The 114424-nt window shown below is 66.5% G+C and carries 97 protein-coding genes and 3 pseudogenes (1 of these 100 cut by a window edge); 53 read left to right on the top strand and 47 right to left on the bottom strand.

Translation table 11 applies throughout. The features are described 5' to 3' along the window. Positions 1-2: a 2-nt sliver of a GNAT family N-acetyltransferase gene (locus AC2A1N_RS08020; protein WP_242890352.1), read on the top strand. It extends 523 nt beyond the left edge of the window; just 2 of its 525 coding nucleotides fall inside the window; the start codon falls outside the window, past its left edge; its stop codon straddles the left edge of the window (only 2 of its three bases are visible, at positions 1-2). 78 nt (positions 3-80) lie between these two features. Here AC2A1N_RS08020 and AC2A1N_RS08015 read toward each other — a convergent pair whose 3' ends face one another. Then, positions 81-734 carry a YceH family protein gene (locus AC2A1N_RS08015; RefSeq protein WP_061479929.1) on the bottom strand — a complete coding sequence of 218 codons (654 nt, stop codon included), beginning with the start codon at positions 732-734 and terminating at the stop codon, positions 81-83. Positions 735-835: 101 nt separating this feature from the next. Between AC2A1N_RS08015 and AC2A1N_RS08010 the strand changes: the two genes are divergently transcribed. The 5 genes from AC2A1N_RS08010 (at position 836) to plsB (ending at position 7427) form a co-directional block, all read left to right on the top strand. Further along, positions 836-1759 (top strand): 5'-nucleotidase, lipoprotein e(P4) family, encoded by a 924-nt coding sequence (locus AC2A1N_RS08010; protein ID WP_242890369.1) that lies wholly within the window; start codon positions 836-838, stop codon positions 1757-1759. Further along, entirely contained in the window at positions 1756-2481 is a 726-nt protein-coding gene (gene pyrF / locus AC2A1N_RS08005) for an orotidine-5'-phosphate decarboxylase (protein ID WP_005421084.1), read from the top strand. Before AC2A1N_RS08010 ends, pyrF begins: the two co-directional genes overlap by 4 nt. A 218-nt stretch (positions 2482-2699) precedes the next feature. Next, complete coding sequence (locus AC2A1N_RS08000) at positions 2700-3521, top strand: S1 family peptidase (RefSeq protein ID WP_061479926.1); 822 nt, start codon at positions 2700-2702, stop codon at positions 3519-3521. A gap of 316 nt (positions 3522-3837) precedes the next feature. After that, positions 3838-4791 carry a hypothetical protein gene (locus tag AC2A1N_RS07995; protein WP_484371954.1) on the top strand — a complete coding sequence of 318 codons (954 nt, stop codon included), beginning with the start codon at positions 3838-3840 and terminating at the stop codon, positions 4789-4791. After that, positions 4791-7427 carry a glycerol-3-phosphate 1-O-acyltransferase PlsB gene (gene plsB / locus AC2A1N_RS07990; RefSeq protein ID WP_061479924.1) on the top strand — a complete coding sequence of 879 codons (2637 nt, stop codon included), beginning with the start codon at positions 4791-4793 and terminating at the stop codon, positions 7425-7427. Before AC2A1N_RS07995 ends, plsB begins: the two co-directional genes overlap by 1 nt. 88 nt (positions 7428-7515) lie before the next feature. On the opposite strand, the gene AC2A1N_RS07985 is transcribed toward plsB, so the two are convergent. Continuing rightward, a complete protein-coding gene (locus AC2A1N_RS07985) occupies positions 7516-7719 on the bottom strand; it encodes a YdcH family protein (protein ID WP_005421068.1) in 204 nt (67 codons plus the stop codon). 91 nt (positions 7720-7810) lie between these two features. On the opposite strand from AC2A1N_RS07985, the gene ttcA reads away from it, so the two are divergent. From ttcA to AC2A1N_RS07970, 3 genes are read left to right on the top strand one after another with little or no spacing between them, the layout of a single operon-like run. Next, positions 7811-8731 carry a tRNA 2-thiocytidine(32) synthetase TtcA gene (ttcA, locus tag AC2A1N_RS07980; protein ID WP_172412120.1) on the top strand — a complete coding sequence of 307 codons (921 nt, stop codon included), beginning with the start codon at positions 7811-7813 and terminating at the stop codon, positions 8729-8731. A 36-nt stretch (positions 8732-8767) separates the two neighbouring features. Continuing rightward, a complete protein-coding gene (locus tag AC2A1N_RS07975; protein ID WP_005421064.1) occupies positions 8768-9673 on the top strand; it encodes a recombination-associated protein RdgC in 906 nt (301 codons plus the stop codon). A 59-nt stretch (positions 9674-9732) separates the two neighbouring features. Beyond that, positions 9733-10512 (top strand): M48 family metallopeptidase, encoded by a 780-nt coding sequence (locus AC2A1N_RS07970; RefSeq protein ID WP_242890387.1) that lies wholly within the window; start codon positions 9733-9735, stop codon positions 10510-10512. A gap of 304 nt (positions 10513-10816) precedes the next feature. Here the strand turns inward: AC2A1N_RS07970 and AC2A1N_RS07965 are convergent, their stop codons facing one another. Continuing rightward, on the bottom strand, positions 10817-11683 hold the full coding sequence (locus AC2A1N_RS07965) for a methylglyoxal synthase (RefSeq protein WP_061479921.1): 867 nt from the start codon (positions 11681-11683) through the stop codon (positions 10817-10819). Between the two features lie 167 nt (positions 11684-11850). Between AC2A1N_RS07965 and AC2A1N_RS07960 the strand changes: the two genes are divergently transcribed. Continuing rightward, complete coding sequence (locus tag AC2A1N_RS07960; protein WP_061479920.1) at positions 11851-14259, top strand: ATP-binding protein; 2409 nt, start codon at positions 11851-11853, stop codon at positions 14257-14259. Here the strand turns inward: AC2A1N_RS07960 and AC2A1N_RS07955 are convergent. From AC2A1N_RS07955 to AC2A1N_RS07945, 3 genes are all read right to left on the bottom strand, one after another. Beyond that, positions 14245-15690 (bottom strand): FAD-dependent oxidoreductase, encoded by a 1446-nt coding sequence (locus AC2A1N_RS07955; protein ID WP_061479919.1) that lies wholly within the window; start codon positions 15688-15690, stop codon positions 14245-14247. The genes AC2A1N_RS07960 and AC2A1N_RS07955 overlap by 15 nt on opposite strands. A gap of 85 nt (positions 15691-15775) precedes the next feature. After that, a complete protein-coding gene (gene gltB, locus AC2A1N_RS07950; protein ID WP_242890390.1) occupies positions 15776-20230 on the bottom strand; it encodes a glutamate synthase large subunit in 4455 nt (1484 codons plus the stop codon). 174 nt (positions 20231-20404) lie between these two features. Then, on the bottom strand, positions 20405-20794 hold the full coding sequence (locus tag AC2A1N_RS07945) for an I78 family peptidase inhibitor (RefSeq protein WP_032954733.1): 390 nt from the start codon (positions 20792-20794) through the stop codon (positions 20405-20407). 111 nt (positions 20795-20905) lie between these two features. Here AC2A1N_RS07945 and AC2A1N_RS07940 point away from each other — a divergent pair, with 111 nt between their 5' ends. Next, the gene (locus tag AC2A1N_RS07940; protein WP_061479917.1) at positions 20906-21964 is read left to right on the top strand and encodes a DNA topoisomerase IB; all 1059 of its coding nucleotides are present in this window, start codon (positions 20906-20908) and stop codon (positions 21962-21964) included. Here AC2A1N_RS07940 and AC2A1N_RS07935 read toward each other — a convergent pair. Continuing rightward, complete coding sequence (locus AC2A1N_RS07935) at positions 21952-22260, bottom strand: hypothetical protein (RefSeq protein ID WP_005421049.1); 309 nt, start codon at positions 22258-22260, stop codon at positions 21952-21954. The genes AC2A1N_RS07940 and AC2A1N_RS07935 overlap by 13 nt on opposite strands. Before the next feature lie 196 nt (positions 22261-22456). Here AC2A1N_RS07935 and AC2A1N_RS07930 point away from each other — a divergent pair, with 196 nt between their 5' ends. Further along, the gene (locus AC2A1N_RS07930) at positions 22457-23563 is read left to right on the top strand and encodes an SDR family oxidoreductase (RefSeq protein ID WP_061479916.1); all 1107 of its coding nucleotides are present in this window, start codon (positions 22457-22459) and stop codon (positions 23561-23563) included. A 33-nt stretch (positions 23564-23596) separates the two neighbouring features. Here the strand turns inward: AC2A1N_RS07930 and AC2A1N_RS07925 are convergent, their stop codons facing one another. After that, complete coding sequence (locus AC2A1N_RS07925) at positions 23597-24664, bottom strand: serine hydrolase domain-containing protein (RefSeq protein WP_484371951.1); 1068 nt, start codon at positions 24662-24664, stop codon at positions 23597-23599. Positions 24665-24852: 188 nt separating this feature from the next. Between AC2A1N_RS07925 and AC2A1N_RS07920 the strand changes: the two genes are divergently transcribed. Next, entirely contained in the window at positions 24853-25239 is a 387-nt protein-coding gene (locus AC2A1N_RS07920) for a BlaI/MecI/CopY family transcriptional regulator (protein WP_072167402.1), read from the top strand. Positions 25240-25242: 3 nt separating this feature from the next. After that, on the top strand, positions 25243-27234 hold the full coding sequence (locus AC2A1N_RS07915; RefSeq protein ID WP_154350008.1) for a M56 family metallopeptidase: 1992 nt from the start codon (positions 25243-25245) through the stop codon (positions 27232-27234). Positions 27235-27301: 67 nt separating this feature from the next. Here the strand turns inward: AC2A1N_RS07915 and AC2A1N_RS07910 are convergent, their stop codons facing one another. Both AC2A1N_RS07910 and AC2A1N_RS07905 read right to left on the bottom strand, forming a co-directional pair. After that, a complete protein-coding gene (locus AC2A1N_RS07910; RefSeq protein ID WP_154350009.1) occupies positions 27302-28705 on the bottom strand; it encodes an SGNH/GDSL hydrolase family protein in 1404 nt (467 codons plus the stop codon). Then, positions 28668-28991 (bottom strand): I78 family peptidase inhibitor, encoded by a 324-nt coding sequence (locus AC2A1N_RS07905; RefSeq protein ID WP_154350010.1) that lies wholly within the window; start codon positions 28989-28991, stop codon positions 28668-28670. The genes AC2A1N_RS07910 and AC2A1N_RS07905 overlap by 38 nt, the downstream gene beginning before the upstream one ends. Before the next feature lie 184 nt (positions 28992-29175). On the opposite strand from AC2A1N_RS07905, the gene AC2A1N_RS07900 reads away from it, so the two are divergent. Beyond that, the gene (locus AC2A1N_RS07900) at positions 29176-29727 is read left to right on the top strand and encodes a hypothetical protein (protein WP_242890397.1); all 552 of its coding nucleotides are present in this window, start codon (positions 29176-29178) and stop codon (positions 29725-29727) included. Positions 29728-29754: 27 nt separating this feature from the next. On the opposite strand, the gene AC2A1N_RS07895 is transcribed toward AC2A1N_RS07900, so the two are convergent. Then, positions 29755-30792: a ribonuclease H-like domain-containing protein gene (locus AC2A1N_RS07895; protein ID WP_242890400.1), complete on the bottom strand. Its 1038-nt coding sequence runs from the start codon at positions 30790-30792 to the stop codon at positions 29755-29757. After that, complete coding sequence (locus tag AC2A1N_RS07890; protein WP_061479910.1) at positions 30789-33278, bottom strand: DEAD/DEAH box helicase; 2490 nt, start codon at positions 33276-33278, stop codon at positions 30789-30791. Before AC2A1N_RS07890 ends, AC2A1N_RS07895 begins: the two co-directional genes overlap by 4 nt. 212 nt (positions 33279-33490) lie before the next feature. On the opposite strand from AC2A1N_RS07890, the gene AC2A1N_RS07885 reads away from it, so the two are divergent. Further along, positions 33491-34009: a hypothetical protein gene (locus AC2A1N_RS07885; protein ID WP_061479909.1), complete on the top strand. Its 519-nt coding sequence runs from the start codon at positions 33491-33493 to the stop codon at positions 34007-34009. Between the two features lie 40 nt (positions 34010-34049). Then, positions 34050-34724 (top strand): hypothetical protein, encoded by a 675-nt coding sequence (locus AC2A1N_RS07880; protein ID WP_242890415.1) that lies wholly within the window; start codon positions 34050-34052, stop codon positions 34722-34724. Between the two features lie 99 nt (positions 34725-34823). Here AC2A1N_RS07880 and AC2A1N_RS07875 read toward each other — a convergent pair whose 3' ends face one another. Genes AC2A1N_RS07875 through AC2A1N_RS07835 form a run of 9 tightly spaced genes read right to left on the bottom strand, consistent with a single transcriptional unit; the run spans position 34824 to position 47174 of the window. Then, positions 34824-36632 (bottom strand): hypothetical protein, encoded by a 1809-nt coding sequence (locus AC2A1N_RS07875; protein ID WP_242890418.1) that lies wholly within the window; start codon positions 36630-36632, stop codon positions 34824-34826. Further along, on the bottom strand, positions 36629-38797 hold the full coding sequence (locus tag AC2A1N_RS07870) for a hypothetical protein (protein WP_061479906.1): 2169 nt from the start codon (positions 38795-38797) through the stop codon (positions 36629-36631). Before AC2A1N_RS07870 ends, AC2A1N_RS07875 begins: the two co-directional genes overlap by 4 nt. Continuing rightward, positions 38794-39915 carry a BatA domain-containing protein gene (locus AC2A1N_RS07865; protein WP_242890421.1) on the bottom strand — a complete coding sequence of 374 codons (1122 nt, stop codon included), beginning with the start codon at positions 39913-39915 and terminating at the stop codon, positions 38794-38796. The genes AC2A1N_RS07870 and AC2A1N_RS07865 overlap by 4 nt, the downstream gene beginning before the upstream one ends. Then, the gene (locus AC2A1N_RS07860) at positions 39912-40808 is read right to left on the bottom strand and encodes a DUF58 domain-containing protein (RefSeq protein WP_484371945.1); all 897 of its coding nucleotides are present in this window, start codon (positions 40806-40808) and stop codon (positions 39912-39914) included. Before AC2A1N_RS07860 ends, AC2A1N_RS07865 begins: the two co-directional genes overlap by 4 nt. Before the next feature lie 7 nt (positions 40809-40815). Beyond that, positions 40816-41799, bottom strand: coding sequence for an AAA family ATPase (locus tag AC2A1N_RS07855; protein WP_242890427.1), 984 nt, complete (start codon positions 41797-41799; stop codon positions 40816-40818). A 16-nt stretch (positions 41800-41815) separates the two neighbouring features. After that, positions 41816-42523 (bottom strand): DUF4159 domain-containing protein, encoded by a 708-nt coding sequence (locus tag AC2A1N_RS07850; protein WP_061479902.1) that lies wholly within the window; start codon positions 42521-42523, stop codon positions 41816-41818. Then, positions 42523-43857: a TldD/PmbA family protein gene (locus AC2A1N_RS07845; protein WP_061479901.1), complete on the bottom strand. Its 1335-nt coding sequence runs from the start codon at positions 43855-43857 to the stop codon at positions 42523-42525. Before AC2A1N_RS07845 ends, AC2A1N_RS07850 begins: the two co-directional genes overlap by 1 nt. Before the next feature lie 20 nt (positions 43858-43877). Then, positions 43878-45512, bottom strand: a complete 1635-nt coding sequence (locus AC2A1N_RS07840) for a TldD/PmbA family protein (RefSeq protein WP_061479900.1) — start codon at positions 45510-45512, stop codon at positions 43878-43880. Positions 45513-45542: 30 nt separating this feature from the next. Beyond that, positions 45543-47174: a TldD/PmbA family protein gene (locus AC2A1N_RS07835; protein WP_061479899.1), complete on the bottom strand. Its 1632-nt coding sequence runs from the start codon at positions 47172-47174 to the stop codon at positions 45543-45545. A gap of 677 nt (positions 47175-47851) precedes the next feature. Between AC2A1N_RS07835 and AC2A1N_RS07830 the strand changes: the two genes are divergently transcribed. Next, complete coding sequence (locus AC2A1N_RS07830; protein WP_061479391.1) at positions 47852-48466, top strand: DUF938 domain-containing protein; 615 nt, start codon at positions 47852-47854, stop codon at positions 48464-48466. A 72-nt stretch (positions 48467-48538) separates the two neighbouring features. On the opposite strand, the gene AC2A1N_RS07825 is transcribed toward AC2A1N_RS07830, so the two are convergent. Then, entirely contained in the window at positions 48539-52225 is a 3687-nt protein-coding gene (locus tag AC2A1N_RS07825; RefSeq protein ID WP_061479390.1) for an indolepyruvate ferredoxin oxidoreductase family protein, read from the bottom strand. Positions 52226-52393: 168 nt separating this feature from the next. Here AC2A1N_RS07825 and AC2A1N_RS07820 point away from each other — a divergent pair, with 168 nt between their 5' ends. Beyond that, positions 52394-53029 (top strand): tetratricopeptide repeat protein, encoded by a 636-nt coding sequence (locus AC2A1N_RS07820; protein WP_061479389.1) that lies wholly within the window; start codon positions 52394-52396, stop codon positions 53027-53029. Between the two features lie 683 nt (positions 53030-53712). On the opposite strand, the gene AC2A1N_RS07815 is transcribed toward AC2A1N_RS07820, so the two are convergent. Further along, the gene (locus AC2A1N_RS07815; protein WP_061479388.1) at positions 53713-55197 is read right to left on the bottom strand and encodes an AAA family ATPase; all 1485 of its coding nucleotides are present in this window, start codon (positions 55195-55197) and stop codon (positions 53713-53715) included. A gap of 123 nt (positions 55198-55320) precedes the next feature. On the opposite strand from AC2A1N_RS07815, the gene AC2A1N_RS07810 reads away from it, so the two are divergent. From AC2A1N_RS07810 to AC2A1N_RS07770, 9 genes are all read left to right on the top strand, one after another. Beyond that, positions 55321-55950, top strand: a complete 630-nt coding sequence (locus AC2A1N_RS07810) for a ParA family protein (RefSeq protein ID WP_005420986.1) — start codon at positions 55321-55323, stop codon at positions 55948-55950. A 49-nt stretch (positions 55951-55999) separates the two neighbouring features. Next, positions 56000-56476 carry a SixA phosphatase family protein gene (locus tag AC2A1N_RS07805; protein WP_061479387.1) on the top strand — a complete coding sequence of 159 codons (477 nt, stop codon included), beginning with the start codon at positions 56000-56002 and terminating at the stop codon, positions 56474-56476. 4 nt (positions 56477-56480) lie between these two features. After that, the gene (locus AC2A1N_RS07800) at positions 56481-57098 is read left to right on the top strand and encodes a YceI family protein (protein ID WP_005420984.1); all 618 of its coding nucleotides are present in this window, start codon (positions 56481-56483) and stop codon (positions 57096-57098) included. Beyond that, positions 57095-59149 carry a phospholipase D family protein gene (locus AC2A1N_RS07795; RefSeq protein WP_484371940.1) on the top strand — a complete coding sequence of 685 codons (2055 nt, stop codon included), beginning with the start codon at positions 57095-57097 and terminating at the stop codon, positions 59147-59149. The genes AC2A1N_RS07800 and AC2A1N_RS07795 overlap by 4 nt, the downstream gene beginning before the upstream one ends. Before the next feature lie 10 nt (positions 59150-59159). Beyond that, positions 59160-59594: a hotdog fold thioesterase gene (locus AC2A1N_RS07790; RefSeq protein ID WP_061479385.1), complete on the top strand. Its 435-nt coding sequence runs from the start codon at positions 59160-59162 to the stop codon at positions 59592-59594. Positions 59595-59712: 118 nt separating this feature from the next. Then, positions 59713-60504 (top strand): lysophospholipid acyltransferase family protein, encoded by a 792-nt coding sequence (locus AC2A1N_RS07785; RefSeq protein WP_061479384.1) that lies wholly within the window; start codon positions 59713-59715, stop codon positions 60502-60504. 52 nt (positions 60505-60556) lie between these two features. Next, positions 60557-61546, top strand: coding sequence for a YheT family hydrolase (locus AC2A1N_RS07780; RefSeq protein WP_484371982.1), 990 nt, complete (start codon positions 60557-60559; stop codon positions 61544-61546). 56 nt (positions 61547-61602) lie between these two features. Beyond that, the gene (locus tag AC2A1N_RS07775) at positions 61603-63672 is read left to right on the top strand and encodes a tetratricopeptide repeat protein (protein ID WP_061479383.1); all 2070 of its coding nucleotides are present in this window, start codon (positions 61603-61605) and stop codon (positions 63670-63672) included. Between the two features lie 10 nt (positions 63673-63682). Next, on the top strand, positions 63683-64294 hold the full coding sequence (locus AC2A1N_RS07770; RefSeq protein ID WP_061479382.1) for a YbhB/YbcL family Raf kinase inhibitor-like protein: 612 nt from the start codon (positions 63683-63685) through the stop codon (positions 64292-64294). Between the two features lie 130 nt (positions 64295-64424). Here AC2A1N_RS07770 and AC2A1N_RS07765 read toward each other — a convergent pair whose 3' ends face one another. Further along, a complete protein-coding gene (locus AC2A1N_RS07765) occupies positions 64425-65252 on the bottom strand; it encodes an META and DUF4377 domain-containing protein (RefSeq protein WP_134968124.1) in 828 nt (275 codons plus the stop codon). Positions 65253-65325: 73 nt separating this feature from the next. Next, a complete protein-coding gene (locus tag AC2A1N_RS07760; RefSeq protein ID WP_061479399.1) occupies positions 65326-66120 on the bottom strand; it encodes an undecaprenyl-diphosphate phosphatase in 795 nt (264 codons plus the stop codon). 223 nt (positions 66121-66343) lie between these two features. On the opposite strand from AC2A1N_RS07760, the gene glnA reads away from it, so the two are divergent. From glnA to AC2A1N_RS07705, 11 genes are all read left to right on the top strand, one after another. Next, the gene (glnA, locus tag AC2A1N_RS07755; RefSeq protein ID WP_005420964.1) at positions 66344-67753 is read left to right on the top strand and encodes a type I glutamate--ammonia ligase; all 1410 of its coding nucleotides are present in this window, start codon (positions 66344-66346) and stop codon (positions 67751-67753) included. Positions 67754-68073: 320 nt separating this feature from the next. Next, positions 68074-68412, top strand: coding sequence for a P-II family nitrogen regulator (locus AC2A1N_RS07750; RefSeq protein ID WP_004134334.1), 339 nt, complete (start codon positions 68074-68076; stop codon positions 68410-68412). Positions 68413-68434: 22 nt separating this feature from the next. Next, positions 68435-69862 (top strand): ammonium transporter, encoded by a 1428-nt coding sequence (amt, locus tag AC2A1N_RS07745; RefSeq protein WP_061479379.1) that lies wholly within the window; start codon positions 68435-68437, stop codon positions 69860-69862. Between the two features lie 86 nt (positions 69863-69948). After that, a complete protein-coding gene (locus AC2A1N_RS07740; protein ID WP_242889673.1) occupies positions 69949-70695 on the top strand; it encodes an N-acetylmuramoyl-L-alanine amidase in 747 nt (248 codons plus the stop codon). Positions 70696-70762: 67 nt separating this feature from the next. Continuing rightward, complete coding sequence (gene mltA, locus AC2A1N_RS07735; protein ID WP_154350027.1) at positions 70763-71929, top strand: murein transglycosylase A; 1167 nt, start codon at positions 70763-70765, stop codon at positions 71927-71929. Positions 71930-72036: 107 nt separating this feature from the next. Beyond that, positions 72037-72351 carry a hypothetical protein gene (locus AC2A1N_RS07730; protein ID WP_484371935.1) on the top strand — a complete coding sequence of 105 codons (315 nt, stop codon included), beginning with the start codon at positions 72037-72039 and terminating at the stop codon, positions 72349-72351. Positions 72352-72489: 138 nt separating this feature from the next. Next, positions 72490-74535, top strand: a complete 2046-nt coding sequence (locus tag AC2A1N_RS07725; RefSeq protein ID WP_242889674.1) for a TonB-dependent receptor — start codon at positions 72490-72492, stop codon at positions 74533-74535. Positions 74536-74706: 171 nt separating this feature from the next. Next, on the top strand, positions 74707-75768 hold the full coding sequence (locus tag AC2A1N_RS07720) for a two-component system sensor histidine kinase NtrB (protein ID WP_061479397.1): 1062 nt from the start codon (positions 74707-74709) through the stop codon (positions 75766-75768). Further along, positions 75761-77209, top strand: a complete 1449-nt coding sequence (gene ntrC, locus AC2A1N_RS07715) for a nitrogen regulation protein NR(I) (RefSeq protein WP_154350029.1) — start codon at positions 75761-75763, stop codon at positions 77207-77209. Before AC2A1N_RS07720 ends, ntrC begins: the two co-directional genes overlap by 8 nt. Before the next feature lie 93 nt (positions 77210-77302). Next, positions 77303-77872, top strand: a complete 570-nt coding sequence (locus tag AC2A1N_RS07710) for a superoxide dismutase family protein (protein WP_049439225.1) — start codon at positions 77303-77305, stop codon at positions 77870-77872. A 32-nt stretch (positions 77873-77904) separates the two neighbouring features. Further along, positions 77905-78531, top strand: coding sequence for a superoxide dismutase family protein (locus tag AC2A1N_RS07705; RefSeq protein ID WP_242889675.1), 627 nt, complete (start codon positions 77905-77907; stop codon positions 78529-78531). 197 nt (positions 78532-78728) lie between these two features. Here AC2A1N_RS07705 and AC2A1N_RS07700 read toward each other — a convergent pair whose 3' ends face one another. Next, the gene (locus AC2A1N_RS07700) at positions 78729-79616 is read right to left on the bottom strand and encodes a hypothetical protein (protein ID WP_061479373.1); all 888 of its coding nucleotides are present in this window, start codon (positions 79614-79616) and stop codon (positions 78729-78731) included. Positions 79617-79709: 93 nt separating this feature from the next. Here AC2A1N_RS07700 and AC2A1N_RS07695 point away from each other — a divergent pair, with 93 nt between their 5' ends. Next, positions 79710-81005 carry an acetyl-CoA C-acetyltransferase gene (locus tag AC2A1N_RS07695; protein ID WP_152985301.1) on the top strand — a complete coding sequence of 432 codons (1296 nt, stop codon included), beginning with the start codon at positions 79710-79712 and terminating at the stop codon, positions 81003-81005. A gap of 121 nt (positions 81006-81126) precedes the next feature. Here AC2A1N_RS07695 and AC2A1N_RS07690 read toward each other — a convergent pair whose 3' ends face one another. The 3 genes from AC2A1N_RS07690 to AC2A1N_RS07680 all read right to left on the bottom strand — a co-directional run bounded on the left by AC2A1N_RS07690 (position 81127) and on the right by AC2A1N_RS07680 (position 84321). After that, positions 81127-82422, bottom strand: a complete 1296-nt coding sequence (locus tag AC2A1N_RS07690) for a heme biosynthesis HemY N-terminal domain-containing protein (protein ID WP_061479372.1) — start codon at positions 82420-82422, stop codon at positions 81127-81129. 6 nt (positions 82423-82428) lie between these two features. Further along, a complete protein-coding gene (locus tag AC2A1N_RS07685; protein ID WP_061479371.1) occupies positions 82429-83406 on the bottom strand; it encodes a uroporphyrinogen-III C-methyltransferase in 978 nt (325 codons plus the stop codon). Between the two features lie 105 nt (positions 83407-83511). After that, a complete protein-coding gene (locus AC2A1N_RS07680; RefSeq protein ID WP_061479370.1) occupies positions 83512-84321 on the bottom strand; it encodes a uroporphyrinogen-III synthase in 810 nt (269 codons plus the stop codon). Between the two features lie 35 nt (positions 84322-84356). Between AC2A1N_RS07680 and AC2A1N_RS07675 the strand changes: the two genes are divergently transcribed. From AC2A1N_RS07675 to AC2A1N_RS07655, 5 genes are all read left to right on the top strand, one after another. Next, complete coding sequence (locus AC2A1N_RS07675; protein WP_061479369.1) at positions 84357-84824, top strand: YiiD C-terminal domain-containing protein; 468 nt, start codon at positions 84357-84359, stop codon at positions 84822-84824. Between the two features lie 32 nt (positions 84825-84856). Further along, positions 84857-85282 (top strand): hypothetical protein, encoded by a 426-nt coding sequence (locus tag AC2A1N_RS07670; protein ID WP_061479368.1) that lies wholly within the window; start codon positions 84857-84859, stop codon positions 85280-85282. 57 nt (positions 85283-85339) lie between these two features. Further along, positions 85340-85777 carry a rhodanese-like domain-containing protein gene (locus tag AC2A1N_RS07665; RefSeq protein ID WP_049416566.1) on the top strand — a complete coding sequence of 146 codons (438 nt, stop codon included), beginning with the start codon at positions 85340-85342 and terminating at the stop codon, positions 85775-85777. Positions 85778-85877: 100 nt separating this feature from the next. Continuing rightward, positions 85878-86396, top strand: a complete 519-nt coding sequence (gene secB, locus AC2A1N_RS07660; RefSeq protein WP_005407596.1) for a protein-export chaperone SecB — start codon at positions 85878-85880, stop codon at positions 86394-86396. A 20-nt stretch (positions 86397-86416) separates the two neighbouring features. Next, entirely contained in the window at positions 86417-87442 is a 1026-nt protein-coding gene (locus AC2A1N_RS07655; protein ID WP_061479367.1) for an NAD(P)H-dependent glycerol-3-phosphate dehydrogenase, read from the top strand. A gap of 143 nt (positions 87443-87585) precedes the next feature. Here the strand turns inward: AC2A1N_RS07655 and AC2A1N_RS07650 are convergent. After that, a pseudogene (locus AC2A1N_RS07650) lies at positions 87586-87873 on the bottom strand (YybH family protein); the annotation flags it as partial. Positions 87874-87932: 59 nt separating this feature from the next. Between AC2A1N_RS07650 and AC2A1N_RS07645 the strand changes: the two are divergent. After that, positions 87933-88607: a hypothetical protein gene (locus tag AC2A1N_RS07645; protein ID WP_242889676.1), complete on the top strand. Its 675-nt coding sequence runs from the start codon at positions 87933-87935 to the stop codon at positions 88605-88607. Positions 88608-88620: 13 nt separating this feature from the next. On the opposite strand, the gene AC2A1N_RS07640 is transcribed toward AC2A1N_RS07645, so the two are convergent. The 5 genes and pseudogenes from AC2A1N_RS07640 to AC2A1N_RS07620 form a co-directional block, all read right to left on the bottom strand. After that, positions 88621-88995, bottom strand: coding sequence for a hypothetical protein (locus AC2A1N_RS07640; RefSeq protein ID WP_061479364.1), 375 nt, complete (start codon positions 88993-88995; stop codon positions 88621-88623). A gap of 487 nt (positions 88996-89482) precedes the next feature. Then, entirely contained in the window at positions 89483-90514 is a 1032-nt protein-coding gene (gene arsB / locus AC2A1N_RS07635; protein ID WP_111176795.1) for an ACR3 family arsenite efflux transporter, read from the bottom strand. Between the two features lie 13 nt (positions 90515-90527). Next, a complete protein-coding gene (locus tag AC2A1N_RS07630) occupies positions 90528-91031 on the bottom strand; it encodes an arsenate reductase ArsC (RefSeq protein WP_242889848.1) in 504 nt (167 codons plus the stop codon). Between the two features lie 36 nt (positions 91032-91067). Next, positions 91068-91487: pseudogene (gene arsN2 / locus AC2A1N_RS07625) on the bottom strand (arsenic resistance N-acetyltransferase ArsN2); the annotation flags it as partial. Position 91488: 1 nt separating this feature from the next. Then, positions 91489-91818 (bottom strand): ArsR/SmtB family transcription factor, encoded by a 330-nt coding sequence (locus tag AC2A1N_RS07620; protein WP_134968525.1) that lies wholly within the window; start codon positions 91816-91818, stop codon positions 91489-91491. Between the two features lie 17 nt (positions 91819-91835). Here AC2A1N_RS07620 and arsH point away from each other — a divergent pair, with 17 nt between their 5' ends. Next, complete coding sequence (arsH, locus tag AC2A1N_RS07615) at positions 91836-92564, top strand: arsenical resistance protein ArsH (protein WP_061479361.1); 729 nt, start codon at positions 91836-91838, stop codon at positions 92562-92564. A 28-nt stretch (positions 92565-92592) separates the two neighbouring features. On the opposite strand, the gene AC2A1N_RS07610 is transcribed toward arsH, so the two are convergent. The 6 genes from AC2A1N_RS07610 to AC2A1N_RS07585 form a co-directional block, all read right to left on the bottom strand. Then, complete coding sequence (locus tag AC2A1N_RS07610; protein ID WP_242889677.1) at positions 92593-92925, bottom strand: hypothetical protein; 333 nt, start codon at positions 92923-92925, stop codon at positions 92593-92595. A 192-nt stretch (positions 92926-93117) separates the two neighbouring features. Continuing rightward, positions 93118-93804, bottom strand: coding sequence for a L,D-transpeptidase family protein (locus AC2A1N_RS07605; RefSeq protein ID WP_484371927.1), 687 nt, complete (start codon positions 93802-93804; stop codon positions 93118-93120). Positions 93805-93960: 156 nt separating this feature from the next. Beyond that, positions 93961-94233, bottom strand: coding sequence for a hypothetical protein (locus AC2A1N_RS07600; protein WP_005420910.1), 273 nt, complete (start codon positions 94231-94233; stop codon positions 93961-93963). Between the two features lie 212 nt (positions 94234-94445). Then, the gene (locus AC2A1N_RS07595) at positions 94446-95387 is read right to left on the bottom strand and encodes a DUF2268 domain-containing putative Zn-dependent protease (RefSeq protein WP_242889856.1); all 942 of its coding nucleotides are present in this window, start codon (positions 95385-95387) and stop codon (positions 94446-94448) included. 295 nt (positions 95388-95682) lie between these two features. Further along, on the bottom strand, positions 95683-97482 hold the full coding sequence (locus AC2A1N_RS07590) for a UvrD-helicase domain-containing protein (RefSeq protein WP_005420906.1): 1800 nt from the start codon (positions 97480-97482) through the stop codon (positions 95683-95685). Then, entirely contained in the window at positions 97479-99320 is a 1842-nt protein-coding gene (locus AC2A1N_RS07585; protein ID WP_005420904.1) for an ATP-dependent nuclease, read from the bottom strand. The genes AC2A1N_RS07590 and AC2A1N_RS07585 overlap by 4 nt, the downstream gene beginning before the upstream one ends. A gap of 592 nt (positions 99321-99912) precedes the next feature. On the opposite strand from AC2A1N_RS07585, the pseudogene AC2A1N_RS07580 reads away from it, so the two are divergent. Continuing rightward, a pseudogene (locus AC2A1N_RS07580) lies at positions 99913-100554 on the top strand (IS3 family transposase); the annotation flags it as partial. A 62-nt stretch (positions 100555-100616) separates the two neighbouring features. Here the strand turns inward: AC2A1N_RS07580 and AC2A1N_RS07575 are convergent. The 6 genes from AC2A1N_RS07575 to AC2A1N_RS07550 all read right to left on the bottom strand — a co-directional run bounded on the left by AC2A1N_RS07575 (position 100617) and on the right by AC2A1N_RS07550 (position 107945). Then, entirely contained in the window at positions 100617-101903 is a 1287-nt protein-coding gene (locus AC2A1N_RS07575; RefSeq protein ID WP_072167341.1) for a TniQ family protein, read from the bottom strand. Positions 101904-101925: 22 nt separating this feature from the next. Continuing rightward, on the bottom strand, positions 101926-102948 hold the full coding sequence (locus AC2A1N_RS07570) for a P-loop NTPase family protein (protein ID WP_227832894.1): 1023 nt from the start codon (positions 102946-102948) through the stop codon (positions 101926-101928). Between the two features lie 55 nt (positions 102949-103003). Next, a complete protein-coding gene (locus tag AC2A1N_RS07565; protein WP_032954698.1) occupies positions 103004-105397 on the bottom strand; it encodes a transposase in 2394 nt (797 codons plus the stop codon). A 210-nt stretch (positions 105398-105607) separates the two neighbouring features. Continuing rightward, the gene (locus tag AC2A1N_RS07560; RefSeq protein WP_005420891.1) at positions 105608-105916 is read right to left on the bottom strand and encodes a hypothetical protein; all 309 of its coding nucleotides are present in this window, start codon (positions 105914-105916) and stop codon (positions 105608-105610) included. Between the two features lie 1065 nt (positions 105917-106981). After that, positions 106982-107437 carry a hypothetical protein gene (locus AC2A1N_RS07555; protein ID WP_005420886.1) on the bottom strand — a complete coding sequence of 152 codons (456 nt, stop codon included), beginning with the start codon at positions 107435-107437 and terminating at the stop codon, positions 106982-106984. A gap of 37 nt (positions 107438-107474) precedes the next feature. After that, positions 107475-107945, bottom strand: a complete 471-nt coding sequence (locus tag AC2A1N_RS07550) for an NIF family HAD-type phosphatase (RefSeq protein ID WP_005420884.1) — start codon at positions 107943-107945, stop codon at positions 107475-107477. A 439-nt stretch (positions 107946-108384) separates the two neighbouring features. Here AC2A1N_RS07550 and AC2A1N_RS07545 point away from each other — a divergent pair, with 439 nt between their 5' ends. The 5 genes from AC2A1N_RS07545 (at position 108385) to AC2A1N_RS07525 (ending at position 114215) form a co-directional block, all read left to right on the top strand. Next, complete coding sequence (locus tag AC2A1N_RS07545; RefSeq protein WP_134970384.1) at positions 108385-108753, top strand: helix-turn-helix domain-containing protein; 369 nt, start codon at positions 108385-108387, stop codon at positions 108751-108753. 223 nt (positions 108754-108976) lie between these two features. Continuing rightward, positions 108977-109246, top strand: coding sequence for a hypothetical protein (locus tag AC2A1N_RS07540; RefSeq protein ID WP_134970386.1), 270 nt, complete (start codon positions 108977-108979; stop codon positions 109244-109246). Between the two features lie 264 nt (positions 109247-109510). Beyond that, positions 109511-111223, top strand: coding sequence for an SIR2 family protein (locus AC2A1N_RS07535; RefSeq protein WP_005420879.1), 1713 nt, complete (start codon positions 109511-109513; stop codon positions 111221-111223). After that, complete coding sequence (locus AC2A1N_RS07530) at positions 111220-111792, top strand: hypothetical protein (protein WP_005420877.1); 573 nt, start codon at positions 111220-111222, stop codon at positions 111790-111792. The genes AC2A1N_RS07535 and AC2A1N_RS07530 overlap by 4 nt, the downstream gene beginning before the upstream one ends. Then, the gene (locus tag AC2A1N_RS07525; protein ID WP_484371921.1) at positions 111789-114215 is read left to right on the top strand and encodes an AAA family ATPase; all 2427 of its coding nucleotides are present in this window, start codon (positions 111789-111791) and stop codon (positions 114213-114215) included. Before AC2A1N_RS07530 ends, AC2A1N_RS07525 begins: the two co-directional genes overlap by 4 nt. Positions 114216-114424 lie beyond the last annotated feature (209 nt).

Raw genomic sequence — 114424 nt, 5'->3', positions numbered from 1 at the left:
GATCCCTGATGATCGTAGGTGCCGGCCGCTGGCCGGCACGATTCAGATGCAGTGCCGACCAACGGTCGGCACCCACCCCCTCAACCGCGCAGTTCTGCCAGCTGCGCCTGCAGCTCGGCCACGGCCGTTTCCAGCTGGGCCACGCGCTCGGCCAGGCCCGGATCGGCCGCATCGCTGCTGCCACCACCACTGCTGGCGTACTTGGCCGCCAGCGCGGCACCATCCACTTCACCGCACAGCAGGTGCATGTAGCGGTCTTCGCGCTGGCCGCTGGCGCGCGGCAGCACCACCAGCAGCGCGCGCTGCTGCAGGCGCTCGATGGCGTGGCGGGCTTCGTCGATATCCGCGAACCGGTACAGACGCTCGCTGCGCGACACCAGCTCGCCCAGGGTCTGTGGACCGCGCAGCAACAGCAGCGCCAGCAGCACGGTCTGCTGCCGGGTCAGGTCCAGCGCGGCCTGCAGGCGGTGCTCGTAGCGGTCGGCGCGCGAGGAGAAGTGCTGGCGAGCCAGGCCCAGTGCTTCCAGCTGGCGCAGCGCGTGCTGCACGCTGCCGGCGTCGACGTTCATCACCGGCTCGCGGGCGGTCTTCTGGTTGGCGGCCGACTGGGCCGCATTGACCGTCAGCGGGTAGGTGTCCGGTGTGGTTGCCTCCTTCTCCACCAGGCAGCCCAGCAGGCGGGCCTGCACGGCGTCGAGCAGGGGGACGTCGGGGGTCTGGGTGGAATCGGTCATGGCGGCCTCCGGAAGGGCAACGGGTCAACCGCCAAGCATAGCCGTCCCGGGGCCGGCTTTGCCGGTAAAATGCGCCGGTATATCTGATTGCCGGTGAATCCATGCGTCGTCCTGTTTCCCTGTCCCTGACCCTGCTCGCCACTGCGGCGCTGGGCCTGTCCGCCTGCAAGCGCGTGGACGCGCCTGCTGCCGAAGCCGCCGCGCCGGAGGCCCCGGCCGCTGCCGCCAAGGCCGATGGCGCGCGTGATGCCAGCGCCAACGACAACCTCAACGCCGTGCTGTGGATGCAGCGTGCGCAGGAGTACAGGGCGATCACCGAGCAGACCTACCGGGCCGCCGCCGATCGCCTGGATGCGGCGCTGAAGGAGGCCCACTGGGACGCACTGGTGCCGGAAGAACGCGGCAACGAGGCCAAGGGCCTGAAGCCGGCCGTGGTGCTGGACGTGGACGAGACCGTGCTGGACAACTCGCCCTACCAGGCGCGCCTGGTGCGCGACGACAAGGAATACGACGAGCTGAGCTGGGACCAGTGGGTGGCCGAAAAGAAGGCCAAGGCGATTCCGGGCGTGGTTGATTTCGCCAAGGCCGCCAACGCCAAGGGCGTGACCCTGCTGTACATCTCCAACCGTGCCGTGCACCTGAAGGACGCGACCCTGGCCAACCTGCGCGAGCAGGGCCTGCCGGTGGCCGATGACAGCGTGTTCCTGGGCCTGGGCACCGTGGTCGAGGGCTGCGAGCAGGCCGGCAGCGAGAAGAACTGCCGCCGCCGCCTGGCCGGGCAGAAGTACCGCGTGCTGATGCAGTTCGGCGACCAGCTGGGTGACTTCGTGGAAGTGACCACCAACACCAACGAAGGCCGTGACGCCCTGCTGCAGCAGTACCACGACTGGTTCGGCGAGCGCTGGTGGATGCTGCCGAACCCGACCTACGGTGGCTTCGAGCCGGCGCAGTTCAACAACGATTACAGCCAGTCGCGCCAGGCCCGACACGACGCCAAGCGCGCCGCCCTGGACTACGCACCATGAGCCGCGCGCCACTGCCGCTGCGCGACGACGAGCGCCTGATCTTCGCGCTGGACGTGCCTGACCGCGCGCAGGCGCTGGCGTGGGTCGACCGCCTGGGCGACAGCGTGGCCTTCTACAAGATCGGCATGGAACTGCTCGCCTCCGGCGAGTACTTCCAGGTGCTCGATGAGCTGGCCCGCCGCGACAAGCGCGTGTTCGTCGACCTGAAGTTCTTCGACATTCCGGCCACCGCTGCGGCGGTGATCAAGCGCCTGTCGCAGTGGCCGGTCAGCTACGCCACCATCCATGGTTGGCACCCGGCCATGATGGAGGCGTGCGCGGCCGCCAACAGCGGCGACATGCGCCTGCTGGCAGTGACCGTGCTGACCTCGATGGGGCGCCCCGACCTCGCACAGATGGGCATCGACCGCGAACCGGTGGACGTGGTGGTCGAGCGCGCGCTGGCTGCCCAGGCCGCCGGCATCGATGGCGTGATCGCTTCGGGCCAGGAAGCCGGCCCGATCCGCGCTGCCACCGGCAGCGGATTCTCGATCGTCTGCCCGGGCATCCGCCCCGGTGGCCCGGTCGGCGATGACCAGAAGCGTACCGTTGGCGTAGCGCAGGCCTTTGCCGATGGCGCCGATGCCATCGTGGTCGGTCGCCCGATCCGCCTGGCCGCCGATCCGCAGGCCGCAGCGCGGGCGATCCAGCAGGAAATCGCGTCGGCTCTGGCTGCACGCTGAGCCCACCACCGACGCCGGTCACGCTGGCACCACGAACGCCATCCCGATCCATGCGGGATGGCGTTCGCATTTGTGGGGCTGCATCTGTCGCACGCAGCGCCAGCCACGAGAACTGTGCGCACGTTCGCGCTGCGGGCCTCTCCACTGCTCCCCAATCGATGCACCGGTACGGACCGCGGCCGCACCGGTTCCAACCATCGACAGAGGAGTACAGGGAAATGTATCGCAGCACCTCTTTGTTCATCGGCCTGCTGTTGGCCGCGTCTGCCGTACCCGCCATCGCTGCGCCGCAGCTGCGCGATGCGCCGCGCATCATCGGTGGCGAAGCGGCGCCGGCCGACGAGTACCCGTTCATGGTCAGCATCCAGGGCATCTTCGACGGCGATTCGGACCACGACCGCCACTTCTGCGGGGGCACCCTCATCTCGCCCTCATGGGTGCTGACGGCCGCGCACTGCATGCAGGGCGAAGCGCCTGGTGGCATCGCCGTTGTCGGCAAGGTCACGACCCTGTCCACCGACGCCGCGCCACGACCGTCCAACGTCAAGGCGATCCACGTCCATCCGGCATTCAACAGCGGCAATTCGCTGGAGCACGACGTCGCCCTGATCCAGCTCAGCGCACCGTTGGACGGTGCACAGCCGGTGGCACTGCAGCTGCGGCCCGACGCCAGCTATCTCAAGCCGGGCCGTGAATTCACGGTGATCGGCTGGGGAGACACCGACATCGGCGATGGCCGTGTCTATCCGACTCAGCTGCAGACCGCGCAGGTGCCGTTCGTTTCCTTCACCGAATGCCAGCAGGCCTACGGCGGTGAACTGTCACGTGGAAAGGTCATCTGCGCCGGCCGCGAGGGCATCGACAGCTGCCAGGGGGATTCCGGAGGCCCCCTGCTGCTGCGCCTGCGTGAAGGCTGGACCCAGTTCGGTGTCGTCAGCTGGGGCGAGGGCTGTGCGCTGGCCGGCTATCCGGGGATTTATGCCCGAATCGCCGAAAAACACGCCGTAGATTTCATCGAAGCGGTTTGGCAACGCGATTGATACAATAAAATCAAATACATACATGGCATTACGTGAAGTGTTGCCTTAACTTGAGCGGCAGCGTAGGATCGCCGCCATCCGGTCCTCGGGCCGGACATGTGCCACAACACTGTCCTCCGGCCCCGCGCCGGCTTGAAGAGCCTGTGATCCCCGTGATCCGGGCTCTTTTTTTATCCCGGTGGCGGCGCTGGGGTCAGATCCCTTCTGCCCGCAGCAGAGGAGATCTGACCCCCTTGGCTGGAAACCGTGACGTCCCGGCTTGCCGCTGTCACGTCGCAGGCCGCAAGATGCGGGCCGGTCCGGGGAGTCCGAGTGCATGAGCGTGGCGGTGCGAGGAAAGTCTGCGCGTGGATGGGGGCTGGCGGCCATGCTGCTGCTGGCCGTGGCGGGGTGCCGCGAGTCTGCCAACGATCCGGCCAGGCCGGCGGCCGAGCCGGTGGCTGCAGTACAGGCGATGGCGTTGCGCCTGGCCGAAGATGATCTGGTCGGCTACGCAAAGCTGTCGGTGCCGCCGGGCCAGTACCAGCGCCTGCAGCAGGCGTGGGTGGAAGGCCACGGCCAGTGGCCGCTGACCGAGCTGCCACTGGGCGACCAGCTGCTGCCGATGCTGGCCGCACTGCGCAAGCCCGATGCCAGCGCCGAACTGCAGCGCAGCTTCGATCGCCAGCTGGCTGGCCAGGCCGGCGCCGTGCGCCAGGCCGCACAGTCGATGGGCAGCTTCGGCGTGCAGTACCTGCGCCACCAGAAGGGCTACACGCCCAGCCAGCAGGCCCACTACATCGCCCTGGTCGAGACCCTGGCGGGGTGGGCGCAGGCTGCCCCGATCAGCGACCGCGCACGTGCCCGCAGCACCATCGCCGCGCTGGTCGGCGCCGCCAGCAAGGTCGGCTTCGAGGATGAAGCCGGCCTGCAGGCGGCCGGCATGGAAGGCAGCCTGCAGCAGCTGGCGCCGTTCATCCACACCCTCAAGGCGGTGCTGGGCAGCTACGGACTCGCCGTGGACGACGCGCTGCGCAGCGTACGCGGCGAACTGCTGTCGGTGGAAGGTGACAATGCGCTGGTGCGCCTGCACTACGACCTGGCCGGTCGCGAGATGACCCTGCAGCTGCCACTGAGCCGGCGCGAGGGCCACTGGTACCTGACCCGCACCCTGGCCGACACCGACGCGCTGCTGCGCAAGGCCGATGCGGCCCGCGCGGCTGCGTCGCCAGCACCGGCCGAAGCCCCCGCCGAGGGTGGGGAAGCGGCAACACCGCCGGCTAAGCCATAATGGCGCCGATGTCGAAACAGAACCCGCTGCCGTTCCCCGGCGAAGAATCCCAGTCGACGCCCGCCGATACGGTGCCGGCGTCCCCCTCGACCGGTACCGGCCCGAACCCGGTACCGCCGCCCGCGCACGCGCGTCCGGCCGGCCGCCGTCCTCTGTGGGCCCGACTGCTCGGTCGCCTGGTCGAGCCGTGGCTGTCGCTGAAGATCGAACCGGAAGACCCGGGCCAGTACAACGATGGCCGCCCGGTCATGTACGTGCTGGAAGACTACGGCCTGTCCAACGCGCTGATCCTGGACAAGGCCTGCCGCCAGGCCGGCCTGCCGTCGCCGCTGGTGCCGCTGGCCGGTGATCCGACCGGCCGCAAGCGCGCCTATCTGGCGCTGTCGCGGCGCAGCTCCAGCAACTCGCTGATTCCCGAGCAGCGCGGCGCCAAGACCCACTCCGATTCGCTGGCCAAGGTCCTGCAGGCGCACCGCGTGCGCGATGACCTGGATGTGCACCTGGTGCCGGTGTCGATCTTCGTCGGCCGCGCGCCGGACAAGCAGAGCGGCTGGTTCGCGGTGCTGTTCTCGGAAAACTGGGCGCTGGTGGGCCGCTTCCGCCGCCTGCTGGGGTTGCTGCTGAACGGGCGCAATACCATCGTGCGCTTCGCCCCGCCGATCTCGCTGCGCAGCACCGTCGACGAAGGCCTGGAGCCGGAGCGCACGGTCCGCAAGCTGCAGCGCGTGCTGCGCACCCATTTCCGCCGCATCCGTGAATCGGTGATCGGCCCGGACCTGTCGACCCGGCGCCTGCTGGTGGACCAGGTGCTGGCCGCCGAGCCGGTCCGCGAAGCGATCGCCGCACAGGCCAAGCGCGACAACTCGAAGCCGGCCGATGCCTGGAAGAAGGCACACGCCTACGCCTGGGAAATCGCTGCGGACTATTCCAGCCCGGTGGTGCGCTCGGCCAGCTTCATGCTCAGCCACGTGTGGAACCGCATCTATGCGGGCGTGCTGGTGCACCACCTGGACAAGTTCAAGGCCGCCGCGCCGGGCCACGAAGTGGTCTACGTGCCCAGCCACCGCAGCCACATGGACTACCTGCTGCTGTCCTACCTGCTGTACGACCGTGGCATCGTGCCGCCGCACATCGTCGCCGGCATCAACCTGAACCTGCCGGTGGTCGGCACCCTGCTGCGCAAGGGCGGTGCGTTCTTCATCCGCCGTTCGATCCGTGGCAATGCGCTGTACTCTGCGGTGCTCAGTGAGTACGTCGCGCAGCTGGTGGCCGGTGGCTACTCGCTGGAGTACTTCGTCGAAGGCGGCCGCTCGCGTACCGGGCGCCTGCTGCAGCCCAAGGGCGGCATGATCTCGATGACGCTGCGTGCATTCCTGCGCCAGCCGCGCAAGCCGGTCCTGTTCCAGCCCATCTACATCGGCTACGAGAAGCTGATGGAGGGCGGCAGCTACCTGGACGAACTGTCCGGCCGGCCGAAGGAAAAGGAGTCGATCTGGTCGCTGCTGTGGGGCATCCCCAAGGTGCTCAAGCAGAACTACGGCCAGGTGGTGGTGAACTTCGGCGAGCCGATCGCGCTGAACGACGTGCTGGCCGAGAAGGCCCCGGAGTGGAAGGGCGAGGCGGTGTCCGAGGACGAGAAGCCAGCCTGGCTGTCGACCACGGTGGATACGCTGGCCGAACGCATCCAGGTGCGCATCAACGGCGCTGCCGACGTCAACCCCATCAATCTGCTGGCGCTGGCCCTGCTGTCCACGCCGAAGCACGCGATGGGCGAGGCCGACCTGATCGCGCAGATCGAGCTGTGCAAGACGCTGCTGGTCGAGATGCCGTACTCGGACCGGGTGACGGTGACCCCGCACTCGCCGGAGCGGATCATCGCCCATGCCGAGGAGATCAACGTCCTCACCCGCATCAAGCACCCGCTCGGCGATGTGCTCAGCGTCAGCGGCGACACCGCGGTGCTGCTCAGCTACTTCCGCAACAACGTGGTGCACCTGTTCACCGCCTCGTCGTGGGTGGCCTGCTGCTTCCAGAACAACCGCCGCATGAGCCGTACCGGCCTGGTCCAGCTGGGCCGCACGGTATATCCGTTCCTGCAGGCCGAGCTGTTCCTGCCGTGGAGCGAGGACGAGTTCGCGCAGCGCATTGACCGCACCATCGACGTGTTCGTGCGCGAAGGCCTGCTGCAGAACGTCAACGATGACGACGGCGGCATCCTGGCACGCAACACCGGGCAGACCGACGAGGTGTTCCGCCTGCGGGCGATCGGCCATTCGCTGCAGCAGGCGTTCGAGCGCTACTACATCGCCATCTCGGTGCTGGTGAAGAACGGCCCGGGCGTGCTCGGTGCGGCCGAGCTGGAAAGCCTGTGCCAGCAGGCCGCGCAGCGCCTGAGCCTGCTCTATGCGCCGGCCGCTCCCGAGTTCTTCGACAAGGCCCTGTTCCGCGGCTTCATCCAGAAGCTGCGCGAACTGCGCCTGGTGTGGCCGGACGAGAACAGCAAGCTGCTGTTCGATGAACGCCTGGATGCCTGGGCCAAGGACGCCAAGTTCATCCTGGGGCGCGAGCTGCGCCACACCATCGAGCGGGTCAGCCCTGAAGCAGCGCGCCCGGACGAGCCTGCGCCGCAGGATTGAAGGCAGCGCCGGCTCCTGCGGTGGGTGTGGACCTTGGTCCACACCTTCCAGCCGTGCCAACCAAGGTTGGCACCCACCAGGACGGTCTTTAGGCCGGCTCGTCGGGAATCTGCAGGCTTTCCAGCCTGGCGATGCAGTCCTTCAACTGCAGCTTGCGCCGCTTCAGGCGCTTGGCTTCCAGTTCGTCCTCGCCGTTGGCCGCCATGCGGGTGATCTGTTCATCCAGCAGGCGGTGCTCGGCGCGCAGGGCGGCGAGGTGCTCGACGATCTCGGCGGGGCTGTAGGTATCCACAGCCTCCGAGCATACACAGCGTTGATGACTGCCGGGAGAGGGGAAACCCGACCCCCGGCCGGGGCGGCTCCGAGCCGTTAGAATGGAACCCATGAGTGCCGTGATTTCCCTTCCCGATCCCCAGCCGCGCGCCGCCCGCGATCCACGCGTGGCCGAGCGCGAGCAGCACAAGCTGGCCAAGCGCCTGCGCCGCCAGGTCGGCGAGGCGATTGCCGACTTCGGCATGATCGAGGCCGGCGACAAGGTCATGGTCTGCCTGTCCGGCGGCAAGGACAGTTACACCCTGCTGGACGTGCTGCTGCAGCTGCAGAAGAAGGCGCCGGTGCCGTTCGAGCTGGTGGCGGTGAACCTGGACCAGAAGCAGCCGGGCTTCCCCGAGCACATCCTGCCGGAGTACCTGGCCGGGCTGGGCGTGCCGTACCACATCATCGAGCAGGACACCTATTCGGTGGTCAGCCGGGTCATCCCGGAGGGCAAGACGATGTGTTCGCTGTGCTCGCGCCTGCGTCGTGGCGCGCTGTACAACTACGCCGAGACCCATGGTTTCACCAAGATCGCGCTGGGCCACCACCGCGACGACATGGTGGCCACGTTCTTCATGAACCTGTTCCACCACGCCAAGCTGGCGGGCATGCCGCCGAAGCTGCGCAGCGACGACGGCAGGCACGTGGTGATCCGGCCGCTGGCCTACGTGCGCGAGCGCGACATCGTCGACTACGCGCAGGCACGCCAGTTCCCGATCATTCCCTGCAACCTGTGCGGCAGCCAGGAGAACCTGCAGCGCCGCCAGGTCGGCCTGATGCTCAAGCAGTGGGAAAAGGACCATCCGGGCCGCATCGAGCAGATCGCGCGCGCCATGGGTGAAGTCCGGCCCTCGCAGCTGGCTGACACCACCCTGTTCGACTTCATGGCGCTGGGCCGTCGCGACGACACGCCGCTGCCCGACGCCCATGCCTGGCTGGCCGGCTCCCCGGCCGACGCCGACGCAGATCCCGAGACGCCCACCGTTTAAGGTCGGTCGCCCTTCCTCTTCGCCATCCGGAATTCCATGTTCTTTCGCAACCTGACGTTCTTCCGTTTCCCGACCACCACCGATTTTTCCGAAGTCGATACCCTACTGCCGCACGCCGTGCTCAAGCCTGTCGGCGCGCTGGAAATGAATTCGCGCGGCTTCATTTCGCCGTTCGGCCGCGAGGAGAAGGAACTGCTGTCCCACCGCATCGCCGAACACCTGTGGCTGACCGTGGGTGGCGAGGACAAGATCCTGCCGGCGGCGGTGGTCAACGACCTGCTCGAGCGCAAGCTGGAGGAGATCGAGGAGAAGGAAGGGCGGCGCCCGGGTGGCCGCGAGCGCAAGCGCATGAAGGACGACCTGCTGCATGAACTGCTGCCGCGCGCCTTCGTGAAGTCTTCGCGCAACGATGCCTTCATCGACCTGCAGCACGGCTACGTGGCGGTGGATACCTCCAGCCGCAAGACCGGCGAATACTTCATGTCCGACATCCGCGGGCTGCTCGGCAGCTTCCCGGCGATGCCGCTGAACGCCGAAGTCGCGCCGCGCTCGATCCTGACCGGCTGGATCGCCGGCGAGCCGCTGCCGACCGGGCTGAGCCTGGGCGAAGAGTGCGAGATGAAGGATCCAGTCGAAGGCGGCGCGGTGGTCAAGTGCCAGCACCAGGAACTGCGCTGCGACGAGATCGACAAGCACCTGGACGCCGGCAAGCAGGTGACCAAGCTGGCGCTGATCTTCGAGGACAACCTGTCGTTCGTGATCGGCGACGACCTGATCGTGCGCAAGCTGAAGTTCCTCGACGGCGCCCTGGACCAGCTGGAGCATGCCGACGAAGACGGCCGCCGTGCCGAGTTCGATGCCCGCTTCGCCCTGCAGAGCGCCGAGATCCGCCGCCTGTTCCTGTTGCTGGAAGAAGCGTTCAAGCTCAGCAAGGCTGACTGAACAGGCAGCCCGACGGTCGCCGGTCATCCGGCGGCCCGAAGCAGCGCTATGCTGGGCGCATGAGCCGTCTGCTGCGCCGCCTGATCACTCCGACCCCGCCCGCCACCGTACAGCGCGACACCGTTCGCCTGCGCCTGGAGGATGCCGAGATCGAGGTGCTGCGCGTGCGCGATCCGCGCGCGCGGCGCATCAAGCTGAGCGTGGACGAGCGTGGCGCGCGGTTGACGTTACCCCCGCGCGCAAGCCTGGTGATGGGCGAACGCTTCCTGGAACAGCACCGCGACTGGCTGGCGCTGCAACTGCGGCAGTACCAGGGCCAGGGCCTGCCGGCACCGCTGCAGCCCGGCGAAGACGGCGTGCTGCCATTGCGCGGTGAACTGTTGCCGCTGCGCTGGCAGGAAGGCCGCTACGCGCGGCTGGAGATCGACGCGCACGGTGCCTGCGTGCAGTGGCCGACCCGTGGTGGTGACGCCACGCTGCGCCGCCTGCTGCGCGAGTTCTATGAAGCGCAGACCCGCGCCGACGTCGGCCGCTGGCTGCCGAAGTACCTGCCCACCCTGCCGCGCGCCCCCAGCCGCCTGCGCCTGAAGATGATGTCCTCGCAGTGGGGCTCGCTGGCCCCCGATGGCAGCATGGCCCTGGACCTGGCCCTGGTGCTCGGTCGTCCGGAAGCGTTCGAGTACGTGCTGGTGCACGAACTCTGCCACCTGATCCAGCCGAATCATTCGCCCGCGTTCTGGCATGAAGTCGAACAACGTTTCCCCGCGTGGCGCGAGCAGCGCGACTACTTCCAGCTGGAAGGGCGCCGCTTGAAAGCCATGCTCCGCCAGCTGCTGTAACTGTAGAGCCGAGCCCACGCTCGGCTGCCGTTGAATGCAGCCGAGCATCGGCTCGGCTCTACAAAAGCGCGCGCAGCGCGCGACCCGCTCCTGCTCTTCCTTCTTTCTTCCGTGATGGGCACACAGGAAACTGTCCGTGGCCGGGCGGGGTGGGTTGCGCAGGGGCGTGAGCCGCATGGATGCGGCGACCGAGCTTACAAGGACGTACTTGCAGCGACCCCTGCGCAATCCACCCCGCCCGGCCGAGCACGGCTTCTGATTTGAACGGCCCACCGCGAGGGGGCGCAGCCGTTGGCCGAAACCCTCACCCCGCCCGCAATGCCGCCGCGGTCGCCCACCGCGCCGCCACCCGCGGCGCGGTGATGCACACCGCCTGGTCGGTCACCGTTGTCACCGCGCGCTCCAGCAGCTGGATATCGGCCTCGTGCTGGCGTGCCACATGCGGGTCCTCGAAGAAGATCGCGCGCTGGCAGCGCCCCTCCAGCACACGGTCGGCAATCTGCGCATCGCCGCCCATCGGGCCACTCTGGTAGCGCGTCACCCACGGCGTATCGCTGGGCCAGCCGCGGCTCCAGGCCAGTTCGTTCAAGCGCTGGCCGGTGGTGCCGGTCGCCACGCGCTCGCCGAACCGTGCCAGCACATCGAAGTGCTCGTCAGCGAAGGCCAGCATTGCCGGCTTCATCGCGTCGTGCGCGATCAGCGCCAGCGTCTGGTGCTGGAAGGCATGCAGATCGTCGGCACCGGCATCAGCGGCCAGCCCGGCGTGGACGCGTTCCACCTCGATCCAGTCACGCGCAGTGGCCACGGTTGAAATGAACGGCTTGCCGTGGATCACGCACTGCCGCTTGAGCGCGGTTGCCTCCGGAAACACCGAGGAAGGATCGACCGGGTCGATCAGGTAGATCGCGCCGTCCAGGGTGCGCTCCGGCCCCATGCCAACCACTTCGGCCACCAGTTTCATCAGGCCACCCTCGCGTCCGTAGGGATACCGGTGCAGGCCGCCGTAGCCGGCCAGGAAGCCCTGCCGTTCGATCGCATCGTGGGTGCGCCCGACCGCGTGCAGCGATACCCCCAGTTCACGCAGCCCGGCCTCGCTGGCACGCAGCCAGCGGAACAGCGCGGCGCGCGCATCGTGGTGATGGAGACGGTTGGCGGCCAGGCCGATACGCATCGAGCGCTCCGTAGGGACGGGTAGAAGCGGCAGTGTATGTCGGCATTCGCCGATAGGGATGTTTTTCCAATTTTTCTCATTGTCGCGGAAGCGCGCCTCGCTAGCGTGGCTGGCAGCGGTACCGCTGCGCGGCCGTGGTTCCTGCCCGCGAAATGAGGATGTCTACCGTGAATGTCGCCGGCCGCCGCGCCGTCGCCGCTGTCATGGCATCGCTGTTGCTGCCCGGCATCGCTGCTGCGTCCGGCTGTGCGAGTCCACTGCAGGTGGCATGGCGTTCCGATCGGCCGCCGCTGTCATACAACGCGCAGGGCGACCTTGCGGGGTTGGCTGCGGATTACCTGCCGCTGCTGGGCCCGCAGGCAGTGCAGCATGCGCAGCCATTGCCCGCAGCGGTGCTCACCGATGACCCGCTGCCGGCTGGCACCCAGGTGCTGCTGGGCTGGCCGCGCGCACAGCTGCCGACCGGCTGGGTGGCCAGCAGCCCCTACCTGGAAGTGCCACAGGTGATCGTGCGGCGCGAGGGTGCAGCGCCAGTGCTGGGGTTGGAGGGACTGCGTGGCCGCAGCGTGGCCAGCCCGGACCGGTTGCCGCTGGAGGCACTGCTGGCCGAACAGGCCCCAGGTGCGCAGCTGCTGGCACCGGCGCCGCTGGACCACGCGCTGTCACTGCTGCGCGCCGGGCTGGTCGATGCCGTGGTGGCCAATCTCGCTGAAGTCGAAGCCGCGCTTCGCGCCGTGCCGGGTGACCCTCTGGTGATCGCAGCACCCGCGGGCTTCGGCGATGCACTGGTGCTGGCCGCCGTACCGGCCTGTGCCGCGGTGGTCGCTGCCTTCGACCGGGAGCTGCAGCGGGAGGGCGATGCACGTCGGGCGTCGGTTCGCAGTGCCTGGCTGCCGGAACTGCCACGTGCGCGGCCCGCCGGTTCGGCACTGCGCTGGCTGGTGCCGGTGTCGCTGATCCTGCTCGCGCTCATACTGCTGCATGCCTTCGGCTACTGGCGCGTGCATCGCGAGAGCGTGCGTCGCCGGGTGCTGGAGCAGCGCTTGCATGAAGTCACCGCGAACCTGCCGGCGGTGGTCTACCAGGCGCGCCGTTCGGCAACCGGCCACTACAGCCTGGCGCAGATCGCCGGCGACGTGCAGGCACTGTTCGGCGTAGCCGTGGAGACTGAGCGGATCGACCATCTGCAGCTGCTGGCGGCCGTGCATGCCGGTGACCGCAGCCGGGTGATGGCGAGCATCGAAGCGGCCGCGCTCGTACGCGGTCCGATCGACGTTACCTTCCGCACCCGGTCGGCGCAGGGCTGGCGCTGGGTCCGATCACAGGGACGACCGTTGCCGTGCGATGACAGCAGCGTGGAGTGGAGCGGCTACTGGATGGACGTCAGCGAAGCCCAGGCGCGCGCAACGGCGTTGGCCGAGGCGCGCCGCGCGGCCGAGCAGGCGGCGCTGGCCAAGGGCCATTTCCTGGCGACCATGAGCCACGAGATCCGCACGCCGATGAGCACCTTGCTGGGCATGCTGGAGCGGCTGGCTGGCACGGACCTGGATGCGGGCCAGCGGCAGGTGCTGACCACCGTCGGTGACGCAGCGCAGATGCTGCGGCAGATCCTCGACGATGTGCTGCACAGCCAGCGCCTGCAGCCGGCGCCCCTGCAGCTGCGTCCGACCGATCTGGCGGCGCTGGTGCACGCGGTGCAGCAGCTGTTGATGCCCGTCGCGGCCAGCCGCGGGCTGCACCTGTGCAGCGAGATCGACCCGACGTTGCAGCCCTGGTCGCTGGCTGACGGGCTGCGCCTGCGGCAGGTCCTGTTCAACCTGGCCGGCAATGCGCTCAAGTTCACCCTGCAGGGAAGCGTGGTGTTGCAGGTCCGCGTGCTGCAGCAGCGCGACGGCGGCCAGCGACTGCGCCTGCAGGTGACCGACACGGGCGTGGGCATCAGCGTGGAGCGCCAGCAGGCGGTGTTCGCCGCCTATGAACAAGCCGAGACCTCGACCACGCGCCGTTTCGGCGGCAGTGGCCTGGGGCTGTCGATCTGCCGGGAGCTGGCGGCATCGATGGGCGGGCAGCTGCACCTGCGCAGCGTGCAGGGCAAGGGCACCACGGTAGGGCTGGATCTGGATCTGGCGGCCTCTGTGGCAGCCAGGGACGCACCAGTGCCCGCGAGGGCTGCGCCGCGGGCGCTGCCGCCGGCGCGGGTGCTGGTGGCCGAGGATCATCCGACCAACCTGCAGTTGCTGGCACAACGCCTGTGCGAGCTGGGACTGCAGGTGCACGCCTGCGGCGACGGCCTGCAGGCCTGGGAGGCCTGGCAGGGGCAGCCGTTCGACCTGGTGATCACCGACTGCCACATGCCGCACATGGATGGCTTCGCGCTGGCGCGCGCGATCCGTCGCGATACCCACGCTGCCCGTGCTCCGGTGCCGATCATTGCGTTGACCGCCAGCGTGCTGGAACGCACGCGCGAGGCCTGCCGTGAAGCGGGCATCGACCACTTCCTGGCCAAGCCAGTGGAGGCGCACGAACTGCGCGCGCTGCTGGAAGTGCTGCTGTTGCCGGACTCAGTGCGCCAGTAGGCGGACGATGCTCGCAGCGGCGTCGCGGCCTTCGGCCACCGCGGTTACCACGAGATCGGCACCACGCACCGCGTCGCCACCGGCGAACAGGCGTGGATGCGCGGTCTGGAACGGCAGGCGGTCCTTGCCACCGGCGAGGATGCGGCCATTGGGCTGGCCTTCCACCCCCAGTTCCGCCAGCCACGCCGGCACGCTCGGCGAGAAGCCGAAGGCGATGATCACCACGTCTGCCTCCAGCAGCGACTCACTGCCTTCGATCGGCACCGCGTTCTGGCGGCCATTGGCATCGGGCTCGCCCAGCCGGGTCTCGACCACGGTCACGCCGATCACCTCGTCGTCGGCGCCGGCTTCGATCGACAGCGGCTGCCGGTTGAACAGGAAGCGCACTCCTTCCTCGCGTGCATTGGCGACTTCGCGCGCGCTGCCGGGCATGTTGGCTTCGTCGCGGCGATAGGCGCAGGTGACCTTGGCCGCGCCCAGCCGCACCGCGCTGCGCACGCAGTCCATGCCGGTATCGCCACCGCCCAGAACCACCACACGCTTGCCGTTGAGGTCGGGCAGGGCGATGGTGTCTTCCCAGCCGGCGATCGGCCGGCCCTTCGGGTCATCGCCGCCAACGATGCGGCTGTTCTGCACCAGGAACGGCAGCGCCGGCAGCACGCCCTTCAGGTCCTGGCCGACCAGGCCACCATCGGTATAGCGGTAGGCGCCGGTGCCGACGAACACCGCATCGTGGGTCTCCAGCAACTGCTGCACGCTGAGGTCACGGCCGATCTCCACGCCGAGGCGGAACTGCACGCCCATGCCTTCCAGTACTTCACGGCGGCGATGGATCACGTCCTTGTCCAGCTTGAAGCTGGGAATGCCGAACTGCAGCAGGCCACCGATCTGCTCGTAGCGGTCGTAGACCACGGCGGCAATGCCGGCGCGTGCCAGGCGGTCGGCACAGGCCAGCCCGGCCGGGCCGGCACCAATCACCGCCACACTGTGGCCGGTCGGCTGCACCGCGCCCAGGTCCGGGCGCCAGCCACTGGCCAGTGCGGTATCGACGATGTACTTCTCCACCGCGCCGATGGTGACCGCGCCGAATTCCTCCAGCGTGCAGCTGCCTTCGCACAGCCGATCCTGCGGGCAGACCCGGCCGCACACTTCCGGCAGCGGATTGGTGCTGTGGCACAGCGTGGCGGCCTCGTGGATGCGGTTTTCCTGCACCAGCTGCAGCCACTGCGGAATGGCGTTGTGCACCGGGCACTTCCAGCTGCAGTACGGGTTGCCGCAGTCCAGGCAGCGGCCCGCCTGGTACTGGGCGTCTTCCTTGCCGAACTTGCCGTACAGCTCGCCCCAGTCGCCGGACGTGCGCAGTTCCACCGGGATGCGCTGCGGCATGGTGCGGGGCAGGTCGAGGAACTGGAAGGCGTGCTTGCGGCTCATGGCGGACTCTGTGGTGTTTTCCGGATGCAGGCCAGCGGCCGGCACTACGTGATCCTGGGTTGCCGGCCAGCGGCCGGCACTACCGTCAGGCGGCGCGTCGCAGGGTTTCGGTCAGCGACTCGATGCTGGCGGCCTTCGGTTTGACCAGCCAGAACTTGCCGATGTAATCGCGGAACTCGTCCAGGATCTGCTGCGCCCAGATGCTGCCGGTCAGCTCGCGGTGGCGGCCGATCAGGCGGTGCAGGTGCTGACGGTAGTTCTCGAAGCCTTCGGCGGAGACGCGATGGATGTCGATCAGCTCGTGGTTGTAGCGGTCGACGAAATCGCGGTCCACGTCCAGCACGTAAGCCAGGCCACCGGTGAAGCCGGCGCCGAAGTTCAGCCCGACCTTGCCCAGCACCAGCACCACGCCGTCGGTCATGTACTCGCAGCAGTGGTCACCGGCACCTTCCACCACCGCCAGCGCGCCGGAATTGCGCACCGCGAAGCGTTCGCCGGCACGACCGGCGGCGAACAACTCGCCACCGGTAGCGCCATACAGGCAGGTGTTGCCGATGATGGCGGTGCTGCGAGCCTCGAAGCGGGCGCCACGCGGCGGACGCACCACCAGCCGGCCGCCGGCCATGCCCTTGCCGACGTAGTCGTTGGCTTCGCCTTCCACTTCCAGGTGCAGGCCACCGACGTTGAACGCGCCAAAGCTCTGCCCGGCGCTGCCGCGGAAGCGCAGTTCCAGCGGCGCCTCGGCCATGCCCTGGTTGCCGTGCGCGCGTGCCACCGCGCCGGCCAGGCGCGTGCCGATGCTGCGGTCGGTGTTGTGGATCAGGAAGCGGTGTTCGCCGCCGCGTTTGTGCTCGATGGCCGGGGCCAGCAGGCCATCCATCTGCGTGGCCAGGCTGTCCGGCGATTCGTACAGGCGCTGGGCGGCACAGTGGCTGCCCTCGTAGCGGCTGTCGGCCAGCAGCCGCGACAGGTCCACGCGCACGCCATCACGGGGCGCGGCCTCGATCTGCCGCAGCAGGTCGGTGCGGCCGACGATCTCTTCCAGCGAACGCGCGCCCAGGTACGACAGCCAGCCGCGCACTTCTTCGGCCAGCAGGCGGAAGAAGTTCTCCACGCGTTCGGGCTGGCCGGTGAAGTGGTTCTCGCGCAGGCGCTCGTCCTGGGTGGCCACGCCGGTGGCGCAGTTGTTGAGGTGGCAGATGCGCAGGTACTTGCAGCCCAGCACGATCATCGGCGCGGTGCCGAAGCCGAAGCTGTCCGCTCCCAGCAGCGCGGCCTTGACCACATCCAGGCCGGTCTTCAGGCCGCCATCGGTCTGCAGCAGGGTGCGCCCGCGCAGGTCGTTGGCCAGCAGCGCCTGATGCGCTTCGGCCACGCCCAGTTCCCACGGCACGCCGGCATAGCGGATCGAGCTGACCGGCGACGCACCGGTGCCGCCGTCATGGCCGGAGATGGTGATCAGGTCCGCACCGGCCTTGACCACGCCTGCGGCAATCGTGCCGACGCCGGCATGGCTGACCAGCTTCACCGACACCAGCGCGGTCGGGTTGACCTGCTTGAGGTCGTAGATCAGCTGCGCCAGGTCTTCGATCGAATAGATGTCGTGGTGCGGTGGCGGCGAGATCAGGCCGATGCCCGGACGCGCATAGCGCAGGCGTGCGATCAGCTCGTTGACCTTGTGCCCCGGAAGCTGGCCGCCCTCGCCGGGCTTGGCGCCCTGCGCGACCTTGATCTGCAGCACTTCGGCATTGACCAGGTATTCGGCGGTGACGCCGAAGCGGCCCGAGGCCACCTGCTTGATCTTGCTGCGCTTCGCGGTGCCATAGCGTGCGGGATCTTCGCCGCCTTCGCCGGAATTGCTGCGGCCGCCGAGGCGGTTCATGGCGATGGCCAGTGCCTCGTGCGCTTCCGGCGACAGGGCGCCGAGGCTGATCGCTGCGGTATCGAAGCGCGGGAACAGGGCGCTGGCCGGGGCGACCTCGTCCAGCGGCACCGGGATTGCGGCCGGCACCAGTTCCAGCAGGTCGCGCAGCGCCGAGGGCGGGCGCGCGTGCACCGCATCGCAGTACTGCTGCCACGCACGCGCGTCACCGCTGCGCGCGGCGCGCTGCAGGGTGGTGACCACGTCGGGGTTGTACATGTGGTACTCGCCGCCGTGCACGTACTTCAGCAGGCCGCCCACGTCCACGCCCTGCTGCGCATCCCAGGCCTGCGCGCACAGCTCGCGCGCGTCGGCATCCAGGCGTGCGAAGCCGGCGCCGCCGATGCGCGAGGCGGTGTCCGGGAAGCACATGTCCACAACCTCGGGTTCCAGGCCGATGATTTCGAACAGCTGCGCGCCGCGATAGCTGGCCACCGTACAGATGCCCATCTTCGAGATGATCTTCGACAGGCCCTTGTAGATGCCCTTGCGGTAGCGGCGGCCGATCTGCGACTGCTCGCCGCCCTTGCTGAGCTTGAGGATGCCGCGTCGGCCCAGGTCGAACAGGGTCTGGTAGGCCAGGTACGGATACACCGCGGTGGCACCGAAGCCGAGCAGGCAGGCCATGTGGTGCGGGTCGCGCGCGGTGCCGGTTTCGACGATCAGATTGACGTCACAGCGCAGCCCCAGCCGCGAGAGGTGGTGGTGGATGGCGCTGGTGGCCAGCAGGGCATGCACCATCGGCCGACCGGCCACCGGGTAGCGGTCGGACAGCAGCAGCATCACCATGCCCTCGCGCGCGGCCTGCTCGGCCTCGGCACAGATGCGCTCGATGCCGGCACGCAGGCCCTCGTCTTCGCTGTAGGACAGGTCGAGCAGGCGGTTGGCCTGCACGTACTGGTCCATCTTCAGCAGCTGGCGCAGCTTGCGCTGGCTCAGCACCGGCGAGTTGAGGATGACGTGGTTCACCGTCTCCGGGCCGGCATGGAAGATGTTGGTCTCCTTGCCGAGCTGGGTGGACAGGGACATCGCGCAGTCTTCGCGCAGCGGATCGATCGGCGGGTTGGTGACCTGCGCGAAGGCCTGGCGGAAATAGTCGTACAGCGGACGGCTGCGCTGGCTCAGCACGGCCATCGGTGTGTCGTCGCCCATCGAGCCGGTGGCTTCCTGCTCGGTCTCGGCCAGCGGCCGCAGCACCTGTTCCACTTCCTCGCTGCTGAGCTGGTAGAGCTTGTGGTAGCTGCGCAGGGTGGCTTCGTCGAACGGCTCTTCCACCAGCGACGGGTCGATCAGTTCGGTCTGCAGGTAGGTCACGCCCTGCTGCAGCCACTGCTTGTACGGCGCGCGGCCGCGGTTGATGCGGTCCACCGCATCCGAATCGAGCAGGTCGCCGCGCTTGAGGTCGATGGCCACCATTTCGCCGGGGCCGAGCTTGCCCTTGCGCACCACGCGCTCGGTCGGCACTTCCCACACGCCGGCTTCGGAGGCGACCAGGAAGTGGCGGTCGGCGGTCAGCATCCAGCGCGCCGGGCGCAGGCCGTTGCGGTCCAGCGTGCACACCGCGTAGCGGCTGTCGCAGGCGACGATGCCGGCCGGGCCGTCCCACGGCTCGCTGTTCAGGCCGTGGAACTCGTAGAAGGCCGCCAGGTCCGGATCCTTGAACTCCAGCGACTGGGTGGCCGGCGGCACCAGGATGCGCAGCGCCTGGATCAGTTCCATGCCACCGGCGACCATCAGCTCCAGCATGTTGTCCAGGCTCTGCGAGTCCGAACCATGCATGGAGATCACCGGATCGAACTCGGCGATGTCGAAGCGCGGCGTCTTCCACACCTTGCTGCGCGCTTGCGCCCAGCGACGGTTGCCTTCGATGGTGTTGATCTCGCCGTTGTGGGCGAGCATCCGGAACGGGTGCGCCAGCGGCCAGCGCGGCAGCGTGTTGGTGGAGAAGCGCTGGTGGAACACGATCGCGCTGGAGGCCAGTTCGCGGCGCTGCAGGTCGGGGAAGAAGCGGCTGAGCTTGTCCGGCAGCACCATGCCCTTGTAGCTGATCGCATCCGGGGTGAGGGTGGTGACGTAGAAGTCGGCATGGTCGCGCAGCTGCTGTTCGCTGCGGCGACGGGCCAGGAACAGCGCCAGCGCGAAGCCGGCATCATCCTGGCCGACGCCGGCATCGACGAACACCTGCTCGATGCGTGGCAGGGTGTCGCGCGCCAGCTGGCCGCAGACGCTGTCGTCGGTGGGTACCTCGCGCCAGCCGGCGACCTTGCAGCCGACCGCTTCGACCTGCGCCTGCAGCTGCGTGCGGCAGGCGTGTGCAGCCTCGGCATCGTGCGGCAGGAACACCAGGCCGGCAGCGAAGCGTGCGGCGACGGCGATGCCGGCTTCACTGGCCAGCAGTTTCAGGAACGCATCGGGGCGGCGCAGCAGCAGGCCGCAGCCATCGCCGGTCAGGCCATCGGCGGCGACGCCGCCGCGGTGGGTCATGCGCGAAAGCGCGGCGATGGCGGTATCAACCAACAGGCGCGAAGGTTGATCGTCGAGCTGGGCGACCATGCCAAATCCACAGGCATCGCGCTCGGAGCGCGGGTCGTAAAGCCCTTGGCGGTTGCGGGGGGCCATCTCTACCTCGATGCGTATAGGGTTGGCGGCGACACTCGTCCCCGCTCATTCCCTGGAGCGCATCGTGAGGCCACCGGATGCCTCGACTAGATCACAGGTTGCTGCAGCGCCGCAATACACGGTTGCAGGTGCAACAGAACGCGCCGGCAACCCCGTGCCGGCGCGCGGTCGAACTCAGCCGCAGCGCACGCCGCTGACCAGGCCCTTGTCGTCCACTTCGATGTTCAGGCGGTCGCCGAGGAACTCCATGGTGGCGACGTCATTGGGCTTCATGACGCGCAGCTGGTGGGCACCGGCATCTTCCTGCGCCTGCTTGCCCAGCGCGTCGGCGTAGGCCTGGCCGACCAGGCTCTGCACCTGGCTGGCATCGCAGGTGCCGACCGGCGGTGCCTCGGTGGCCTTGCCGGTTTCGTCGGCCGGCGCCTTGGCGGCTTCGGCCGCCTGCTGGGCATGGGCAGTGGCCGAATCCTGTTCATCCAGCGCCGGAGCCTGGCAGGCGGTCAGGGCCAGCACGGCAGGCAGCAGCAGGGCGGAGAGCGAACGGGCGCGAATCGGGAACGACATCATGACTCCGGAAGGGATTGTGAAAGCCCGAGCATAGCGGCGAACCGACCCTCACGTGTTTGTCTTCTGTTATCGACAGGTTCGCGGCATCGCGACGGCGACACTGCGGTCATGCCAACCTCCTCTACCCCCGAACGACAGGCCGCGCGCGCGGCCGGCCTGCGCTATGTCGATGACACCCAGCCAGGCATCAGCCGGCGCCGCGCCGGCAAGGGCTTCAGTTACCGCGATGCCGATGGCCACGCGGTTCGCGATGCCGCCACCCTGCAGCGCATCCGTGCGCTGGCGATTCCACCTGCGTATACCGCTGTGTGGATCTGTGCCCACGCCAATGGCCACCTGCAGGCCACCGGCCGCGACGCGCGTGGACGCAAGCAGTATCGCTACCATGCCGATTGGGCGAAGGAGCGCGATGCCGGCAAGTTCGACCGCATCATCGCCTTTGGCGAGGCGTTGCCCACGCTGCGGCGGCGGCTGTCGCGCGATCTGAAGCAGCCCGGCTTCCCGCGCGACAAGGTGCTTGCGGTGGTGGTGGCCCTGCTGGCCGACACCCTGGTGCGGGTGGGCAACGAAAGCTATGCACAGGAAAACAAATCCTACGGGCTGACAACGCTGCGCAACCGCCACCTGGACCTGCTGCGCGGCGGCCGCGTGCGAATGCGCTTCCGGGGCAAATCCGGGCAGTTGCACGAGGTGGTGGTGGGCGATCGGCGGCTGGGCACGCTGGTACGCGGCATCCAGCAGCTGCCCGGGCAGGCGCTGTTCCAGTACCGCGACGACGAAGGCGCGCTGCAGCCGGTGGATTCCGGCGCGGTGAACGACTACCTGCGCGAGGTGATGGGCGAGGACTTCACCGCCAAGGACTTCCGCACCTGGGGCGGCACGCTGGCGGCGGTACAGGCATTGGCCGCCACCGAACTGCCGGAACCGGCCAGCCAGCGCGCGCTGGCCAGGGCGCAGCGCGAAGTGGTCTGCCAAGTGGCGGCACGGCTGGGCAACACGCCGGCCGTGTGCCGCAAGGCCTACATCGACCCGTGCGTGTTTGCCGGCTGGGAGCGCGGTGAGCTGGCCTCGCTGGCCGGCCTGCGCGGCCCGCGGCAGTGGGAGCAGGCCACGCTGAAAGTGCTGCGCCGGGCGCGGCGGCTCAGTCGCAGTCGTCAGCCGCAGTAGATCGCAACGATGTTGTTGGTCCGGCCCTTCTCGATGGTCAGGCGGTCGCCGCCTTCGCTGGCCGGCGGCACCCGCGGACCGTCATGGCGCAGTACCCGTACGTGCAGGCTGTCGCTGTCCACGCGTGCGCGGGCCACGGTGGCGTCCGAGGCGGCCAGGCCCACCGCGCCGCGCACCCTGTCGCTGTGGCACTGGCCGGAAATCACGCCGTCGATCGGCTGCACCTGGGCCATCGGCGTGCTGCTGCAGGCGGCAAGGGCAAAGCAGGCGGCGGCGGTGGCGATGGCATGTTTCATGGAGGCACTCCTTGTTTGATTGCGTGCAGGGTGCGACGTCAGACGTGGTGGCGGAATGAATGCCGTGCACATCGTGGACACGGCGCGCTCACCGCCGCCAACAGCGTGGGTGGAGACACTGCAGAAGCGGCATGGGCCGCCCCCCGGTAGTGCCGGCCGCTGGCCGGCAGCCCCTTTCCCTCCCGAGGAGACCTGCATGGCCACCACCAGGAAGACCCCCGCCCGCCGTAAGGCATCGCCGAAAGTGCGTAAAGGCAGCACCCCGACCAAGGCGGTCGCCGACCCTGATCGCCCGCGCGTGGTGAAGACCGCAACCCGCAAGGCAGCCGCCAGTGATCCACGGGCGGCACGCGTCGCTGCACGGCAGCGGCGCCTGCAGGACCAGGAGAAGGCCAAGGACGCCCGCGCGGCCAAGAAGGCAACAAAGAAGACCGCGACCCAGGCCGGCGCACGCCGGCAGCCGGAGGCGATGCCGGCGCAGCAGCTGGCCAAGCCCGGGCACGAGCACGAACTGGAGCTGGCGCCCCGTTTCCTTGCGCCCGACTACGCGGGCAGCGGCAAGCTGCAGGGCATGCGTGCGATCGTCACCGGTGGCGACTCCGGCATTGGCCGTGCGGTGGCAGTGTTGTTCGCGCGCGAAGGTGCGGATGTGGCGGTACTGCACCTGGACGAGGCCGAAGACGCGGACATCACCCGCCAGCACGTGGAACGCGAAGGCGGCCGCTGCGTGGTGATCGCCGGCGATGTGCGCGATCCGCGTTTCTGCAACAAGGCCGTCAAACAGGTGGCCAAGGCGTTCGGCGGCATCGACATCCTCGTCAACAACGCCGCGTTCCAGCTGCACTGCGAGCGGCTAGAAGACCTGGAAGACGCGCACCTGCAGGAAACCCTGCAGACCAACATCGGCGGTTACATCCAGATGGCGCGTGCGGTACTGCCGCATCTGGGCGAAGGCGCCAGCATCATCAACACCGGCTCGGAAACGGGGATCTTCGGCAGCAAGGCGCTGATCGACTATTCCGCCACCAAGGGCGCGATCCATGCATTCACCAAGGCGCTGGCCAGCCAGCTGCTGCCGCGCGGCATCCGCGTGAACTGCGTGGCGCCGGGGCCGGTATGGACGCCGCTGAACCCCGCCGACAAGCAGGCCGAAGACGTGGCGGAGTTCGGCAAGGACAGCGACATGGGCCGCCCCGCACAGCCCGAGGAACTGTCGCCGGCCTATGTGTTCCTGGCCTCTCCGGCCTGTGCCAGTTACATCAGTGGGGTGATCCTGCCGGTGATGGGCGGGCCACGGGGTTGAGCCGACGGTAGTGCCGGCCGCTGGCCGGCAGCCTCAGGGCACGGTCACCGCAGGCGCATAGAGATCGGCAATGCGCGGAATGAACTGCTGTGGATTGGCGCCGACCAGATTGGTCAGCACCACCACCGCGACGTCGCGGTCGGGATACATGACGAAGGCCGACCGCGCGCCGCCAATACCGGCCACCTGCAGGTCGGGGGATGCGCGCAGCACCGGCCATCCGCCGGCCCAGGGTCCGGCGCGGCCATCCGTCAGGCGCTCTGCGCTCCACATCCGCCGCAGGGCCGTCTCCGGTAACAGCCGGCCTTCGGTCAGCGTGACCAGCCAGCGCGCGGTGTCGTCGGCGGTGGTGAGGATGCCGCCACCCGCCCACAGCGAAGGCGGTATGTCGTAGAACCAATGCGACAGGCGGGACGGCGCGTCTACAGCGTCGGTGGCACGCGGGGCCAGGCTGTACATCGTCGCCGCATCCGGAATCAGGTCGTAGCTGTCGCCGCAGGTGGTGCGGGCCATGCGTGCATCACTGAACTGGCCGGTGGCAATGAAGCGTTCGTAGGACATGCCGGATTGCCGCGCGATGATCCGCGACAGCAGCACGTAGTTGGTCTGGTTGTAGGCAAAGCGCTGACCGGGTGCCGCTTCGAGCGGTCGCGCGCTGACCGCCGTCCATGCCTGCGCTTCGGAGCCCCCGCCCAGCAGGCCGTTGGCATCGAGGATGTCCGGCAGTCCCGAGGTGTGTGCCAGCAACTGACGCACGCGCACCTCCCTCCATGTGGCCGGGAGATCATCCAGGTAACGTGAGGCGGGCGCGTCCAGATCCAGTTGCCCCTGTTGTGCCAGCTGTGCGGCAGCCACGCCGGTGAATGCCTTGGTGGCCGAATTGAGCGGGAAGCGGGTGTCGCGCGAGGCAAGCACACCGTTCTCCACGTTGGCCAGCCCGTAGGCTTCGGAGAGCACGATCTGCCCGTCCTTGACCACCGCAATCTGCAGCCCGGGGATGCGCTGCTCCAGCATGATCTGGCGGATCAGGCGGCGGGTCTGGTCGTTGGCCTGGTCCTGGCTGGCAGAGACGGCGGCGAAGGGCAGTGCACTGATGAGCATGAGCAGGACTCGGAGCATTGGGCGGGACATGCGGAATTCCAGCGGGCGTTGCGAATCGGATGCAGAGAGCGCGTCGAAGGTTTAAGTGGTCGGTGCCCTACCGTTCGTCGGCCCATGACTTCCGGGGGGTTGACTACAGCTGTCGTCAAGCTGACATTGACGACACGTGTAGTCAAGGGAGTGGTGTCATGCGTGGCAAGACGATCGGGGACCAGGAACTGGCCCTGCTGCAGTACATCGATGAACATGCGCCGGCCAGTGTTGGCGAGGTCGCCAGTGGCTACGGCGAGGCCCGTGGCCTGGCCCGTTCCACCGTGCTGACGATGATGGAGCGGCTGCGGGCGAAGGGGTATCTTCAGCGCCGGCAGCAGGACGGCGTCTACCGCTACCAGGCCACCCGTGGCCCGCAGAGCGTGCTGCAGGGTGCCGTGGCCCAGTTCGTCGACAACACCCTGCAGGGCTCGGTGTCGCCGTTCGTGGCCTATCTGTCGCAGCGGCAGAAGGTCAGCGACAACGAGCTGGCCGAACTGGAAGCGCTGGTCGCCCAACTCCAATCGCGTCGCCACGAGGGCTGAGTCATGGACACCACGATGCTGATCCCGATGCTGGAACGCCTGGGCTGGACCAGCCTGCAGACCGTGCTGCTGGTGGCGCTGGTGTACGGCCTGTGCCGCGCGCTGCCGTCGCTGTCGGCGGCGACCCGCTGCCGCCTGTGGTGGCTGGTCTCGCTGCAGGCCGTGCTCGGCCTGTTCTGGAGCCAGCCGTTGCAGTTGGCCTGGCTGCCTGCCCCGCAGGCGGTGGCGACGACCGCGACCGACGTGGCCGCTGACATCGTCTACCCGCTGGCCCCGGAGGCCTCGGCACAGTTGCTGGCCGCGATGCCGATGCCTGCAGCGGACGCACCGGCAGTGGCGTGGTGGGCCGTCGCACTGGCCGCGCTGTGGGCATCCGGGGTGCTGCTGATGGCGCTGCGTACCTTTGGTGAGTGGCGTCGCTGCCGCGCGCTGCTGGCAGCGGCCTATCCCTGCGAGGACCAGGCGTTGGTGCAGGCCCTGCAGCTGGCTTCCGATGCACACGGCGTGCGGCCTGCGCCGCGGTTGTGGATGAGCACGCAGGTGGACGCACCGCAGCTGGTCGGTCCGTTCCGCCCGGTGCTGCTGTTGCCGGCTGGAGACAACGCCCTGCAGGGCGACGCACTGGACCTGGCCCTGACCCATGAACTGCAGCACCTGCAGCGGCGGGACCTGCAGTGGGGCCTGCTGCCTGCGCTGGCCCAGCACCTGTTCTTCTTCCATCCGCTGCTGCGCCTGTCGGTGCGTGAATATGCACAAGCGCGCGAAGAAGCGGTGGACGCAGCGGTGGTGGGCCAGCACGCTGCCAGCCGCCAGGCCTATGGCCGTCTGCTGCTGCAGCTGGGGGTGGCACCGCAGCCGCACCTGGGCGTGGCCAGTGCCGCACCCGATGCCACCAGCCTCAAGCGTCGCCTGCTCTCGCTGCAGCCGCGCCGGGCCTGCCCCCGCATCCTGGCGATGGCGCTGACTGCTGTGGTGGTGGTGGTGGGCGTGGCGCCGATGCGACTGGTCGCAGCGCCGGTGCCGCCGGCACCGCCCGCGCCACCGGCGGCACCCAAGGTCGTGGCGCCAGCACCGCCGAAGGCTCCCAAGGCTCCGGCCGCACCGCCATCCGCCGCGGGCGTGCCGGCGGCCCCGGCCGCGCCTGCAGCACCGGCCGCGCCGGCCGAACCCGCTGACGCGACCGGGCCCGACGATGCCGATGTGGCCGATGTCGACGATGCCACGGGCATGGCCGAAGACGATGAAGGCACGACGTCGGCCGCCACCTCCATCACCACCTACGGTCGCCTCGACCTGGGCAGGTCGCCCCGGGAGGCCTTCGTTCTGGTCGATGGTGATTCGACCTTCGCCAACGGCGGCATGGACGACGTGACGGTGGCCCGCAGGCAGCTCGGCAAGGGCCCGGCGTTGTGGTTCCGCCAGGGTGACAAGCGCTACGTGGTGCGTGACCCGATGCTGATCCAGACCCTGCAGCGTGCCTACAGCGGTGCCGTAGAGCTGGGCCGCCAGCAGAGCGAACTGGGCCGGCAGCAAAGCGTGCTGGGTCGCCAGCAGGGCGAACTCGGCAGGCAGATGGGTGAAATGAGCCGCCTGCAGGGCGAGGAGTCGCGCCGCATCGCACTGATTGCCGCCGAGGCTGCACGCAATGCGATGGCCGCCCACGACATCAACCGTGAGGCCGCCGCGGAAGCGGCGAAGGCAGCGCGCGGTGCAACCAGCGACGTGGCCGTTGCGCGTGAGGCTGCACGCGAGGCCGCCGCCGAGGCACGCCGTGCGATGCAGGAAGCCCGCAGCGAGGCCGCGCAGTCCGGCCGCACTCGTGACATGCAGCGCCTGGCCAGCCAGCAGTCTGAACTGGCCAGCCGCCAGGCGGCACTGGGCAGCCAGCAGTCAGCGTTGGGCGAGCGCCAGGCACGCGTGCATGCCCAGGCGTCGCAGCAGGCGCAGCAGGTGATCGCGCGCGCACTGGCCAGCGGCAAGGCCGAGCGACTCTGATCGGTAGTGCCGGCCGCTGGCCGGCAATGTGGGGTGCCGGCCAGCGGCCGGCACTACCCTGGGGCAATCAGTGCTGCAGCCAGCGTATCGGGAACGCGTCCGCCATCGCTGCATAGCCGGCATCACTGGGATGCAGATGATCCCCGCTGTCATAGCTGGGAAGCAGATGGGTCGGGCGCTGTGGATCGCGCATGATGCGATCGAAGTCGATGACACCATCGACGCCCTGTGCTGCCCTGATCCAATCGTTCACGGCTTGCCGCTTGGTTTCTCCGGCGGCGTCGAAGTAGCCTGATCCTCCGTAGGGCAGCAACGTTCCAAGCATCACCCTGATCCCACGTTGCCGGGCTCGCTGCACCGACGTGCGCAGGGCGTCGATCAACTGCGCTGCAGACACCGCCTGCGGCGGATGCAGCTGGCCGATGCCGATATCGTTGATGCCCAGCAGCAGCACGGCATGGCTGGCACCGGACACCGCCAGCACATCGTGCCCGAAGCGCGACACGCCTGCTGGCCCGACTCCATCATGCAGCCAGCGATTGCCGGCAATGCCGCCATTGACCACGCTGACCTTGCGCAGGCCTGCACTGCGGACACGGTCATCGAGCAGGTTGGGCCAGCGGAAATTGCGATCCACTGTAGAGCCGGCACCATCGGTGATCGAGTCACCGAAGGCGACCATGACCACCGGCTTGCCGCCAGCTGCTGGTACCGCCGATGGCGGGTTTCCGGCAACGTCAATGGCGTCCAGCCAATAATAGGCCCGCATGGGGTCGGCGGAGCGCAGCAGGGCCGCGCCGACCTGGTTGCCGGGCGCGCGGTAGTTGGTCTGCAGGCCGACCGAATGCGTGGTGACCACCGGCGTCGGTGCCATGACGTACAGGCTGACGGACAGCTCCGTCTGGTCAGCCACATGCAGGTTGATCCGATCACTCCAGCGCTCTTCGCCGGGGGCGAGCGTCAAGCGTGCTGCACCACTGAAACGCAATGAGCGCTGCTTGTGGAGGACGACACCATCGGCGCCCATGCTTGGCGCAATACGGAGGTCCTCCAATGTGACCGGGGCCTTGCCGAACCGGTTGGAGAAGCGAACGCGCAGTGTTTCTCCGCCGCGCGAAAGACGTACGGTCATGCGTACGGTCTGGTCGGCCAGGGTGACGGGTGGGGGCGGGGGAACGATGTTGTCCGGAAAGGTAACGCCGTAGTCCTGCTGGGCGGCGAACCAGGTGGCGGACCATGGGGGCCGGCCCTCATGTGCCGCCAGCGGGGGGGCGGGGGCCACGCACAGCAGAGTGGCGAACAGACAGCCCAACCACCGTCGATACGGTTTCCTGTTGCGGGACCTCGGCATACAGCACTCCTTGCAGTGTGGCTGGAACCTTATCCCGCTGGCGCGGGTGGATACCCGGTGCCAGCGGGATCGGTAAGGAACATCAACCGCAGCTGGCGCGCTCGATGCGGTTCTGCGCATCCACCTGCACGGTCACGCGGTCCTGGCGGAAGTCCATGGTCACCGCCATGCCGGGTTTGACTACCCGTGCACCGCGCGCGCCGCTGTCAGCCACCAGTTTCTTGATCGTGGCTTCGTCGGCGGTTTTGCCGGTGAACGCTTCCAGCGCCTCGGGGCGGCATTCGTGCGGGCCATCGGAGACTTTGGCCGGCAGGCTGCCGGTATCGGCGGTGCCGTTGGCATCGGCATGGCTGCAGGCCGCGAGCGGCAGGATGCTGGCCAGCAGCAACAGGGGGGTAGGGCGCATGGGCACGGCTCCGGTGAAGGGACAGCGGGCAGTGTCGCCGCTGCGCGTCTCTGTGGTGTCAACGCGGCCTGAATCCGTGCCTGGCAAGCGCCACAGTGTGTGAAGTCGTCGAAGAGCAGCGGATTGATGCCTGTGCGGGCAGCGGTTAGTGTCTTGCACCCAGTCAACTCAAGGCGCATGTCCGATGGTTGAGCGCGTTCAACGCCTGATCAATGCGGTTTCGTCCATTCCAGGCGTGCGCACCGCTTCTGTGACCAAGCAGGATTTGTCGGAGCTGGCCGTAGACGAATTGTCGCTGTTGCCCTACGCGGATCTACCGCTGGCCGTATTGCGGCGTAGCGAAGGTGCTCTGTCGCATGAGGTGCTGATTGGGATCGAGTTTGAACTGGACGGCGGCCCGGCAGGCTTGCTGGCGCTGGAGTTTCTGTCGTGGTGGGTGCGTGACGCTGCGCGCAGTGGAGCGCTGATGCAGTTGCGCAGCCTGGCGTTGCCCCCCCTGGAGCAGCAGTTTGGCCAGACCCTGAAGTTCACCGTCGACTGGTTCCATGCTGACCCACAGCAGGACCTGGAACGGCTGCTGATCGCCGTAGACGAACGGGCCGCAAACCTGGAAGCGACCTTGGATCACTTCGCCATTGCCGAGCGCATCAAGGCCGCCGCTGTCGATTCGTCCAGCAGCGACGTGCCCGCGCCCAGTGCGTTTGCTGGACGACTGCGGAAGTTCTTGACTGAGTGAATCGCGGGGAAAAGCGGGGCGCTGCGGTCAACGCGAGTCGTCCTGCCTGGCGACCAGAGCCAGCGTTTCGCGCTCACGCTGTTCTTCGCGGATCAGCCGCTGCAGCAGCAGGGCCAGGGTCACCACGTCCTGGTGATTGTGGTCGGCCACCCGGCGCAGGTTCACCGCGTCGCCGCCGCGCAGGAAGCGCAACCACGCACCGGGTGCCTCCGAGCCCGGCAGATCGTCCTCGCGCACCACGCGCAGCAGCTGGCGTTCGATGGTGGACAGCTTGCAGTTCTCCCACGTGCCGCGATAGCGGCGGCGGGTGGGGTAGAGCAGGTCGACATGGTCCAGCGCGCTGATCGGGTCGCGTTGCCGGGCAAGCCGGTAACGCGCTTTCAGCAGCGGTGCGTCATAGCTGCGGCCGTTGTAGCTGCAGAACACGGTGGACGGTTGCAGCCAGCCGGCGAAGGTGGCCAGCATCGCGTCCTCGGCGGCCATGGTGGCCATCAGCAACTGGCGGATGCGCAGGCCTTCGCCACGCTGCGGGCACACATGCCAATCGGCCGCGCCGATCATGAAGGCACGGGTGCCGGTGCCGCCGGCCAGGCCGGTGGTCTCGGTATCGAAGAACAGCAGGTCACGCGCAGCCACGTGCTCGCCGTCGCGACGGGCGAAATCAAGCGACAGCGGTTGTGCCGGGATCGCCTGCGGCTGCAGCGATTCGATCAGGAACAGGCCCGGTGCGATCTCCTCACCTGGCAACTGACGGTCCTGTGCGCTGGCGCGAGCAGGAGCGGGGCCGCCGCGCGTGCGCAGGCCGAGCAGGCGATGCAGGCTGCCCACTTCGGGCCGACGCAGCGCGGGCGGCGTCGTGGCAGGTGCCGCCGCGCCGGTCGGCTTGTGGCGGATCTCCTGCTCGACCCAGGCGAACACCGAACGCTCGGCCGGTGGTTGCCGCGCATCGTTGGCGGCCACGGGTGCCGGTGGCGCAGGGGGCACGTCCGGCACGGCCGGTGTGCTTGCCTTCGGGTCGCCGGCCTGCCTGCGCAGCAGGCGCAGCTTGTCCAGGCTCAGGCTCACGGTGCCAGCAGCTCCATCGGCTCGCGCGGGGTCACCCCCACATCCGGTACGTGCTGGCACGCTTCGGCATCGAACAGGTCGAGCACGCGCAGTGCCAGTGCGCGCGGCGAGGTCTCATCCTCTTCCTGCGCGGCCAGCACCGGGCCGACACAGGCCGGGCAGCCGGCCTTGCAGTCGCAGCGTTGCACCAGTTCACGCGCACGCTGCACCAGTTCGGCCTGACGCTGCCACAACGGCTCGCTGAGGCCGACGCCACCGGGGAAGTTGTCATACAGATACACCGTGGGCACGAATTCCTGCAGCAGTTCGACAACCCCAGGATCACCCTCGCTGCCGCGCAACTGGCCACGGCCGCTCTGGTCGGCGATCGCAAACCAGGAGCCATCGCCGTTACCGACCGACTTCTGCAGGTCGCGCGCATCGGCCATCACCGCCACGGTGGCGACGATGTGCAGCGCATACGCCGCACCGAGGAAGCCATCGAGCGCATCCTGCCTGCTGGCGAACGCGCGCAGCAGCAGTGCCTGCGGCAGCTGCCACCACACTGCGGTGGTGTGCAGTTCCTGGTCGGGCAGGTTCACCGGGCCGTAGCCGATGTTCTCGTGGGTGTAGTAGCGGATCTTCTTGTAGCCGGCCACGCGCCGCACCACGTGCACTTCGCCATGGTGCGAATCACCGCGCCCGGCCACGCGACCATCGAAGCGGTCCAGCACCTTGAGCTTGGTGAAATCGATGCTGTCGGTGTAGTAATCCACATGCGTGCGGGTGACGTAGGCCTTGCGGCCCTCCCAGTCGAGCGTCTCCACCTGGTAGGGCGTGGACTGCACCATGTGGATGGCGCCTTCATACAGCGTGAGCGCGGCGGCGGAGTAATCGACCTCGGCGATGATCTGCTGGCGGCCGTCGCTGCGGTCGACCACCACGAAGTTGCCATCGGCCACCGCGCGCAGGCTGACCGCGTTGGCCGGATAGCTGTCGGCAATCCATTCCCAGCGCTCGCCTTCGCGGTGGATGACTTCGGTTTCGGCCAGCGCTTCCAGGAACACTTCCGGGTCGATCGGGCCGAAGCCATCGCCGACCCGGAACGGCAGTTCAAAGGCCGCGCAGCGAATGTGGTCGAACAGGATCAGCGGCTGGTCTGGCGCAATGCGCGCATGTTCGGGCGAGGCTTCGGCGAAGAAGTCCGGATGCCGCACCACGTACTGGTCCAGCGGCTGCGAACTGGCCACCATCACGCCGAGTGCGGGTTGCTGGCGGCGACCGGCACGGCCGAAACGCTGCCAGGTGGCGGCCACGCTGCCGGGGTAGCCATTGAGGATGACCACGTCCAGGCTGCCGATATCCACGCCCAGTTCCAGCGCCGAGGTGCTGACGATGCCGTCGATGTTGCCGGCGCGCATCGCGCGCTCGGTCTCGCGGCGTTCGGTGGGCAGATAACCGCCGCGGTAGGCGCGGATGCGCGGCGGCTTGCGCGGGTCGTGGTCGAAGATGTCCTTCAGGTACTTGGTCAGCACCTCGACCATCAACCGGGTCTGCGCGAACACCAGGGTCTTCAGCCCGGACTTGATCGCGATGCGCGCGATGCGGTTGCTCTGCGAGCGCGCCGAGGCACGCAGGCCCAGGTCGGGGTTGATCACCGGCGGGTTCCACAGCAGCACCTGCTTCGGCCCGGTGGGCGCGCCGGATTCGGTGACGGCGGTGACCGGTGCCTCGATCAACGCCTCGGCATGCGCCTGCGGGTTGCCGATGGTGGCCGAGCACAGGATGAACTGCGGTTGCACGCCATAGAACGCGCAGATGCGCTTGAGCCGGCGCAGCACGTTGGTGACGTGGCTGCCGAACACGCCGCGGTAGGTGTGTACTTCGTCGATGACGATGTAGCGCAGGTTCTCGAAGAACTGTGCCCACTTGGTGTGATGCGGCAGGATGGCCTGGTGCAGCATGTCCGGGTTGGACACCACGATGTCGCCATGCAGGCGGATCGCCTGGCGCGCATCGCCGGGGGTGTCGCCGTCGAAGGTGAAGGCCTTGACGCCGAGATCGCCGGCACGATTGAGTTCCAGCAGCTCGGCCACCTGGTCCTGGGCCAGTGCTTTGGTCGGGAACAGGTACAGCGCCTTGGCCTTGTCCTGCATGGCCGCGCTGACCACCGGCAGGGTGTAGCACAGCGACTTGCCGCTGGCGGTGGGGGTGACGATGGCCACGTGCTCGCCGCGCTGGCTGGCCTCCCAGGCTTCGGCCTGGTGGCTGTAGAGCTGCTCGATGCCACGTGCCTTCAGTGCTGCGGCCAGCGCCGGTGGTACCGAGTCGGGAACGGGCGCGTAGCGGCCTTCGCGGCCGGGAATGGCGAAGCTGCCGGTGATGCGGTCCTGGTAGCGGCGCTGCAGGCGCGCGCTGAGCAGCGCGCCGTCGCGGGCGGGCAGGCCATCGCGGGTGGCGAGCTTCTGCTCGGCATCGGCGGTGCGCTTGGCGAGTTCGTAGGCCATGGAAGAGGAAGCGGGGACGGATTGCGAGGGGTCACATGGCACCACATCCATGTCTCAGGATGTGAGACACCGCACACGGCGGGCGTGAACCGTTCAGTGCTCGCGTCCCGTGGCGTCGCCGCATCTCCCTTGGCTGAACAGCTGCCGGTGCAGCAACGAAATCTGAAGCCGGCATCCGTATCCTTGGGCGCTGGACGCAACCAACAGGGTGGATGGCTGTGGCACGACGTGGAACGCAGGGAGCACTCCTGGCCGGCATGCTGCTGACCGGCATCGTACAGGCGCAACAGGCTGCGCCGGTGGCGGTGCCCGATCCTGCACCCGTTCCCCCTGAAGATGCGCCGCCTGCCCCGACCGCACCGATCTCCACCACCTTGCCGCAGGACAACGTCACCACCCTCGGCGAAGTGCGTGCGCTCAAGCCCGATGACGAGCCGCTGGACCTGTACCGCTTCAAGAACCCGGTGAAGTTCGGCGATAACCGCTTCAGCCGCGACTGGAGCGAACCGCCATCGCCGGAGCAGGTCAGCATGGGCGGTGGCTACATCATGATGGGTGTGGTCAAGGGTGTGCTGGCGGCAGCCAAAGGCATCAACAAACTCACCGGCGGTCCCGACCAGATCCAGGCGGCCGTGGCGCGGCCACCGCCAGAGCTCAGTGCCGAACAGCAGCAGCGCGCGCTGCGGTTCTCACAGGAGCAGGATGCCGGCGACACAGCGCCAGTGAAGTAGGCCGGTATATCCTGCGGGCTCCCCCACCGGTAATGCTGTCATGTCCCTGCGTTCATTCTGCCTGCTGGCCGCGTTGCTGCCGGCCTCCGCGTTCGCGTCCGATATCGCCGATGGCGGCGCCTGCCGCAATGGCGCGTTCCCCTCCCAACAGAGCCGGTTCGCGCTGGCGCGGGTGGTCGATGCACCGCGCCTGTACCTGCTCGGCGACATGGAGGGCTGCCCCGCCAAGGGCGAACCGGCCTGCCGCCAGCGCAGCTATGTGGTCAACGGCGATACGGTGGTGACCGGTCGCGACCTGGGCCGTTACCGCTGCGCGTTCTTCCCCAACAAGGTGGGCGGCAGCGCCGGCTGGGTCGACCGCAGCAAGCTGCAGCCGTTGCCGGTGGCCGTGCCCACGCTGCAGGACTGGACGGGCCACTGGAAAGATGGCGACAACGGCCTGCGCATCACCGTGCAGGGTGGACAACTGCATGTGGATGGCGACGCCTACTGGCCCTCCGCCAACCCCACGCCGGAACAGCGCCCGTACGGGCCGAACCTGGGCCAGGTGGAAGCGCGTGCCACACCGCAGGGTGCCGAAGTCGAGTTCGCCGAGGATACGTGCCGGGTGCGTGTGCACTCGCTGGGTGAGGTGCTGATCGTGGCCGACAACAGCGAATGCGGTGGCATGAACGTGCGCTTCAATGGCGTGTACCGGCGCGCGGGAACGCGTTGACCCCGCCGAAAGACGCCAGCCAAGGTTGGCGTCCATCAGGGCAACCGGCCAGTAGATCCACGCCATGCGTGGATCCCGCCCGCGATCCCATCGTCGCGGTCAGCGCCGCCGCTCCAACCACCACAGCAGCGATGCGCACAGCACGAACGCCAGCCACCACGGCCAGCGCGATCCCGGCACGGGTTGCATCACCGACGCGGTTGCCGGGGAGCTGCCCGCCAGCGCCTGCGTGGTTGCATCGATCATTGCCTGCTGATGCAGCGCGGGCGCGTCCTTCGGGTCGAATGCATAGCGCCAGAGGGTAGCATCGCCGTGCTGCAGGCGCTGCCAACCCGCCGCGCGCGGCCACCAGCCCGCGCAACGCAGGTCTGACGTCGCGCCATCGACGATCAGCGGCGTGCCTTCGCCGCGTGCGTTGAAGGCCTGCAGCGGCGCCTGCACGCCGCACAGCGCCTGCCGTTCGCCCGCCCAGCTGATCGGCTGTGGCGACCACAGCGCCTCAGCGCTGCCCTGCGCCCGCGCCAGCGTGGCAACCACGCCGCTCCACAGTTCGCCGTGGCGGTCATCGCGGCCGGCCAGCACCCAGCGCCAACTGTCGGTGATGGGCAGCAGGCCGATGCGGCCTTTGCCGGTAGCGCGCCAGCCACCGACAGCCTTGCCGGTGCGATCGTGCAGCAGCGCGTTGCTGCCAGGTACCTGCAGCGCCAGTGCCTCCAGTGTGGGCAGCGCGGCGTCGTGCGAACCGCGGTCTGCCTCTTCGCCGTAGCCGGTCGGCAGCGTACCCGCGGCGAGCGGGCCACGTCGTGCGGCGAGGACCGCGCTCTCGCCGTCGCCGGGAAGTTCGAGGACCTGGCTGCTGCCATCACCCCGCAGTGGCAGGCCCAGATCGTGCAGGCGCTGGCGCGCGCTGGCCGAAGGCGCGCCCGCACTGCGTACCAGCACGCCCAGTCCTTCGCGCAGCGCCTGCCGCACAGCGGCCAGCTGGGCGGCATTCAATGCCGCCAGGCTGCGCTCGTCCAGCAGCAGCAGATCGCTGCGCGCCAGCGACGCCGCGTCCAGCGGCAAGGCGCCGTCGCCGACGCTCAGGCCGGCACCGGTATCGGCCTGCACCTGCGCGCGGATGCCGGCATCGGCTGCCCAGCGGCGCAGGTACTTCAGTTCGGGGCCCGGCGCGCTGGCGCGTACCTGCAGGCGCAACGGCGCCGCCGGCAGGGTCTGCTGCGGCACCGGTGCGCTGTCCACCACATGGCCGTCGGCATCGAGCAGGCGCAGCTGGAACACGCTGCGGCCTTCGGCGCGGGTGATGCCACTCAACTGAACGTGGCCATCGTCGGCAACATCCGCGCGATCGACCACGCTGCCGGCCGGGTCGAGCAGTTCCGCCTTTGCCCTGGCAACGCCACGCGCCTGTGCCTGTACCTCGAAGCGTGCGCCGGGCGCGGCGTCGGCCGGTGGCTGCAAGGCGACCCAGCCGCGCGGCGGTGCTGCCGGCTGCCAACGTACGTCGCGTGGCAGTACCGCATCGCGATCGCGTGCGACCAGGCCGGCACCGACCAGGGTGAGCGTGGAGGCCGGATGCTGCCGCAGCGCGGTGGCCAGGTCGGGTACGCGCTTTGCGCCGGGCACATCGGCAGCTTCCGGCAACAGCCACAGCGGACCTTCGCTGGCCGGGAACGCGCCGGCCCTGCTGGCATCGATTCCGAGCACAACCAGCCCGCCTGCGGGTTGCTGGCGGGTGGGCGGCACCAGGCAGAAATACAGCAGCGTGGCGACGATGACCTGCAGCCCGATCACCCCCCAGCGGCGGCCACGGTGCGTGGTGTTGCCGTGCGACTGGCGAACGCTGGCGATCGCCACGATCACAGCGAGTGCCAGGGCGATCCACAGGTTCAGGCCGGAGGGGTTCATGGCTGCGCCTCCAGCGCGTCCAGGTAGCGCTGGCCCATCGCATCGGCGGCACTGCGCCGCATCGCCTGCGGCAGTGGACGCTGCAGCGCCCGCCACAACTGAGCGCGCAGGCGCAGGCGGCAGTCGCGGCAACCGGGCTCGATGCGCAGCTGCTCGATGGCGGCAGCCAGATCAAGGGCATCGGGCAGGTAGGCGGCATTGCGCTGCTGCCAGGCAGCGAGTGCGTCGAGGTCGGGCACACTGGTGTCGTCACCGAGGCGCTGCCAGGCTTCGATGATGGCCGGGTCGGGCGGCGCTCGTGCGGCCAGCGGCAGTTCGCGACTGGCCAGTCCGGTGCGATCGCCGCCGAGGCGACGGCCTTCATCGATCGGCGGCAGCTCCGGTCCCACCCGCGCCAGATAGATGCGTTCGGCCTGCTGCACCTGCTTGATGAACGCCAGTGCCTTGTAGGCGAACGGCAGTGCCTGCTCCGGACGGCCCTGGCGCAGCTCGCCTTCGGCCGACCACATCTGGTCCAGCGCGGCCTTCAGCGTGGCCCGGGTCTGCGGGTCGAGCAGGGTCGCGGCCTCGGCATGGTCATGGGTGTGGCCGTATTCGGAGAGCACATCGGTGGCGCTGCCGAACACCGGTGGGGCATCGGCATTGGCCGGCTTGCCGCCGTGATCGTGGCCATGCTCATTGTGTGCCCCGGCCTCGGCGCCATGGTCGTGCTCGTGCTCGTCGTCGTGGCTGCCTGCAGCTGGCGCATCGCTGGTGGGCAGGTCGCTGGTCGGCGGCGGCTTCGGTGCGCCTTCGCTTTCCTCACCCAGGAACTGGCCGTAGCGCAGACGCAGGATGCGCTGGTCGACACCGATCGCATCGCTGCGCTTCACGAAGTCCTCGGCGGCCAGGCTGCGTCGCTGCCGGATCAGCGCTTCGGCATCGATGATGATCTGCCGCTGGCTGCGGAAGTAGGCCGGCAGCGTCTTCTTGATGCGGCCTTCCAGTTCGGCACCGCGTGCAACCTCGGCGCTGGGCAGGCGCAGGATCACGCTGCTGCTGCGCCCGGCCTGCGGTGTTGGCGCGTGGTTGTCGCGTACTTCCAGCTGGGCGATGACATCGCTGCCGGGCTGCGCGCCCAGCGCAGCCAGGTCGAGGCTGTGCGCGAAACGCCGTGCAGTCGCTTCGCCGCTGCCGGTGAGGCCGACACTGCGGCGAACGAAGGTGATGTTCTCGCCGCTGCCCTGAGTAATGGTGATCGACAGCGTTGCCTGCGTGGCCACGGCGTAGTCATCGCTGGCTTCGAAGCGCAACGACCACTGGCGTTGCCCGGGCGTGCCCAGCACCAGGGTCGCGGCGGGCTCCAGCACGCGCACGCTGGGCGCACGATCAGCGACCACATCCAGGCGATGCAGGCGGGTCTGGGCCAGTGCAGGTTCGCTCACCACGCGGTACAGCACAGGCACGCGCGCCACATCCTGCGCCAGCCACTGCCCATCCTGCTCGCTCAGCGGCAGCCGGCGGCCGTCGTGGAACTGCAGCCATGCCTTGTCCGGCGCGCGATCGAAGCGCAACGACCACGACAGCCGGCTGTCCGCGGCGACCTTGGCATCCAGCGCGTTCTGGGTGCGCGTGGCCTGGCCGGTATAGGCCGGTGCGTCGATCCGCAGGCGGGTGGACTGAAGGTGCAGCGGGCCGGCGGCAGCCGTGCTGACAGGCGCCGATGTGCGGGCCGGCGCGGAGCCGGGGCCGGAACGTGGCCAGCCGAATGCCAGCGCAGTGATCGCCAGGCCTGCGACCCAGCTCAGGGCCAACGCCCTGCGCGGCCAGCGCTGACGCAGGTCCGGTGTCGAGCGCTCCAGCGTGGCCAGCACATGCGCGCGCTGGCGCTGCTGCAGCGGATTGAGCATGGCGGCATCGGCAAACAGCAGGTCGGCACTGTCCTCGCTGGCACCGCTGGCATCGAGCTGGCGCTGCACCCACTGTGGGTCCAGCTGGCGGGCATGTGCCGTGGCGAGCGCTGCGCAGGCGAGCGCGCTGACCGTGCCGACCAGGCAGGCGATATCGAAGCCCGCCAGGCGCAGCGCCAGCGTCGTCGCGGCCAGCGCCCACGGCAGGCCCAGCAGCAGGGTAACGAGTGCACGGCGACGCCGTGCGCGTTGCCAGGCGTGCTGCAGGGTGTTCATGCGGCCACCCTGCGCCGGCGACTGCTGGCCATCCAGCGCTCCAGCGCGAACAGCAGCACGATGGCCAGCAGCAACCACGTGGTTGGCTCACGCGCTGGGGGCGCTATGGCGGGCAGCGCGGCCCGGCGTGGTGCCTGGTCCTGTGCATCGCCGAGGCGCGGTGACGCTGGCGGTTGCAGCGCCAGCAGCAGGGCACGCGGCAACTGCGGGTCGCGCAGCGCAGCGTTGCCTGAGGCATCCCAGTCGCCGGGTAGTGACAGCAGGACGCCGTGGCCGATGCGCTGTTGCCACAGCACTGGTGAGCCGTCGGCGTTGCGCAGCAGGATGCCGGCGTCGCCAGCAGGCTTGCCGGCGCTCACTGCACGACCGCCGTGGCGCAGCCATGCCTGCCAGCTCGCCGGCAGTGCATCGCTGCGGCTCCATACGCCGATCTCGTCGCGTTCGGGCAGGGCATCGGCCGACAGAGGAGCGAGCGGCGCCTGCATGCCCCACGCGCGCTGCAGTGCGTTCACCCAGTGCTGGGCGGCTGCCGGCGCATCGCTGTGCACGCGCAGACGCGGCACCGTCGCGGCACTCGGTTGCGGAGTGGCCGGTATCGGTTGCGGCCGCCACTGCACTTCGCGCGACAGCTGCAGGCGGGTGCCGTCCAGACCGGGCAGGGGATCGGGAACGTGCACGGTCAACGCGGTGCCCGCGGGCAGCTGTGCGTCCAACTCGCGCAGCAGGCTGGGCAGCGATGCGCTGGACGCAGGTGGTGGGTGGTCGATAGCGGGGAAGCCGGGTGCCAGCCAGTGCCAGTTGCCCGCTTCGGCGGTGCCGCGCAGTGCGGTCGCGTCCAGTCCGGGAGCCACTACCGTCCAGGCAGCGGGGACAGGGGCAGGGCCGGTCAACGCAGGTCGTGCCAGCAGAAGGGCCAATGCAGCCAGCAACATCAGCCGCACCAGAAGCAACGGCCAGTCATCGAAGCGGATGCGCTGGCGCGGCCGGATCTGTGCACGCAGCCAGCGCAGCGCGGCGAAATCCAGCGGCGTGTACGGATGGCGCCGGGCCAAATGAATCAGCAGCGGCAGCAACCCTGCAGCGAGCGCGGCCAGGCCCAACGGGAACAGCAGGGTCATGCACCGCCCCCACGGCCGAACAGCGCCTGCAGTGCCTGGTCCAGCGGCTGGTCGAGCCAGCTGGTGGCACTGGCGATGCCGCTGGCCTGCAGGCGCGACTGCAATGCGTTGCGTGCGTCAGCGAAGCGCTGCAGGTAGTCGGCGCGGATCGCCGCGCCATCGCCCAGTAGTTCCTCGCCGGTCTCCGGATCGCGGAAGCGATGGCCGGCGTCGAACGGGAAATCGCGCTCGTCGGCGGTCAGGATCTGCAGCAGTGCCACTTCACGGCGTGCGCTGGCCAGTTGCTCCAGCAGCACGATGCAGGCCGCATCGAAGCCATCACCCATCGCCAGCAGCAGGTCGCCCGGGCGCACGCGCTCCCACAGCGGGCGCAGGCGTTCGGCCGCGGGCCAGGTGCCGCGCGCCTGCAGGGCATGCAGCTGCAGATGCACGCGGTCACGCTGGCGTGCGCCGTCCGCTGCGGCCACCAGCTGCAGTCCATCGCCATTGATCGCCAGCAGGCCGAAACGGTCGCCCTGCTGCAGCGCCAGTTCCACCACGCAGGCGGCCACGCCGCGCATGTGATCCAGGCGCGTGCGCTGAGGTGCCGCGCGATCGGCCTGGCCGGCCGAGGCGGTGGCATCGAGCAACAGCCAGACCGTGATCGGGCTTTCGCGTTCGGATTCGCGCACGAAGAAGCGGTCCGAACGCGCGTACAGCTTCCAGTCGATCTGGCGCAGCTCGTCGCCCGGTTCGTAGGCCCGGTACTGGGCGAACTCGAGGCCGGCACCGCGGCTGCGGCTGGCGTGCTGGCCGATGCCACTGGCACCGCTGGCCAGGCGCGGCCGCAGCCGCAGCAGGCGCAGGCGCGCACGCAGTTCCGGTGGCAAGGTCAGCGGGGTACCGACGTTCACGCGTGGATCAACCCGGGAACGGCACGGCCTGCAGCAGGGCGGCGACCACGTCGTCGGCACGCTTCTGCTCGGCCTCGGCGGCGAACGACAGCAGCAGGCGATGGCGCATCACGGGCGCGGCCAGGACCTGCACGTCCTCGCGGGTGGCGGCGAAGCGGCCCTGCAGCAGTGCGCGCGCCTTCGCCGCCAGCACCAGCGACTGCCCGGCGCGCGGGCCTGCGCCCCACTTCACCCACTGGTTGATCGCCGCCGGCGCGCCTTCGCCTGGCCGGCTGGCGCGCACCAGGCGGGTGATCCAAGCCAGCACGTCGGGGCTGACATGCACCTGCCGCACGGCCGCCTGCAGGGCGATCACCGCCTCGGCATCCATCACCTTCGGCACCGCGTCGGTGGCACCGCCGGTGGTCTGTTCCAGGATCCGCCGTTCCTCGTCTTCGCTGGGGTAATCCACCAGCACATGCAGCAGGAAGCGGTCCAGCTGCGCTTCGGGCAGCGGGTAGGTGCCGGCCTGCTCGATCGGGTTCTGCGTGGCCAGCACGAAGAACGGCGCGGGCAACGCGTAGGTGGTGCCGGCGTAGCTGACGGTGCGTTCCTGCATTGCCTCCAGCAGTGCGGCCTGGGTCTTGGGCGGGGTGCGGTTGAGTTCGTCGGCCAGCAGCAGGTGGGTGAAGATCGGGCCCTGCTGGAAGCGGAAATGGCGATGGCCGGTGCCATGGTCTTCCTCCAGCAGCTCGGTGCCGAGGATGTCGCTGGGCATCAGGTCGGGGGTGAACTGCACGCGCCGGAACTGCAGTTCCAATGCCTGGCCGAGTGAGCGCACCAGCAGGGTCTTGCCGAGCCCGGGCGCACCTTCCAGCAGGCAGTGGCCACCGGCCAGCAGGCCGATCAACAGCTGCTCGACCACCGTGTGCTGGCCCACCACCGCGCGTGCAAGCGCGGCGCGCAGTTCATCCAGGCGCGGCAGCAGGGAATCGAGGTCGGGGGAGTTCATGGGCGTGCAGGTCCTGTCAATTGTTCAACGCGTACATCACGATGTTGACGCCAAAGCGGGTGTTGTCTTCGGCCAGGAAGCGCTTGTTGCGCCAGTCGTAGTCCCACTCGCAGCCGTAGTCCTTGTTGCTGTAGAGCAGGCCCAGCCGACCCTCGACCTCGATGCCTTTCAGATAGTCGTGCACCAGGTCGTCGCCCCAGCCGTTGAGTTCGAAGCTGGTGGCGGGCGGACCGTCCGGGAAGCGGAAGAAACTGCGGTACAGCGCGTGGCTGTTGGGCAGTTTCTGCAATGCCTTCGGGCCGAACAGCCGGCCCATCTGTGCCTCGAACGAGGTGGCGAACAGGCCGTCAATGTCATGGTTGCAGTCGTCGACGAAGACGAAGCCGCCATTGCGCACGTAGCGCACGAAGTTCTGCCGTTCGGCGGCGTTGAACTCCACCAGCGTGTGCCCGGCCAGGTAGCAGAACGGCGCTTCCAGCATGCGCGGGTCGGCCAGGGCCACCACGTGTTCCTGCGGGTCCACGCGCAGCGATGTGTAGTCGATCAGCGAGGTGATCAGGTTGGATGGCATGCGCGCGTCCACGTCCCAGTCACCGGAGTCGTACTGCAGGCGGGTGAACCAGAAGTCATAGCGCGAACTGCGCGGGCCTGCCTGTGCCCAGGCCGGCAGCGCCGCCGCCGAAGCGGCAGCGGCCAACCAGCGCAGGCAGGCCCGGCGATCCATCAGACCGCGTCGGACAGCGAGGTGAAGGTGAAATCGCGCAGCTTCATCGGCGGGATCATCATCACGTAGCTGGATTCATCACCGGCCACACGCACCGGCTTGCCCAGCTCTTCGATGTTGTTGAGCATGATCACCGGCGACTCGTTGAAGCGGAAGTTCTTCACCGGATGCTTGATCTGGCCGTTCTCGATGTAGAAGGTGCCGTCGCGGGTCAGGCCGGTCAGCAGCACGGTCTGCGGATCGACCATGCGGATGTACCAGGTACGCGTGACCAGGATGCCCTTCTGGGTGCCGCGCACCAGCTCGGCGGTGCTCTTGTCGCCACCGCTCATCAGCAGGTTGCCCGGCGAGGCCTTGGCGGTCTTGCCCTGCTTCTGCGCCCAGAAGCGCGAGTAGTCCAGATTGGCGATCCTGCCGTTCTCGATGATGGCCATGCGTTCGCGCGGCAGCCCTTCGTTGTCCCACGGCAGCACCGGTGCATCCGGATGCCACGGGTCGGCGATCATGGTCACGCGCGGGTCGTAGACCTGCTCGCCCAGCTTGTTGCCGCCGCCCTTCTTCGACAGGAAGCTGCGGCCTTCATCGGCCGAGCGTGCACTGAAGAAGTTCATCATGAAGCTGATCAGGCCTGCCGCTGCGGCCGGTTCCAGGATGACCGTGTACTTGCCCGGTTCCAGTGCCTTGGCTTCGGCCGATTCGGTGGCCTTGCGCATGGCGATGCGGATGTCCTGGTCAGCCTTGAAGTCCGCCGCGTCCTTCAGGTTGCGGCCGACCCAGCCCGAACCGCGGCCATCTTCGGTGCGCACAGTGCAGGTGTAATCGAAGTTGGTGGTGCGCTGGTAAGCGAAGTTGCCGTTGCTGTTGGCGGTGGCCTGGAAGCCCTGGCCGTCCTCCAGGAAGCCGGCGGCGACCAGGCCGTGGCCGCGGCACGGGGCGATCGAATCGGCAGCGACCTTGGCACGGAAGGCCGGATCGATCGCGGCGGTGGATTCGCTGAAGGTCGGGCTGGCGCGGTAGCTCTGCTTGCCGATGGCCGGCATGAACTCCGGGTTCTCCGGGGCCAGGCGGGCCAGGTCTTCGGCACGGCGTACCACGCGTTCCAGCGCGGCGTCGTCGAACTCGTTGATCGAGGCGGTGCCGACGCGCTTGCCGAAGGCGACGGTGACCGCCAGCTCGGTGTTGTCGACGATGCCGCTGGTGGAGACATTGTTCAGCGCGAAACGGATGTTGCCGCTGATCGCACCGGCCAGCACGGCGGTGCACTCGTCGGCCTTGGACAGGGCGATGACCTTGTCGAGGATGGCCTTGGCCTGGGCTTCGGTGAAGATACTCATGTGTAAGGGCTCCTGACCGGTCAGCCGAGGCTGCGTGCGGTGTTGATGACGTTGATGCCGTTGAAGCGCGCGGTGGACGAGCCGTGCGAGACCGCCGAGACCTGGCCCGGCTGGCCCTTGCCGTCGAAGAACGAACCGCCCAGGCGGTAGTCACGCTCGTCGGCCACGGCGGTACAGGCGTTCCAGAATTCCGGCGTGCGGATCTGGTAGGCCACGTCTTCCAGCATGCGGGTGATCTGGCCGTTCTTGATCTCGTAGAACAGCTGGCCGCCGAACTGCGCGTTGTAGCGCTGCTGGTCGATCGAGAACGAACCGTCACCGATGATGTAGATGCCGTTCTCCACGTCCTTGATCAGGTCCGGCACGCTCAGCGGCTTCTTGCCCGGTGCCATCGACACGTTGGCCATGCGCTGGAACTGAACGCTGGACCACGAGTCGGCATAGCAGCAGCCGTCGGACTCGGTCTTGCCGAGGATGTGCGCCTGGTCGCGGATGGTCTGGTAGTCCACCAGCTTGCCGTTGCTGATCAGGTCCCAGCGCTTGCACTTCACGCCTTCGTCGTCGTATGCCACGGCGCCGAGGCTGCCCGGCTGGGTCTTGTCGGCGAAGATGTTGACCAGCTCGCTGCCGTACTGGAAACGCTGTTCGCGCTTGTCCAGGGTGGCGAAGCTGGTGCCGGCGTAGTTGGCTTCGTAGCCGAGCACGCGGTCCAGTTCCAGCGGGTGGCCGATCGACTCGTGGATGGTCAGCCAGGTGTGCGACGGATCGAGCACCAGGTCGTACTTGCCCGGCTTCACCGACGGTGCCTTCAGCTTTTCCTGCGCCTGCCGGGCGGCGGCGATGGCGTCTTCCTTCATGTCGTAGGAAGAACTGTAGTTGACCACGCCATTGGGGCTGACCACCTTGCCCGCGGCGGCGCCGTCCAGGTACTCGTAGCCCAGGCCCATCGGCGAGGACAGGCCCGAACGGGTGCGGAACTTGCCGCTGGCCTTGTCGATGGCGGTGACCGTCATCGGCGCCCAGATGCGATGCACGTCCTGGTCGATGTAGGAACCGTCGGTGGAGGCGAAGTACTTCTGCTCGTTGACCAGGAACAGCATCGAGTTGACGAAGCTGGCACCGGCGCCCATTGCGGCGGCGTTGACGTCCAGCAGCAGGCCGACCTTGTCCTTGATCGGCACCTCCATCGCATTCTTGCGGATCGGCGTGCGCCAGCTCACCTCACCCACGCCCGGCGCCTTGGCCAGCTGCACCGGCGCGGTCTGCACGCCGGCATTGGCCTTGGCGATCGCGGCCGCCTGCTGCGCTGCCTTGGCCACGTCGGCGGTGCCCAGCGCGTTGGTGGCGGCAAAGCCCCACGCACCATTGACGATCACGCGGATGCCGACGCCGGTGGACTCGGTGTTCACCACGTTCTGCACCTTGTCCTCGCGGGTGATCACGAACTGCCGCAGGTAGCGGCCGATGCGCACGTCGCAGTAGGTGGCACCGGCCTGGCGGGCGGCAGCCAGCGCCGCATCGGCCAGGCGCTTCTTCAGCCCCAGGTCCAGCGTGCTCTGCAGCTGCTCGGCGGCGATCACCTTGCCGAAGAAGGAGGGCACGATCAGCCCGCCCGCGGTAAGCCCGGTCAGGGCCAGGAAGTCACGTCTTTGCAAGGCTGCTCTCCATGTCGAAGGATGGGTGGCTCAAGCGCCGAGACTGCGCGCGGTGTTGATGATGTTGATGCCGTTGAAGCGGGTGGTGGATGAACCGTGCGAGACCGCCGACACCTGGCCCGGCTGGCCCTTGCCATCGAAGAACGAACCGCCCAGGCGGAAGTCGCGTTCATCGCAGATGGCGGTGCAGGCATTCCAGAATTCCGGGGTGCGGATCTGGTAGGCCGCATCCTCGACCATGCCGGCGATCTTTCCGTCCTTGATCTGGTAGTACAGCTGGCCGCCGAACTGCGCGTTGTAACGCTGCTGATCGATCGAATACGAACCGCGGCCGTGGATGTAGATGCCGTTCTCCACGTCCTTGATCATGTCCTCGACGCTGAGCGGTTGCTTGCCCGGCGCCAGCGAGACATTGGCCATGCGCTGGAACTGCACGCTGGACCAGGAATCGGCATAGCTGCAGCCATGCGATGCATCGCGGCCGAGGATGTGGGCTTCATCGCGGGTGGCCTGGTAGTCGACCAGGATGCCGTCGCGCACCAGGTCCCAGCGCTGGGTCTTCACGCCCTCGTCGTCGTAGCCGACCGCACCGAGGCTGCCGGGCTGGGTCTTGTCGGCGAAGAAGGTGACGATGTCGCTGCCCCAGCGGAAGCCGGCATCGCGCTTGTCCAGCGTGGCGAAGCTGGTACCAGCGTAGTTGGCCTCGTAGCCGAGCACGCGGTCCAGCTCCAGCGGGTGGCCGACGTTCTCGTGGATGGTCAGGAACAGATTGGACGGGTCCAGCACCAGGTCGTACTTGCCGGGCTTCACCGATGGCGCCTTCAGTTTCTCGCGCGCGTGGCGGGCGGCCGCAATGGCGTCCTCGACCGGGTCGTAGGAATCGCGGTAGGCAGTGATGCCGCCGGGCAGCTGCACCTTGCCGCGCGCATCGCCATCGAGGAACTCATAGCCCATGCCCATCGGCGAGGACAGGCCGGCGCGGGTGCGGAATTTGCCGCTGGCCTTGTCGATGGCGGTGGCGGTGAACGGCAACCAGATGCGGTGGATGTCCTGGTCGATGAACGAGCCGTCGCTGGAGGCGAAGTACTTCTGTTCGTTGACCAGGAACAGGGTGGAATTGATGTAGTCGGCGCCCGCATCCAGCGCAGCGGCATTGAGCGCCAGCAGCAGCTCGACCTTGTCCTGGATCGGCACCGCCATCGCGTTCCTGCGGATGGGCGTCTGCCAGCGCACTTCACCGACGGACGGCGTGGGTGCCAGTTGCACCGGGCGGGTCTGGATGCTGGCGTTGGCGCGGGCGATTGCTGCGGCCTGCTCGACCGCTGCGCGCACGGCGGCCTCGGTCTGCTGATGGGTGGCAGCAAAGCCCCAGGCACCGTTGACGATCACCCGCACACCCACGCCGGACGATTCTCGGTTGGTCACATTGCCGACCTGGTGCTCGCGGGTGATCACCGACTGGTTGAGGTAGCGGCCGATGCGCACATCGCAGTAGCTCGCCTTGGCCGAGCGTGCGGTGGCCAGCGCGACCTCGGCCAAGCGCCGGCGCTGGGCGGTATCGACCGGCGCCAGCAGCTGCTCGGCGGCGATGGCACGGGAATGCGGCAGCAGCAGGCCGGCCAGGCCCAGGCCGGAAAAAGCCAGGAACTCACGTCGTTGCACAGCGTTTCTCTCTCTCGCTTGCGGTCGGCAACGCGCCGGACCGATCACGTCAACTCCTCGACTTTCGCCAGCGCGGCGCAACCGGGCAAGTGACTGCAGTCATGGTTGGGGAGGGTTTCGGCAGGGCTTGCAGCCCTGCACCTGCTCAATGCAACGGCAACGGCCAAAGCCAGAGCCAGAGCCAGAGCGGCATTCCGTGGGTGGGCGGGGCGGTGTCGGATTGCGGGGACGCCGTGAATCCGTCCATGGAGGCTTGGCAGCCGCATCCATGCGGCTGACACCCCGCAATCCGACACCGCCCCACCTCTGACAGATTCCTGCGGCTGTTGGTAGGTGTCGACCTTGGTCGACACATCTGTCAGGTATCGAAATGAATCCGGGGTCAGATCCGTTTTCCACAGGAAAACGGATCTGACCCCAAGAGCACTTCCGACAGATCGCGGAATCTGTCGAAGGCGGGGTGGGTCCGGTTGCGGGGGCGTGAGCCGCATGGATGCGGCGACCGAGCCTACAGGGACGTATTTACGGCGCCCCCCGCAACCGGCCCACCCCGCCAACCCACGGAATGCCAGCTTTTGACGTTGCTCTGGCTCCGGCTCCTGCGGGTGCAGGGCTGCAAGCCCTGCAGACACCCCCTCGTGCACAATGGGGCCGACCCCCGCCTGGACACCGTCCTGATGTCGAGCAAGCCGTATTCAGAAGCCTGCGAGCGCAACCGCGAACCCATCGCCACCGCACTCGACCCGTGGATGGGCGACCGCCATCGGGTGCTGGAAATCGGCAGCGGTACCGGCCAGCACGCAGCCTTCTTCGCCGAGCGCTGGCCGTGGCTGCGCTGGCAGCCCAGCGACCACCCGGACCACCTGCCCGGCATCGAGGCCTGGCGTGCGGAGGCCGCGCTGCTGAACCTGCTGCCGCCGGTGGCGCTGCAGGTGGAGCTGCCACCGGCAACGGGCCTGGACCTTCCAGAAAGCAGCACGTTCGACGCCGCATTCAGCGCCAACACGCTGCACATCATGGGCTGGGAGTACGTGCAGGTGCTGTTCGGCGCGCTGCCGCCGCTGTTGCGTCACGGTGCGTTGCTGGCGGTGTATGGCCCCTTCAACTACGGCGGTCGCTATACCAGCGACAGCAACGCGCAGTTCGATGCCTGGCTGAAGGCGCGCGACCCGCGCAGCGGTATCCGCGATAGCGAAGCGGTGCAGGCGCTGGCGGCGGACAACGGGTTTACCCGGTTGGGTGACGTGGCGATGCCGGCCAATAACCGGCTATTGCTGTGGCGGTTGGGGTGAACCACCGGCAGTGCCGGCCGTTGGCCGGCAACCGATTGCCAGGAAGATGCCGGCCAGCGGCCGGCACCACCGTCAAGCCACCTGCACGATATGCAGCGCCTTCGGATTGCGCCACTGCGCCAGCAGGGCCGCTTCGCGCGCCTTGGCCTGCGCGAAATGCGCTTCCTTGACATGGCCGAAGCCGCGGATGTGCTCGGGAACGCTGGCGATCTCCACCGCCAGCGACAGACGGTCGTCCTCCAGCCCGTCCAGCAGCACCTGCACCGTCGCCTCGTAATCAGCAATCAGCTTGCGTTCCATGCGGCGCTCCTCGGTGCGTCCGAACACATCGAAGCGGCCGCCACGCAGGAACTTCAGCTTCGCCAACAGACCGAAGGCCTTGAACATCCACGGGCCGTATTCCTTCTTCAGCAGCCGGCCCTGCTCGTCCTTCTTCGCGAACAGCGGCGGTGCCAGATGGAAGCGCAGCTGGTAGTCGCCCTCGAACTGCTGCTGCAGGCGACGCTGGAAGTCGCCGCTGGTGTACAGGCGCGCCACTTCGTACTCGTCCTTGTAGGCCATCAGCTTGAACAGGTAGCGCGCCACGGTCTCGGTCAGCGCAGTGGAACCGCCGATGCGGTCGGCTTCGGTGGCGCGTACGCGCGCTACCAGGTCACGGTAGCGCTTGGCGTAGGCGGCATCCTGGTACTCGACCAGGAACGCGGCGCGGCGCTCGATCATTTCATCCAGCGAGCGCGACAGGCGTGCGTCGTCCAGCGGCAGGAACGCCACGTCGCCACCGTGCGAGGGCAGGCCACGCAGTTCGCGTTCGTCGCCGGTGTTGCGCGGTGCCGCAGTGGCACCCCATTCATTGCCCTCCCACTCGCCTGGCGGCAGCGGATGCAGCGGGCCCGGGGTGGATTCGGTATCGGTATGGCGGTTGCGCACCAGGCCGGCCGCCTGCTGCACGGCCTGCGGATCGACCACGGCCAGGCGGCCCCAGGCGAACGCCTGCTGGTTCATCGCCACGGCGGCGCCGTTGAGTTCGATGGCGCGCATCAGTGACTCGAACGAAAGCGGCACCAGGCCCTGCTGCCAGGCGTAGCCGAGGATGAACAGGTTGGCGGCAATGGCATCGCCCAGCAGCGCGGTGGCCAGCTGGGTGGCATCGAGCAGCAACGGCTCCTGGCCGCCCAGTGCCACGCGCACGCCGGCGATGATGTCGGCGGCGGGGAACTGCATGTCCGGGCGGGTGGTGAAGGTGCCTGGCATCGCTTCGTAAGTGTTCAGCACCACCTGCGAACGGCCGGCACGGACCTTCGACAGCGCCCAGTAATCGTTGACCACCACCATGTCGCAGCCCAGCACCAGGTCGGCCTCGCCAGCGGCGATACGCACGGCATGGATGTCTTCAGGGCGACGGGCAATGCGGATATGCGTGGTCACCGCGCCGCCCTTCTGCGCCAGGCCGGTCTGGTCGAGCACGGTCGCGCCCTTGCCCTCCAGGTGGCCGGCCATGCCCAGCAGCGCACCGATGGTCACCACGCCGGTACCGCCGACGCCGGTGATCAGGATGTTCCAGGGCTGTTCCAGGCTGTCGCGGAGGGTCGGCGCCGGCAGGTTGTCCAGCAGCGTGGACGCATCGCGCTTGCTGCCCTTGCGCGGCTGGCCACCGTGCACGGTGACGAAGCTGGGGCAGAAGCCGTTCACGCAGGAATAGTCCTTGTTGCAGTTGGACTGGTCGATCTCGCGCTTGCGTCCGAACTCGGTTTCCTTCGGCAGCACCGACACGCAGAAGCTCTTCTTGCCGCAGTCGCCGCAGCCTTCGCAGACCAGCGAGTTGATCATCACCCGCTTCTGCGGGTCTTCCAGCTTGCCGCGCTTGCGGCGGCGACGCTTCTCGGTCGCGCAGGTCTGTTCGTAGATCAGGATCGAAACACCCTTCACTTCGCGCAGGCGCTTCTGCACTTCGTCCAGTTCGCTGCGGTCATGGAACTCGACGTCGCTGGGGAAGTGCTCGCGCTGGCCGGTCCACTTGCCGATGTTGTCCGACAGCACCACGATGGTGTGGATGCCTTCGGCGCGCATCTGCTTTGCAATGTCCGGCACGCTCAGCGGGCCGTCCACCGGCTGGCCGCCGGTCATCGCCACCGCATCGTTGTAGAGGATCTTGTAGGTGATGTTGACGCCGGCGGCGACCGCCTGGCGGATCGCCAGCGAGCCGCTGTGGAAGTAGGTGCCGTCGCCGAGGTTCTGGAACACGTGCGGGGTATCGGTGAACGGCGCCTGCCCGGCCCAGGTCACGCCTTCGCCGCCCATGTGGGTGAAGGTGTCGGTGCTGCGGTCCATCCAGGTCACCATGTAATGGCAACCGATGCCGGCCAGCGCACGCGAGCCTTCCGGCACGTTGGTGGAGGTGTTGTGCGGGCAGCCCGAGCAGTAATGCGGTACGCGCGGGAAGCTGGCGCGCGGCAACGCAAGCTCGGCTTCCTTCTCCTGCATCCACTGCAGCCGCTGCTCGATCGATGCGTTGTTGAAGAACTTCTGGATGCGGCGGCCGATCACGCCGGCGATGGTGGCCGGGGTCAGCTCGCCGGTGGACGGCAGGATCCATTCGCCAGTCTCGTCATACTTGCCGACGATGGACGGGCGCTGGCCCCAGCTGGCCGGCCAGTTGAAGAACTGTTCCTTCATCTGGCGCTCGATGAAGGCACGCTTTTCCTCCACCACGATGATGTCTTCCAGGCCCTGCGCGAAGCGCGCGATGCCCTGCGGCTCCAGCGGCCAGGTCATGCCGACCTTGTACACGCGGATGCCGATGTCGGCGCAGGCGGCTTCGTCCAGGCCCAGGTATTCCAGCGCCTGCAGCACGTCCAGGTAGCTCTTGCCGGTGGTGACGATGCCCAGCCGCGCGCGCGGCGCGTCCATCACCACCTTGTCGATGCCGTTGGCGCGGGCGAACGCCTGTGCGGCCTTCACCGCATAGCGGTGCAGGCGCATTTCCTGGTCCAGCGGCGGGTCCGGCCAGCGGATGTTGAGCCCGCCGGTCGGCATCTCGAAGTCTTCCGGCAGCACGATGCGGCGCGCCATCGGGTCGACCTCGACCGAGGCCGACGATTCGACTGTCTCGGCGATCGTCTTGAAGCCGACCCAGCGCCCGGTATAGCGGCTCATCGCCCAGCCCAGCAGGCCCATGTCGAGGATGTCCTGCACACCGGCCGGATTCAGTACCGGCATCATCGCGCTGACGAACTCGTCCTCGCTGCCATGCGGCAGGGTTGAACTGCGGCAGGCATGGTCATCGGCGGCCAGTGCCAGCACGCCGCCGTAGCGCGAGGTGCCGGCGGCATTGGCGTGCTTGAACACGTCGCCGCAGCGGTCCACGCCCGGGCCCTTGCCGTACCACATGCCGAACACGCCCTGCACGTTGGCGCCGGGGAACAGGTTGGTCTGCTGGGTGCCCCACACCATGGTGGCGCCCAGGTCCTCGTTCAGGCCGGGGGTGAACTTCACCTTGGCCGCGTCGAGGTGTTTGCGTGCGCGCCACAGCTCCAGGTCGAAGCCGCCCAGCGGGCTGCCGCGGTAGCCGCTGACGAAGCCGGCGCTGTCGATGCCTTCGTGCGCGTCGCGCAGCCGCTGCATCAGCGGCAGCTTCACCAGCGCCTGCACGCCACTCAGATAGATCCGCCCCTCGTTGCGGGTGTACTTGTGGTCGAGCGTGTAGTCACGGTCGATCAGGTCGGTGGAGGAGGGCGACGTGAGTTGCGCGGTACTGGTCATGGCTGGCCCGGTCAGGATCGGCTGGCACCGGCCGCATGCAGGCACGCGGCGGGAAAGGCGCGAATTGTAGCAGCGAGGCCCGGCCGCCCCGGCACTCGCGCCGGCGGCCATGCTGGGGTTAGGATCGGGGAGAGAGAGGGGGCTGCGGTTGCGGCCTGGGGAGAAGGGATGTCAGTTGCAGGAAAGATCCTGGGCAGCATGTTGCTGGTCTCGGGAACGGCCCCGGTGTGGGCCGCGCCGGCGGTGCCGGCACCACAGGAGTTCTACTTCGACAGCGATGCGGCCGCCGTGCCCATGATCGTGGTCCAGTCCGACGGGGATGAGCTGGTGGCGCAGCTGCTCAAGCAGCGCGAGCGCGGCCGGCGGACCGTGGAGGCCACCGTGCAGCTGGCGTCGGTGGCCATTGCCCAGGGCCGTACCGAACTGGGTGAACAGCTGTATCGCGAAGCGCTGAAGGATGCGCCGGTGCAGGGCAGCCTGGGCCGTGGCGTGCGCTGGAACTACGGCTGGGACCTGCTGCGTCAGGGCCAGCCCGAAGCCGCCCTGGAGCAATGGCAGGCCGCTGCCGGTGGTTCGCTGAGCAAGCCGGGCTGGTTGCCACCGACCTATGCGCTGGCGCTGTGGCGGGCCGGGCGGAAGCAGGAGGCAGTGCAGTGGTATGCCGCCGCAGTGCGTACCGAGCCGACGCAATGGAGCGACAGCAGCCGCTATGCGCAGTTGTTGCCGTTGTGGCGAGACGACGAGCGTGCCTCGCTGGCGGAAGTGCAGCAGGCGTGGGCGGCCGCGCCGCCGGCCTGGCCCTGAGGGTAGGGGGCGGCCGGGTTGCACCCGGCACCCGCAGAAGCAACAGCCGAAGCAACAGCCGAAGCAACAGCCGAAGCAACAGCAACAGCGGGCAGTCCGCGGGCGGGATGACGGGGTGGTGTGGGTTGGCAGGACACGCCGTAAACTCACCCATGGGGGCTCGATGGCGCCTTGCTCGTGTGCGCTGTCCTGCGCACACGGCAAGACCGGGGTTGGGCGTCCTGCCCAACCCGCCCGAGGCATGCCTCGGGCCCATGGCGCCAACGGACCTGCCAACCCACACCGCCCCGCCTCCGACAGTTCCCTGCTGCTGGTAGGTGTCGACCTTGGTCGACACGGTAGATCCACGTCATGCGTGGATGAATCTGTATCGGAATCGACTATTCGATATCTGATCGAAGAGCAGCCGAGCGTGGGCTCGGCTCTACAGAAGGCGGCCAACCAACCGGCTTTTGCTTTTGCTTCTGCTTTTCTTTTTTCTTTTCCGTGGCGGACGCACTCGGAAATTGTCAGAGGCCGGGCGGGGTGGGTTCGCGGGGGTGTCCGCGGCATGGATGCCGCGGCCAAGCCCCCATGGACGGGTTGACGGCGTCCCCCGCGAATCCATCCCGCCCGGCCAAGCGCGGCTTTTGATGTTCACGGTCAACCAGCCGCCACGAGGGGCTGCGCCGTTCGCTGGAAACTCAATCGTCCGCGGAAACTGTCCGCCCCGACGCCCACGCCCGCAATGCCTCCACCTGCTCGGCCATCAGCACCGACAGTGGCCGCGTGGCGCGGATCTCGGCCATCAGCAGCTCGGTGTCCAGCGGCCGGCCCTCGGCATGCGCCGCATACAGGCCGGCGACGATCGCCTGCTCGATCTCGGCGCCGGAGAACCCATTGGCGGCCGCCGCCAGCGCGGGCAGTGCGAAGTCGTCGGCGTTGAGCTGGCGCCGGCCCAGGTGCAGCCGCAGCAGTTCCACGCGCACTTCGGGGGTGGGCAGGTCGACGAAGAAGATCTCGTCGAAACGCCCCTTGCGCAGCAGCTCGGCCGGCAGTTCGTGCACCTGGTTGGCGGTGGCGACGATGAAGACCGGCGCCTTGCGTTCGGCCATCCAGGTCAGCAGGTAGCCGAGCACGCGGCGCGATACGCCACCGTCCTCGCCACCACTGGCCAGGCCCTTCTCGATCTCGTCCATCCACAGCACGCAGGGCGCCAGCTGCTCGGCCGAGGCCAGCGCCTGGCGCAGGTTGGCCTCGGTTTCGCCGTGGTACTTGTTGTACAGCGCACCCACGTCCAGGCGCAGCAGCGGTACACCGAAGCCGGCGGCGGTGGCCTTGGCCAGCATTGATTTGCCGCAGCCCTGCACGCCCAGCAGCAACATGCCGCGCGGCGGGTCCAGGCCGGCCGGTGCCGAGCCGGCGATGAAGGCCACCCGGCGCTGGCTGATCCAGCGCTTGAGCCGGTTGGCGCCGGCCACGTCGCCGAAGCGTGCGCTGTCGTGCTCGAAGAACAGGTGGCCGCTGCGGTTGAGCAGCTCGAACTTCAGCCGTGCCAGCTGCGGCAGGTCGTCGTCGCGCAGCGCGCCATCGGCGTAGATCAGCTGGCGGGCGATGCGGCGGGCATCGACCAGGCTCAGGCCCTGCAGGTTCTTCAGGATCTTCTTCACCGCCTCGCTGTCGACCTCGACACGGCGGCCGCCGTGTTCGCGCGCATAGGCGTCGGCCTCCTCGCGCAGCATCTTCAGCAGGGCGTTGGCATCGGGCAGGCGCGGGTTGAAGCGCACCGCCAGCGCTTCCAGCTCGGCCGGCAGCTCGACCTTGGCGCCGATCAGCACCAGCACGTGCGGTTCGCTGTGGCGGCGCTGGATCAGGTCGCGCAGTGCGCGCTGGTGGCTGGCATAGCCCAGGTAGGGGTGGAAATCGAGCAGCAGGTAGACACCGCGCTGATCAGCCTGGCGGATCATCTGCAGCGCGGCGCTGGCATCGGGCGGGCCGACCGGCGGATCCTCGCGGTCCAGGTCGATGCGGCGCAGGCCCTCCGTGATGGACCAGCGGTGCAGGGCCCGCCACACGTGCATCAGCGTCTGCCGGAACAGTTCGACGATGCGCCCCTCATCCTGGGTCTCGATCACGATCAGGGGGGTATTGGCGCGGATCAGTGCGCTCAGGTCCTGCAGTTCGCTCATGCCGGTTCGATCCTTCGGGGGCGCCACGATAGCAAAGGCGATGGCCACGGGTTCAGCACGGCGCTACCTCCCGTCACCACCGCCGGTGTACGCTCGGGGCACGTACCCGGAAGCGAGGCTGGCATGAAGACGATCCTGGTGGCCGGTTCCAAGGGCGGGGTGGGCAAGACCACCGTCGCCACCCACCTGGCCGCGTACGCGGCATTGCAGGGCAAGGCCACGGTGATCGCCGATGCCGACCCGCAGGGCTCCAGCACCCGCTGGGCACAACGGCGTGCCGGGCTGGAAAGCGCGGTGCTCCCCATCGATGTGTATCGGAAGAAGCAGTGGGCGCAGAAGCTGCCCGACGGTACCGATACCGTCATCATCGATGCACCCGCCGGTGCGCTGGCCGATGATATCCCCCATTTCCTGGACGCGGCCGACGCCGTGGTGGTGCCGGTGCTGCCCTCGGCGCTGGATATCGAAGCCATCGTCGGCTTCCTCAACAGCCTGGCCCAGAACCCGCGCGTGCACAGCCGCAAGCTGCCGGTAGGGCTGGTCCTCAACCGCACCAAACCCTGGACCCAGACCTCGCAGCAGGCATTGCAGATGCTGGCCGAATGGCCGTACCCGGTGGTCGCGCAGCTGCGTGACAGCCAGAGCTACGTGGTCATGACCGGCCTGGGCCGCAGCCTGTTCGACTATCGCTCCGCCCAGGTGCGCGAACACCAGGCCGACTGGGAACCGCTGCTGTCCTGGCTCAAGCTTTGATGCCTGCCTCACTTCTCCTGCTGCATCCTCTTCTCCATGGAAACCCGCGATGCGTGAACTGATCCTGCTGCGCCATGCCCATGCCGAACCCGCCGTTTCCGGCCAGGCCGACCTCGACCGGCCGCTGTCGCCGGTAGGGCTGGCCGAAGCTGAAGCCGCCGGCAAGTGGTTGAAGGAAAACAAGCTGCTGCCGGACTGCGTGCTGTGCTCGCCGTCGCGACGTACCCGTGAGACCCTGGAAGCGGTGATGACGGCCATCGGCTATGTCGAGAAGCGCCTGGAAGACCGGATCTACGAAGCCACCCCGGGCACCCTGGCGGCGCTGGTTGACGAGCGTCGCGACCTGGACCGGGTGCTGATCGTGGGCCACAACCCGGGCCTGGAGCAGCTGGTGGCCCTGATGACCGACGGCACCAGCAGCGACTACCGCGGCATGCCGCCGGGCGGCGTGGCCGTCCTCGGCTTCCCGCGCGAGGTCTCGATCGAGCCGGGCGTGGCCAGCCTGAACGCGTTCTGGTGGCCGTGATCCGATGAGCCAGGCGCGGCGCAGCCGCTTCCTGCTGCCCGCGTTGCTGGCGCTTGGCCCGGCCTGGGCCGCTGTACCCCCACCAACCCCGTTGCCGCCGGTGTCCGCCGAAGCACCGCGGGTACTGCGCCTGGATACCCAGCGCTCGCGGATCGGTTTCGAGGTGCGGACCCGTTTCGGCCAGCGCATCGAAGGCGTATTCCCGCACTTCGAGGGGCGCATCGAGATCCTGTCCGACGGGCGCCACCAGGTGCACCTGAAGATGTTCACCCGTTCGGTGGAGATCCCTGGCAAGGCGCGCTACACCGGCTGGATGCGCGGCGAAGAGTTCTTCGATGCAGGGCGCCATCCGGTGGTCGAGTTCGACTCGCTGCCGTACTGGCCGGAGACGGTGGAACAGGGCGGCGACATCAACGGCCGGCTGACCCTGCGCGGCGTCAGCCACCCCGAGTCGCTGCGGGTCGAGAAGGCGGAGTGCGCCCGACCCGGCTATGATTGCGATGTCGTCAGCCGCGGTACCGTGCAGCGAGGCCGGTATGGAATGGACAGCTGGCAGCTAGCCCTGAGTGACCGAGTGACCTTCGTATTACGTGCGCGCCTGAGCGAGGCGCCGAAACCGTGAACCTCCTGCTGCGTTTACTGGCGCTGGCAACGGTGTTGCTGGGCAGCGGCTGCGCGTCGCTGTCGCATGCCGAGCGCGACCGTGCCGAGGCGATCGCCGTGCAGGCGCGCTCGACCGTGGTCGGCTGCCAGCGCGCCGACCGCTGCGCGCAGGACTCACCGCTGCGAGCGCTGGCCGGCCGGGCGTTCACCGAATCCACCCCCGGACAGCCGCGCCACTACGCCACCCTGCTCGACGAGGGCGAAGGTGCGCTGGTGGCGCGCCTGAACCTGCTGCGCAGCGCTACCCGCAGCATCGACCTGCAGACCTACATCTTCGACAAGGACGACAGCGCCCGGCTGGTCATCGACGAGCTGCTGGCTGCATCGCGGCGCGGGGTGAAGGTGCGCGTGCTGATCGACCAGCTCTCGGCGATCTCCAACCTGCAGATCCTCGGCGCGCTGTCCGGCGCGCACCAGAACTTCCAGCTGCGGGTCTACAACCCGACCTTCGGCAAGGCCCGGCTGAACTACTTCGACTATGCCGGCAGCGTGCTGTGCTGCTTCCGCCGCTTCAACCAGCGCATGCACAACAAGCTGCTGGTGATCGACGATGCGATCGGCGTGGTCGGTGGCCGCAACTACCAGGACGACTATTACGACTGGGACCGCGAGTACAACTTCCGCGACCGCGACGTGCTGATCGCCGGCCCGGAGGCGCGGGCGATGGCCGCCAACTTCGATGCCTTCTGGCATGCCAGGCGCAGCGTGCCGGCCGAGCGCCTGAACGATGTCGGCCGCACCCTGCTGCGCGAGGGCGTGCCGACCCTGCCGCCGGCCAGCTTCCGCCGCCCCGAGCGGGTGCAGCGGGTCAGTGCCGAAGCCAATGACATGGACTTCGTCAGCCGTTCCTTCGTCGATACCGCCTTGCCGGTGGCCTCGGTGCGCTATGTCGCCGACCTGCCACGCAAGCACCGGCGCGAGAAGGCCGATGCGCCGCTGGCGGGCCAGCACGTGACCGAGCCGCAGCTGGATGCGCTGATCGCCGGCGCGCAGGAGGAAGTGATCCTGCAGACGCCGTACCTGGTGTTGTCCAAGCCGGCGCAGAAGCTGTTCCGCGAGCTGCGCAAGCGCCCGCAGCCGCCGCGGGTGGTGGTGTCCAGCAACAGCCTGGCGGCCACCGACAACCCGATCGTGTATGCGCTGTCGTACAAGTACAAGCGGCGCAACATGCGCGAACTGGGCTTCAACATCTTCGAGTACAAGCCGTTCCCGCTGGATGCACCGGTCGACTACCGCAACCTGCTGCCTGATCCGATCGCCGCGCCCGGGGGTGACGACGACGGCGGGCGCAATCCGCTGATCGGCGGCAGCGCCGCGGGCAGCAATGCCGGCGACAGCCGCGATCGCGATGAGCATCCGGCACCCACCGGCAAGCAGCTGGCGGTGAACCCGCGCACCGGCAGTGCCTACCAGAACGCGCGCGAGCGCCGCCGCGCGGCCGGCAGCGAGGTCGAGACCCGCCTGCTGCGCACCGAGACCCGGCCCTCCTTCCTGGGCAGCAAGGCGGTCAACAAGCCGTTGCCGGTCACCCGCAAGGGCGCGCGCATGGGCCTGCATGCCAAGTCGCTGGTGGTCGACCGCCGCATCGGCGTGGTCGGCACCCACAACTTCGATCCGCGCAGCGAGAACTACAACACCGAAGGTGCGGTGATCATCGATGACCCGGCCTTCGCCGAGCAGCTGGCCGAGAGCATCCTGCGCGATATCCACCCGCAGAACTCGTGGACGGTGGCGCCGCGGGCCAAGCCGCCGGTGCTGTCCGGGCTCAACTACAGCGTCGGCAAGGCCTCCGAGGCACTGCCGATCCTCGACTTCTGGCCGTGGCGCTATGCCACCGACTACGAGTTCAAGCCCGGCCCGGACTGCCCGCGGCCGCTGCCCCGGCAGGACCCGGACTTCCACCGTTGCTATGTCGCCGTGGGCGATTTCCCCGAGGTCAATGTCGGCCCGAAATGGCTGCTGGTCCGCATGCTCACTGCATTCGGCGCCGGCCTCGTTCCCATCCTCTGAAGGTGCCCGCATGAGCCTGGTGTTCCGCGAAGCCGTTTCCCTCGAGAAGCTCAACACGCTCAGCCGCAACACCGCGATCGAGTCGCTGGGCATCGTCTTCAGCGCGGCCGGCGACGATTGGCTGCAGGCCACCATGCCGGTGGACGAGCGCACCCGCCAGCCCTACGGCATCCTGCATGGCGGCGCGTCGGTGGTGCTGGCCGAGACCCTGGGCAGCAGCGCCGGCAACCTGTGCGTGGATACGGCCAAACAGATCTGCGTAGGGCTGGAGATCAACGCCAACCATGTACGCGCCGTTCGCTCGGGCACCGTGACCGGCACCGCACGTGCACTGCACGTCGGCCGCAGCACCCAGCTGTGGGAGATCCGCATCGAGGACGAGCAGGGCCGCCTGGTGTGCATCTCGCGGCTGACCCTGGCGGTGGTGGCGGCCGGCCACGGCTGAGCCCCGGACGGCCGGTGACGGCAGCGGAACCCAGCGTTCCCCGCCGATTGCCCCGGTCGATGAGTGTTATGGCCTAAATCGGCTGGCAGCGATGACGGCCCTCCGGTATCGTGCGCGGATGACTTCCCCCACTCCGGCCCCCCGCGGCGGCGTGGCGCGTGTGTGCCGTTACCTGTACCGCGTACCGCTGCTGTTGGTCCACATCGTTGTGTTCCTGCCGCTCATCCTGATCGGCATGCTTCGGCCGTGGGGCGAACTGCGCGTGGGCGAGGCGACCCTGGGGGCCAAAGTGGTCAACTGGTGGCAGGGCGGGCTGATGTGGATCTTCGGCTTCCGCCTGGTGCAGATCGGTACGCCGTTGCCCGGCGCCGTGCTGTTCGTCGCCAACCACGTCAGCTGGGTCGACATCTGCATCCTGCACAGCCAGCGCATGATGGGCTTCGTCGCCAAGCGCGAGATCGCCAGCTGGCCGTTGGTCGGTTGGCTGGCCGCGCGTGGCCAGACCATCTTCCACCAGCGCGGCAACACCGAATCGCTCGGTGGCGTGATGCAGGTGATGGCCGATCGCCTGCGCGAAGGCAAGGCGGTGGGCGTGTTCCCGGAAGGGCGCACCCGCGGCGGCCACGAAGTAGGCCCGTTCCATGCCCGCATCTTCCAGGCCGCGGTTGAAACCGGCGTGCCGGTGCAGCCGGTGGCACTGGTGTACGGGCTCAAGGGCGATGCGCAGACCATTGTCGCGTTCGGCCCCGGTGAGAGTTTCTTCGCCAATTTCCTGCGCCTGCTCGGTGAGCCGGCGCGGCGTGCAGAAGTGCACTTCCTGGCACCGATCGGTGCGCAGGACCTGGAAGGCCGTCGGCGCATCGCGGAGACGTCGCGCGCGCGCATCGTGGCGGCCATGAGCTCCGAGTGAGGGTGCGGTGGCCCTGATCCCGCCACCCGTCCTGGACGCCGGCACGCCGACGCTGCACGCGGCTAACTACCAGCCCCCGCGCTGGCTGCGCAATCCGCATCTGCAGTCGATGCTCAGCTCCAGCCGCATGCGCCTGCAGCGCGGCCTGCTGCTGCTGGCCGCGACCGGTGCGATCAGCGAAGAACTGATCCTCGACGGCGGTGATGGCGTGCGCCTGCAGGGCTGGCACAGCCACATCGAAGGCCGCGAACCCAAGGGCATGGCCCTGCTGCTGCACGGCTGGGAAGGCAGCGCCGAATCCAGCTACATGCGCATGGCGGCCGCGCGCATGCTCGAACAGGGCTTCGACGTGGTGCGGCTGAATTTCCGCGACCACGGCAATACCCATCATCTCAACCCCGGCATCTTCCACTCCAACCTGATCGACGAAGTGGTGCATGCCGCGGGCGATATCGCCCAGCGCTGGCCGCAGTTGCCGCTGGTGGCCGCCGGTTACTCGCTGGGCGGCAATTTCGTGCTGCGCCTGGCCCAGCGCGCGCCAGCGGCCGGCGTGCCGCTGCTGCGCGTGGCCTCGGTATGCCCGGTGCTGGACCCGGCGCTGACCATGGAGAGCATCGAGAACGGCCCGGCAATGTACGACTGGTACTTCCGCCGCAAGTGGGCCGGTTCGCTGCGGCGCAAGCGCGACCTGTTCCCCGAACTGAGCGACTGCGACGACCGCGTCCTGAAACTGGACATCCGCGCGCTGACTGCCTGGCTGGTCGAGCGCCACACCAGTTTCGGTTCGTTGCAGGCCTATTTCGATGGCTACTCGATTGCCGGCGATCGGCTGTCCACGTTGCAGGTGCCGGCCGACATCCTGATGGCGCAGGACGACCCGGTGATCCCCTACGCGACCTTCAGCGACTGGCAGCTGCCGCACCAGGCGCATCTGGAAACCGCCAGCTGGGGCGGACACTGTGGCTTCCTGGAAAACTGGCGCGGTGACGGCTTCTCCGAGCGCTGGGTGGCGCAGCGCCTGCAGCGCGTGCTGCAAGGCTGAACCGGCACGGGCGCGCAGGCCGCTACAATGCGGGTTTGCCCTTGAACCGGACCGCCATGCAAGACCAGATCATCCAAGCGTTGCGCCAGAACGAGGCCGACCAGGCCGTGCAGCTGGCCCAGGCGTGGACCCGTGATGAACCCGGCCAGGCCGAGGCCCACCGCTGGCTGGCGCTTGCGCTGCAGCAGCAGGGCAAGGCCGAGGACGCGATGGAGGCCCTGCAGCAGGCGCTGCAGCTGGCCCCGGACAACGCCCAGCTGCACCTGCAGCACGCTGGCCTGCTGCTGGCCCTGCGCCAGTTCGACGGCGCCGGCGAAGCACTGACGCGCACCACCGGGCTGGACCCGAACGCGTTCGCCGCGTACCTGATGCAGGCCCACCTGGCGATCGGTCGCAACGATTTCGATGAAGCGCAGCGCCTGTCCACGCTGGCCTCGCGTGTCGAACCGGACCACCCGGAGCTGCTGACCATCGATGGCATGATCGCGCTGCGCCGCGATGATGCCGATCGCGCGCTGACGCTGCTGTCGGCCGCCAACCAGGCCCTGCCCAACGACATCCGCGTGCTTTACGCACTGGGCTTCGCCTACCTGGGCAAGAACATGCTGGCCTTCGCCGAGCAGGCGTTCCGCCGCGTGCTGGAACTGAACCCGACCATCGCCTCGTTGCATGGCCTGGTGGTGCAGCTGGCCATGCGCCAGGGCAACCTGGAAGCTGCGGCAGAGGCGATGCAGATCGCGCTGCAGCAGGAAGGCCTGGATACGCCTTCGATGCGCCGCCTGGCCGGCGAACTGGCACTGCGCAGCGGCCAGCCGCTGCAGGCGCTGGAGCACCTGCTGCCGTTGCTGGAATCGCTGCCTGATGACCGCGACGTGCTGCAGCTGCTGCTGATGTCCTGGCAGCGCCTGGGTCGCGAAGACGAGGCCCGCGCACGCCTGGATGCCGCCCTGGAGCAGCACCCGCAGCTGCACGACCTGTGGCTGGCACGCCTGGCGGTGGAGGAGGTCGGCAGTGCCACCGCCGCCGCCACGGTCGAGCGCTGGATGGACGCGATGCCGGGCCACCTGCCGGCGCTGGAAGCGCGCCTGCGGCTGCACGACATGGTGGGCGAACACGCGCAGGCCGAAGCGATCGCCGAGCGTATCGTCAGCCTTGAACCGGGCCGCGTCAGTGGCGAAACCCGCCTGGTCGAAGGCCTGCTGCAGCGCGATCCGGCCGCTGCCGTCGCCCGCGTGCAGGCGCTGATCGGCATGGCGCCGGAAGGCCACCGTGCCGACCTGCGCACCTGGCTGGGCGAGATCCAGGATCGCGCCGGGCAGCACGAAGACGCGCTGCAGACCTGGCTGGCCCTGCAGGCCGACCAGGCCCCGCAGCGCCTGCCGCTGCCGCCGCAGGCCAAGGCACCGCCGAGCTGGCCGGACAAGGGCGAGATCGACGGTGATGCCACTTCCGCGCCGATCTTCCTGTGGGGTGCGCCCGGGTCGGGCGTGGAGCGCGTGGCGACCGGCCTGGCTGCGGCCAGCCCGGTGCTGCGCAGCGACCGCTATACCTCCAACGCACCCGACGACGCGTTCCAGAACTACCACACGCTGCAGGACCTCGCTTCGGGCGTGTTGACGCCGGAGCGGCTGGTGCAGCGCTGGCGCGAACAGCTGCCGTCGCGCGGCGTGCAGGACGACGCGATCATCGACTGGCTGCTGTGGTGGGACAACGCGCTGCTGTGGGCGCTGCGCCCGCAGTTGCCGCAGGGCCGCCTGCTGGTGGTGCTACGCGATCCGCGCGACATGCTGCTGGACTGGGTGGCCTACGGTGCGGCCGCGCCGCTGGCGATGACCTCGCTGGCCGAAGCCAGCGAATGGCTGGCGCGCGCGTTGGCCCAGGTCGCCGCCCTGCACGAGGACGATCTGTACCCGCAGGTGCTGCTGCGCATCGACCAGATCGGCAACGATCCGCAGGCGATGGCCGAACTGCTGGGCCGACTGTTCGAGCGGCCGATGCCGCCGGCCGCGCAGCTGGGCGCGCCGCGCTTCCCGCCGGGCCACTGGCGCAACTACCGCGACGCGATGAGCGCCGCCTTCGCCAAGCTCACCCCGATCGCGGTGCGCCTGGGTTACCCGGAAGAGTGAGGACACGCCGATGCAACTGAGCAGCCACAGCCTGACCAACGGTGCACCGATCGACCGCGAATTCGCCGCAGGCGATGCCGCGGGCTTCGCACCGGACCGCAATCCGCACCTGGCCTGGAGCGATGTGCCGGAGGGCACCCGTTCGTTCCTGCTGGTATGCGTCGATCCGGACGTGCCGACCGTGCCGGAGACGGTCGGCCGCACCGACATGAGCGTGCCACGCGACCAGCCGCGCTGTGATTTCGTGCACTGGGTGATGGCCGATATTCCGGCTTCGGTGCGCGAGATTGCCGCAGGCAGCTGCAGCGACGGCTTCGTGGTGAAGGGCAAGACCACGCCGGCCGGGCCGGCCGGCAGCCGCCAGGGCCTGAACGACTTCACCGACTGGTTCGCCGGCAACCCGGACATGGCCGGTGACTACCTGGGCTACGACGGCCCCTATCCGCCGTTCAATGACGAGCGCATGCACCGCTACTTCTTCCGCGTGTTCGCGCTGGACGTGGCATCGCTGCAGCTGCCGGCACGTTTCACCGCCGCCGACGCGTACCGGGCCATGCACGGCCACGTGCTGGCCGAAGCGGCACTGCACGGTACCTACACCTTGAACCCCGCATTGGCCTGAGCGGGCAATGTGCTTCTGTAGAGCCGAGCCCATGCTCGGCTGCTGTCTATCGGGAAAAGCAGCCGAGCATGGGCTCGGCTCTACAACGCACAATGAAGAAGGGCGGCCTTTCGGCCGCCCTTCTGTCGTTTTACTTCTTCTCGATGGCCGACTCGACCACCATGTCCAGCACGTACGCCTGCGACGGCGCATCAGCCGGCGGGTTCTTCACTTCGTAGCGCTTCACGCGCACCACGTTGCGCACGCCATCTTCGTGGGTGTAGCCCTCGATGTTGCCGTAGAAGTTCTCGAACTTGCCCGGCTCACCCTGCTTCAGGCCCTTGTCGTCGAACTTGACCTCACGCACCTGCAGGCACTGGTAGTCCGGAATCAGCGGGTGCGAGCACTTCTCGGTCTTCGCGGCCACTTCCAGGAACACGGTTTCGCCGGCGCCGCCGTAGCGGGTTTCAGCGGTCGGTTCCGGGTTGAACACCAGCACGTCGCCCTTGGCGTTGGTCAGGGTCAGCTTGCCATCGGCATCCTGCTCGGCCTTCAGTTCGCCCTGCAGGCGGCTCGACACGGCTTCGTCCAGCGCCATCAGCGCCTTGTCGGTGCAGGCCATCATGGTCGAGGCCATCGCACTGACCGTCAGCTTGCCGTCGGCCAGGGTGTAGCCGCCGCCCATGCGGTTGCAGGTATTGCTGACCGACAGGCGGCCCTCAGCGAAGTCCAGGGTGACCGGCTTGTCTTCACGGGCGAACAGCGCGTCGATGCGCTTGCCGTCGGCGCCGGTGGCCTGCTGCAGCAGCCAGTGCTGGCTCTGCAGGCGCTGCGCATCCAGGTGCGCCAGCGTCTGCTGGTCCGCTGCCTTGGTCGCGGCCGGGGCCACGTCGTCGCCGCCATTGCCGGCCGGGGCCGGGGTCTGGCTGCAGGCGGCCATCAGGGCCAGCGGGAGGAGCAGGGTGAGCTTGCGGTTCATGGTGATTCTCCTTGGGGAACCGTGGGGGAAACGGGGTGGGGCCGGCCATGGGGTTACCGTGCCCCAGTGCTGTTCAGCTGCCGGAGGGCAACCACAGCAGCAGCGCCGCGCCCAGCGCGATGCGGTAGAGGGCGAAGGCGGTGAACCGGTGCGACTTGATGTAGCCCATCAGCCACTTCACTACGACGAAGCCGGTGACGGCCGCGGCAAGGAAGGCCACGCCCACCTCGGTCCAGTTCTCGCTGCCCAGCTGCCCGTCCCTGGCCAGTTCCAGGAAGGTGTAGGCGCTGGCGGCGAACATGGTGGGAATGCCGACCAGGAACACGAACTCGGCGGCAGCGGCGCGGCGGCTCAGGCCCAGCAGCATGGCCAGGAAGATCGCCGAGGCCGAGCGCGAGGTACCGGGGAACACGCCCGCCACCACCTGCGCCAGGCCGACGCCGATCGCCACGGTCCAGGTCACCTGGTCGCGGTCGGGCAGGCGCGCGGTGTAGGCCTCCACCAGCAGCATCCAGGCGCCACCGATGATCAGTGCCCAGGCCACCGGGCTGACCGTCTCCGGCAGCGACCAGCCGGCCTTGCGCACCACCAGGCCGACCACGGCGGTGACCAGGAAGGCGGCGCCCAGCTTGAACAGGTACTCACGGTTCCCGCGTTGGTTGAAGCCGGTGGCCAGCTGCAGCAGGCGCTGGCGGAACACCAGCACCACGGCCACGATCGCGCCAGCCTGGATGACGATGTTGAAGAAGTCCGAGCGGGCACCCAGCCAGTGCTGGGCGATGAGCAGGTGGCCGGTGCTGGAGATCGGCAGGAATTCGGTCAAGCCTTCGAGGATGCCCAGCAGCAGGGCGGAGAGCAGGTCGGACATGGACGGTGCGGGCACGCGCGGCGGAAGGAAGAAGGTCGAGAGGATAGACGATCCCTGCTGCACCAAACGGGTGCGTCTGATGGCGGGTGCACCGGTTTGGTGCGCACCGTTCTGCACCAGCGCGGGGCAGCCATATTGAAATCAACAACTTGCGGGTATCAAAAAGTTGGCACGGTCATTGCTGTACCTCAGCAGGCATTCATCCCCATCCGAGGTCGTACCGATGTCCGTGGAAAACGTTGAGAAGCTGATCAAGGACAACCAGATCGAGTTCGTCGATCTGCGTTTCGTGGACATGCGTGGCGTCGAGCAGCACGTCACCTTCCCGGTCAGCATCGTCGAACCGTCGCTGTTCGAAGAAGGCAAGATGTTCGACGGCAGCTCGATCGCCGGCTGGAAGGGCATCAACGAATCGGACATGGTGCTGCTGCCGGACCCGTCCAGCGCCTACGTCGACCCGTTCTACGCCGATCCGACCATCGTGATCAGCTGTGACATCCTCGATCCGGCCACCATGCAGGCCTATGGCCGCTGCCCGCGCGGCATCGCCAAGCGTGCCGAGGCCTACCTGAAGTCCTCCGGCATCGCCGAAACCGCGTTCTTCGGCCCGGAGCCGGAATTCTTCATCTTCGACTCTGTCCGTTTCGCCAACGAAATGGGCAACACCTTCTTCAAGGTCGACTCGGAAGAAGCGGCGTGGAACAGCGGCGCCAAGTATGACGGCGCCAACAGCGGCTACCGTCCGGGCGTGAAGGGCGGCTACTTCCCCGTCCCGCCGACCGACACCCTGCACGACCTGCGCGCGGAAATGTGCAAGACCCTGGAACAGGTCGGCATCGAAGTGGAAGTGCAGCACCACGAAGTGGCCACCGCCGGCCAGTGCGAGATCGGCACCAAGTTCAGCACCCTGGTGCAGAAGGCCGACGAGCTGCTGCGCATGAAGTACGTCATCAAGAACGTCGCGCACCGCAACGGCAAGACCGTCACCTTCATGCCCAAGCCGATCGTCGGCGACAACGGCAGCGGCATGCATGTGCACCAGTCGCTGTCCAAGGGCGGCACCAACCTGTTCTCCGGTGACGGCTACGGTGGCCTGAGCCAGCTGGCGCTGTGGTACATCGGCGGCATCTTCAAGCATGCCAAGGCCATCAATGCCTTCGCCAACTCGGGCACCAACAGCTACAAGCGCCTGGTGCCGGGCTTCGAGGCGCCGGTGATGCTGGCCTATTCGGCCCGCAACCGTTCGGCGTCGTGCCGCATTCCGTGGGTCTCCAACCCGAAGGCGCGCCGCATCGAAATGCGCTTCCCGGATCCGATCCAGTCCGGCTACCTGACCTTCACCGCGCTGATGATGGCCGGCCTGGACGGCATCAAGAATCAGATCGACCCGGGTGCACCGAGCGACAAGGACCTGTACGACCTGCCGCCGGAGGAAGAGAAGCTGATCCCGCAGGTCTGCTCCTCGCTGGACCAGGCGCTGGAAGCGCTGGACAAGGACCGCGAGTTCCTCAAGGCCGGCGGCGTGATGAGCGATGACTTCATCGACGGCTACATCGCGCTGAAGATGCAGGAAGTGACCAAGTTCCGCGCGGCCACCCACCCGCTGGAATACCAGCTGTACTACGCAAGCTGACCGGGCGCGATGGCGGTGGGTTCCCCCTCCCACCCGCCGCCATCGCCTCCGTTCTCGCGGCTGGGGAGCCGCGGTTGTAGGGGGTCAGATCCGTTTCGCGCCGCGAAAGGGCTCTGACTCCACCCAGGGGCAAGAGAGAGACCGGATACGCGACCAGGGCCGCCCTCCCTCCCGCGTCGGTCGTGCAAGGAGAGAGGCACGGCCGTCCCGGCCCTGTACGTGTCCGGTGCAACAGCCACGGTCATCACCCTGATGACCTGTGGTTGCCTGATGCCAACGCGCGCTGGCGCGCTGGCCCCATCCACCATCGGGACATGCGCATGAAACTGATCTCCGCCATCATCCGACCGTTCAAGCTCGACGAGGTCCGCGAGGCCCTGTCCGATGCAGGCGTGTCGGGCATCACCGTGACCGAAGTGAAAGGTTTCGGTCGCCAGAAGGGCCACACCGAGCTGTATCGCGGCGCCGAGTACGTCGTCGATTTCCTGCCCAAGATCAAGATCGAAACGGTGGTCACCGACGAGCGTGCCGACGCGGTGATCGAAGCGATCCAGTCGTCGGCAGGCACCGGCAAGATCGGTGACGGCAAGATCTTCGTCACCGCCGTTGAACAGGTCATCCGCATCCGCACCGGCGAAATCGGTGCCGACGCGCTGTAACCCCCTTCCGGAGATTCCCCCCATGAAGATGCGCCTTCTCACCGGGTGGCAAGCCCGGTTCCATGTCGTGTGGCTGTTGATGCTGCTCAGCGCGTTCGCCGCCGGTGCGTGGCCGGGCAGCGCCCATGCCCAGGCACAGGTGTCGCCGCTGCCGAGCGAAACCGTAGCGGTTGAACCGTTGCAGGCCCCGGTGGCCGCAGCACCTGCCGCTGCCGAAGCAGCGGCCCCGGCGTTCGACCACGGCGACGTCGCCTGGATGCTTACCTCCACGTTGCTGGTGCTGCTGATGGTGGTGCCCGGTCTGGCCCTGTTCTACGGCGGACTGGTGCGTTCGAAGAATGTGCTGTCGGTGCTCAGCCAGATCCTGGTGGTGTTCTCGCTGGTGCTGCTGCTGTGGGTGGCCTACGGCTACAGCGCGGTGTTCAGCGCGGGCAATCCATTCTTCGGTTCGTTCACCGAGTTCGCCTTCCTCAAGGGCTTCACCCCGGATTCGGTGGGCAACACGCCGATCAAGGGCCTGCCGGATTACCTGTTCGTCGCCTTCCAGTCGACCTTCGCCGGCATCACCACCGCGCTGATCGTCGGTGCCTTCGCCGAGCGCATCAAATTCCGTGCGGTACTGCTGTTCTCGGCACTGTGGTTCACCCTCAGCTACATCCCGATGGCACACATCGTCTGGGGCGGCGGCTACCTGGGTGAACTGGGCGCGATCGACTTCGCCGGTGGCACCGTGGTGCACATCAATGCGGGCGTGGCCGGCCTGGTCGGCGCGTGGTTCGTCGGCAAGCGCCTGGGCTACGGCCAGACCGCGCTGAAGCCGCACAACGTGCCGTTTACCTACATCGGCGCCATGCTGCTGTGGGTGGGCTGGTTCGGCTTCAATGCCGGTTCCGCCGCCGCCGCCGATACGGTGGCCTCGCTGGCCTTCCTCAACACCGTGCTGGCCACCGCTGCTGCCGTGCTTGGCTGGACCCTGGTGGAGGCGATCGGCAAGGGCAAGCCGTCGGCGCTGGGTGCGGCCTCGGGTGCGGTGGCCGGGCTGGTCGGCATCACCCCGGCCTGTGGCACCGTCGGGCCGCTTGGCGCGATCGTGATCGGCTTTGTCGCCGGCGTGGTCTGCGTGTGGGGCGTGACCGGTCTCAAGCGCCTGCTGAAAGTGGACGACACGGCCGACGTGTTCGGTGTGCATGGTGTCGGCGGCATCGTCGGCGCGATCCTCACCGGCGTTTTCAGTGCACAGTCGCTGGGCGGTACCAAGGCCGATCTGGATATCGCCCATCAGGTGTGGGTGCAGGTGGTCAGCGTCGGCCTGACCGTACTGTGGTCGGCGGTGGTGACCGCAGTCATCCTGCTGGTGGTCAAGCTCGTGGTCGGCCTGCGCGTGACCGAGGAAGCAGAGCGCACCGGCCTGGATGTGACTTCGCACGGCGAGTCTGCCTACGAGGCCTGAGGTAGCGGCGTACTGACGTGGTGGGTGCCGACCGTTGGTCGGCACCCTGGTATGCATCATCAAGCGCAATCGCGCACAATCAGGCCATGCAACCGATCCGCACCACTGTGATGCTCTCGGCCTGCCTGCTGCTGGCCGCCTGCGCTTCCACGCCACGAGAGACGCACAACCCGCTCGCCACCTGGGTGCCATCACCCAACCAGAACGCGCGCACGCCGGTCATCATCGTCATCCACCACACCGAGCAGAAATCGGTGCAGCAGAGCCTGCATACGTTGCGCACCGCCAACAGCGGCGGGCCGGTCAGTGCGCACTACCTGATCGGCGCCGATGGCCATCGTTACCAGCTGGTCGCCGATGAGCGCCGCGCCTGGCACGCCGGCGCCGGGCGCTGGGGCACCATCACCGATCTCAACTCGGCCTCGATCGGCATCGAACTCGACAACGATGGCCGCAGCCCGTTCAGTGCGGCACAGATCGAATCGCTGATCCTGCTGCTGCGTGATCTCACCACGCGCCTGAACATCCCGCCGCGCCAGGTGATCGGCCATGCCGACCTGGCGCCGACGCGCAAGCAGGATCCCAGCCGCTTCTTCCCGTGGCAACAGCTGGCCGAGGCCGGTTTCGGCGTCTGGCCGCGCGCGGCCGACGGCGCGGCACCGGAAGGCTTCGACGCGTGGAATGCGCTGGCCCGCTTCGGCTATCCGCTCGACAACCGCGAAGCCACCGTCGCCGCCTTCCACCGCCGCTTCCGTGGCCGCGACGACCTGCCGAAGACGCTGGATGCCGAGGACGCCCGTATCCTGCATTCGTTGCTGCTGCAGATGCCGTGACCCCGCGCATGAACGCTTGACCCCGCGCTGGGTTGCCGCCCAGCGGCCAGCACTCCACCATGGCGGCATGATCGATTCCGCTACCTTCTTCAAGCGCAAGCACTGGACCCTGTTAGCAGCGGCGGTGCTCGCCGGTTGCGCCACCACCGCTCCCCGCACGGGCTCCGAAGCGCCGACGCCGACCTCGTCGCCGGCGGCCACCTACGCCAAGGTCGACTGGAAAGCCCTGCCAGCGGTCTCGGACAGCGATCTGCAGGCCGGCTTCGTTGCCTGGCGCAGCAGCTGCACCCGCCTGAAGAATGATGCGGTCTGGGCCAAGCCCTGTGCCACCGCCGCGACGGTGGCGGACAAGGACCCGGCCGCGATCCGCCAGTTCCTGCAGCGCGACCTCGATGCCTACGCGCTGCGTGCCGGTGGCCACCAGGCCGACGGGCTGATTACCGGCTACTACGAGCCGATCTACCCCGGCAGCCTCACCCGCACCGACAAAGCGACGGTGCCGGTCTACGGCACGCCGGATGATCTGGTGGTGGTGCAACTGGACAGCCTCTACCCGGAACTGAAGGGCAAGCGCCTGCGCGGTCGCGTCGAAGGCAAGGTGCTCAAGCCCTATGACGACGCCGGCACCATCGCGGCCAAGGGCGCCAAGGCGCCGGTGCTGGCCTGGCTGACCGACCCGATGGACCTGCAGCTGCTGCAGATCCAGGGGTCTGGCCGCGTGCGCCTGGCCGATGGCAAGCAGGTGCGGCTGGCCTATGCGGAACAGAACGGCCACCCGTACCGCGCGATCGGTCGCTGGCTGGTGGACCAGGGCCAGCTGAAGAAGGAAGACGTCACCATGGACGCGATCCGCGCCTGGGCACGGGCCAACCCCGCGCGCGTACCGGAACTGCTGCGCAGCAACCCCAGCTACGTGTTCTTCGTGCGCAACCCGGACAGCCCGGAGGGGCCACGGGGTTCACTGAACGTGCCGCTCACCGCGGGCTACAGCGTGGCGGTGGATCGCACCGTGGTGCCACTGGGCAGCCTGCTGTGGCTGTCCACCACGCGCCCGGACGGCACCCCGGTGGTGCGCCCGGTGGCTGCGCAGGACACCGGCGGCGCCATCGCCGGCGAAGTGCGCGCCGACCTGTACTGGGGCAGCGGCGATGCCGCCGGCAAGCTGGCTGGCGACATGAAGCAGAAGGGCAACATCTGGATGCTGTGGCCGAAGGGCGTGCCCCTGCCCAACTGAACCGGCAAGGGTCGGACCCCTTCCAAAGGAAAGGGCTCTGACCCCGGATGCCTGATAATGGCGCCATTCCGTACTTTCCGGCCGCGCCTGCGGCCAGGGCTCCTGCAATGACCTACGCAAAGCACAACGCAAAATCCGGCGCGAAATCCGCCGCAAAGAAGTACTACAAGCACTGGGCCGAATCGGGCCTGGGCAAGGGCAATGTGCTGATGGAAGCGCGCGGCGAGAAGATCGTGCGGCAGGTGGAAATCTACGGGACCAAGATGGTCTGGGCCGACGAGCATGCCCACAGCGACGACCGCTTCCTGCTGGCCGACCAGCCAGTGTCGTTCCTGGATCTCGACGAGGACGACGAAATTTCCGCGCGTGAATTCGAAGCCGCCTGGAAGAAGGCACGGGAAGCCACCGGCTACCCGGTGTAGTCCCCCTCGCCACCCGTCTTTGTAGAGTCGAGCCACGCTCGACTGCCGTTTGCCAGCAGCAGTCGAGCGTGGCTCGACTCTACAACGGCTACATGTGAAATGTTATATAATTACATTTTATCGTAGCCGCCCCTTCCCATGAAGACTCCCACCCTGGTGGCCGCCCTCGCCGCCGCACCGTTTGCTCCTGAAGCTTTCGCACAGTCCGCCGACGCCGCGCTCACTCTCGGCAAGGTGCAGGTGCACCAGCACGGCGAAGGCCAGCTCAGTGCGCATCAGGTACTGACCTCGGTGGACGTCCTGGGTGAAGACCAGATCGAAAACCGCAACGTCTCGCACAGCTGGGAACTGCTCGGGCAGATGCCCGGCATCCAGCTCACCGAAACCCGGCAGGGCGCCGAATCGGGCAAGGTCAGCTTCCGCGCCTTCAACGGTGAGGGCTACCTCAATGCCATCAAGACGCTGATCGATGGCATCCCCAGCAACGTCAACAGCGGCAACCAGCGCTTCATCGACATGCTGTTCCCGCTGGACATCAGCTACATCGAAGTGGTGCGCGGTACCAACGACCCGCGCTACGGCCTCCACAACATCGGCGGCAACGTGAACTTCGGTACGCGCCAGGGTGGCAGCTACACCGATGCGCGCCTGGCCTACGGCAGCTATAACACCCGCGATGCGCAGCTGGCAGTCGGCCGCGAAGCCGATGGCTTCGCGCAGAACTATTTCGTCGGCACCCAGGCCAGCGACGGCTACCGCGACCACGACACCTCGAAGAAATATTCGCTGGGCGGCAAGTGGTTCTATGGCTCGCTGGACGACGGCCTGCGCGTGGGCCTGACCGCCCGTGCGTACCACCACGAAGCCGACGAACCCGGCTTCATGACCGCCGACGAGCTGCGCACGCACCGCCGTGGCAGCGAGCTGCGCAACGGCAACGATGGTGATGACCGCGACATGCGCCAGCTTGCCGCGCACCTGGACATGAAACTGTCCGACGCACTCACCCTTGGCACGCGGCTGTACTACAACCGCTACGAAGACGATCGCCGCGTGACCTTCAGCAACCTGCCCACCGGCAACCTGCCGCGCCAGCGCCGCGTGTGGGACGAGCGGCAGCATGGCCTGCTCAGCACGCTCACCTGGCAGGCCAGCCCCACGCTCACTGTCGAAGGTGGCCTGAACTACGAGCAGCAGGACAACGGCTACCTCCGCGAGCGCTACGCCTACGCCGAACCCACTGATTTCAGCCAGCCGCCAGCGCGGGTGCAGAACAATGATCGCCACAGCTTCGACAACTGGGGCGCCTACGTGCAGGCCGTCTACCAGCCCGTCCAGGCCTGGAAGATCGTGCCGGCCTATCGTATCGATCGCTTCAGTGGCCGCACCCACCTGATGAACGGCGTCAGCGGCCGCCTGCAGGACTACGGCAGCATCGGCCAGCCCAAGCTGAGCGTCATCCACAGCCTGGGCCAGACCACCCATGTCTACGCGAACTGGGGCCGCACCTTCCAGGTGCTGACCGGCTCCACCGCACCGGCCTACCTCACCCCGGGGCAGGCGCCCCTGCAGCCGTCCACCAACACCGGCATGGAGCTGGGCCTGAAATTCCAGCCGTTTGCCGGCAGCCAGGCACGCCTGGCGGTGTGGCAGCAGGACGCGGAAAACGAGGTGTCCAACATGCCGGCCACCGGCACCACGGTCACCCTGGGCAAGACCCGCCGGCGCGGGGTGGATGCGCAGTTGAGCCTGCAGCTGGGCGACGACTGGACGGTATGGGCGTCGCACGCCTACCAAGAAGCGAAGATCACCCGCGACGACCGCGATGCCAGCATTTCCCTGCAGGGCCGGGAAGTGGCCGCCACCCCGCGCCACATCAGCAACCTGGGCGTGGACTACCGCGCCACGGATGCGCTGCGGCTGGGCCTGCAGGCGCGTGCACAGGGCGATTACTACCTGGAAGAGCGCAACGTGGCCGGCAAGTTCGGAGGCTTCGCCGTGCTCGACCTCAGCGCGGCCTACCAACTCACCCCGCGTTTCAGCGTGGACCTGCAGCTGAAGAACGTGACCGGCCGCGAGTACGCCTACGCCTGGTACGACAGCTTCTTCTGGGACAGCGCACGCCCGATGTTCTCGCCGGCCCCGGGCCGCAGCGTGTTCGTCGGCCTCAACATGAAGCTGTAACCGGCCACGCATGTGGTCGTGGTCGAGCTTGCTCGACCTGCGGCAGGGGTCAGAGCCCTTTCCAGGCGGAAAGGGACCCGACCCCGGACCCCGCAGCGCATGCGGTCAGATCCCTTTCCGCGAGGAAAGGACTCTGACCCCGAACCCCGCGTTTTGCACTACATTGGTGCAATGTCCGACCCCTCTCCCCCGCCGTCCCTCGATGCCCTGGGCACGCCGCTGGCCTGGGCCGGGGCCGATGGCCGCATCATCGGCTGCAATCCGGCCTTCGGGCGCTGGCTGGGCGTCAGCGGGCGCCGCCTGCTGGGCCAGCCATTGGCCGCACTGGAAGTGCAGGGTGAGGCACTGGCCCATTTCCTTGCCCGCGATGAGCGCGACAGCTTGCGCCTGAACCGGCTGGCGCTGGCGGTGCCCGGCGAAGCGCCGCGCTTCGCCGAGGGCTGGATGAGTCGCCGCGACGATGGTGGCTGGCTGCTGGAGGCGCATCCGGTCGATGAATTCCCCGGGCTGGACCCGACCCAGGCCCTGCCCAGCGCGCTCAGCGCGGCGCTGAAGGGCTTGGCCCACGAGCTGCGCAACCCGCTGGCCGGGTTGAAGGGTGCGGCCCAGCTGCTGGCCCGCCGCGCGGCCCAGCGCGAGGCCAGCGAACGCGAGCTGATCGAGCTGATCGGCTCGGAGATCGAGCGCCTCAACGGCCTGCTCGACCAGCTGCTGTCGCCGGCCCCGGCCGCACCGCACGCCGAACTGAACATCCATGCCGCGCTCGAGCGCGTGCTGCGCCTGGCCGAGAACGAGGCCGGCTGGGCGGTACGCCTGCAGCGTGACTACGACCCCAGCATTCCCGAATTCCATGGCGATGCCGACCGCCTCACCCAGGCGGTGTGGAACCTGGTGCGCAACGCGATCCAGGCCGGTGCCGGCGGCATCACCCTGCGCACCCGCGTGGAGCATGGCGTGCGCATCGCCGAGCAGCTGCACACGCTGGCGTTGCGCCTGGAGATCGCCGACGACGGCCGTGGCGTGCCGGAGGAACTGGCCGAACACCTGTTCCTGCCCTTGGTGAGTGGCCGCGCCGAAGGCACCGGGCTGGGCCTGGCGCTGGCCCAGCAGGTGGCGCGCGAGCATCGCGGCACGCTCACCTACCGCTCGCGCCCGGGCCATACCGTGTTCACCCTGCTGTTGCCGATCGGCAACGGCGCCGCCCCGGCCGAGGAGGCCCCGCGCGATGTCTGAGTTCCCCACCACCGCGCAGCGCATCTGGGTGGTCGATGACGATCGTGCGGTGCGCTTCGTGCTGTGCACCGCGCTGCGCGAGGCGGGCTACCAGGTTGTCGATTTCGACAGCGCTGCGGCTGCCCTGCAGGCCCTGGGCGAAGGCGCGCCGCCGGCGCTGCTGTTCACCGATGTGCGCATGCCCGGCGACGATGGCCTGGTGCTGCTGGACAAGCTCAAGGCCGCGTTGCCGCAGCTGCCGGTGGTCGTGATGTCGGCCTATACCGATGTGGCCAGCACGGCCGGTGCGTTCCGCGGCGGCGCGCATGAATTCCTGTCCAAGCCGTTCGACCTGGACGATGCGGTGGCATTGGCGCAGCGGGTACTGCCGGCGGTGGCGCCCGCGCTGGCCGCTCCCAGCCCCGCCACCGAAACGCCCAGCGACCAGCCGCCGCAACTGGTGGGTGATACGCCGCCGATGCGCGCGCTGTTCCGCGCCATTGGTCGCCTGGCGCAGGCACCGCTGGCGGTGCTGATTACCGGCGAGACCGGCACCGGCAAGGAGCTGGTGGCCAATGCGTTGCATCGCGAATCGCCGCGCGCGCAGGGTCCGTTCGTCGCGCTCAATACCGCTGCAATCCCATCCGAGCTGCTGGAAAGCGAGTTGTTCGGCCACGAGGCCGGTGCCTTCACCGGTGCGCAGCGCCGCCATATCGGCCGCTTCGAGCAGGCCAACGGTGGCACGCTGTTCCTTGACGAGATCGGCGACATGCCGCTGCCGTTGCAGACCCGGTTGCTGCGCGTGCTGGCGCAGGGCGAGTTCTTCCGCGTCGGTGGCCGCGAACTGATCCGTGTCGATGTGCGCGTGGTGGCCGCCACCCACCAGGACCTGGAAGGGCTGGTCGCGCAGGGGAAGTTCCGTGCCGACCTTCTGCATCGCCTGGACGTGGTGCGCCTGCAGCTGCCGCCGCTGCGCGAGCGCCGCGAGGACATCGCACAGCTGGCCAGCACCTTCCTGGCCGCCGCCGCACGCAGGCTGGACACGCCACCGAAGCGCCTCACCGCCGCGGCGCTGCAGGCGCTGCGCGAACACGACTGGCCCGGCAACGTGCGCGAACTGGAAAACGTGTGCTGGCGGATGGCCGCGCTGGCCGCCGCTGACACCATCGGCGTGGCCGACGTCGATACCGCGCTGAACCGTACGCGGGGCCGTCGCGGCAGCATCAGCGGTGCCGATCCAGGCCAGTGGGAAGTGCTGCTGGCCGAATGGGCGCGCCGCCAGCTGGCCGAAGGTGTGGAAGGGCTGCATGCGCAGGTGCGCGAGCGGGTCGACCACGCGCTGCTGGAAGCGGCGCTTCAGATTACCCATGGCCGCCGCGCCGAAGCCGCTGCCCGCCTGGGCCTGGGCCGCAATACCCTTACCCGCAAGCTGGGCGCCGGGCGCCGCCGCGGGGGCCATTGAACGGTCCCTGCACGCGATCCTCGCGCCCGCTTGCCGAACCGTTGATCGTTCATGGACGATGCAATGCTTAGTGTCACCTGCAAGGAGTCTTCGATGCGTCTGTCCTTTGCCATCCTGCCGTTGTCCGCCGCCGTGCTGCTGTCTGCCTGTGGCAGTGCGCCGAAGAAGGCCGAACCCACGCCGCCACCGCCGACCGTGGTCAGTGCTGCGAAGCAGGGCGAGGCCAATCTCGCGCCGGCCTCGGCCAGCATCGTCAGTGGCCGCATCGCACTGATGGTGGAGCCTGGTGGCATCCACATCACCGGCCTGGTCGGTGGCCTGCAGCCGATGCAGCAGGCGGGCTTCCACATCCATGAGCGCGGCGACTGCAGTGCAGTGGATGCCAGCAGTGCCGGCAATCACTTCAATCCCGGTGGTGCTGCGCATGGCCGCGCCGGTACCGGCAAGCACCACCTGGGCGACATGGACAATCTGCGTGCCGATGCCCAGGGCCGCGCCAACGTCGATATCCACCTCAAGGGGGTTACCCTTGGCGGAGGCGCCGCCACCGATATCGCCGGACGCGCACTGGTCGTGCATGCCAACGCCGACGACTATCGCAGCCAGCCCGCCGGCAATGCCGGCGTCCGCATCGCCTGTGGCGTGATCCGGGTGGTCCGCTGATCACTGCAGGCATCATCGAGGGAGAGATTCCAATGCGTCTGATCCACACTTCGCTGTTTGCGGCCATCGCCGCGCTGGGCCTGGCGGCCTGCAACCAGCAGCCCGCCGCGCCACAGACTGAAACCCCGCCGGTCGCGCCGGCCGACGGCGCCACCACCGAACCGGCTGCAACGCCGGCCCCGGCGGCTGCACCGGCTGCCGATGCTACGGCCAGCGCCGAGCTGGCACCGACCCAGGGCAACGAGACCAAGGGCAGCGTCACCTTCAAGGTGGTTGATGGCAAGGTCCACGTGACCGGCCAGATCACCGGCCTGAAGCCGGGCAGCGAGCACGGCTTCCACATCCACGAGAAGGGCGACTGCAGCGCGCCGGACGGCATGAGCGCCGGCGGTCACTTCAACCCGGGCAAGCAGGATCATGGCAACGTCGCCACCGATCCGCACCACGGCGGCGACATGCCCAACATCAAGGCCGACGACAAGGGCGTGGCCACCATCGACGGCCCGGTGTCGAGCAACGTCAACATCGGCAAGGGTGATGATTTCGACATCATCGGCCGCGGCCTGATCGTTCACGCCGATGCGGACGACTACAAGACCCAGCCGACCGGCAACGCCGGCGCGCGCCTGGCCTGTGCGGTGATCCAGAAGGCCCCGTAAGAAACAAAGAACGCCGGCGCAAGCCGGCGTTTTTCTTGCATCCCTTCCTGTAGAGCCGAGCCCGCGCCCGGCTGCTCTTCCGGCGGCCTGAGCCGAGCATGGGCTCGGCGCTACAGCAATACGCACGGCGGTCGCGCCCCGGCGAAACGCAATTGCACGGTAGCGCCGGGCCATGCCCGGCGGTGCGGATCCGCAGATCAGCGCGACAGCAGCTCGCGCGCGTCCTGCCCGGCCTCGCAGTGCACGAACAGTACCGGCACGCCATGTGCTTCCAGCACCGCAGCCATCTGTCGCTGGCGCATCAGGAACTGCTCGTAGATGCCCTTCAGGCGATCGCAGTCGTTCTTGCTGTGGCTGTAGTGCGCGCACCAACCGGCCGGGTCGAACAGCGCCATGCGTGCTTCGCCATGCGTATAGCGCAGCAGCGGCTCGGGCGCGGCATTGAGCCACTCGTCCTCGCCCGGCGCCATGATCGCGGTCTCGATCAGCGGCCACAGTGCGGCCAGGCCCTGGTTGTCGTACTGCATCGACATCATCGCGGCCAGGTCGTTCACAGTGAAATAGCGCGCGTGCTCGATGCGCGCACCGAAGGTGTTCTGCGCCATCAGCGCGGTGTCGGCATGCGCCATGCCGTTGGCCAGCAAGGTTTCTTCCAGCGCATCGGCGACCGCGTTGGTGGTGGCCACATCGCTGCCGGTCAGCAGGAACGGCACCACGCGCAGGCCACCGCCCACCAGCGTGGCATCGGCCTGGAACGGCAGTGGCACGTCACCCTCGGCATCGGTACCGAAGGCCAGCAGGCGCGGGCCCTGGTTGCGGCCCGGGGCACGCATCTGCAGCTCTTCCAGGCGGCGATGGATCGGCCAGCCCGGGCGCAGCACTTCGGCCGGGTCGAAATGCGCGGCGGCGAACACCAGGTCCAGCTCGGCGACCTGCGGCACCAGCTTGGCCAGGTCACGGCCGACGCGTTCGGCCAGTTCACCGGCCTGTTCGGCGCTGAGTACCGCCTGGCGGGGGATTTCACCGCCGGCCAGTTCCAGGGCCAGCACGCCAAGGGCATTCATCGCGGGGTCGGGTTTGCTCATGGTTCCACGGTTGGCCCATCACAGGGCGGCAGCTACACTTGGCTCCATTATGCCTGCTCCGCCGTGCAGGCCATGTTGCAGACACCCTCATCCATGCCAGGTATCTCCATGCCCAACGCTCGTCCCGTCGCCATCCTCGGTGGCGTCCGCATTCCGTTCTGCCGCCAGAACACCGCGTATTCGGATGTTGGCAACCTCGGCATGTCGGTCCGTACGCTGGGCGCGCTGGTCGAACGGTTCGGCCTGCACGGCCAGCAGCTGGGTGAAGTGGCGATGGGTGCGGTGATCAAGCACTCCAGCGACTGGAACCTGGGCCGTGAAGCCACGCTGTCGTCCGGCCTGTCGCCGCTGACCCCGGGCATCACCCTGCAGCGCGCCTGTGGCACCTCGCTGGACAGCATCATCACTGTCGCCAACAAGATCGCGCTGGGCCAGATTGAATCGGGCATCGGCGGTGGTTCGGACACCACCTCCGACGTGCCGATCGTCTACGGCAAGAAACTGCGTGCGCGCCTGCTGGCGGCCAACCGCGCCAAGAGCACCGGCGACAAGATCCGTGCGCTCACCTCCGGTTTCAAGTTCTCCGAGCTCAAGCCCGAGTTCCCGGGCGTGGCCGAGCCGCGCACCGGCAAGAGCATGGGCGACCACTGCGAGGACATGGCGAAGGAGTGGAACATCTCGCGCGACTCGCAGGATGAGTGGGCGGTGTCGTCGCACAAGAAGCTGGCTGCCGCCTACGAGCGTGGCTTTTTCAACGACCTGATCGCACCGTTCCGTGGCGTCGAGCGCGACAACATCCTGCGCCCAGATACCTCGCTGGAAAAGCTGGCGACGCTGAAGCCGGCGTTCGACAAGGTTTCCGGGCGTGGTACGCTCACCGCCGCCAATTCCACCCCGTTGACCGACGGTGCCGCTGCGGTACTGCTGGCCAGCGAAGAGTGGGCACGCGCGCATGGCCATGAGCCGCAGGCCTACCTGCGTGATGCGCATGTCTCTGCGGTGGACTTCGTGCATGGCGAGGGCCTGCTGATGGCACCGACCGTGGCCGTGCCGGAGATGCTCAAGCGCAACGGCCTGACCCTGCAGGACTTCGACATCTACGAGATCCACGAAGCCTTCGCCGCGCAGGTGCTGTGCACCCTGCGTGCGTGGGAGAGCGAGGATTACTGCCGCAACCGCCTGGGCCTGGACGCGCCGCTGGGCCGCATCGACCCGGACAAGATCAACCTGCTGGGCTCGTCGCTGGCCACCGGCCACCCGTTCGCCGCTACCGGCGCACGCGTGATCGCCACGGCAGCCAAGCAGCTGGCCGAACGCGGCGGTGGCCGCGCACTGGTGTCGATCTGCACCGCCGGCGGCATGGGCGTGGTGGCGATCGTCGAACGCTGAGCATCACGGTAGTGCCGGCCGCTGGCCGGTAGCGCTGGTACGAAAACGCCGCCCAATGGGCGGCGTTTTCGTTGGTTGCTCCGGTGGGTGCCGACCGTTGGTCGGCACACCTCAGCCATGCTTACGGCAACCGCGGATTACCGAACTCGTCGCGCTCTTCGTTGGCGTCATACACTGGCGGCTGCACCGCGATCGGCTGCTCCTCCACCGTGGCGCGCAGCGGCGCTTCGCTGCCACGCACCAGTTCCACGCTGTCCTCGCCGCGCTGCAGGCGCAGCGCATTGGCCAGGCACTGCGCGGCCAGCGCGTGTTCGCCACGTTGCGCGAACACTTCACCCAGCGCTTCCCACGCCGGTGCACCGGCGCCCGCGGCAATGGCCTCGTGCAGGAACGCATCGGCGGCATCCCATTGCTGCTGGCCCAGGGCCACGCGGCCCTGGGCCAGGCGCAGGGCGGCCGAGCCGTCATGCACGTTGCGCCAGCGCGCCAGATTGGCCTGGCGGGTGGCCAGGCGCTCGGCCGGCAGGCGGCCATACAGCGCCACCAGTTCGTCGTCCCAGCGATGGTCCAGGGCCTGTTCCAGCGCCAGCAGCGCCGGCTCGTCCCAGTTCAGGGCCACCGCGCGGCTGGCATACGCGCCGACCACGTCCGGGGTGGGGCGCAGCGCCTTCGGCGTGGCTTCCCACTGCGCGGCCAGCGCGTTGACGTCGGCCGCTTCCAGCAGCGCCTGTGCGGCCAGGCGTGCTTCCAGTTCGCTGTTCGCGTCGGCCGGCAGCACCTTGCTCTGGCGCAGTGCACCCAGCTGGCCATACGCCTCGTGGGCGCGGCCGGCCTGTGCCAGTGCTTCGGTGCGCAGCCACAGGCCGCGCGGCGGCAGCGGCTGGATCGCCGCTACGTCCAGCGCATTGATCGCATCGACCGGCAGATCGCGCGCCAGCAGCTGTTCGGCGCGCAGCAGCGCCTGCAGGGTGGCGTCGCTTTCACCCAGGCGCTGCAGCAGCGCCTCTCCGGCGGGGCCGTCGGCCCGTGCCTGCGCGCTCCGCACGGCGGTGGCCAGTGCGACCGCGCTCACTTCCGGGTCTTTGGCGGCGCCGTCCAGCAGCTTCTCCGCACGCTGCCACTGGCCATGCTCGTAGGCCTGCAGGCCGTCGATCAGGCGCACCCGGCCCTGCTTGCGGCGGTAGCGGCCCCAGGCACGGAACGGTGCAGCGATCAGGCTCCACAGCAGCCACAGCACCAGCACCGTGATCACCGCCAGCAGCGCTACCTTCGGCAGGTTGCTGTGATAGTCGTAGCCGCCGTAGCGCAGGGTCACTTCGCCGAAGCGGTTCAGGTCATCGGCGCCGAGCCATTGCGCGGCGACCACGCCGATGGCCACGGCCAGCAACAGCACGACCAGGGATTGCAGGGGTTTCATGCGGGCTTACCTCCGGTCGGTCTGGGTGCGCAGTTGTTGCAGGGTGCTGCCAAGGACAGCGTCGTTGGCCTGCAGCGGCAGTTCGCGCAAGGCCTTCAGTTCAGCACGTTGCGCGCGCAGGGCCGGTGAATCCGGCCAGCGCCGCTGTGCCCACTGCTCCACGCGGTCCAATGCGGTGTTGCGGCCCGCGCGGTCGCCGCGCTCGATCGCGGCGCGCGCCAAGGTCAGTTCCAGCTGCAGCGCATCGTCGGCGTTGCGCTTTTCGGCGGCAGTCAGTGGGCCGTTCTGGCGGCTCGGGGTGATGTCCACGAACGGTGCCAGCGTGGCCTGCCACCAGGGCTTGGCGGTGCTGCTGCCGGTCGTACCGGTGATCTGCGAGGGCAGGCCCTGCAGCGCCCGGGCCACAGCATCCAGGCGCTGCAGCGACTGCACGCGCGGGCCGCTGCCGAGCGCATCCAGTGCCTCGCGCTCCTGCACCAGCGCCTGGCGCAGGTTCAGGCCGTCGGCGTCGGGCAGATCGGCCAGCGCGGTGGCGGCCTGTGCATACAGGCGGCGTGCGCCGTCCACGTCGTCGGCGTAGTTCAGGCGCTGAGCAGCCTGGGTCAGCAACAGCTCGGCCTCATCGCGCTGCACCGCCTGGCGGCCCTGGTTGGCACTGTCGGCCAGCTTGGCCACGTTCTCTTCCAGCAGCGCGCTGCGCTGTGAGAGTCCCAGCATCTCGTCGCGCAGCACGCGGTTGGTGGTCGCCGCATCCTGCAGGCGCTGGCTGGTCGCGCGCTGGTCACGGCGCAGCGCATCCAGCGTGGCCTCCAGGCCCTTCAGCTGTACGGCCGTGGTCTGTGCCTGCGCCTGATGTTCGCGCTGTTGCTGCTGCCAGACGTACCAGCCGGCATAACCGCCCGCGCCGAGCACGACCACGGCGGCCAGCGGCAGCAGCCAGCGCACGGGTCGATGGGGTGGAGGTGCGGGCGGAGTATCGTTCATCGGGCTTCCTTGTCGGCAACGTCGCCGGTCGGGGTGCCGGCAGGCTGCGTTGTGCACAGCATCACCGTTGCCGACGACAGCGGCAAGCGTGATCCACGTCCCTGTTCAGGTCGCTGCCGGGACGGTGAGCGTGGCGTGTGCAGCCGCCACCAGCTGCGCAGCGGTGGGGCCGGCGCTGCGTGTGATGCGCTGCAGGCCGAGCGCCTGCGCCTGTTCGCCGAGGCGGTCACTGGCAACCACCACGCGGGCAGACGCCCGCAGGCGCTGCTGCCCGGCCGGCGAAAGCTGTTGCCAGAAATGCTGCAGCGCTTCGCCACTGCTCACGGCCAGTACCCACGGCTGTGCTGAATGCGCCAATCGCGCCAGCGTTCGCGGGGGCAGTCGCAGCAGGCGACGCTGGTAGACGTCGGCACGTTCGATCGTGGCGCCCGCCGCCTGCAGCTGCGCGGCAATCAGGCCACGCCCGCCGGGCGCGGTCACCAGTCCGATGCGCAGGCCCTGTACGTCGGCCAGCACCGGCATCGCCAGCAGCCCCTCGCTGTCCATCCGCTGCGGCGCGTGCACCTCGGTGATGCCGTGTGCCCGCAATGCGCGCGCAGTGCCTTCGCCCACGGTCAGCCACGGGCTGCGCTGCACGTCGGCCAGCGGCAGCAGGGACGCGGCTGCGGCAACGGCGGCCGGGCTGGTGAACACCACCCGATCGCAGTTCAGCGCGCGTTGCAGCTGGCGCACCACAGCCGTGCCATGCAGGCGCTGCAGGCGCCAGGGCGCCAGGGCCAGGACATTCCCGCCCAGCCCGGCAACGGCGCGGCGCAGCGCCACGTTCTGGCCCCGCGGGCGCAGCGAGATCAGGGTCCAGCGTGGGCCGGAACGGGTGGCGCCAGTGGGTATCGTATGGTCGACCATTGCCTGCATTATGCGGGCCCTTCGTTGTCGTGGTTGCTGCTCCGATGTCCGTTGATGCCCTGACTTCCTCGTTGGCCGCCCTGCAGGACGTGCTGGACTGCATGCCGGCGGTCCGCGCCATGCAGATCCAGCTCGACGGCTATGCCGATGGCGTGCTGCGCATCACCGCGCCGCTGGCGGCCAACGTCAACGACAAGGGCAACGCCTTCGGCGGCAGCCTGGCCTCGGTGCTGACCCTGTCCGGCTGGGCCCTGGTCAGCCTGCGCCTGCGCCTGGCCGGCCACGATGCCGAGGTCTATGTGGCCGACAGCAACCTGCGCTATCTGGCGCCGGTCTATGAGGACCTGCATGCCCACGCCGAAGCGGCCGAAGCCACCGGCTGGGACGCCTTCCTGAATACCTTCCGGCAGCGCCGCAAGGCCCGCATCAGCATCATCGCCACCCAGCCCGGTGCCGATGGCAGGCCTGCCGCCGAGTTCAGCGGTCGCTTTGTTGCCTTCGCCAAAGGGTAGGATGGCAGGCTGACGTTCTGGGGAAACCACCGATGCGCCGCCTCATCCAGTTCCTGATGTATTCCCTGCTGCTGGCCAGTGCCGTGGCCTCGGCCGACGACCTCAGCCGCAAGCAGCGCAAGCTGCTGGAAGAGACCCAGATCGCCTACGGGGCGACCATCCGCTGGGGCAGCATGGACGATGCCATCGGCTACCTCGACCCCAAGCTGCGCAAGGAAAAGCCGCCGACCGAGTTCGAGCTCAACCGTTACGCGCAGCTGCGCGTGTCGTCCTATCGCGAGCGCAGCAGCGCCTCGCTGGACGGTGGTCTGGTCGAGCGCCGGGTCGAAATCGGGGTGATCAACCAGAACACCCAGGCCGAGCGCACCGTGGTCGTGGTCGAGCGCTGGCGCTGGGACCCGGAGGCCAAGCGCTGGTGGCAGACCGCCGGCCTGCCGGACCTGTGGAAGGGGCAGTGACGGGCCGCGTCCGGCTTGTGCGACAATCGGCGCCCGCTTAATCGACCCGTGACCTGAGTGAATTACGAAGAGTTGCTGGCCTTTGCAGGCCGAAACCCGATGCTGTCCGCGGCCCTGGTCGGCCTGACCGTGGCCATCATCGTCACCGAGATCCGCCGCCTGTTCCGGGGCTTCAAGGGCATCAAGCCCGCCGAACTGACCCAGCTGATCAACGCGGGCGGCACGGTGGTGGTCGACCTGTCGGCCAGCGGTGACTTCGAGAAGGGCCACATTGCCGGCAGCCGCAATGCCCAGGCCAGTGCCTTCGGCCCGGAAAACAAGCTGGTGGCCAATGCCAAGCAGTCGCCGGTGGTGCTGGTGTGCCGCAGCGGCAACGCCTCGGAAACCGCCGCCAAGGCGCTGAAGAAGGCCGGCTTCGAAAAGGTCTACGTGCTCGACGGCGGCATTCCTGCCTGGCAGCAGGCCGAACTGCCGCTGGTCAAGGGCCGCAACTGATTGTCGCAGGTGGCGGATCCGGCCTTGTATGGGCCGGGTCCCGCCCCCATCGCAGTAGTTCGACCATCGTTTTCATTGCATTCACCTGGAGTTACTGGAAATGTCCGAAGAGATCACCAACGGCGCCGCTGCGCCGGTCGATGCCGCTACCGGCCCCGCTTTCACCGTCGAGAAGATCTACGTCAAGGACGTCTCCTTCGAGTCGCCGAACGCGCCGACCATCTTCAATGACCAGGTGCAGCCGGAGCTGCAGCTGAACCTGAACCAGCAGGTGCAGCGCCTGGGTGAGAACGCCTTCGAAGTCGTGCTGGCCGTGACCCTGACCTGCCAGGCCGGTGAGCGCACCGCCTACGTGGCCGAAGTGAAGCAGGCCGGCGTGTTCGGCCTGGTCGGCCTGGACCCGCAGTCGATCGACGTGCTGCTCGGCACCCAGTGCCCGAACATCCTGTTCCCCTACGTGCGCCAGCTGATCAGCGACCTGATCCAGGCCGGCGGCTTCCCGCCGTTCTTCCTGCAGCCGATCAACTTCGAAGGCCTGTACGCAGAAACCCTGCGCCAGCGCCAGGAGCAGGGCGACGCACCGTCGCTGGCTGACTCCGAGCCGGCCGGCAACGCCTGATTCCTGCCGCGACGTCACGGATGAGCACTCCCGCTGACAAGATCGCCGTGCTCGGCGCCGGTTCCTGGGGAACCGCGCTGGCCAGCCTGCTCGCACGGCACGGTCACCCGACCGTGCTGTGGGGGCGCGATGCTGCCGTGGTCGAGGCCATCGACCAGCGCCACGAGAACCCGCGTTACCTGCCGGGCATCCCGCTGCCGGACAGCCTGCGTGCCACCACCGACCTGGCGTCGGCGGTGCAGGGCGCGGCCTGGATCCTGGTGGTGACGCCGTCGCACGCGTTTGGCGAGACCGTGCGTGCGCTGGCGCCGCTGCGACCGCCCGGTGCCGGCGTGGCCTGGGCCACCAAGGGCTTCGAACCCGGTTCGGGCCGTTTCCTGCATGAAGTGGCGCGCGAAGTGCTGGGTGAGGATGTGCCGCTGGCCGTCGTCACCGGGCCGTCGTTCGCCAAGGAAGTCACCCAGGGCCTGCCGACCGCGATCACCGTGCACGGCGACGTGCCCGAGTTCGCGCAGACGGTGGCCGAGGCGATGCATGGCCCGGCGTTCCGCGCCTACACCGGCGACGACATGGTCGGTGCCGAGCTGGGCGGTGCGATGAAGAACGTGCTGGCCGTGGCCACCGGCGTGGCCGATGGCATGCAGCTGGGCCTCAACGCCCGTGCCGGCCTGATCACCCGCGGCCTCAACGAAATGCTGCGCCTGGCCGCTGCGATCGGCGCCAAGCCGGAAACGCTGATGGGCCTGGCCGGCCTGGGCGATCTGGTGCTGACCTGCACCGGGGACCTGTCGCGCAACCGCCGCCTGGGCCTGGCCCTGGGCCGCGGCCAGACGCTGCAGGATGCCGTGCGCGAGATCGGCCAGGTGGTCGAGTCGGTGCAGACTGCCGACGAAGTGATGCGACAGGCGCGCCGTCATGGCATCGACCTGCCGATCTCCGACGGTGTGCGTGCCGTGCTGCATGGCGAGCAGACCCCGGAAGAAGGCCTGCGCGCACTGCTGGCGCGGGAACAGAAACCGGAGTATCCGGACACGCTGTTCAAGTGAATCGAAAAACCCCGGCCACGCGCCGGGGTTTTTTTATGCGCGCTCCATCCACGCATGGCGTAGATCCAGGACGGATCCCGCTTCTGGTAGCTGCCAACCTTGGTTGGCGCCCGGTAGCGCCGGGCCATGCCCGGCGGCATTCATCACCGCGCGCGCGGCCGTGCGTTGCTGTTGTCCATGTCCGATAAAATCAACCACGGCCCATCCCCCTCGCGCTTCAGCATGAGCGTGAACTTGCCGGTATCCCTCACGTTGCTGCCGTAGCCGTACGCACCAATGATGTAGCCCGTGTTGCCCTCCATCGAACACGCCAAGGCGCGCAGCCGCAACGGACTGCTGCCCTGGCCGGCATACGCGGCCTCGATCGCACTGCGGCCGCGCACGGGCGGCTGGTTGCTTTGCAGCACAAAGCCATCTTCGGCGAACAGCGCATTAGAATCACGCGGCCGCCGATTCGGTGGATGCAGCGCAGATCAGACAAGGACACGCGATGAAGATGCGAATCACAGGGATGGCGATGATGGCCGCGCTGCTGGCAGCCTGCGGACAGGCACCGGAGAAGACTGGCGGGACTGCACCTGCTGCGGCGCCAGCGCCGACCACCGAAGCACCGGCCGCCGCGGCGACGGTGGTCGAGGAGGAACCGTCCGCCGAAGACGGCGTGGCCCCCTCGGTGTGGGACAACGAAGGCGAACCGGAAGACCCGGGCGCCGGCGGCGAACTGACCTGCGCGGACAACCCGCTGGCGACCCACTTCTTCACCCTGGTGGGCGGCAACACCGTGGACGACTGTGGCCGCAAGGATCCGAAGGTGCTGGCCGCGTTCAACGCCCTGATGAAGAACACGGCCGCAGCCGAATCCGCCGACAAGGAGATTCCCTCGCTGCGCCAACGCCTGTTGAGCGGACCCAGCGGCCCTGGCGAGCTGCTGGTGCTGCAGGGCGAGCCGTGGTGGTTCTACACCGCCTGCCAGGCCCACGACTGCCCCGGCACCGCGTTGGCGATGCTGTACTCACCCACGCAGGCGAAGATGGTCGGCCGTCTTACCGCGCGCTGCCGTGTGTGGTGGCTGGGCGAGCCGACGGCGGAACAGCGTGAGCAGATCGAACAGCGCCAGCCACTGCAGGATGCCGCGTTGAAGGAAGACAGCGCGCTCTGCGAGTGATGTGGCGCCGGCGTCACCCGTCCGGCTGCATGCGCGCGCTGGCCTGTGCGTTCATCGTCAGGCACGCCATGATCAGCCCTTCCATCACCCGGTCGCCCACGTACTCGGCCTCCGTGCCGTTCTGGCGCACGCGCTCGGCCGCCAGCAGCAGCTCCAACGTCACGCGTTGGCCGGCCAGTGCACAGTCCGCATCGCCCAGCGCCATGCAACGGCCCGGCATCTGGTGACGCTCCGGCCAGGGTTGGCCATCGGCGGCCGCGCCTTTGCCGATGCGGTGAAGCGTGGCGATGAAGGCGTTCGGGTCGGTCGCAGCCGCGTGCTCTGAGGGCTCACCGCCAGTGGCGGACGAGCGATGCGGATGCAGGCGGGGGAAGTCCGGTGAGGTCATGGCAGTGCTCCGTGCAGGACAGACGGTAGCCGCCACGCAAAGGTGGCGGGCGGAGACGTGGCTCGAAAACCGGGAGATCACGAACAAGACCGGCAGGCGCAAGGCCTCCACGCTCCGCCCGCCATAGCCGGCAGACGGAATGCCAGCCGGCGCCACGCGGGGTGACGCCGGCTGGCAAGCGCAAACAACGTTCGTGATCTAACGGGTTTTCGAGGCCCGGCCACCGATTTTCCGGTGGCCCGCCATCTGTACCGCTGTCGCTGCGCAACGCCAATCAGACGAGTTGCAAACAGCGTTTGATCGAAGACGCTTTCAGCATTCTTGCATCCTGCTAAGCCGTCGCTGACGCAGGTGCCGCAACGTCCGTAGCAGCATGGGGAATATGCGACATGGTTCGAACTTGATGACAGGGATATGGGTACCCCACCAAGCCGATGACGACAGTGCGGAGCGAAGAACGTAGATCGAACTCGCCCCACTCTGGTTGTCAGCGCTCTTCGGGTCCTTCGTACCAAGCCTGAGTACGGTTCACGATCCGCACCACGGACAGCATGACCGGTACCTCGATCAGCACACCCACCACGGTGGCCAGCGCCGCTCCCGAGTGCACGCCGAACAGTCCCACCGCAGTCGCCACCGCCAGTTCGAAGAAGTTGCTGGCGCCAATCAGCGCTGACGGGCCGGCCACGCAATGCGCCACGCCCAGACGGCGGTTCAGAAGGTAGGCCAGGCCCGAAGTGAAATAGACCTGGATCAGGATCGGCACCGCAATCAGCGCGATCACCAGCGGTTGCTTCACGATCTGCTGGCCCTGGAACCCGAACAGCAGCACCAGCGTCAGCAGCAGCGCGGACAGGGACAGCGGGCCCAGCCGTCGAAGCGCGCGCTGCAGGCCCGCCTCGCCGCTGCGCGAAAGGATCCAATGCCGCAGCACGGCGGCCACCAGCACCGGCACCACAATGTAGAGACCCACCGACAACAGCAGCGTGTCCCACGGCACGGTGATCGCCGACAGGCCCAGCAGCAGTGCAACCACCGGCGCGTAGGCAACCACCATGATCGCGTCGTTCAAGGCCACCTGGCTCAGGGTGAAGTTGGCATCACCGCGGCACAGGTTGCTCCACACGAACACCATGGCGGTGCAGGGCGCGGCCGCCAGCAGGATCAAACCGGCGATGTAGCTGTCGATCTGTGCTGCGGGCAGCCAGTCCGCGAAGGCATGGCGCAGGAACAGCCAGCCCAGCAGCGCCATCGAGAACGGCTTCACGGCCCAGTTGATGAACAGCGTCACGCCGATGCCCTTCCAGTGCTGCTGCAACTGGCGCATCGCAGTGAAGTCGACCTTCAGCAGCATCGGGATGATCATCAGCCAGATCAGCACCGCAACCGGCAGGTTGACTTTGGCCACTTCGGCGGAGGCCAGCACCGCGAAGGCATCGGGCAGGACGTGGCCCAGCAGCGTGCCCATCGCAATGCACAGCACAACCCACAGCGTCAGGTGTCGCTCGAACAGACTCATGGCAGTGGCACCGTCACTGCGCGCCGTCGGTCGGCAGCAGCTGGCCGATCCGGTCCAGCGCGTGCTGCAGCGCTTCGCGTTCAGACCACACCGATTCGGGCAGTGCGAGCAGCGCACGCAGGCGCGTTTTCACGATGGCATGGGCCAGTGCGAAGGCTGCGGCCTTGTCGGCATCGCTGCCTGCCACGGCGGCCGGATCAGGCAGGCCCCAGTGGCTGCGGATGAAGTCACCGAACACCACAGGGCAGGCTTCGGCAGCGGCCGCGTCACACACGGTGATCACCAGATCCATCGGGGCTGCATCCACGAACTCATCCCACGACTTGCTGCGCAGCCCGTCAATGGGCATTCCTTCGGCCTGCAGCTGGGCGAGCGCGAAGGGATTGATCTGGCCAGTGGGCTGGCTGCCCGCACTGAATGCGCTGAAGTGATCGCCGCCCCAGGCGCGCAGGGTGGCTTCAGCCAGCACGCTGCGCGCGCTGTTGCCGGTGCAGAGGAACAAGACATTGCGGGTCATGTGGCTTCCGTGGTCAGGGAGTGGCTTGGACATGCACAGCGCGCTGGCCGGGCAGAGACTAGTGAACTCGGCAGAGCTGCGGATCGCCTCCGCTATCTGCGCGCGATCGCATCCGGCATAGCCGTGCCGCGCGAACCACGGGCCTGCCGACGTTGTCAGCAGCACCAGTTCCCTGACCTGCATGCGGCGGGCCATGTCCTCGGCCGCTGACAGCAACGCGCGCCCAAGGCCGGTATTGCGTCGGTCGTCGGACACCACCAGCGAGCGAAGCAGGGCCGACGCGCCGAAGATCTGCAATCCAACGGCACCCACGGGAATGCCGTCGAGGTCTGCGACGAGAAACGCCACCTCGCTGCTTTCCAGATCGGCCACGGGCAACTGCGCCTGCCGCAGAAGGTCGCGGATGGAGCACAGGTCGTCGCGCGTGCCTGCACGAATCACCGGATCGGGTTTCATCTCAGCACCTGCATGCCGGTTCGGTGACCGCGCACCGCTCATCCGGGGAGCCCGCGCAGCAGTTGTGCGTCAGGTACTGGATCAAGCCGTTCATCGCATCGAAGTTGGCGCGGTAGCAGACGTGGCGGCCTTGGCTTTCGCTCTCCACCAGCCCGGCCTGCACCAGCTCTTTCAGGTGGAAGCTGAGCGTGGCGGGAGGCACCTGCAGGGCCGTGGCGATGTCGCCCGCCATGCGCCCTGCCGGGCCCGCCTCCACCAGCAGGCGGAAGGCAGCCAGGCGGGTGGCATGGCCGAGGGCGGTCAGGGCAGCGATTGCATTCGACGTTTCCATATTTCTAGAATAATCGAATGAATAAGCCAATCACAAGCCTGGACCTGCCCAACCTGGCGGAATCGTCATTGCCCCAGCCCAATCATCATCAGCTCGCCGCGGCAGATCTGGGGCCGCCACGCATTCTCCTGCTCTACGGCTCGCTGCGGCCCCAGTCGTTCAGCCGCAAGCTGGCGCTGGAAGCCGAGCGGCTGCTGCGCCACCTGGGGTGCGATACCCGGGTGTTCGATCCGCATGCGCTGCCGATGCTGGACAGCGTGGACAGGAATCACCCCGAAGTGCAGCGACTGCGCGAATGGTCACAGTGGTCGGAAGGGCAGGTCTGGGTCAGCCCCGAGCGGCATGGCACGGTCACCGGCGTGTTCAAGAACCAGATCGACTGGTTGCCGCTGGAAGATGGCAGCGTGCGGCCCACGCAGGGCAGGACGCTGGCGGTGATGCAGGTGAGCGGCGGCTCGCAGTCGTTCAACACCGTCAACACGTTGCGCGTGCTCGGCCGCTGGATGCGCATGCTCACCATCCCCAACCAGTCGTCGGTGGCCAAGGCCTGGCAGGAATTCGATGACGACGGCCGGATGAAACCCTCGCCGTACTACGACCGGGTGGTGGACGTGATGGAGGAACTGGTGAAGTTCACGCTGCTGACGCGGGGCCGGTCGGACTACCTGGTGGACCGCTACAGCGAGCGGAAGGGCGACGCGCACGCCGCGGCATTGGCGCGGGCTGCAGGGGCTACGGCTTCCTGATCCTCATGGGTGCCGATGTGAGGCACGCTCACCCGAGCAGCCTCTTCACCCTTGAAGCTGCAAGGCGGATGATCACCACATAGGCAAGCAACATGCCGGTACCGATGCCCATTACTTCGATTTCCCAGTTGCGGCGGTAGGGAGAAGGGCCCATGAAGGCCCACGCCAGAAGCACCGCCGCAATCAGCAAGGCGCTGCGGTTGGCGTTCGAAATGAGTTCATCTTCTGTCGCGCACCCCATGTTCGGATCCCAGGAACCGAGCAGCCATCCAAGGCCACGCAGGTACTCACGTCCCACGAAGAACAGGAAGACGAATACGCCACCCATCGTGCTCAGCAAAAACTGGAAGAGTGGGTCCACCGGCGGCCTCATGGACGAGGCAGACATTGCCTCGCAGGATCGTCGCAGGATGCCAGCGCGCCGCGCCTCGGGGGGCACCAGGTCTCATAGGCAGGCGGCTTTCCACGAGCAGACCGTGCATCGCGGCCGCCCCGGCGGCCGGGCAAGGCCCAGGCATGTGCCCACAACGCCCAGGGCGGACGCACAAACGCACTACTCGCCAGCGTGCTGTGCGGTCTTCTTTTCGTCGCCATCTGCGGCGGCACGGCTCTGCGCGAATTCCGGGAACGTCTTCGCGATCGAATCCTTGTCCGGCAGGATGTAGAACACGCCGCCCTTCTCGAACGTGGAGTGCACGATCTGCTCGTAAAACGCGGGTGAGACGTTGATGCAGCCGTGGGTGACGCGGTTGTCGTCTGGCGTGGGCGATGCCAGTCGTTCGGCACGCTTTTCCTTCGGGCTGCCCGGCGGCAGTGGATGCATCGACACGGCGGAATCGTAGTCCACCCACAGCACACGCCCGGCATCGTCGGAGGGGCCATAGGCACCAATGAAGCGGCCCGCCGGCGTGGTGCGGTCGTGGCCGGGAATCGCGCTCAGGGCGAGCTTGGCGACGCCGGGTGCAGAATGATCGCCGATGGCCGAACCGAACAGCGCCGGCGCGGCGCCGCGCAGCTTGCCGTCGCCGCCGAAGACCAGAACCTGCGCGGCCGCCTTGTCCATGATCGCGAACGGATAGCCCTGGTTGTCCTTGCTGGCGACCACCCAGCCGGCCAGCGCGATCACTGTTTCGGAGACGCTCTGGTCGGGCGGAAGTTCATCAACGGCGGCCGCCGGTGGTGCGGGTGCGTCCTTGTCCCTGGCGTTGGCTACGCCGCTGCATGCAACGGCCAGTGCCATGGCCAGAGCGGCATGGAGGGCGCGGCGTGCAGGCGAGGAGGAGGTACGAATGGGAAGGCTCCTGGCAATGCAATCCTGGTGGAAGGAGGCCAGTGGCCGGCGAGGGCCACTGGTTCCCGATACAGAGGTGGATCAATTCAAACGGTGAGGGAGCGATCAGCCGCGCGGCTTGCGCCCGACGGGTGCCCTTTCAAGCTGCTGCACGCGGCCTTCGATCTGATCCAGGCGCTGATTGGCCTGCTGTGCCGACTGGTTGGCGGACTCGGCACTCTGTGCAGCGCCCTGCACCTTTACATCGAGCTGATCGAGGCGCGAGTTGATGGTTGCGAACTCGTCCTTGTAGGTGGCACAAGCGCCAAGGCTCACGGTGGCGATGAGCGCCACAGCAAGTGCGCGGGCCGTCTTCATGTGTTGCGGGTTCAGGTTCATTGCACTCCCTCCTTCGTCTGGGGAAGCTGGAATATAGCGGCGTTTGTTCCCCACGCTGACAAGCGCTTTCAGCTGAAGTTGGAAGACGTGGAAGGGTTGTGAAATATGTTCATCAGCAAAGCTTAACGAGTGAGATCAGGCGAGCTGATGTGCACAGAGGCGATGGCCTTGCAGTTGCTTGAATCGCCCAATTCATCAGCCTGAAGACGGCCTCATTCCTGCCCGTTTTCCACTGGCCCACACGCCGGGCGCCATTCACTTGCGGCAAACAGTGCCGGCGCACTTTCCGGACGCACCGCCAGCAGCGTGGCGACGGCACTGGCTTTGTCATCGGCGCGGGCAACGTAGTCAGCGGCAATGCGGTAGCCGATCCAGTAGCCAAGATCGCCGCGGCGCGTTTCGTCGCCGGCGCCGTTGTAGAGCCATTGCGACAGATCAGTACCAGCGCTGTCCCGGGCGAACTGGCGTTCCAGGGCGCATTCGCGGCCCTGCGTCCAACGACGCAGATGCGCGTTGGCCGGTTGCCCCGAGATCAGTTCGCCCACGTACTCGGCGCCGCCTTCAAGCAACGTCTGATAGAGCAGGGTGGGCTGCGCGACATCGACGCTCGCACCGGGCTGCTGCACGTGCACGTACTCATGGGCGATCAGGTGCACGAAACGGTCGCCCACATCGGGCTGCATCCAGTCGGCGTTGCACAGTGCCTCCAGTCCGATCACCACGCCGTCGGGCGTGGTGACACCCCCGCTGTTGCCCCGACCCACCAGCACGGTGACCGGCGGAAAACGTGCGGAGGGAAGCAGAGTGCCCAACCGATCGAGTGCCTTGGCAACCCGCTCGCGGATCTCCGGCAGCGCCGTCGCACAGGTACGTGCTTTGGCAAACAGCGCAGGTCTGCGCTGGATCGCATCTGCAAGACGATCCATCGAGCCGATACGGCTGTCAGTGAAGCTGCGTAGTGCATCCGTACCCGCATGCAGATAGCCGCGCTGCAGATCGTCGGCATTCGGCTTCCCTCCGCTTGCATCCAGCACGCTGAAGAAGCGCGTGACATCGTCGGTCTGAATCACGATGCGCCCGGAAGGGCGGGTACGCTCGGCTGCGTTGGCTACCTGCAGCATCATCGGCAGGGCGAAGAGCAGCAAAGCCCGCACTGTGCGCCGGGCATGAAGCGGAAACAGCAGTGACGCGACTGATGCGTAGACGGGCAACCAAAGGTTTGTCGCCATCCGCAACCATAGGTTGAGCCAATTTCCTGCTTCCATTGGCGCAACTATGGTTGTCAAGCACTCATAGTCTCCCCCGCTGACCGGCAGGAACCCAGTTCCATCGAGGGAAGCGTATTCAGGTCCGATCTAGCGGAAAACCTATGCTTGCTCCCATTCAGCTTCATTCCCTGCGTTGACGTTGATTCCAGTGCCGCGTTGGGTTCCTGTCCAATACGCCCATTCAGAGGGAACCGTTGTCATGTCCGGCCGTTGGGGTTGCAGCCGTAGCGGTTGCGTCCTTGAAGCCCTTTGCTTGGAGATCGGCACGAAGGCTCTTCAAAGCTGTTGCAGGGACAGCCAACCACAGCAGATCCCTTGCCCGGGTCACAGCCACGTACCCGATTCGCCCGTCCTCGGTGGAACCTCCGCCTAGCAGTGCAGATACATGCGGTTTCGTTGCCATGTAGAGGACGGCATCCAGGCTTTCGCCTTTGACCTGGTGCACGGTACTGATTTTGACCCGCAAGGGCTGATCGGCACCTAGGTCAGGCGGGCTCATTAGCGGTGAGCCGGGCAAACTCCTCTTCGAGAGCCGAGCACCGAGCGTGGACGATGTGTGGTTGAGACCGTGGGCTGTGCTCAGATTGGTCATCAGGACCCTTATACGTTGCAACAGTGCCGGCTGCCAATCGCTAACAGCGGGCAGCGCCGCGCTGGGCAGGCCCGAGACCGGATCTCGCGTAAAAGCCCAAATGACACGACGAAGTGCTCGTTCCTCTGGGTACCTGGCAGGCTGAGTCAGGCGAGCAACGATGCCCTTGGGCGCGTTGTCGGTCAAACCCATGATGGCAGTTGCCACGAGTCTGAATGCTGTTGAGTAGTCGGAGTGGATATCGCGCGCCATCGCTGCCTGGGCAAGGATCTTGGTCGTTCCCACGCCAGGCGCACCCTCATGCCCAGCCAGCTCGTTGGCCCACTTGCGTGCGCGGCAGAGCACGGCGGAGCGTGCTGGGTCCAACCCAGCGGAGACCAGTGTTGCCTGGAAGGCCGCCATGACCTTCTTCGTATCGGCAGTCGTGTACGGAACGAAGTAGGCCCCGTGGAGCGTAGGTGGCGCTGTCCTATCCGGATCGTCCGTACGTGCCGAGATTGCGTTGGCGAGATCGAGTATGGCCGGCACGGACCGATAGTTCCGCGTCAGGGCGGCCGCAGAAACACCGGGTTTGCTGTGGTAGCTGGACAGGAACGAGCCGGTCGCGCCCATGAACTCGTAGATGCCTTGATTGGGATCCCCAATAAGGGAAATCTGAGAGCCTGCTTGGCTGAGCCTCTCAATGATCACCTGGTGCAGAATGCCGATATCCTGGGCTTCATCAATGAGGATGTGGGGATAGCGACGCGCAAGGACTCGGAGGATCTCGGGTTGTTCGCGGAGGGTAAGGTCGACCCAGTAGCGCGCCAGCTCGTGGGTGTAAGCCCCCAGTTTTCCCAATGCTGCGGCAACCTTTGGGCCATTGTTGATCCTCGCCAGCATGCCGGAGTTCTGATAGAAGAAGCCCGTTGCAGCTCCAGAAGGGCCTATGACAACGCGATGGATATGCCCTTGGGGCACTGGGTAGCTATCGGTTCTCGGCGATTCCACCCAGAAGCGATAGTCCTTACCTAGAAGGAATGACTCGCTCCCTGATAGCAAGAACGGGGTCGTGGTACACCCCATCGTCCGATGGGCGTGGGGTCGCAGAATATTTGTCGTAATGAACCCGTCCAATGTGTCGATCTCGACACGCTGGTGGGACGGGATCTTGAGCGATCCCATTGCGAGTGCCTGGTACTCGCGCCTGAAGGTCTCCACGGCGATGTTCGAGAAGGACAGGAGCGCAACCCGGCCCCGGTGATCACCGAGGCATTGACGTATGTGGGCCAGCCTACGTACAGCCGTGAAGGTCTTCCCACTTCCCGCGCAAGCAATGACCGACATCGGATGCAATGGTGCCGTGATGATCTCACCCTGTTCAACTGAAGGAGTAGTATCCGTGCTCATTCGTCTTCAGCCTTCTTCGGGCCAGGCTGACAAGCGTGCTCGACTGCAGCCTGGATATACTCCGGAACAGTGAATTCTTCCTTTTTCGCCTTGGCGATCAGGTACGCCAAAGCTTGTGCAAAGCGCCCCTTCTGGACGTTTCCGTTCTTCCTCTCGAACATCCCGCTGAACAGTACGCGAGCCTTCTCTGCATCTCCCGTAGCGGCGTCTACCTTCTTCTCCAGGTTCGCAGAAATCTTCGGGTGTAGCTCCTTAAGCGCCGCAAGCATGATCTTGCGATTGCTGGCGTACAAGGCCAAGTCATACTCAAGCGTCTTCAGCCCATGGAAGATCTTGAGATATGAATCCGCGAACCTGAGCATATTCAAGGTGTTGGCGGACACCTGCACCTTGTCGCCGATCGAAGGGTAGACAGGGGCCGCCTTCTTCTTTCCACTTGAGGTCCCATCTTCCGGCGCATGGTCGTCTGCTTCTGCGCTGCCATCGCCCTTTTCCTCTTCCTCTTCATCCTCTTCACTCGGACCTGTTGGGTCCGCATCCGTAAGTACGGAGACAGGAATCTTCAGCGCCTTCTCGCCGAACAGTGGAATGAATGAGTCGAAGTTGAGACCTTCAACGCTGATGAGGCTTACCCCATGCTTACGTAGATCGTGACCGCACTTCTCGGCGAGCACACTGACAAGGACCAATTCCGCAGCACCCTCGACCAGGATTGCGCGGCGCGCAAAGAAAAGCTCAGCCCGAGTGACGTCCAAATAGCGCTCAAGCTTCTCACGCTTTCCGACAGAAAACTTGATGTCTCGGGGAAAGAAAGTCTCCACCTTGATTCCGGTGTCAACAAGACAGGTGAGACTGTCGAGGTTGGCGATGCTGGCAAAGTTGGGTGAGTGGCTGGTAACGAACAGCTGGACAGGCTTCTCTTTGTCCACTGCCTTGATGGTCTCAAAGTATCCCAGGAGCACAGCCTGCAATTGGGGATGCAGATGTGCCTCGGGCTCCTCAATGATCAGGCCTCGATAGCTAGCTTGCGGGTTCTTGGTCAGCTCGCTGAGAACGACCGCCATGAAGATCAGATTGTTGAATCCGAGCCCATTTTGCTCAAGCTCGAACAGATCTACGGTAAGAGAGAGACGCGAAGCCAGGCGTTGGAAATCGCTGACGCTAACCCCCAGCTCGAGCAGCTGGGACAGCTGTGGCCCCAACATCTCGGAGTGGCGAGTCGTTATCGCCTTATGGGTGCTCACAATCGGCGCTTTCGTCTTGAGCTCATCATCCAGCAGCTTCAGTGCCTTATTGATCTCGATCTTGCCATCGTCATCAACGAGCAGCTGAAACAGTCGGGACAGCTGGCTTGTGCGGCCGGGCCTAAGAGCCTGAGAAGCATCGCGCAGGGGCTGTAGATAGACGCCACGAAGGTTTTCCATCATGTCCGCTGTCAAGCCGACATCATCATGGTCTCCGCACCAGCGCTTCGCTCTAAGTCGCCCCGTCTTATCCGCCTCGGAGAAGCTGATGGTGATATGCGCCTCCATCTGCCCGTCCTTGGCAGGCTTCAGGGCAGTCATGAAGTCAGCTTCATCATCGGGGCTCAACCCTCGGAAGATGTACTTGAACACGATGTTGCCGCTAGGCGATCCTGTCTTCGGCCGATGAATATCGTCTGAGTCCAACCGCGGGTAAGGTTCATCGTGCCCGGCAAGGAGAGACCTCAGCGCATCGACAATGGCGGTCTTGCCCGCGTTATTCGCACCAACCAGGACGTTCAGTCCACTTTGGAAGTGCAGTACAGCGTTGTTGATCTTGCGAAAGTTCGAGATAGACAGCTCTGCCAAATACACCCTGATGTCTCCTTGTGCTCATGGCGGCGTAGCCGCCTCCTGTCCCAAACTGCAGCACGACGATGGCCGGCTGACAGCCCCTATCTACCTGGGCAGATTCTACTCAATTCAGGGAAATTGGACGTTCCGGCAACCCTCGTACGCCCATCGCCTTTTGGTTCCCCGGTCCCTCAGGCAAGTAAGGGGCGACGTCGGATCCATCCCCCAGCGAAGGCAGGGGGTACCACTGGTAGCAGTGCCTTTCAGCGCACCGACGCGCGATGAAGTGGCAGGCCCTATTCGGTCAATGCGGTGATTGCGCTTGTACATGGTGGCGGAGTTTGATTGGCGAAGGCCCTCATGAAGGACAACAGTTTGTTATCGCAATTCGTAACACTGATGTCCCCGGATCGCCAATTCTTTCGGGAACGACCTGGCGTAGCCTTCTCTTCCAGCAGCGCTGTCCATCTGCTGCCTTGAGTCAATCAACTTCTCATATCTGGAAACTGGGCTGTAGCCACCAATCCGAATTTGCAGTGTTCTCGGAATTTCAAAGCCTGTCATTCAGGGCCCGCTCTCATGGCTGACGGATGCGCGCCTTGTCGCCGCCGTCAGCAACGCTGGCCGGGTAGCGCGCCGGATGGCCGCCGACGGCCTGCAGGGTTGGCCACACCGCAAGCGTCGCGGGCGGCACGCAACTCCGGCCAGGACACCGCCGGGGGGGGTCAATCTGCTTGAACGCGATTTTCTCGCGCTGGAGCCGGAAACCAAGTGGGGGACAGATATTACCGAGATCGAGACCCAGCAGGGCAAGCTGTATCTGGGGATCGTGCTGGATCTGTACGACCAGCGCATCATGGGCTCGTCAATACACGATCGACAGGATCGCCAGATGGTGACCCGGGCTGTGCAGATAGCGGTGCGGCAGCGTCAAGGAAGCGATGAGGTAATCCTGCATTCGGATCGAGGCAGCCAGTTCCGCAGCCGCGACTACCAGGGGCATCTAGCGGCTAACGGGTTGATCTGCTCGATGAGCGCTGTGGGTCATTGTGGCGACAACGCGACCTGCGAAGCCCTCTTTGGGCCACTCAAGCGTGAGCGGATCTATCGAACGAACTGCGCCACAAAGTATGCAGCACGAGCGGATGCGTTTGACTACATAGAGCGACGCCATAACCCAAGGATGCGACGAAGGGTCGCCAGGCAGGACCAGAAGGTTGCAGCTCTTTTAGAACCGTCCGTGATATCGGGGTAGAACCCCGCGGTTGAACAACCCGCTCGGCTGCGCAGGGAAGTGATGTCTTCTTCTGGCCTTCTTCAGCGGCACGGGAAGGGATCACCGGAAGCTCGGAAGGCCGGAGAGCGCATGGCCTTTGTAATAACAACTGCGGTCCGGGCGCACTCTCTAGCGATCTCTGCCGAAATGGCGAATCTCTTCAGAACTTCACTTGCTACGCCCCGCTCGCGCATGCCGCTTTTAAGCAGGGTCATGGACAGGGCCATAATTCTGCTCGCCATGTTCCGACCCGCAAGAAGGTCCTGGCCAGGCTGCCTCTGAAGATCTAGGTAGACGCTGAATGACGGCGCACGGTGGATAGAACTTTTTCGTTTAGAAACCAACAATAGGCTAAGGAACTGCTGGCTAGGGAACACACGCGTATTGGCCTTGCAGAGCGCGTGGAGCACGACTTCGAATTTCCTCGCCTGAGCCCCCCAGTCCTCTAGATCAAACGCGATCTCACCGTCCACCTCATGGCCTGGAAACAATGAAGTCGATGAGGCCGGAACTGGTTCGGTCAAAATTCCGATAATGTCAACAGATTTGATGGCGGATAGGTTGAGTAGCGTTCTGAAAGTGGTGGTAGTTCGTCTGAAGCGAATTGCATCCCTCCAGAACCTGTTATGAACGATCTTCAGCCTATCCAATGTCCCATCTTGAAGGAGCCCATCAAAGAAACGTTGATAGTTCTCCGCAGGAATAACCACATCAGGGTTGGTTGCGGTCCAGCGTACGACGTCCTCGATCGAGGCGTTGGCCCAGGACTGAAGTGCGCTCGGCCTCTCGTGCGTGGTTGCGCGCGCTAGGCTGCAACCGCAATAGGCGCACGAGGCCGCGTTGCCCCTTCGCAACTGTTGACTGTTGCCGCATTCTTGGCAGCGATCAATGATTCTGACTGAGTGCAAGGAGCAATGCGAGTAGTGAAGGAAGTTCCAGATGAGCCTCTCACTTAGACCGTTACTCTCGCCAGCCTCCAGCAGGCACTCAGGACACCAGCGGCGATTGATGCCAGCAAGGCCGCCATCCCGCATCTGCAGGACATTAATGAAAGGCGAGAGCGTGCAGCCGACCAGGCGTTGGTTAGTCAGCTGCTCTAGCGCGCGCGCGCGGTTAAGGCTCACCTGCCCTGGTCCCACGAAGCTATTTCGCTCACTCAGTCCATTTCTTGGCTGACCCGCAACTTTGTCAAGCACTCCTGCGAGGTGTGTCTTTGTAAACCCGGTCGTTTCGCACATCCTCTGGAAGTACCCTCCAAGTGACTCAGTCTGGGCGGTGGCTCCGTCGATCGGTGCAATTGGCGGCAGTGCTGTCCACCGATACCGCATGTGTGCCGTAGTCATTTTCGCTCTACTCCCCCGTACCCATGCGCTTCAGGAAGTCAGCAATTCTTTTCTCACCATTCAAGGGCCTCTGATCCGCAAGCTTGTTGAAGGCCAGCACGCTGCTCCACACGGTTCCAAGCTCCTTCTCGCTTGAGGAGCTGGCGTGCAAGTGCGCTTCAGTGATGCTGTTCGCTCCCTCATTCTTTCGGCGGAGCTCAGCCCTATGGACGACGTCGATAGTGGGACCGAACACGCCAGCACCATTGGCGTACATCAAATCAGTATTCTTAACGAGGAGCTTGGGATCGGACAGGTTGAAGCTCTGCCCGATACCCTTCAGCACTGCAACGAAATCCCGCTCGTCTTGGGAATTCTTCAGGTTATACGGCCGGATGTAGACGAACCGGGATCGATTCCAGACGTCGGGGTGTCCCGCCCACAAACTCTCCGCAGTGTGGGTAGCCAGCATCACTATGACGCAGCCGATTTCTTCAATCAGTCGCACAAGGTTCGACATGTACCCATAGCTGGTTTGATGAAGATGCACCATCGTCAAGGTTGCCGCTTCTTCCAGGAAGATGTACTTAAGTTGACGTTGTTTCGCCACAGATTCGAAGCTGTGCTGCAATCTCGGCTGCGACTGCGTTGCCCTCACTCTCTTCCACAGCTGATTGTTTACCTCTGCCTCCGCCTGGACATGGTGCGCATCAGTACTGACCGATCGGTCCTTGTTCTCCAGCCAGCCGAAGTCGGGTTCCACCACGGCGTGATGGAGGCGCAGCGTGAGATCCTTGGAGTTGAACTTTCCCCGATCATTGGCCATTGCACGCACCGATATCAAAGGAAGCGTGCCAGCTGGCCAGAGGCTCTGCTTCCCGGCAAGGACGGGAAGAATAGCTTTTCTGATCTCACTCTTGCCCGAGCCAGAAGGAGCCAATGCCCAGACGAACGTACCTGGGCGCGCACCTTGGATGGCATTCAAGAGTTCGGAGTAAGCCGTCCTCATGCGGCTATGATTCACAAAAGGAATTCCAGAGTTGCTGTCCACTATCGGTTCCTGTGAATTTGAATGACTGGCGCGGGCTTGCCCCCGATTACACAAGCTACGGCGACTCAATGTCGTCAAAGTCATCCATGGCTCGCTTCTTGATTCCGCGCAGAGCGATCTCGTCAAGAGCGTCATTTGATTGCGAAGGGAGGCTACTGGAGTCCGCCTCCCCCGGCTTGGGATGAGCCGCGGTGTTGGGCTTCGCGTTCGCGGCTGCCGTACGCATCGCCTGAGCGTGCCTTGCGGTCTGCTTTGCTTCGCGGAGCGATGGCGCGTAGAGCTGGTCATACATACCCCTGAACGACCGCTCAATCAGGGTGGAATTGGCTAGAGGCCCGATCAAGTTGCAGAACGCCTTGAACAGTCCACGATTCGTCCTAACCCAGATGAAGCTCGGGTCCTCCGGATCTGTTCGAAGCTGCTCAACATCGAATGACGCGTCGAGCTCCCTCAGTTCATTGGAGTGAAAATACCGACCATTCACCTCGAACCCTCGTCCGGGTACATACTTGTTATTGCTGTGCGGGATCGCGGTTCTGAAGAGGAATTCTTCGTCAACCAACGCGTGCAGGCCGGCACTAGGAAAGAGAAGATCTGCGTGGGCTGCACGTTCAGCCGGACTTGCGAAGCCTTGTACAGGAACGCTCGGGAAGTGCTCATAGAGCGTTTCCTTGGCCACCGTATGAACGGTTTCAAAGCAGTGCCTGGCAGTGTTGTAGCTCTTGAACTTCCCGTCCACGCCCCGACCCGCCTTGTCGGGATCGGTGCTGCCGACAAGCTCATGGCTGACTTGGGAATTGAACCTTTTAAAGTATCGCTCTACGTTCGAGTTGAACCTCGAACCTGCCGTTGGGCAGATATGGATTGAGAACTGATATCGCAAAGCCAGAGCTATGAGAAAGTGCGACTGATTCTCCGTTCCCCGATCGACAAAGATGCTGTTGAACAGTCGTCCATGTCTGCGGACGTAGTTCCGTATCAGGATGGCCAAACCATCGCGCCGTGCTGGCCCGAAGACAACGGAATGCGCCATTGGCAAATCAGTCGCCTCATCTGTTCCTAGATAAATCAGAGGGGACTCTGCGCTTGCACTCATTCCATCGTCGCGCACCACCCTGACGTCAACTTTGGTACTGTCGACGTGCAGGACTGCATGTTTAGCTAAGGCTGTACCCGACCGGTCGCGCGCGTCCGAGCGCGGCCGTTGCTTTTGGTAGCCACGCATTCCCTGCGTTGCAAGGACCTTACGCAGCTCCAGGCGCGGATCAGCGAGCCTGCGTTCGAAGGCCTGGCGGCTCTGTGGCGACTCGCCGTCAGATTCACAGGCCTCCTTGAGCGCAGCGTATGCGTCCTTCTTCTGTGAATACTTGCCTGCGGCGTATGCGCGAATTGCCTCAGCCGTCCGCTTCTCCTGAACGGGGGTAAGCCGGCTCATTCGGTTGCCGCTTGCATGAAATCTGGTAAGGCACTGCTCAAGTTCGTTTTCACCTCTGCTTCGCGCCTCGGCTACATTCCGCGCTACCCCACGCAGGTGTTTGGGGACGGCTGTACCCTTCGCATGCGCGGATTGAATCAATGCCAGCCGCTTTTCGGCGTGGGTGGCGTCGACTAGCGTCGCCGTTGCGAACGCAGAGTTCAGTTGATTGCGAGAGTGCCTGGCAACCTCAAAGAAGTTGCTTCCTATCTCAATAGCCTGAGCCTGACTCAAGGTTAAAAAGAAGTTGCTCGTGTCCGTGAGCGGAACATGCTCAACTGGACCGAAGGCCCAGCGGGTTCCAAGCAAAAGCGCCGCCTGGCTCAGGTTGAATCCCTCGATAGTCTCAATCATCCAATCGAGGCTCTTGGGGCCGTCGGCGAGATGCGCATGGATGCGCCTGCCCAAGACTTGAGCCGCGTCGGCAGGTACCATGCGCACTTCGTTATAGATGACCTGCAGGTTCCGAAGTGGCGTGTCGACGCGGGACGGACTGAGCCACAGGACGTGCTCCATGCCGCGCTGCCTTGCCCAAGGACCATAGGCAAGGTTCTGAAGATTTCCATCGACATCAATCCATTCACCGGACTTTGCCGTAAGCAAGCTGTCACGAGCGGAGGCGGCCTTGCATTCGACCAGCTCAACGCGACGGGTGCGGACGACCAGAAAATCCAAGGTGCCGCTCCTTACATGACTGCCAAGTCTCACTCCCTTACAGGCGACCTGCGGGAAGTAGCCAAGCACATCCGGATCCAGCTCCAGAGTCAGCGCGAACAGATGTTCAACGGTATGACTCTCCAGCGTGATCAGCTGGCCACATTTCACTGAGTTGAAGTGGGTCACAACGTTGTTCAGCGCACCCTTTCCTGGCTTCCGCGCTGGACTCGAGCTAGCCATCTCAAGGATGTGCTCTCGCTGTTCGACAGTTAGGCCCTCATGCTCCCGCAGACGCTCGGCCAGTTCTTCTTGATTCATGGAGCCCTGCCTATCTACTGGGAGGCGGGCAGCCGCCTCCCTCCCGGAATGCCTAGGGGTTGATTCTTATCGGGGTAAGGGGGTAGATTCGGCATAGCGGTACTCATCGCTGCGCCTCAAACAGACCCCGGCCTGCCAGCCGGGGTTTGTCTTTTCTACCCCAGAGAGTGTTCTTAGCTCACCTGGAGGTCCTCCATGGGAAGATTGGGATCATTGAGTGGCCTGCGGATTGCTGACGGTCTCCGCGCTGCGCGCTGCGGTGAACAGCCATTGCGCGAGATCTCTGGAGCGGATCATGCGGCCCTTCCTCCCAGGGATGGTTGAGGTCGCTACACCCAGTCGGTTGTCATATGCCGCACGCCTGGCCGCGCCGATGCTGTTGTAGCCAAGCAGCATCCAGACTTCTGAGAGCCGGACATAGAGCCCGTACTCCTCCGCCACCTGCTCGGCGAGCTGGTCAGGAGTCGTTGCGCGAAGTGCGAGCGTTTGTATCGACAAGGGCACCATGTAGGCGAGCATCACTCACTCTCCTTCATATTGCAAACAGAGAGCACATTCTCATATTTGTGGTGTACAAATTATCTGATTACGTATCAGATAATCTGATATGCATACCGCTACAGCGGTTGCCATGTCAGAAAACGCAGCACGAGATGCAGTTCGTGGATTGCGATAGGATGGGCATGCTGCTGGCCGTTGAATGGGATGACGGCGCGTTGGTAGGTGTGGGGTTTTGGCACACGACGATGTGCTTCTAAGAGAAGTCGATTGGTAGATGAGCACATGATGAGCATCCCTACAGATCAGCTCAGTCGCGAAGAGCTTTCAGGCTCGGCATTAAGAGCCTTCTTCAAACTCGCTGCGAGGTGGGATCTGTCGGGACTCCAGCAGAGAACGTTGCTTGGAGGTCCCCCTGATGCTTCTTACGAGGCATGGGTGCGAGGCGATTACGAGCATATCGATGACGACATATTGATACGGATTAGCTATCTACTTGGCATCTACAAAGCTCTTCATATCCTTCTGCCGGACTCCATTCAGGCGGATGGCTGGATAAGGCGGCCGAACATGGCACCCATGTTTGCTGGGAACACCGTACTGGAGTTTCTTTGCCGCGGAGGCTTGAGCGAACTTAGGGATGTGCGATCTTACTTGGACGGGCAGGACGCCATCAGCTAGACAACGGGTGCCATTCACCTTGGGCCGCGTAACAAGTCGATGAGGTTGACCGGGTTTATGCAGACCTGGACCCATCAGTCTCCGTCGTATGAGATCACGGGGGATGAATAAGAGTCGCTGTTCTTGCAATGGACCTGGATTCAACTAAGGGGAAGCTTAGACATTCACCCTACGATTGTCCTCGATGTACGCGTCGCAGAAACTTGGCTGAGCCTCTGTCCCGGCGGTTGGCGGCTGCTGCATCGTCATCAGGTGAGCATAGCCATGGATTGCTGGAGGCCTGCAAGCCGCCAGACTGTAGGCTTCCGCGTATTCGCTCTCAACTAGTTCCGCACTGCCAGACTCAGTTTCAATTGAAGGATGTCGGGTAGACGCTAGCGTTGAGTCATCTCGGTAAGGCCACTCTCAGACATCCTCTTCGAACTCGCAGTGCACTGCATACAACACGCGGGCTGGGTCTACACTCAGCATCGCGGCCGGTGCCGCGCCCAAAAGCAACGCGTGCGGCGACAAGAACCACTCGGCCTCGCCCCAACCGGTACTGCGACGCAGACCATCCGGCTCACGCTGGAAAGGACCAAAGTCCCGCAACACTGCTAGGATCTCGACTAATCGCTCAAAGGGCTGGCCATCTGGGCGGAACTGCCAGGTCGGGTAGCGGTAGCTGCCGACGGGTTGCGTGACATACACGCCCAGCAGCTTCCCCTGACGTCGCAACTCGCTTGCACTGTGGCAGCCGCTGCCGAGCTTCAAGTCTAGCCCGGCATTGACCTGTGCTGCACTGAACCACTGTGAGGCGAGACTTTCGCGCCGTGCTGCGGCGGAATCTAGGATCTCTCGTGGGGGCGCGAAGCGAGTCATGCGAGCCTGAGCTGAACCAAAGATGGATTGCGCATGGCTACGCGTCTCCGCTCCGGGCTAGGGGGCGCAAGTCAGCGTCTGCATTACGGGTGCGATCAAGCAAACGGTGGAGTACCAGGTTGAGGCCATCATCGTCTGATGAATAGGGAGAACCGAACAACGGGACCTGGACCCAAAGGTGCTCCTGCCCAGGATGGACATAAGGGCCGTGATCATCGAGTAGTATTGCCTCGCCCAGATTTGGCGAGGCGAGACGTAGGTCTTTCGTCTTTCCCGACCACCTGATGTAGGGCAGCTCCACGAACCAGGCCGGGGTACTGCCTTCGCGAGCCAACAGCGCGGCGATGCTGCGAAAGCGATCTTCGGGAACTGTTGTGAACATCGTCAGCTGATCAAACAGCGCCTGGACTTCCTCAAGGAACCGGTAGAGTCCGGGCCTGGGAATCTGGCTGATTGCGTTTGAGATGAGCGTTCCCTCAAGGTCAAGTGCCAAGATCGTCGGCTTCATATGCTGCCTCTATTGTTGGTGCGAGCGCCCAACCTTGCTCTCCTGGCTGATCGCTGTCTATCGTGTGAGCCTACTCGTAGGCACGGGAGTGCGTCTCCCGGCGCGAGCTTGGCGCGCACAGCGAACAGGTGTATCGCAGGAGCCACAAGTTTGCGGGCATCGTTGCTATTCTCATCCAGTCGTCGACATTGCTAAGTTCTGCCTGCGGCCGTGGCGCAGTTCCGAGCGGTTCGCGCAAGGTAGCTGCAGCTGACTGACGACGATCAGTTGCTCCAGAATGCCAACGACGAACATCTTTGTTGGTCCGGCCGCGGCAATGATATATCCCAGCAATTGAGCGCAGTCTGGTGCCAGTTGTGCGCATGATACCTGCAGGTATGTAGGATCTGTTTATATAGGCTTCTATTCTGCGGGAGATTTCGCGTCATTACGATGAGTTATGGAAGTGCCAGAGTTGCGCGCTTTTCCGCGCACAACGGGAGAAGACACCCCTAATGAGCACATTTGCGCGCAAATGAGTCACATGCCAATCCAGTCCCCTGAGGAAATTGCCGAGGCCCTAGGAAAGCGGATCAGGGCGCGCCGCCTTCTGGCCAATGTGTCGCAAGCAGCGTTGTCCGACAAAGCAGGGATCTCTCGCAGGGCATTGGTGCAACTGGAGAGCGGGCAAGGATCAACTGTCCACACGCTGATCTCAACCCTTAAAGCGTTGGGCTTGGAGCAACAGCTGAGTTTTCTCGTCCCTGTCCCAACCGTTAGCCCAATGGCCATGCTGAAGGCTAAACGGCTACGCAGGCGAGCGTCCTAGAGTCAGGAGAGGCACCTGGTAGCCTCCCATGACGCGAGCGTAGCCGTCTCTTGCCCACGTCCAATTCGGCAGAGGCTCAAACTTCTCGCGAAGGTGTTTTGGGCTTTAGTGCATAGCTATTCGATAGCCTACAGTAGTTGGGGGTACAGAGGGCCTGCATGTGGTGGCGGGTGTCTCCTCCCGGTATCGTTGTTAGCAACGTCACATCCGCAAGGTACGGCCTATGCCGCGTCAGCCAACCATTTCGTACAACACTAGCCTCGGAGCTGATGGAAAACCAAAGGCAATTACAGCTGATTACTACTTGGCCACGACTCAGGATGTGATGCAGTTCTATTGCTTCGATGAGCCGGCAGAACAAGGCAGCGAGGGCAAGTGGCAGCTCATCGATCAGTTGGATCGAACGCGTCTACTCGGCGCCGGCGACAAGGCGACGGCCAAGACTTGGGCTAAGCGCCTGGGCCTCAAGTCCTGGACCTATGTCCGCGTCTGACCTCATAGGCGGGCCCCCTGAGTAGTCGTCTCGCCATGGCGGCATCCGACCTAAGCAGACATTCCTCCCACGCCGGCTTTGTAGCCTTAGTTCCGAAGTAAGGCTAGGAGATTGGGGGGGCAATGCGGGCCACCATGACTGGTTTATAGTCAGCTGCCGGAGTAAGTTGGGGGGGCACCATGCTGGTCAGGCGGTTCGGCAGGCACGTTGGTGTGGGGGGGCGGTGCGGATGACACGTTGTACTCAGGGGAAGCATCGATAGTCATGGCGGCCAATCTTGATGCCAGTACGATATCCGTTAGGCAGACGCTCGCGCTGCTCGATGGTCCGTTCCTAACAGTCGCGAATGGCATAGCCGAAAGCCGGTACGCGTTCTGGCTCGGATCAGGCATCTCCTTCGGTCGCGTGGAAGGCCTGCGACAAGTGATTCCCCGCGTCCTGGAGTTTCTCCGCGCGCGGAGCGATCCGACACGGGACGACTGTCGCTTCAGGATCGCGATCGACAACGCGCTTGACTTGGCTCCGCTCTCCGCGGACGAGCGCGCCCGCGTCGATTTCACCGTTGCGTTTGCTGACTGGCCCGATGCCAACGCTATCACCGACAGGCTTATCAACAACTATGCGCGCCTGCTGGACGTGCAGGTGGCGGACGAAGCCGAGGACTACCTGCTCTGGGACGGCGTCGACGTCGCCGCGACGTACGCCAATCCGGCGACGGAACCGGACGTGGAGCATCTGTGCGTGGCCTTGCTGGTGCTGGAAGGCGCGGTGACGGAACTCGCGACGGCCAACTGGGATGGACTCATCGAAAAGGCGGCCGACGAACTGACGGGCGGCCAACCGTGCCTCGTCGTCTGTGTCCGCCGCGAGAACCTGCAGGAGCCCGCGCAGAGGGCATGGCTCTACAAGTTCCATGGCTGCGCGCCGCTGGCAGTTCAGGACGAGGCACACTATCGACCATTCCTGATTGGCCGCGCCTCCCAGATCAATGGGTGGGCCGCGCACGCGGAGCACCATGCGCTCGTGAACAAGCTGGTCGGCATCATCATCAGCAAGCCTACGCTGATGATGGGGTTGTCCGCACAGGACGCGAACATCCAGGCGTTGTTTGCTGCCGCACAAAACCACTCCCCGTGGGCGTGGCCTGGCGATCGGCCTAGCATCGTCTTTTCGGGAGATCGGGTTGGCGCGGACCAGCATGGCATGCTGCAAAACGTCTACCGGGCGAGCCTCAATCCCGGCAATCGGCAGCAGGTCACCGACGGTGCGCTGATCCGGGCCTATGCCAATCCGTTGCTCGTTGCGCTGGTGCTTCACGTGTTGTCGGCGAAGCTGTGCAAGCTAGTGGAAATCGCGCCCACCGCGTTGAGCGGTGCCGATCGTGCCGAGCTTTGTGCCGGGATCGTGCAATTGCGCAATCTCGTAGCCGATGAAGCAAACGGCGACAGGCTGGGGTTTGTCAGGGCTTTTGTGGATGGCTCGAGCCGGTTAATCAGTCTCTATCGCGATGGCAACGTGGGGAACACGCCGCGGGTGTATCACCCGTTGACCGATGTTCCTCTGCACCGCATCGATGGCAACGCCGCGATCCCGGCGTCGGGTCTACGCGAACTCGCCGTTGCGATTGGTATCCTCGGCATGGGTGTGCGCGACGGCCACTGGGCCTTGGGCGGCACCGACGTCGATGACCCCGGTTCGGGCGTTCTTGCAATCGAATCGGCGCTGGGCGCCACCAACGTATTGTTTGCGGCGAACAGCCATGTCGCGCTGAAGCTCCAGCACAACGGGCACGTCGCGGCCGACGCGATCCTGCTGCATGGCGCCGAGATCGCCGCGGTGATGCCGCGTTCACCACGTGCAGCACCGGGCCGAACGGGCAAGCGCGCGCCGCGCGAAGTCAGCGTGGCCGATCTGCTGGTGGAGGCGGCGGACTCCGGCGACCTTATGCAACGATTCCGTGAGGCAGTTGTGATATGACCGCGACCACGCCAGTGGAACGCATCAGCGACATCCTCGAGGCGGCCGGGTATCGACGGCTGTCGGGTCCCCTGAAGATGGCGGGACTGGGGTTCGACTTCCCCGCGGTTTTCGTCGGCGCCGACAGATCCGCCGATCTGATCCTCGTCGCGGACACGGCGTTCGAGGCTGCCGCGCGCATCCAGCGCAAGGTCGAGGGCGTCGGCAGGGCGCTCGACGTGCTGCGATCCAAACGGCCGGTCACGGTCGTGCTTGCCGGTCCAAGGCCGGAAGCCGAGGTGATCGACGCGATGACCAAGGTCGGGCGGGTGCTGCCCGTTGGCACGCAAGTCGACCAGGATCCGGCCGTCGCGTTGAGGAACTGGCTGGCGGTCCTGCTGCCGCTCACGCTGCCCCAGCCGAGCCAGGATGTAGTCGATCCGCTGGCTTCCGTGCAAGCGGTGTCCAGTGATATCGACGCGCAGATTCGCGGATTGATCGACGTGGCTGCGCAGGGTGCGGACGCGGTGCAGACGAAGCTGCACGACATCCTCAAGAAGACTCTCGGTGAAGGGGACGGAGCACTATGACCCGACTCACGTCGATCAGCGTGACGGACTTCCGCAGCATCCGCGGCTCCCTCAGCGTGCCGCTCGATGCGCCCGTGGTGCTGATACATGGCCAGAACGGCGCGGGGAAAACCAGCCTGCTTTCGGCGATCGAACTGGGCTTGACCGGAGAAGTGCCATCTCTGGCTCGGGTCGATCCGGAATACATCGGGCATATGGTGCACAAGGAGGCCACAGAAAGCCGCATCCAGCTCAATGTCGATGGACTGGCGCTATCTCGCGCAAATGCCGACTTGCGGGTGTCCCGCACGGCAATCGCCGGAGCTCCGTTGTTGGGCGGGACGATGTCTCGTTTCTACAGCGAACGCTGCTTCCTGGCGCAGGCGACGCTGGGGCGCCTGTTGGAGCTCTATGAAGACAAGGATGCCCGCAAATCCGATTCGAGGCTGACCAAGTTCGTCAAGGATCTGCTAGGTCTGGATCATCTGGACGCATTGATCGACGGCTTGCACGATGCCGGCGACGTGCGCCGCCTGCGTACGACGGTGCCCGCGTTCTGGGAAGCCAGGGAGAACATCCCGGCGCTTTCCAGAGACTTGGAACGCCTGCAGCTTGACCTCGCCGCGATTGCGCATGCCGAGTCGACGGCGATGGCGACGGTCGCCGAAGCGCTGGGCTTGCTCGCGATCGAGCCCGGAGACCTGACCGACTTCGCTGTGCTCAGGAAGCGTCTCGGTGGCACGTCCGAAGAGGGGGAGCTGCAACGCCTGGCGGGATTGCGTCGTAGCCTCGGAGCCGTCGAGCAGCAATGGACCGCCATGGCGGACGGCACGGTTCATGCGCGAGGCGAGGCAGAAGTCAGGGCTGCGGACGCGGCTTCCGCATTCGAAGCATGGGAGATTGAAGACGGACAGCGGCTGGAGCAGACGATCGGGAAGGCCGCCGCGCTATTTCCTGACCGGCAACTCGGCGCCGAAAGCGGGCCTGCGGCCCAACATGAGGCGGTGGCGCGCAGCATCGAAGCCGAGCGTGGACGCCTTGCGGCGTTGCTGGCGCGGTCCGCCGCCGATGACGCCAAGCTCGCCGGCCTCGATCAGGAGATCGAACGCGCGCAAGCCCGCAGCGCCGTCCTGGAACAGCAGATTGCCGAACACACACAGAATGCCGGTCAGCTCGCCAAGGCTCTGAGCGAGATCCTGCCGCACGTGCACTCGAACGACTGCCCCGTATGCGCGCGGGACTTCGCCGAAGTGTCGGCGGTCGACCTGCGCGCGCACCTGACCGAGCGCGTCAGCGAGCTCAGTGGGCATGCCAGCCACCTGCAGGCGCTTTCCCGCGAGCGCGCCCAAACCATTGCGGCCTTGACTGAGGCTCAGCGGCAGCGTGAGACGCTATCGAGCCAGCGACTGGATTCGACTGTGCGCGACAATGCGAAAACACGGTTGGCGCAGCTGACGGAACTCTCCCAGGTGCTCGCGGGATTGAAGGAAATCGCGCACACAGGACAAAGGTTGACCGAGGAAAACGTCGCCGCGAACCGTGACCTTGTCGCCCTGCAATCGCGTGATTTCCAAGGCGAGTCGATACGCGAAACTCTAGGTGGTCTGGCGCAGACCTTGGCCACGGCGGGTCCAGGGGACAACGAGGGTGTGGTCGAAGCGGTTGGGCGCTTGGCCGCGGACATCGCGGCACGAAACGTTGAACTGGAGAAACGCTTGCAGGCACGGCGCAATGCGATCTCGCAGCTGCGGGAACTCGAGTCGCTGCGTGGGCGCCACGATTCCTTGAGGAACGACATCCGGACTCTCGAAGGTCGGATCGGCGACCTGACGACGAAGAAAGACAAGGCAGAGAAGCAGATATTGGACGCACGGGAGCTCGCGAAGCGGGCGCGTGACACGCGGACGGACATTGTCCGCAGGGTCTTCAATGATTCGCTGAATTCGATTTGGCGAGACCTGTTCGTGCGCCTTGCGCCGGAAGAACCGTTTGTTCCTGCGTTCGCGCTGCCGAGCAACCCCACTGGTGCCGTGGAGGCGGTGCTTGAGACGCTGTATCGATCAGGCGGAAAGGGCGGCAACCCCCGTGCCATGCTGAGCGCAGGAAACCTGAATACCGCCGCGTTGACTCTATTTCTATCCCTGCACCTATCCGTCGAACCGCTATTGCCGTGGCTCGTGATCGACGATCCGGTGCAAAGCATGGACGAAGTGCATATTGCCCAGTTCGCCGCGCTGCTCAGAACGCTGTCGAAGGAGCATGGCCGCCAAGTCATCATCGCCGTGCACGAGAAGCAATTGTTCGACTACCTTGCCTTGGAGCTCGCGCCGGCGTTCCAGTCCGACCGCCTCATTACGATCGAGCTGAGCAGGGGCGCCGACGGGGCGACGCTGATGGACTACAACCCGGTCGTCTGGCATCAAGATACGGCGATTGCTGCCTAATAGGCAGTTAGTGAGGATCTTCTGAAACGCATGGTCTCCCTTCCACTGAATGACGGGGTAGATATGGCCGGGTATGAGCACGAGTCTGGGCTAAGGAAAAATGTCCGCTCCTGGCCGATAGCGGACATAGGCCCCGCGGCGAATGTCCACCTCTTCTTTGGCGATTCGGTCAGAGCTCAATTCAATCTGATCAACTGCCTACCAGCTTG

This window comes from Stenotrophomonas maltophilia group sp. SKK55, assembly GCF_057179845.1.
Note: the sequence above shows the minus strand (reverse complement) of the source record. Positions and strands in the feature narration are given on the sequence as shown.

Bases quoted from the DNA above. Each gene is read 5' to 3' on its own strand.
- AC2A1N_RS08015 (WP_061479929.1), bottom strand. From the start codon at position 734: ATGACCGATTCCACCCAGACCCCCGACGTCCCCCTGCTCGACGCCGTG.
- AC2A1N_RS08010 (WP_242890369.1), top strand. From the start codon at position 836: ATGCGTCGTCCTGTTTCCCTGTCCCTGACCCTGCTCGCCACTGCGGCG.
- pyrF (WP_005421084.1), top strand. From the start codon at position 1,756: ATGAGCCGCGCGCCACTGCCGCTGCGCGACGACGAGCGCCTGATCTTC.
- AC2A1N_RS08000 (WP_061479926.1), top strand. From the start codon at position 2,700: ATGTATCGCAGCACCTCTTTGTTCATCGGCCTGCTGTTGGCCGCGTCT.
- AC2A1N_RS07995 (WP_484371954.1), top strand. From the start codon at position 3,838: ATGAGCGTGGCGGTGCGAGGAAAGTCTGCGCGTGGATGGGGGCTGGCG.
- plsB (WP_061479924.1), top strand. From the start codon at position 4,791: ATGGCGCCGATGTCGAAACAGAACCCGCTGCCGTTCCCCGGCGAAGAA.
- ttcA (WP_172412120.1), top strand. From the start codon at position 7,811: ATGAGTGCCGTGATTTCCCTTCCCGATCCCCAGCCGCGCGCCGCCCGC.
- AC2A1N_RS07975 (WP_005421064.1), top strand. From the start codon at position 8,768: ATGTTCTTTCGCAACCTGACGTTCTTCCGTTTCCCGACCACCACCGAT.
- AC2A1N_RS07970 (WP_242890387.1), top strand. From the start codon at position 9,733: ATGAGCCGTCTGCTGCGCCGCCTGATCACTCCGACCCCGCCCGCCACC.
- AC2A1N_RS07965 (WP_061479921.1), bottom strand. From the start codon at position 11,683: ATGCGTATCGGCCTGGCCGCCAACCGTCTCCATCACCACGATGCGCGC.
- AC2A1N_RS07955 (WP_061479919.1), bottom strand. From the start codon at position 15,690: ATGAGCCGCAAGCACGCCTTCCAGTTCCTCGACCTGCCCCGCACCATG.
- gltB (WP_242890390.1), bottom strand. From the start codon at position 20,230: ATGGCCCCCCGCAACCGCCAAGGGCTTTACGACCCGCGCTCCGAGCGC.
- AC2A1N_RS07945 (WP_032954733.1), bottom strand. From the start codon at position 20,794: ATGTCGTTCCCGATTCGCGCCCGTTCGCTCTCCGCCCTGCTGCTGCCT.
- AC2A1N_RS07940 (WP_061479917.1), top strand. From the start codon at position 20,906: ATGCCAACCTCCTCTACCCCCGAACGACAGGCCGCGCGCGCGGCCGGC.
- AC2A1N_RS07935 (WP_005421049.1), bottom strand. From the start codon at position 22,260: ATGAAACATGCCATCGCCACCGCCGCCGCCTGCTTTGCCCTTGCCGCC.
- AC2A1N_RS07930 (WP_061479916.1), top strand. From the start codon at position 22,457: ATGGCCACCACCAGGAAGACCCCCGCCCGCCGTAAGGCATCGCCGAAA.
- AC2A1N_RS07925 (WP_484371951.1), bottom strand. From the start codon at position 24,664: ATGCTCATCAGTGCACTGCCCTTCGCCGCCGTCTCTGCCAGCCAGGAC.
- AC2A1N_RS07920 (WP_072167402.1), top strand. From the start codon at position 24,853: ATGCGTGGCAAGACGATCGGGGACCAGGAACTGGCCCTGCTGCAGTAC.
- AC2A1N_RS07915 (WP_154350008.1), top strand. From the start codon at position 25,243: ATGGACACCACGATGCTGATCCCGATGCTGGAACGCCTGGGCTGGACC.
- AC2A1N_RS07910 (WP_154350009.1), bottom strand. From the start codon at position 28,705: ATGCGCAGAACCGCATCGAGCGCGCCAGCTGCGGTTGATGTTCCTTAC.
- AC2A1N_RS07905 (WP_154350010.1), bottom strand. From the start codon at position 28,991: ATGCGCCCTACCCCCCTGTTGCTGCTGGCCAGCATCCTGCCGCTCGCG.
- AC2A1N_RS07900 (WP_242890397.1), top strand. From the start codon at position 29,176: ATGGTTGAGCGCGTTCAACGCCTGATCAATGCGGTTTCGTCCATTCCA.
- AC2A1N_RS07890 (WP_061479910.1), bottom strand. From the start codon at position 33,278: ATGGCCTACGAACTCGCCAAGCGCACCGCCGATGCCGAGCAGAAGCTC.
- AC2A1N_RS07885 (WP_061479909.1), top strand. From the start codon at position 33,491: ATGGCTGTGGCACGACGTGGAACGCAGGGAGCACTCCTGGCCGGCATG.
- AC2A1N_RS07880 (WP_242890415.1), top strand. From the start codon at position 34,050: ATGTCCCTGCGTTCATTCTGCCTGCTGGCCGCGTTGCTGCCGGCCTCC.
- AC2A1N_RS07875 (WP_242890418.1), bottom strand. From the start codon at position 36,632: ATGAACCCCTCCGGCCTGAACCTGTGGATCGCCCTGGCACTCGCTGTG.
- AC2A1N_RS07870 (WP_061479906.1), bottom strand. From the start codon at position 38,797: ATGAACACCCTGCAGCACGCCTGGCAACGCGCACGGCGTCGCCGTGCA.
- AC2A1N_RS07865 (WP_242890421.1), bottom strand. From the start codon at position 39,915: ATGACCCTGCTGTTCCCGTTGGGCCTGGCCGCGCTCGCTGCAGGGTTG.
- AC2A1N_RS07855 (WP_242890427.1), bottom strand. From the start codon at position 41,799: ATGAACTCCCCCGACCTCGATTCCCTGCTGCCGCGCCTGGATGAACTG.
- AC2A1N_RS07850 (WP_061479902.1), bottom strand. From the start codon at position 42,523: ATGGATCGCCGGGCCTGCCTGCGCTGGTTGGCCGCTGCCGCTTCGGCG.
- AC2A1N_RS07845 (WP_061479901.1), bottom strand. From the start codon at position 43,857: ATGAGTATCTTCACCGAAGCCCAGGCCAAGGCCATCCTCGACAAGGTC.
- AC2A1N_RS07830 (WP_061479391.1), top strand. From the start codon at position 47,852: ATGTCGAGCAAGCCGTATTCAGAAGCCTGCGAGCGCAACCGCGAACCC.
- AC2A1N_RS07825 (WP_061479390.1), bottom strand. From the start codon at position 52,225: ATGACCAGTACCGCGCAACTCACGTCGCCCTCCTCCACCGACCTGATC.
- AC2A1N_RS07820 (WP_061479389.1), top strand. From the start codon at position 52,394: ATGTCAGTTGCAGGAAAGATCCTGGGCAGCATGTTGCTGGTCTCGGGA.
- AC2A1N_RS07815 (WP_061479388.1), bottom strand. From the start codon at position 55,197: ATGAGCGAACTGCAGGACCTGAGCGCACTGATCCGCGCCAATACCCCC.
- AC2A1N_RS07810 (WP_005420986.1), top strand. From the start codon at position 55,321: ATGAAGACGATCCTGGTGGCCGGTTCCAAGGGCGGGGTGGGCAAGACC.
- AC2A1N_RS07805 (WP_061479387.1), top strand. From the start codon at position 56,000: ATGCGTGAACTGATCCTGCTGCGCCATGCCCATGCCGAACCCGCCGTT.
- AC2A1N_RS07800 (WP_005420984.1), top strand. From the start codon at position 56,481: ATGAGCCAGGCGCGGCGCAGCCGCTTCCTGCTGCCCGCGTTGCTGGCG.
- AC2A1N_RS07790 (WP_061479385.1), top strand. From the start codon at position 59,160: ATGAGCCTGGTGTTCCGCGAAGCCGTTTCCCTCGAGAAGCTCAACACG.
- AC2A1N_RS07785 (WP_061479384.1), top strand. From the start codon at position 59,713: ATGACTTCCCCCACTCCGGCCCCCCGCGGCGGCGTGGCGCGTGTGTGC.
- AC2A1N_RS07775 (WP_061479383.1), top strand. From the start codon at position 61,603: ATGCAAGACCAGATCATCCAAGCGTTGCGCCAGAACGAGGCCGACCAG.
- AC2A1N_RS07770 (WP_061479382.1), top strand. From the start codon at position 63,683: ATGCAACTGAGCAGCCACAGCCTGACCAACGGTGCACCGATCGACCGC.
- AC2A1N_RS07765 (WP_134968124.1), bottom strand. From the start codon at position 65,252: ATGAACCGCAAGCTCACCCTGCTCCTCCCGCTGGCCCTGATGGCCGCC.
- AC2A1N_RS07760 (WP_061479399.1), bottom strand. From the start codon at position 66,120: ATGTCCGACCTGCTCTCCGCCCTGCTGCTGGGCATCCTCGAAGGCTTG.
- glnA (WP_005420964.1), top strand. From the start codon at position 66,344: ATGTCCGTGGAAAACGTTGAGAAGCTGATCAAGGACAACCAGATCGAG.
- AC2A1N_RS07750 (WP_004134334.1), top strand. From the start codon at position 68,074: ATGAAACTGATCTCCGCCATCATCCGACCGTTCAAGCTCGACGAGGTC.
- amt (WP_061479379.1), top strand. From the start codon at position 68,435: ATGAAGATGCGCCTTCTCACCGGGTGGCAAGCCCGGTTCCATGTCGTG.
- AC2A1N_RS07740 (WP_242889673.1), top strand. From the start codon at position 69,949: ATGCAACCGATCCGCACCACTGTGATGCTCTCGGCCTGCCTGCTGCTG.
- mltA (WP_154350027.1), top strand. From the start codon at position 70,763: ATGATCGATTCCGCTACCTTCTTCAAGCGCAAGCACTGGACCCTGTTA.
- AC2A1N_RS07730 (WP_484371935.1), top strand. From the start codon at position 72,037: ATGACCTACGCAAAGCACAACGCAAAATCCGGCGCGAAATCCGCCGCA.
- AC2A1N_RS07725 (WP_242889674.1), top strand. From the start codon at position 72,490: ATGAAGACTCCCACCCTGGTGGCCGCCCTCGCCGCCGCACCGTTTGCT.
- AC2A1N_RS07720 (WP_061479397.1), top strand. From the start codon at position 74,707: ATGTCCGACCCCTCTCCCCCGCCGTCCCTCGATGCCCTGGGCACGCCG.
- ntrC (WP_154350029.1), top strand. From the start codon at position 75,761: ATGTCTGAGTTCCCCACCACCGCGCAGCGCATCTGGGTGGTCGATGAC.
- AC2A1N_RS07710 (WP_049439225.1), top strand. From the start codon at position 77,303: ATGCGTCTGTCCTTTGCCATCCTGCCGTTGTCCGCCGCCGTGCTGCTG.
- AC2A1N_RS07705 (WP_242889675.1), top strand. From the start codon at position 77,905: ATGCGTCTGATCCACACTTCGCTGTTTGCGGCCATCGCCGCGCTGGGC.
- AC2A1N_RS07700 (WP_061479373.1), bottom strand. From the start codon at position 79,616: ATGAGCAAACCCGACCCCGCGATGAATGCCCTTGGCGTGCTGGCCCTG.
- AC2A1N_RS07695 (WP_152985301.1), top strand. From the start codon at position 79,710: ATGCCAGGTATCTCCATGCCCAACGCTCGTCCCGTCGCCATCCTCGGT.
- AC2A1N_RS07690 (WP_061479372.1), bottom strand. From the start codon at position 82,422: ATGAAACCCCTGCAATCCCTGGTCGTGCTGTTGCTGGCCGTGGCCATC.
- AC2A1N_RS07685 (WP_061479371.1), bottom strand. From the start codon at position 83,406: ATGAACGATACTCCGCCCGCACCTCCACCCCATCGACCCGTGCGCTGG.
- AC2A1N_RS07680 (WP_061479370.1), bottom strand. From the start codon at position 84,321: ATGCAGGCAATGGTCGACCATACGATACCCACTGGCGCCACCCGTTCC.
- AC2A1N_RS07675 (WP_061479369.1), top strand. From the start codon at position 84,357: ATGTCCGTTGATGCCCTGACTTCCTCGTTGGCCGCCCTGCAGGACGTG.
- AC2A1N_RS07670 (WP_061479368.1), top strand. From the start codon at position 84,857: ATGCGCCGCCTCATCCAGTTCCTGATGTATTCCCTGCTGCTGGCCAGT.
- secB (WP_005407596.1), top strand. From the start codon at position 85,878: ATGTCCGAAGAGATCACCAACGGCGCCGCTGCGCCGGTCGATGCCGCT.
- AC2A1N_RS07655 (WP_061479367.1), top strand. From the start codon at position 86,417: ATGAGCACTCCCGCTGACAAGATCGCCGTGCTCGGCGCCGGTTCCTGG.
- AC2A1N_RS07645 (WP_242889676.1), top strand. From the start codon at position 87,933: ATGAAGATGCGAATCACAGGGATGGCGATGATGGCCGCGCTGCTGGCA.
- AC2A1N_RS07640 (WP_061479364.1), bottom strand. From the start codon at position 88,995: ATGACCTCACCGGACTTCCCCCGCCTGCATCCGCATCGCTCGTCCGCC.
- arsB (WP_111176795.1), bottom strand. From the start codon at position 90,514: ATGAGTCTGTTCGAGCGACACCTGACGCTGTGGGTTGTGCTGTGCATT.
- AC2A1N_RS07630 (WP_242889848.1), bottom strand. From the start codon at position 91,031: ATGACCCGCAATGTCTTGTTCCTCTGCACCGGCAACAGCGCGCGCAGC.
- AC2A1N_RS07620 (WP_134968525.1), bottom strand. From the start codon at position 91,818: ATGGAAACGTCGAATGCAATCGCTGCCCTGACCGCCCTCGGCCATGCC.
- arsH (WP_061479361.1), top strand. From the start codon at position 91,836: ATGAATAAGCCAATCACAAGCCTGGACCTGCCCAACCTGGCGGAATCG.
- AC2A1N_RS07605 (WP_484371927.1), bottom strand. From the start codon at position 93,804: ATGGCACTGGCCGTTGCATGCAGCGGCGTAGCCAACGCCAGGGACAAG.
- AC2A1N_RS07600 (WP_005420910.1), bottom strand. From the start codon at position 94,233: ATGAACCTGAACCCGCAACACATGAAGACGGCCCGCGCACTTGCTGTG.
- AC2A1N_RS07590 (WP_005420906.1), bottom strand. From the start codon at position 97,482: ATGAGCACGGATACTACTCCTTCAGTTGAACAGGGTGAGATCATCACG.
- AC2A1N_RS07575 (WP_072167341.1), bottom strand. From the start codon at position 101,903: ATGCGGTATCGGTGGACAGCACTGCCGCCAATTGCACCGATCGACGGA.
- AC2A1N_RS07565 (WP_032954698.1), bottom strand. From the start codon at position 105,397: ATGAATCAAGAAGAACTGGCCGAGCGTCTGCGGGAGCATGAGGGCCTA.
- AC2A1N_RS07560 (WP_005420891.1), bottom strand. From the start codon at position 105,916: ATGCTCGCCTACATGGTGCCCTTGTCGATACAAACGCTCGCACTTCGC.
- AC2A1N_RS07555 (WP_005420886.1), bottom strand. From the start codon at position 107,437: ATGACTCGCTTCGCGCCCCCACGAGAGATCCTAGATTCCGCCGCAGCA.
- AC2A1N_RS07550 (WP_005420884.1), bottom strand. From the start codon at position 107,945: ATGAAGCCGACGATCTTGGCACTTGACCTTGAGGGAACGCTCATCTCA.
- AC2A1N_RS07545 (WP_134970384.1), top strand. From the start codon at position 108,385: ATGGAAGTGCCAGAGTTGCGCGCTTTTCCGCGCACAACGGGAGAAGAC.
- AC2A1N_RS07540 (WP_134970386.1), top strand. From the start codon at position 108,977: ATGCCGCGTCAGCCAACCATTTCGTACAACACTAGCCTCGGAGCTGAT.
- AC2A1N_RS07535 (WP_005420879.1), top strand. From the start codon at position 109,511: ATGGCGGCCAATCTTGATGCCAGTACGATATCCGTTAGGCAGACGCTC.
- AC2A1N_RS07530 (WP_005420877.1), top strand. From the start codon at position 111,220: ATGACCGCGACCACGCCAGTGGAACGCATCAGCGACATCCTCGAGGCG.
- AC2A1N_RS07525 (WP_484371921.1), top strand. From the start codon at position 111,789: ATGACCCGACTCACGTCGATCAGCGTGACGGACTTCCGCAGCATCCGC.